The organism is Methylocystis sp. (genome assembly GCF_021731785.1).
In the GTDB taxonomy this organism is placed as follows: domain Bacteria; phylum Pseudomonadota; class Alphaproteobacteria; order Rhizobiales; family Beijerinckiaceae; genus Methylocystis.
In genome coordinates, this window is sequence record NZ_JAKFWS010000041.1 from 1 (window position 1) to 113869 (window position 113869).

99 protein-coding genes, 2 tRNA genes and 2 pseudogenes (1 of these 103 cut by a window edge) are annotated in these 113869 nt (G+C 60.1%); 55 read left to right on the forward strand and 48 right to left on the reverse strand.

The features are described 5' to 3' along the window. Positions 1 to 165: 165 nt before the first annotated feature. The 3 genes from QZ964_RS07955 to QZ964_RS07965 form a co-directional block, all read right to left on the reverse strand. Positions 166 to 1257 (reverse strand): lysylphosphatidylglycerol synthase transmembrane domain-containing protein, encoded by a 1092-nt coding sequence (locus QZ964_RS07955; RefSeq protein ID WP_292530809.1) that lies wholly within the window; start codon positions 1255 to 1257, stop codon positions 166 to 168. 104 nt (positions 1258 to 1361) lie between these two features. Then, positions 1362 to 2087: an acetoacetyl-CoA reductase gene (gene phbB, locus QZ964_RS07960; RefSeq protein ID WP_292530811.1), complete on the reverse strand. Its 726-nt coding sequence runs from the start codon at positions 2085 to 2087 to the stop codon at positions 1362 to 1364. Positions 2088 to 2347: 260 nt separating this feature from the next. Next, on the reverse strand, positions 2348 to 3520 hold the full coding sequence (locus tag QZ964_RS07965) for an acetyl-CoA C-acetyltransferase (protein ID WP_292530813.1): 1173 nt from the start codon (positions 3518 to 3520) through the stop codon (positions 2348 to 2350). Between the two features lie 242 nt (positions 3521 to 3762). On the opposite strand from QZ964_RS07965, the gene phaR reads away from it, so the two are divergent. After that, positions 3763 to 4395: a polyhydroxyalkanoate synthesis repressor PhaR gene (phaR, locus tag QZ964_RS07970; protein WP_292530815.1), complete on the forward strand. Its 633-nt coding sequence runs from the start codon at positions 3763 to 3765 to the stop codon at positions 4393 to 4395. A gap of 217 nt (positions 4396 to 4612) precedes the next feature. Here phaR and ychF read toward each other — a convergent pair whose 3' ends face one another. Next, positions 4613 to 5710 (reverse strand): redox-regulated ATPase YchF, encoded by a 1098-nt coding sequence (gene ychF / locus QZ964_RS07975; RefSeq protein WP_292531014.1) that lies wholly within the window; start codon positions 5708 to 5710, stop codon positions 4613 to 4615. A 230-nt stretch (positions 5711 to 5940) separates the two neighbouring features. On the opposite strand from ychF, the gene QZ964_RS07980 reads away from it, so the two are divergent. Next, positions 5941 to 7392 carry a L,D-transpeptidase family protein gene (locus QZ964_RS07980; protein WP_292530818.1) on the forward strand — a complete coding sequence of 484 codons (1452 nt, stop codon included), beginning with the start codon at positions 5941 to 5943 and terminating at the stop codon, positions 7390 to 7392. 38 nt (positions 7393 to 7430) lie between these two features. Here QZ964_RS07980 and QZ964_RS07985 read toward each other — a convergent pair whose 3' ends face one another. The 7 genes and pseudogenes from QZ964_RS07985 to QZ964_RS21505 form a co-directional block, all read right to left on the reverse strand. Further along, on the reverse strand, positions 7431 to 7871 hold the full coding sequence (locus QZ964_RS07985) for a GNAT family N-acetyltransferase (protein ID WP_292530820.1): 441 nt from the start codon (positions 7869 to 7871) through the stop codon (positions 7431 to 7433). Next, a complete protein-coding gene (locus QZ964_RS07990) occupies positions 7868 to 8647 on the reverse strand; it encodes an ABC transporter permease (protein ID WP_292530822.1) in 780 nt (259 codons plus the stop codon). Before QZ964_RS07990 ends, QZ964_RS07985 begins: the two co-directional genes overlap by 4 nt. Before the next feature lie 14 nt (positions 8648 to 8661). Then, complete coding sequence (locus tag QZ964_RS07995) at positions 8662 to 9456, reverse strand: ABC transporter ATP-binding protein (protein ID WP_292530823.1); 795 nt, start codon at positions 9454 to 9456, stop codon at positions 8662 to 8664. Positions 9457 to 9472: 16 nt separating this feature from the next. Continuing rightward, the gene (locus tag QZ964_RS08000) at positions 9473 to 10450 is read right to left on the reverse strand and encodes an ABC transporter substrate-binding protein (RefSeq protein ID WP_292531015.1); all 978 of its coding nucleotides are present in this window, start codon (positions 10448 to 10450) and stop codon (positions 9473 to 9475) included. 285 nt (positions 10451 to 10735) lie between these two features. After that, complete coding sequence (locus QZ964_RS08005; protein ID WP_292530824.1) at positions 10736 to 12298, reverse strand: hypothetical protein; 1563 nt, start codon at positions 12296 to 12298, stop codon at positions 10736 to 10738. A 165-nt stretch (positions 12299 to 12463) separates the two neighbouring features. After that, positions 12464 to 12826 (reverse strand): DUF6790 family protein, encoded by a 363-nt coding sequence (locus QZ964_RS21500; RefSeq protein WP_367119248.1) that lies wholly within the window; start codon positions 12824 to 12826, stop codon positions 12464 to 12466. Next, positions 12781 to 12960, reverse strand: a pseudogene (locus QZ964_RS21505) (DUF6790 family protein); the annotation flags it as partial. The pseudogene QZ964_RS21505 and the gene QZ964_RS21500, both read right to left, overlap by 46 nt. A 146-nt stretch (positions 12961 to 13106) precedes the next feature. On the opposite strand from QZ964_RS21505, the gene parE reads away from it, so the two are divergent. After that, positions 13107 to 15122, forward strand: a complete 2016-nt coding sequence (gene parE, locus QZ964_RS08015; RefSeq protein ID WP_292530826.1) for a DNA topoisomerase IV subunit B — start codon at positions 13107 to 13109, stop codon at positions 15120 to 15122. 178 nt (positions 15123 to 15300) lie between these two features. Next, positions 15301 to 16365 (forward strand): HWE histidine kinase domain-containing protein, encoded by a 1065-nt coding sequence (locus tag QZ964_RS08020; protein ID WP_292530827.1) that lies wholly within the window; start codon positions 15301 to 15303, stop codon positions 16363 to 16365. On the opposite strand, the gene QZ964_RS08025 is transcribed toward QZ964_RS08020, so the two are convergent. The 3 genes from QZ964_RS08025 to QZ964_RS08035 form a co-directional block, all read right to left on the reverse strand. After that, complete coding sequence (locus tag QZ964_RS08025; protein WP_292530828.1) at positions 16346 to 17716, reverse strand: DUF2252 domain-containing protein; 1371 nt, start codon at positions 17714 to 17716, stop codon at positions 16346 to 16348. The two genes, QZ964_RS08020 and QZ964_RS08025, sit on opposite strands and share 20 nt — an antisense overlap. A 70-nt stretch (positions 17717 to 17786) precedes the next feature. After that, positions 17787 to 18188, reverse strand: a complete 402-nt coding sequence (locus QZ964_RS08030) for a (deoxy)nucleoside triphosphate pyrophosphohydrolase (RefSeq protein WP_292530829.1) — start codon at positions 18186 to 18188, stop codon at positions 17787 to 17789. Positions 18189 to 18196: 8 nt separating this feature from the next. Continuing rightward, positions 18197 to 18718, reverse strand: a complete 522-nt coding sequence (locus QZ964_RS08035; RefSeq protein ID WP_292530830.1) for a carboxypeptidase regulatory-like domain-containing protein — start codon at positions 18716 to 18718, stop codon at positions 18197 to 18199. On the opposite strand from QZ964_RS08035, the gene QZ964_RS08040 reads away from it, so the two are divergent. After that, positions 18717 to 18974, forward strand: coding sequence for a hypothetical protein (locus tag QZ964_RS08040; protein ID WP_292530832.1), 258 nt, complete (start codon positions 18717 to 18719; stop codon positions 18972 to 18974). The genes QZ964_RS08035 and QZ964_RS08040 overlap by 2 nt on opposite strands. Before the next feature lie 73 nt (positions 18975 to 19047). On the opposite strand, the gene argJ is transcribed toward QZ964_RS08040, so the two are convergent. The 3 genes from argJ to QZ964_RS08055 form a co-directional block, all read right to left on the reverse strand. Further along, positions 19048 to 20295, reverse strand: coding sequence for a bifunctional glutamate N-acetyltransferase/amino-acid acetyltransferase ArgJ (argJ, locus tag QZ964_RS08045; RefSeq protein ID WP_292530834.1), 1248 nt, complete (start codon positions 20293 to 20295; stop codon positions 19048 to 19050). Between the two features lie 123 nt (positions 20296 to 20418). Beyond that, entirely contained in the window at positions 20419 to 21321 is a 903-nt protein-coding gene (locus tag QZ964_RS08050) for a peptidylprolyl isomerase (RefSeq protein ID WP_292530835.1), read from the reverse strand. Between the two features lie 124 nt (positions 21322 to 21445). Continuing rightward, positions 21446 to 24403, reverse strand: a complete 2958-nt coding sequence (locus tag QZ964_RS08055; RefSeq protein WP_292530836.1) for a bifunctional [glutamine synthetase] adenylyltransferase/[glutamine synthetase]-adenylyl-L-tyrosine phosphorylase — start codon at positions 24401 to 24403, stop codon at positions 21446 to 21448. Positions 24404 to 24738: 335 nt separating this feature from the next. Between QZ964_RS08055 and QZ964_RS08060 the strand changes: the two genes are divergently transcribed. After that, positions 24739 to 25587 (forward strand): ATP-binding protein, encoded by an 849-nt coding sequence (locus tag QZ964_RS08060; RefSeq protein WP_292530837.1) that lies wholly within the window; start codon positions 24739 to 24741, stop codon positions 25585 to 25587. Between the two features lie 115 nt (positions 25588 to 25702). Next, a complete protein-coding gene (locus QZ964_RS08065; RefSeq protein WP_292530838.1) occupies positions 25703 to 26215 on the forward strand; it encodes a hypothetical protein in 513 nt (170 codons plus the stop codon). A 238-nt stretch (positions 26216 to 26453) separates the two neighbouring features. Here the strand turns inward: QZ964_RS08065 and nth are convergent, their stop codons facing one another. Next, the gene (gene nth, locus QZ964_RS08070; protein WP_292530839.1) at positions 26454 to 27158 is read right to left on the reverse strand and encodes an endonuclease III; all 705 of its coding nucleotides are present in this window, start codon (positions 27156 to 27158) and stop codon (positions 26454 to 26456) included. A gap of 50 nt (positions 27159 to 27208) precedes the next feature. Here nth and QZ964_RS08075 point away from each other — a divergent pair, with 50 nt between their 5' ends. Beyond that, on the forward strand, positions 27209 to 27700 hold the full coding sequence (locus QZ964_RS08075; RefSeq protein WP_292530840.1) for a DUF2244 domain-containing protein: 492 nt from the start codon (positions 27209 to 27211) through the stop codon (positions 27698 to 27700). On the opposite strand, the gene QZ964_RS08080 is transcribed toward QZ964_RS08075, so the two are convergent. The 3 genes from QZ964_RS08080 to QZ964_RS08090 all read right to left on the reverse strand — a co-directional run bounded on the left by QZ964_RS08080 (position 27697) and on the right by QZ964_RS08090 (position 29789). Beyond that, positions 27697 to 28338: a DedA family protein gene (locus tag QZ964_RS08080; RefSeq protein ID WP_292530842.1), complete on the reverse strand. Its 642-nt coding sequence runs from the start codon at positions 28336 to 28338 to the stop codon at positions 27697 to 27699. The two genes, QZ964_RS08075 and QZ964_RS08080, sit on opposite strands and share 4 nt — an antisense overlap. A 145-nt stretch (positions 28339 to 28483) precedes the next feature. Then, on the reverse strand, positions 28484 to 28843 hold the full coding sequence (locus QZ964_RS08085; protein WP_292530844.1) for a hypothetical protein: 360 nt from the start codon (positions 28841 to 28843) through the stop codon (positions 28484 to 28486). A 505-nt stretch (positions 28844 to 29348) separates the two neighbouring features. Further along, the gene (locus tag QZ964_RS08090; protein WP_292530846.1) at positions 29349 to 29789 is read right to left on the reverse strand and encodes a VOC family protein; all 441 of its coding nucleotides are present in this window, start codon (positions 29787 to 29789) and stop codon (positions 29349 to 29351) included. Positions 29790 to 29903: 114 nt separating this feature from the next. On the opposite strand from QZ964_RS08090, the gene QZ964_RS08095 reads away from it, so the two are divergent. From QZ964_RS08095 to QZ964_RS08110, 4 genes are all read left to right on the forward strand, one after another. Next, positions 29904 to 31304, forward strand: coding sequence for a cation diffusion facilitator family transporter (locus QZ964_RS08095; RefSeq protein ID WP_292530848.1), 1401 nt, complete (start codon positions 29904 to 29906; stop codon positions 31302 to 31304). A 46-nt stretch (positions 31305 to 31350) separates the two neighbouring features. Next, positions 31351 to 31608: an exodeoxyribonuclease VII small subunit gene (locus QZ964_RS08100; protein ID WP_292530850.1), complete on the forward strand. Its 258-nt coding sequence runs from the start codon at positions 31351 to 31353 to the stop codon at positions 31606 to 31608. Between the two features lie 43 nt (positions 31609 to 31651). Then, positions 31652 to 32806, forward strand: a complete 1155-nt coding sequence (locus tag QZ964_RS08105; protein ID WP_292530852.1) for a DUF2235 domain-containing protein — start codon at positions 31652 to 31654, stop codon at positions 32804 to 32806. 431 nt (positions 32807 to 33237) lie between these two features. Beyond that, entirely contained in the window at positions 33238 to 33861 is a 624-nt protein-coding gene (locus QZ964_RS08110; RefSeq protein ID WP_292530854.1) for a transglutaminase-like cysteine peptidase, read from the forward strand. A 9-nt stretch (positions 33862 to 33870) separates the two neighbouring features. Here QZ964_RS08110 and QZ964_RS08115 read toward each other — a convergent pair whose 3' ends face one another. Together QZ964_RS08115 and QZ964_RS08120 are read right to left on the reverse strand one after the other, a co-directional pair. Beyond that, positions 33871 to 34401, reverse strand: coding sequence for a gamma carbonic anhydrase family protein (locus QZ964_RS08115; RefSeq protein ID WP_292530856.1), 531 nt, complete (start codon positions 34399 to 34401; stop codon positions 33871 to 33873). 157 nt (positions 34402 to 34558) lie between these two features. Further along, entirely contained in the window at positions 34559 to 34720 is a 162-nt protein-coding gene (locus QZ964_RS08120; RefSeq protein WP_292530858.1) for a hypothetical protein, read from the reverse strand. 186 nt (positions 34721 to 34906) lie between these two features. Between QZ964_RS08120 and QZ964_RS08125 the strand changes: the two genes are divergently transcribed. Beyond that, a tRNA-Phe gene (locus QZ964_RS08125) sits at positions 34907 to 34982 on the forward strand. Positions 34983 to 35052: 70 nt separating this feature from the next. Here the strand turns inward: QZ964_RS08125 and QZ964_RS08130 are convergent. From QZ964_RS08130 to QZ964_RS08145, 4 genes are all read right to left on the reverse strand, one after another. Continuing rightward, a complete protein-coding gene (locus tag QZ964_RS08130; RefSeq protein ID WP_292530860.1) occupies positions 35053 to 36087 on the reverse strand; it encodes a tyrosine-type recombinase/integrase in 1035 nt (344 codons plus the stop codon). After that, positions 36068 to 37390, reverse strand: a complete 1323-nt coding sequence (locus QZ964_RS08135) for a tyrosine-type recombinase/integrase (RefSeq protein WP_292530861.1) — start codon at positions 37388 to 37390, stop codon at positions 36068 to 36070. The genes QZ964_RS08130 and QZ964_RS08135 overlap by 20 nt, the downstream gene beginning before the upstream one ends. A 508-nt stretch (positions 37391 to 37898) precedes the next feature. Beyond that, positions 37899 to 38156, reverse strand: coding sequence for a hypothetical protein (locus QZ964_RS08140; protein ID WP_292530863.1), 258 nt, complete (start codon positions 38154 to 38156; stop codon positions 37899 to 37901). A 2-nt stretch (positions 38157 to 38158) separates the two neighbouring features. After that, positions 38159 to 38392, reverse strand: coding sequence for a hypothetical protein (locus QZ964_RS08145; RefSeq protein ID WP_292530865.1), 234 nt, complete (start codon positions 38390 to 38392; stop codon positions 38159 to 38161). Positions 38393 to 38630: 238 nt separating this feature from the next. Here QZ964_RS08145 and QZ964_RS08150 point away from each other — a divergent pair, with 238 nt between their 5' ends. The 4 genes from QZ964_RS08150 (at position 38631) to QZ964_RS08165 (ending at position 43246) form a co-directional block, all read left to right on the forward strand. Further along, complete coding sequence (locus QZ964_RS08150; RefSeq protein ID WP_292530867.1) at positions 38631 to 39062, forward strand: hypothetical protein; 432 nt, start codon at positions 38631 to 38633, stop codon at positions 39060 to 39062. A gap of 9 nt (positions 39063 to 39071) precedes the next feature. Then, the gene (locus QZ964_RS08155; RefSeq protein WP_292530869.1) at positions 39072 to 39782 is read left to right on the forward strand and encodes a hypothetical protein; all 711 of its coding nucleotides are present in this window, start codon (positions 39072 to 39074) and stop codon (positions 39780 to 39782) included. 171 nt (positions 39783 to 39953) lie between these two features. Continuing rightward, positions 39954 to 42257, forward strand: coding sequence for a type IV secretion system DNA-binding domain-containing protein (locus tag QZ964_RS08160; protein WP_292530873.1), 2304 nt, complete (start codon positions 39954 to 39956; stop codon positions 42255 to 42257). Then, positions 42257 to 43246 (forward strand): replication-relaxation family protein, encoded by a 990-nt coding sequence (locus tag QZ964_RS08165; RefSeq protein ID WP_292530875.1) that lies wholly within the window; start codon positions 42257 to 42259, stop codon positions 43244 to 43246. The genes QZ964_RS08160 and QZ964_RS08165 overlap by 1 nt, the downstream gene beginning before the upstream one ends. 313 nt (positions 43247 to 43559) lie before the next feature. Here the strand turns inward: QZ964_RS08165 and QZ964_RS08170 are convergent, their stop codons facing one another. The 3 genes from QZ964_RS08170 to QZ964_RS08180 all read right to left on the reverse strand — a co-directional run bounded on the left by QZ964_RS08170 (position 43560) and on the right by QZ964_RS08180 (position 45341). Next, a complete protein-coding gene (locus QZ964_RS08170) occupies positions 43560 to 43877 on the reverse strand; it encodes a DUF3768 domain-containing protein (RefSeq protein ID WP_292530877.1) in 318 nt (105 codons plus the stop codon). 225 nt (positions 43878 to 44102) lie between these two features. Continuing rightward, positions 44103 to 44984, reverse strand: coding sequence for a zincin-like metallopeptidase domain-containing protein (locus QZ964_RS08175; RefSeq protein WP_292530878.1), 882 nt, complete (start codon positions 44982 to 44984; stop codon positions 44103 to 44105). A 150-nt stretch (positions 44985 to 45134) separates the two neighbouring features. After that, positions 45135 to 45341, reverse strand: coding sequence for a hypothetical protein (locus QZ964_RS08180; RefSeq protein ID WP_292530880.1), 207 nt, complete (start codon positions 45339 to 45341; stop codon positions 45135 to 45137). A gap of 179 nt (positions 45342 to 45520) precedes the next feature. On the opposite strand from QZ964_RS08180, the gene QZ964_RS08185 reads away from it, so the two are divergent. After that, positions 45521 to 45868, forward strand: coding sequence for a hypothetical protein (locus QZ964_RS08185; protein WP_292530882.1), 348 nt, complete (start codon positions 45521 to 45523; stop codon positions 45866 to 45868). 85 nt (positions 45869 to 45953) lie between these two features. On the opposite strand, the gene QZ964_RS08190 is transcribed toward QZ964_RS08185, so the two are convergent. The 7 genes from QZ964_RS08190 to QZ964_RS08220 form a co-directional block, all read right to left on the reverse strand. Further along, on the reverse strand, positions 45954 to 46277 hold the full coding sequence (locus QZ964_RS08190) for a hypothetical protein (RefSeq protein WP_292530884.1): 324 nt from the start codon (positions 46275 to 46277) through the stop codon (positions 45954 to 45956). Positions 46278 to 46295: 18 nt separating this feature from the next. Continuing rightward, positions 46296 to 46655 carry a hypothetical protein gene (locus QZ964_RS08195; protein WP_292530886.1) on the reverse strand — a complete coding sequence of 120 codons (360 nt, stop codon included), beginning with the start codon at positions 46653 to 46655 and terminating at the stop codon, positions 46296 to 46298. 8 nt (positions 46656 to 46663) lie between these two features. After that, the gene (locus QZ964_RS08200; RefSeq protein ID WP_292530889.1) at positions 46664 to 53683 is read right to left on the reverse strand and encodes a SpvB/TcaC N-terminal domain-containing protein; all 7020 of its coding nucleotides are present in this window, start codon (positions 53681 to 53683) and stop codon (positions 46664 to 46666) included. 123 nt (positions 53684 to 53806) lie between these two features. Next, complete coding sequence (locus tag QZ964_RS08205; RefSeq protein ID WP_292530891.1) at positions 53807 to 54907, reverse strand: type IV secretory system conjugative DNA transfer family protein; 1101 nt, start codon at positions 54905 to 54907, stop codon at positions 53807 to 53809. 1272 nt (positions 54908 to 56179) lie between these two features. Continuing rightward, positions 56180 to 58492, reverse strand: a complete 2313-nt coding sequence (locus QZ964_RS08210; RefSeq protein ID WP_292530893.1) for an AAA family ATPase — start codon at positions 58490 to 58492, stop codon at positions 56180 to 56182. Positions 58493 to 58676: 184 nt separating this feature from the next. Next, the gene (locus tag QZ964_RS08215; protein ID WP_292530895.1) at positions 58677 to 60155 is read right to left on the reverse strand and encodes a replication initiator protein A; all 1479 of its coding nucleotides are present in this window, start codon (positions 60153 to 60155) and stop codon (positions 58677 to 58679) included. A gap of 69 nt (positions 60156 to 60224) precedes the next feature. Then, the gene (locus tag QZ964_RS08220) at positions 60225 to 60896 is read right to left on the reverse strand and encodes a hypothetical protein (protein WP_292530896.1); all 672 of its coding nucleotides are present in this window, start codon (positions 60894 to 60896) and stop codon (positions 60225 to 60227) included. Positions 60897 to 61057: 161 nt separating this feature from the next. Between QZ964_RS08220 and hsdR the strand changes: the two genes are divergently transcribed. The 9 genes from hsdR (at position 61058) to QZ964_RS08265 (ending at position 75555) form a co-directional block, all read left to right on the forward strand. Continuing rightward, positions 61058 to 63412 (forward strand): EcoAI/FtnUII family type I restriction enzme subunit R, encoded by a 2355-nt coding sequence (hsdR, locus tag QZ964_RS08225; RefSeq protein ID WP_292530897.1) that lies wholly within the window; start codon positions 61058 to 61060, stop codon positions 63410 to 63412. Then, positions 63402 to 64961, forward strand: a complete 1560-nt coding sequence (locus QZ964_RS08230; protein ID WP_292530900.1) for a class I SAM-dependent DNA methyltransferase — start codon at positions 63402 to 63404, stop codon at positions 64959 to 64961. Before hsdR ends, QZ964_RS08230 begins: the two co-directional genes overlap by 11 nt. Next, the gene (locus QZ964_RS08235) at positions 64958 to 66073 is read left to right on the forward strand and encodes a restriction endonuclease subunit S (protein ID WP_292530901.1); all 1116 of its coding nucleotides are present in this window, start codon (positions 64958 to 64960) and stop codon (positions 66071 to 66073) included. Before QZ964_RS08230 ends, QZ964_RS08235 begins: the two co-directional genes overlap by 4 nt. A gap of 57 nt (positions 66074 to 66130) precedes the next feature. Next, the gene (locus QZ964_RS08240) at positions 66131 to 68395 is read left to right on the forward strand and encodes an ATP-dependent endonuclease (RefSeq protein WP_292530902.1); all 2265 of its coding nucleotides are present in this window, start codon (positions 66131 to 66133) and stop codon (positions 68393 to 68395) included. Beyond that, positions 68392 to 70323: a UvrD-helicase domain-containing protein gene (locus tag QZ964_RS08245; RefSeq protein ID WP_292530903.1), complete on the forward strand. Its 1932-nt coding sequence runs from the start codon at positions 68392 to 68394 to the stop codon at positions 70321 to 70323. Before QZ964_RS08240 ends, QZ964_RS08245 begins: the two co-directional genes overlap by 4 nt. Before the next feature lie 288 nt (positions 70324 to 70611). Continuing rightward, on the forward strand, positions 70612 to 73443 hold the full coding sequence (locus QZ964_RS08250; RefSeq protein ID WP_292530904.1) for a patatin-like phospholipase family protein: 2832 nt from the start codon (positions 70612 to 70614) through the stop codon (positions 73441 to 73443). Between the two features lie 345 nt (positions 73444 to 73788). Then, on the forward strand, positions 73789 to 73947 hold the full coding sequence (locus QZ964_RS08255) for a hypothetical protein (protein WP_292530905.1): 159 nt from the start codon (positions 73789 to 73791) through the stop codon (positions 73945 to 73947). A gap of 325 nt (positions 73948 to 74272) precedes the next feature. Continuing rightward, positions 74273 to 74358, forward strand: a tRNA-Phe gene (locus QZ964_RS08260). 363 nt (positions 74359 to 74721) lie between these two features. After that, positions 74722 to 75555, forward strand: coding sequence for a PAS domain-containing protein (locus tag QZ964_RS08265; protein WP_292530906.1), 834 nt, complete (start codon positions 74722 to 74724; stop codon positions 75553 to 75555). Positions 75556 to 75636: 81 nt separating this feature from the next. On the opposite strand, the pseudogene QZ964_RS08270 reads toward QZ964_RS08265, so the two are convergent. From QZ964_RS08270 to QZ964_RS08285, 4 genes and pseudogenes are all read right to left on the reverse strand, one after another. Further along, a pseudogene (locus tag QZ964_RS08270) lies at positions 75637 to 76059 on the reverse strand (c-type cytochrome); the annotation flags it as partial. Between the two features lie 312 nt (positions 76060 to 76371). Further along, entirely contained in the window at positions 76372 to 77898 is a 1527-nt protein-coding gene (locus QZ964_RS08275; protein ID WP_292530907.1) for an amidase, read from the reverse strand. Positions 77899 to 77997: 99 nt separating this feature from the next. Further along, complete coding sequence (locus tag QZ964_RS08280) at positions 77998 to 79443, reverse strand: SagB family peptide dehydrogenase (RefSeq protein WP_292530908.1); 1446 nt, start codon at positions 79441 to 79443, stop codon at positions 77998 to 78000. A gap of 1 nt (position 79444) precedes the next feature. Further along, positions 79445 to 81721, reverse strand: coding sequence for a TOMM precursor leader peptide-binding protein (locus QZ964_RS08285; protein WP_292530911.1), 2277 nt, complete (start codon positions 81719 to 81721; stop codon positions 79445 to 79447). Positions 81722 to 82567: 846 nt separating this feature from the next. Here QZ964_RS08285 and QZ964_RS08290 point away from each other — a divergent pair. After that, positions 82568 to 83314, forward strand: coding sequence for a L,D-transpeptidase (locus tag QZ964_RS08290; protein WP_292530912.1), 747 nt, complete (start codon positions 82568 to 82570; stop codon positions 83312 to 83314). 47 nt (positions 83315 to 83361) lie between these two features. On the opposite strand, the gene QZ964_RS08295 is transcribed toward QZ964_RS08290, so the two are convergent. Continuing rightward, the gene (locus QZ964_RS08295) at positions 83362 to 84417 is read right to left on the reverse strand and encodes an alkene reductase (protein ID WP_292530914.1); all 1056 of its coding nucleotides are present in this window, start codon (positions 84415 to 84417) and stop codon (positions 83362 to 83364) included. A 126-nt stretch (positions 84418 to 84543) separates the two neighbouring features. Here QZ964_RS08295 and QZ964_RS08300 point away from each other — a divergent pair, with 126 nt between their 5' ends. Then, complete coding sequence (locus QZ964_RS08300) at positions 84544 to 86118, forward strand: NAD(P)/FAD-dependent oxidoreductase (RefSeq protein ID WP_292530915.1); 1575 nt, start codon at positions 84544 to 84546, stop codon at positions 86116 to 86118. An 11-nt stretch (positions 86119 to 86129) separates the two neighbouring features. Here the strand turns inward: QZ964_RS08300 and QZ964_RS08305 are convergent, their stop codons facing one another. Further along, entirely contained in the window at positions 86130 to 86549 is a 420-nt protein-coding gene (locus QZ964_RS08305) for a DUF3617 family protein (protein ID WP_292530916.1), read from the reverse strand. Positions 86550 to 86709: 160 nt separating this feature from the next. Between QZ964_RS08305 and QZ964_RS08310 the strand changes: the two genes are divergently transcribed. Both QZ964_RS08310 and QZ964_RS08315 read left to right on the forward strand, forming a co-directional pair. Beyond that, on the forward strand, positions 86710 to 87366 hold the full coding sequence (locus tag QZ964_RS08310; RefSeq protein ID WP_292530918.1) for a pentapeptide repeat-containing protein: 657 nt from the start codon (positions 86710 to 86712) through the stop codon (positions 87364 to 87366). A 107-nt stretch (positions 87367 to 87473) separates the two neighbouring features. Further along, entirely contained in the window at positions 87474 to 88346 is an 873-nt protein-coding gene (locus tag QZ964_RS08315; protein WP_292530920.1) for a cytochrome c, read from the forward strand. A 1-nt stretch (position 88347) separates the two neighbouring features. Here QZ964_RS08315 and QZ964_RS08320 read toward each other — a convergent pair whose 3' ends face one another. Further along, positions 88348 to 89157 carry a serine protease gene (locus QZ964_RS08320; protein ID WP_292530921.1) on the reverse strand — a complete coding sequence of 270 codons (810 nt, stop codon included), beginning with the start codon at positions 89155 to 89157 and terminating at the stop codon, positions 88348 to 88350. Between the two features lie 393 nt (positions 89158 to 89550). Between QZ964_RS08320 and QZ964_RS08325 the strand changes: the two genes are divergently transcribed. From QZ964_RS08325 to QZ964_RS08380, 12 genes are all read left to right on the forward strand, one after another. After that, entirely contained in the window at positions 89551 to 91425 is a 1875-nt protein-coding gene (locus tag QZ964_RS08325; RefSeq protein ID WP_292530923.1) for a methanol/ethanol family PQQ-dependent dehydrogenase, read from the forward strand. Positions 91426 to 91536: 111 nt separating this feature from the next. Continuing rightward, a complete protein-coding gene (moxJ, locus tag QZ964_RS08330) occupies positions 91537 to 92451 on the forward strand; it encodes a methanol oxidation system protein MoxJ (protein WP_292530924.1) in 915 nt (304 codons plus the stop codon). Positions 92452 to 92488: 37 nt separating this feature from the next. Then, complete coding sequence (moxG, locus tag QZ964_RS08335; protein WP_292530926.1) at positions 92489 to 93070, forward strand: cytochrome c(L), periplasmic; 582 nt, start codon at positions 92489 to 92491, stop codon at positions 93068 to 93070. Between the two features lie 66 nt (positions 93071 to 93136). Beyond that, positions 93137 to 93427: a methanol dehydrogenase [cytochrome c] subunit gene (locus QZ964_RS08340; protein ID WP_292530927.1), complete on the forward strand. Its 291-nt coding sequence runs from the start codon at positions 93137 to 93139 to the stop codon at positions 93425 to 93427. A gap of 127 nt (positions 93428 to 93554) precedes the next feature. Beyond that, positions 93555 to 94586, forward strand: a complete 1032-nt coding sequence (locus tag QZ964_RS08345; RefSeq protein ID WP_292530928.1) for a MoxR family ATPase — start codon at positions 93555 to 93557, stop codon at positions 94584 to 94586. Next, a complete protein-coding gene (locus tag QZ964_RS08350) occupies positions 94583 to 95428 on the forward strand; it encodes a DUF58 domain-containing protein (protein ID WP_292530929.1) in 846 nt (281 codons plus the stop codon). Before QZ964_RS08345 ends, QZ964_RS08350 begins: the two co-directional genes overlap by 4 nt. An 8-nt stretch (positions 95429 to 95436) precedes the next feature. Further along, positions 95437 to 96333: a nonribosomal peptide synthetase MxaA gene (locus QZ964_RS08355; RefSeq protein WP_292530930.1), complete on the forward strand. Its 897-nt coding sequence runs from the start codon at positions 95437 to 95439 to the stop codon at positions 96331 to 96333. Next, complete coding sequence (locus tag QZ964_RS08360; RefSeq protein WP_292530932.1) at positions 96330 to 97331, forward strand: vWA domain-containing protein; 1002 nt, start codon at positions 96330 to 96332, stop codon at positions 97329 to 97331. The genes QZ964_RS08355 and QZ964_RS08360 overlap by 4 nt, the downstream gene beginning before the upstream one ends. After that, on the forward strand, positions 97328 to 97936 hold the full coding sequence (locus QZ964_RS08365) for an MxaK protein (protein ID WP_292530933.1): 609 nt from the start codon (positions 97328 to 97330) through the stop codon (positions 97934 to 97936). The genes QZ964_RS08360 and QZ964_RS08365 overlap by 4 nt, the downstream gene beginning before the upstream one ends. Beyond that, the gene (locus QZ964_RS08370; protein WP_292531017.1) at positions 97936 to 98931 is read left to right on the forward strand and encodes a vWA domain-containing protein; all 996 of its coding nucleotides are present in this window, start codon (positions 97936 to 97938) and stop codon (positions 98929 to 98931) included. Before QZ964_RS08365 ends, QZ964_RS08370 begins: the two co-directional genes overlap by 1 nt. A gap of 2 nt (positions 98932 to 98933) precedes the next feature. Beyond that, positions 98934 to 99458, forward strand: a complete 525-nt coding sequence (locus QZ964_RS08375) for an SRPBCC family protein (RefSeq protein WP_292530934.1) — start codon at positions 98934 to 98936, stop codon at positions 99456 to 99458. Positions 99459 to 99466: 8 nt separating this feature from the next. Beyond that, complete coding sequence (locus tag QZ964_RS08380) at positions 99467 to 99976, forward strand: hypothetical protein (protein ID WP_292530936.1); 510 nt, start codon at positions 99467 to 99469, stop codon at positions 99974 to 99976. A gap of 5 nt (positions 99977 to 99981) precedes the next feature. Here the strand turns inward: QZ964_RS08380 and QZ964_RS08385 are convergent, their stop codons facing one another. Beyond that, complete coding sequence (locus QZ964_RS08385; RefSeq protein ID WP_292530937.1) at positions 99982 to 100614, reverse strand: response regulator transcription factor; 633 nt, start codon at positions 100612 to 100614, stop codon at positions 99982 to 99984. Between the two features lie 117 nt (positions 100615 to 100731). Between QZ964_RS08385 and QZ964_RS08390 the strand changes: the two genes are divergently transcribed. The 4 genes from QZ964_RS08390 (at position 100732) to QZ964_RS08400 (ending at position 103611) form a co-directional block, all read left to right on the forward strand. After that, the gene (locus QZ964_RS08390; protein WP_292530938.1) at positions 100732 to 102120 is read left to right on the forward strand and encodes an ATP-binding protein; all 1389 of its coding nucleotides are present in this window, start codon (positions 100732 to 100734) and stop codon (positions 102118 to 102120) included. Positions 102121 to 102263: 143 nt separating this feature from the next. Then, positions 102264 to 102341, forward strand: coding sequence for a pyrroloquinoline quinone precursor peptide PqqA (pqqA, locus tag QZ964_RS21510; RefSeq protein ID WP_367119249.1), 78 nt, complete (start codon positions 102264 to 102266; stop codon positions 102339 to 102341). Positions 102342 to 102727: 386 nt separating this feature from the next. Further along, a complete protein-coding gene (locus QZ964_RS08395; protein WP_292530939.1) occupies positions 102728 to 102997 on the forward strand; it encodes an usg protein in 270 nt (89 codons plus the stop codon). Positions 102998 to 103155: 158 nt separating this feature from the next. Then, positions 103156 to 103611, forward strand: coding sequence for a hypothetical protein (locus QZ964_RS08400; RefSeq protein ID WP_292530941.1), 456 nt, complete (start codon positions 103156 to 103158; stop codon positions 103609 to 103611). Positions 103612 to 103745: 134 nt separating this feature from the next. On the opposite strand, the gene nifA is transcribed toward QZ964_RS08400, so the two are convergent. Beyond that, a complete protein-coding gene (nifA, locus tag QZ964_RS08405; RefSeq protein ID WP_292530942.1) occupies positions 103746 to 105482 on the reverse strand; it encodes a nif-specific transcriptional activator NifA in 1737 nt (578 codons plus the stop codon). A 393-nt stretch (positions 105483 to 105875) separates the two neighbouring features. Here nifA and QZ964_RS08410 point away from each other — a divergent pair, with 393 nt between their 5' ends. Then, a complete protein-coding gene (locus QZ964_RS08410) occupies positions 105876 to 106082 on the forward strand; it encodes a TOBE domain-containing protein (RefSeq protein ID WP_292530943.1) in 207 nt (68 codons plus the stop codon). A 21-nt stretch (positions 106083 to 106103) separates the two neighbouring features. On the opposite strand, the gene QZ964_RS08415 is transcribed toward QZ964_RS08410, so the two are convergent. Then, the gene (locus QZ964_RS08415; protein WP_292530944.1) at positions 106104 to 106529 is read right to left on the reverse strand and encodes a group III truncated hemoglobin; all 426 of its coding nucleotides are present in this window, start codon (positions 106527 to 106529) and stop codon (positions 106104 to 106106) included. 150 nt (positions 106530 to 106679) lie between these two features. Then, the gene (locus QZ964_RS08420; RefSeq protein WP_292530945.1) at positions 106680 to 107117 is read right to left on the reverse strand and encodes a response regulator; all 438 of its coding nucleotides are present in this window, start codon (positions 107115 to 107117) and stop codon (positions 106680 to 106682) included. A gap of 456 nt (positions 107118 to 107573) precedes the next feature. Here QZ964_RS08420 and QZ964_RS08425 point away from each other — a divergent pair, with 456 nt between their 5' ends. The 7 genes from QZ964_RS08425 to QZ964_RS08455 form a co-directional block, all read left to right on the forward strand. Then, positions 107574 to 110066 carry a TonB-dependent siderophore receptor gene (locus tag QZ964_RS08425; protein ID WP_292531018.1) on the forward strand — a complete coding sequence of 831 codons (2493 nt, stop codon included), beginning with the start codon at positions 107574 to 107576 and terminating at the stop codon, positions 110064 to 110066. Between the two features lie 11 nt (positions 110067 to 110077). Beyond that, positions 110078 to 110761, forward strand: a complete 684-nt coding sequence (locus QZ964_RS08430; protein WP_292530946.1) for a Fe2+-dependent dioxygenase — start codon at positions 110078 to 110080, stop codon at positions 110759 to 110761. Positions 110762 to 110766: 5 nt separating this feature from the next. Continuing rightward, positions 110767 to 111450 (forward strand): Fe2+-dependent dioxygenase, encoded by a 684-nt coding sequence (locus tag QZ964_RS08435; RefSeq protein ID WP_292530948.1) that lies wholly within the window; start codon positions 110767 to 110769, stop codon positions 111448 to 111450. After that, complete coding sequence (gene exbB / locus QZ964_RS08440; protein WP_292530950.1) at positions 111447 to 112262, forward strand: tonB-system energizer ExbB; 816 nt, start codon at positions 111447 to 111449, stop codon at positions 112260 to 112262. Before QZ964_RS08435 ends, exbB begins: the two co-directional genes overlap by 4 nt. Positions 112263 to 112265: 3 nt before the next feature. Then, positions 112266 to 112691 carry a TonB system transport protein ExbD gene (gene exbD / locus QZ964_RS08445; protein ID WP_292530952.1) on the forward strand — a complete coding sequence of 142 codons (426 nt, stop codon included), beginning with the start codon at positions 112266 to 112268 and terminating at the stop codon, positions 112689 to 112691. After that, on the forward strand, positions 112688 to 113476 hold the full coding sequence (locus QZ964_RS08450; protein WP_292530953.1) for a TonB family protein: 789 nt from the start codon (positions 112688 to 112690) through the stop codon (positions 113474 to 113476). The genes exbD and QZ964_RS08450 overlap by 4 nt, the downstream gene beginning before the upstream one ends. A 247-nt stretch (positions 113477 to 113723) precedes the next feature. Next, on the forward strand, positions 113724 to 113869 hold the 5' portion of the coding sequence (locus tag QZ964_RS08455) for a NepR family anti-sigma factor (RefSeq protein ID WP_292530954.1). It continues 13 nt past the right edge of the window; 146 of the gene's 159 nt are visible here — the first part of the coding sequence; the start codon lies at positions 113724 to 113726; the stop codon falls past the right edge of the window.

A 113869-nucleotide genomic window follows, 5' to 3' on the forward strand; every position in this document is an offset into this window, starting at 1 on the left:
GGAGTCTTGCCGAAGGAGTCTTGCCGAAGGAGTCTTGCCGAAGGAGTCTTGCCGAAGGAGTCTTGCCGAAGGAGTCTTGCCGAAGGAGTCTTGCCGAAGGAGTCTTGCCGAAGGAGTCTTGCCGAAGCTGCAGGTCGCGCCAACGGCTCTATGCCCCCTGCGAGATCACGCCGTCGAGCGCGCTTTCAGCCAGCGGAAAAATGCAATTCCAAGAAAGCCGACGACAATCAGCGTGTGCGGCGCGGTAATCGAGAAATGATATGCGAGCGCCGCGGAAATGGCGCGTTCCTTTTGAACGCCGTAGGCATTCACGAGATAGGCGACCACGCCGGCCTCGAACAGCCCCAGGCCGGCGGGGCTCGCGGGAACCGCGATCGCCAGCGCGCCGATGATCAATAAGGTCGTCGCGTGGACGAGGGTGAAATCGATTTCGGGCAGCAGGGTTCTGAACGCGACGTAGACCAAGCAGACGTTAGTCGTCCAGATCGACGCCGTGAAGAAGACAGTTCTCGCCGCGCGGTGGTGGGCGACCAGTCGCTCGGCCTGTTTGAAGATCGTGTCCAGCCGCGCCGCCTTCACGATCTTCCATTGTGGAAGGCCCCAGACGACGCTCCTGCGCCGGATGGCGAATATGCCGGCGAAAATCATGGAAATGATCACGGCGGCCGTGAGCAAGATGAAGGGATCGATGATGCGCGAGTCCGCGCTTGCCAAGATCACCAATGATAAAATTATGATCGCGGTTACGTCATAGAGTTTTTCCAATAGGACGGCGGCCGTGACGCTTCCGACGGCGTAGTCGAAATAGGAGTGTCCAAAATAGATTTTGACGCCTTCGCCGGCTCTGAACGGAATGAGGCTGTTGAAAGTGAACCCCATGGTGGCGATCAGAAAACCGGAAAAGAGCCGGCCCCCCAGCAGCGTCGAAAGGCGCGAGCCGTAGAACAGCAAGACGAACACATTCATCGTCATTGCCAACAGAATCGCGCTGAGAGGGATTTGTTTCAGCTGCGACGCCAGATCGGCGAATTCGATGTTGCGGTAGAGCCAATATGAAATGAACGCGAAAAAGCATGCGTTTAAGATCAGCACGAAATATCCGCCGCGCTGAGAAATGTATTTTATTGAGCCGGCGGCTGGCTGCAGTCCGGAATTCGCGGGCAAAGGCCGAACGCCGCCCGCAGGCGACAGAATTTCGCTCAAGCGAAATTCGCGCGTCAAAGGCGTGGGTCGAAAGAGATCGTCCTCTACGCTCATGGCCATCCCGCTAAAGTGAGGAATTGGGCGTCGACTTGAAGGCGGAAAAATGGCCGGCGCGATAAATGGCCGGCCATCGGATTCCTCACAAACTCGCCGTCTGCTTAGTGCAGATACTGGCCGCCGTTGATCGTCAGAGTCGAGCCGGTGATGAAGCCCGCGTCATCGGCCGCCAAGAACACGACCGCGCGCGCGATTTCCTCCGGCTCGCCGAGACGGCCGACGGCGATATAGGGGATGATGTGCTTGTCGAGCACGTCCTGCGGCACGGCCTTCACCATCTCGGTGGCGATATAGCCCGGCGCGATGGCGTTGACGGTGATGCCCTTCGACGCGCTCTCCTGCGCCAGCGCCTTCACGAAACCAATGTCGCCGGCCTTGGAGGCGGAATAGTTGGTCTGGCCGGCCTGGCCCTTCTGGCCGTTGATCGACGAGATGACGATGATGCGGCCGAAGCCGCGATCGCGCATGCCGTTGATCACCGGCCGCGTGACATTGAACAGCGAATTGAGATTGGTGTTGATCACCGCCTGCCACTGGGCAAGCTCCATCTTGTGGAACAGACGGTCCTTGGTGATGCCGGCGTTGTTGACGAGAATATCGACCGGGCCAATGTCTTTCTCGATCTGGGCGAGGCCGGCGGCGCAGGCGTCGTAGTCGGAAACATCGAATTTATAGACCGGAATGCCGGTCTCACCCTTGAACTTATTGGCGGCTTCGTCATTGCCGGCGTAGGTGGCCGCGACAGTGTAGCCCGCCGCTTTCAGCGCCTTGGAAATCGCCTCGCCGATGCCGCGCGTGCCGCCTGTCACAACTGCAGTTCTTGCCACTTGGACTCTCCTTGGTATGTGTCTTCGTTTGAAATGCGCTCGGCCCCTCCCTCGAAGGGGCGCATACCTCACCCTTGCGGGGAGGTCGGTCGCCATCGCAGGCAAGTTTAATAGCCTGCGTATACTTGGCTGCGAGGCGACCGGGTGGGGCATGGTTTGACAACACTGTCATATCACCCCACCCCGAACCGCTGCGCGGTTCGACCCTCCCCTTCAAAGGGAGGGATTTGCGCCTCTTCTCGCCGCGCTGCGCTCTATGATTACCGCTCCACCGTCAATGCGATGCCCATGCCGCCGCCGATGCAGAGCGTCGCGAGGCCTTTCTTGGAGCCGCGCCGCGCCATCTCGTGCAGAAGCGTGGTGAGCACGCGCGCGCCCGACGCGCCGATCGGATGGCCAATGGCGATCGCGCCGCCGTTGACGTTCACGATCGCCGGATCCCAGCCCATGTCCTTGTTGACCGCGAGCGCCTGGGCCGCGAAGGCCTCATTCGCTTCGATCAGGTCGAGGTCCGAAACTTTCCAGCCGGCCTTCTCCAGCGCCTTGCGCGAGGCCGGAATCGGGCCAGACCCCATCACCGACGGATCGACGCCGGCGGTCGCCCAGGAGGCGATACGCGCGAGCGGCGTGAGGCCGCGCTTCTTGGCCTCGTCGGCGCTCATCACGATGAGCGCCGCGGCGCCGTCGTTGATGCCCGAGGCGTTCGCCGCCGTCACCGTGCCGTCCTTGGCGAAGGCCGGGCGGAGCTTGGAGACGCCCTCCATTGTGACGCCGTGTTTGATGTATTCGTCGGCGTCGACGACCACGTCGCCCTTCTTGGTCGAAATCGTATAGGGGACGATCTCGTCCTTGAACTTGCCGGCCTTTTGCGCCGCCTCGGCCTTGTTCTGAGACTTGACCGCGAATTCGTCCTGCTGCTCGCGGGTGATCTGCCACTGCCTGGCGACGTTCTCGGCGGTCACGCCCATGTGATAATTGTTGAAGGCGTCAGTGAGCCCGTCGACGATCATCGTGTCGACGAATTTCACGTCGCCCATTTTGGTGCCCGTGCGCAGCTGCGCCGCATGGGTCGACAGCGACATCGACTCCTGGCCGCCGGCAACGACGATATCGGCGTCGCCCGAAGCGATCTGCTGGGCCGCAAGCGCAACCGCGCGCAGGCCGGAGCCGCAGACCTGATTGATGCCGAAAGCGGTGGCGCTATCGGGAATTCCGGCCTTGATTGCCGCCTGGCGCGCCGCATTCTGGCCCTGGGCGGCGGTAAGCACCTGCCCGAGAATGACCTCGCTGACCTCATTGGGCTGGACTTTGGCGCGCTCGAGAGCGGCCTTGATGGCACCGGCGCCGAGCTCGTGGGCCGGAACCGTTCCAAAGGCTCCGTTGAACGATCCGACGGCGGTGCGCGCCGCGGAAACGATCACGATATCGGTCATCTGTCGCTCTCCTTGAAAAATAGTCCAACCTCCCGACCGCCTCAGCCGGCCAGGGGGCGAATTGCTGGTCTTTCGCGCCTGCGGTGGGCAAGCCGCGGCCCGTTTTGCACGGAATCGAACGGTAGCGAAAGGCTTTCAGCATGAAAATATTGCCGCAGGCGCCAATTTGCGCGTATCGTCCGAGCTAGGCGATTGAAATTGGACGGGCGGCGGCCGTGCGGCGAGGGGAGCGTGTCAGGCGTATGGCGACCGAAAAGAAACCCACAACCATCAAGAAATACGCCAATCGTCGACTCTACGACACCGGAACAAGCACCTATGTGACGCTTGAGGACCTCGCGGGCATGGTGAAGCGCGGCGAGGATTTCGTCGTGTGCGATGCAAAAACCGGCGATGACATCACCCGTCCGGTGCTGACCCAGATCATCTTCGAGCAGGAGGGCAAGGAAGGCCAGAGCCTGCTGCCGATCGCCTTTCTGCGCCAGCTCATTCGCTTCTACGGCGACTCGATGCAGATGCTGGTGCCGAGCTATCTCGAATTCTCGATCGACAAGCTCACTAAGGAGCAGCAGAAGTTTCGCGACCAGTTCACCTCGGCGCTGGGCGTCGGCGCCGGTCCCTTCGCCGAGCCGACGCGCGCCGCTTTCCAGTCGCTCGAAGAGCAGGCGCGCAAAAACATGGCCGTGTTCCGTCAGGCGCTGACCATGTTCAACCCCTTTGGGGTGCCGACGGAAGGCATGATGACCACCGGGCCGGCGCTCGACGAGCAGGAAGGCGCTGGCGGCGCGCGCAAGGAGGGTGGCGACGTCGCCGATCTGAAGCGCCAGCTCGACGAGCTGAACAAGCGGATCGATAATCTATCGAAGCAGGGTTGATGCGTTCAGCATGAACGCTGGGTTCTTCCTTCTCCCGCTTGCGGGAGAAGGTGTCGCGCGAAGGCGCGACGGATGAGGGCCAACGCTGTTCAGAAAATTGCAATGCCCTCACCCGACCCGGCCAAAAGCCCGTCGTTAGCGACGGGCGTCTTTACAGACGCCCTTTGGCCGGGCCACCCTCTCCCGCAGGCGGGAGAGGGAAGACGCGTATTGATATTTAAGTATTGAACCTGAAATGCATCACGTCGCCGTCGGCCACCACATATTCCTTGCCCTCTAACCGCAGCCGGCCGGCGTCGCGCGCGCCCGCTTCGCCCTTGTTGGCGACGTAATCGTCATAGGCGATCGTCTCGGCGCGAATGAAACCCTTCTCGAAGTCCGTGTGAATCACGCCTGCCGCCGCCGGCGCGCGCACGCCTTTCTCGATGGTCCAGGCGCGCGCCTCTTTCGGGCCGACGGTGAAATAGGTGATGAGATGCAAAAGGTCGTAGCCGGCGCGGATGACGCGATTGAGCCCTGGCTCGGCGAGGCCGACAGCCTCAAGGTAGTCTTTCTGCTCGTCGGCCGGCAGCACGGCGATCTCGCTCTCGATCTTCGCCGAGACGACGACCGCGGCCTCGCCTTCCTCGGCCGCGCGCACCACAACTTTCGCCGAATGGGCGTTGCCCTCGGACGCCGACGCCTCCTCGACGTTGCAGACATAAAGCACGGGCTTTGACGACAGGAGCCCGAGCCCGAGGAAGGCGGCGCGCTCGTCGCTGCTGACCTTTGCGAGACGCGCCGGCTTGCCCTCGCGCAGTAAAACGAGGCTGCGGTTCATGAGGTCGACGAGTTCCTTCGCCTCCTTGTCGCCGCCCTTCGCCTTCTTTTCTTGCGCTATGACGCGCTTCTCGAGGCTCTCGAGATCGGCGAGCATCAGCTCGGTCTCGATCGTCTCGATGTCGCGGATCGGATCGACGCCGCCCTCGACATGGGTGACGTCGCCGTCGTCGAAACAGCGCACGACATGGGCGATCGCGTCGCATTCGCGAATATTGGCGAGAAACTGATTGCCGAGCCCTTCGCCCTTGGAGGCGCCGCGCACAAGGCCGGCGATATCGACGAAGGTCAGTCGGGTCGGGATGATCTCCCTGGAGCCGGCGATCTTGGCAAGCTCCTCAAGCCGCGGGTCGGGCACGGCGACTTCGCCGACATTGGGCTCGATCGTGCAGAAGGGATAGTTTGCGGCCTGCGCCGCGGCGGTCTGCGTGAGCGCGTTGAAGAGGGTCGACTTACCGACGTTCGGCAAGCCGACGATTCCACATTTAAAGCCCATATCCGTCCCGGTTTTCGTTTGTGCGTTGCGGCGCGGTATGCGGGGCGGCGTGAGAAAAGGCAAGCGCCCGTCAAGGCCAGTCGTCTCGCGCCGTCGCTGAAGTCAGCAAACGTCGGCGACTCGTTTACGCTTACCAAAGGAAGGAGTATGCGAGAATTGGAAATGGGCGCGTGATTCTCATCGCGCCCAGGGGGCGCACCGCGACGCGATGCGCGCGACACGGCGTCAAAATGAAGAGAACCGCTTCCGCTCGCAACTTCCGCCTCCTGCTCGCGGCGCTGTTGGCGGCGGCTGCGACCGGCGCGCCGGTGCGGGCACAGACTGGAACGCCCGAAACGGCGCCTGCGCCGGCCCAATCAACGCCGGCGCCGGGTCCGGCGCAATCGACCTCGCCGCCGTCCGAGGCTGCGCCTTCGACGCAGGCGCCACCGCTCGGCGCCGCGCCCGCGAGTCCGGCGCAAACGCCGCCGCCGCCGTCCGAGGCTGGGCCTTCGACGTCGGCGCCGCCGCTCAGCGCCGCGCCCGCCGCGCCGGCGAGTCCGGCGCCCGCGCAGGCCGCGCGCAAGCCAAAGCCGAAACCCGCGCCGCCGCGCGAGACCGCGCTTTCCGACGATCCCACGCCGGCCTTACAGCCGCAAACCTTCTACACGACCTCGAAGGCGGCGGATCGCTACCGGCAGATCGTCGATGCCGGCGGATGGCCGACCGTCGGCGTCTCGCTTCGGCCAGGCTCGAAGGGCGCGGCGGTGTCGACGCTGCGCCGGCGCCTCGCCGCTGAAGACGACAGCATCGCCGATGCGGCGAAACCGAAGTGGGACGCCGACCTCACGGCTGCGGTGAAGCGCTTCCAGTTTCGTATGGGTCTGAAACAGACCGGCGTCGTCGCCGGCGCGACGCTGCGCGAACTCGACGTGCCGGCGGAGACAAGGCTGCTCCAGCTCGACTCGACCGCGCGGCGGCTCACCGCGCTCGAATTCGCTTTCGGTCCGCGATATATCGTCGTCAATATTCCATCGACGGCGGTCGACGCGGTGGAAGACGATCGCGTGGTTCGCCGCTATGCCGCGATCGTCGGCGATCTCGAGCATCACTCGCCGGAGCTGCAGGCGAAGGTCGTCGCGGTCAACATCAATCCGACATGGACGGTTCCAGCGTCGATCGTCAAAAGCGAGATCGCGCCGAAAATGCTGAAGGACCCGACCTACCTCAAGCGCTCGCACATCCGCGTGCTCAACGCGCATGGCGAGGAGGTCGATCCGCGCTCGATCAACTGGGCGAGCGAGCGCGCCGCCCAATACACGCTGCGTCAGGATTCCGGTACGGACAATTCGCTGGGATCGATCCGCATCTCGATGCCCAACCGCTATTCCGTCTATATGCATGACACGCCGTCGCGAAATCTCTTCGCCAATGATTATCGCTTCCTGTCGCATGGCTGCGTGCGCGTGCAGGGCGTCGTCGATCTCGCGGCCTGGCTGCTCGACGGCGAATCCGGCTCGCAGATGAGCAAGGATGAGATCAACAAGCAAATCGCATCGGGCGCGCGCGAGGAGGTGAAGCTGACGCATCATGTGCCGGCGGCGTGGGTCTATATGACCGGCTGGGCGTCGGCGGACGGCGTCGTGCATTTTCGTGACGACGTCTATCATCTCGACGAAGTTGGCGAAATCGCCGAACAGTGACGCCTCGTTCGTTTAAGCGGTCAAGTTGCGCATGGGCCCTACAGCGTCAAGCGGTAGCGAACGAAATTGTCGGCTTGAACGAATTCGTCATAGAGCCGCCGCGCGCGCTCATTGTTTGCGCTCGTAAGCCAGTAGAGCTGTGACCAGCCGCGCATGCGTCCTAGATCAATGAGATCATGAATGAGCGCGCGCCCGACGCCGGCGCCGCGAAAGTGAGGAGCGACGAAAAGGTCTTCGAGGTAACAAGTCGGAGAAGAGGTCCAACTGCATTCATGCAGCACAGAGACCGAGAAGCCGGAGACGCGCGTGTCTATTTCCGCGATCCGACCGATCAATGGGGACGTCGGATCAAGCAGGCGGCGTAACGTGTGTTCCGTTACGTCTGCCGGCACGGCCGCTTCATAGAAATCATTGTAGCCGGCCCAAAGCCTGCGCCAATCTTGCGCGTCTGTCTCTCGGATGTCCCGCACGAGCGTCATTCGTCTTGCGCTCTGGCGCTCTCATGCCAGCCGCGCAGTAGAACATGGGACAGCGCTGCGAGCGCGCCGTAGATCGCAAGTCCGCTCAACGAAATGAGCGCCAGCGCCGCGAACATGCGCGGAATGTCGAGACGAAATCCTGCCTCGACGATGCGATAGGCGAGTCCGGTTCCCTGTCCCGAGGCGCCCGCGGCGAGTTCGGCGACGATCGCGCCGACGAGCGCCAATCCGCCGCCGATTCGCAGACCGGTGAGAAATTGCGGCAGCGCCGACGGCAGCCGCAGATAAATCAGCTTCTGCCATGGCGACGCATGATAGAGGTCGAAGAGATCACGCAAGCCGAAGTCGACAGAGGCCAATCCCAGCGACGTATTTGAAAGAATCGGAAAGAAGGCGACGAGAAAGGCGCAGACGAGCACCGCATTGCCGGGTTGCATATAAACAAGCAACAAAGGCGCGATGGCGATGATCGGCGTCACCTGCAACACGATGGCGAAAGGTAGCAGCGCGCGCTCCAGCCATCTCGACTGCGCGATAAGAAGCGCCAGCGCCACGCCGCAGACAGCGGCGATAACAAACGCCTCGAAAGTGACGCCGAGAGTTACGAGCAGCGACGAGAACAGAAGGTCGCGGTCTTCGATAAGCTTGTCGAGAATCGCGGAGGGCGCGGGGAGGATATAGGGCGGAATGTTCTTCCATCGCACGAGGCCCTCCCACAGGGCCAGCGTTGCAACGAAGACGGCGAGCGGAACGCCGATATCGCGCCATGGAATCATTTGTCGCCGCCGGCTCACTGCGTCGCCTCTTCGATTGAGATGCGGAGAGCCTGCGACGCGCGGCGGCAAATGTCGGCGAAGCTCTTGCTCGACCGATAGTCGTCGTCGCGCGCGATCGCCGGGTCGATCCGGATGTCGTCGATGATTCTGCCGCCGCGCCGCGACATCACGACGATTCGGGTCGAAAGATAGGCGGCTTCGAACACCGAATGAGTGACGAAGACGATCGTCGCGCCCAGCCGGCGCTTAAGCACGAGCAAATCGTCGTTGAGCTTGAAGCGCGTCACTTCATCGAGGGCGGCGAAAGGTTCGTCCATCATGATCAGCGCCGGTCGCGTCACCAAGGCGCGGGCGATGGCGCAACGCATCCGCATTCCACCGGAGAGTTCGCGCGGCAGCGTGCGCGCGAAATCCGCAAGACCGACATGCGCGAGCGCTTCATTGACGTCCGGCGCCGCATCTTGGCGCGAAAGGCCGCCAAGGCGCAGCGGCAAGAATACATTGTTGAACACATTCGCCCAAGGCAGCAGCGTCGCGTCCTGAAAGACAAAGCCGATGTTGTTCTTGATGTCAGGCGCGCTCCAGTCGATTGACCCTGCGGTCGGACTCGCGAGACCGGAGATCAGTCGTAAGACCGTGGATTTTCCGCAGCCTGAGGGCCCGAGAAGGGTCAGAGTCTCGCCTTCGCGCACGTCGAGATCATAATCGGCGAGGGCGACGAGCCCGTTCGGGAACGTCTTGCCGACGGCGCGGAGTGAAACCAGCGCGGGCGTCGTTCTTTGCGCATCAGCTAAGTCAAACGCGGTCACGACGGCGTCCCCGGCGTCATTTCGGCCGTAGCTCCATGCCGACCTTCTTGCCGATGAAGCGCAGCGTATAGCCGCGTTTGTAATCGATATCCGAGGGAACGACTCCGGCTTTCGCCATCTTGTCGAAAAAGCTCTTCATCCGCGCGTCGGTGATCACGCCGACGCCTTGCGTCAGCGCGTCGCCCGAAACGACGATGCCGCGCGCCTTCATTTTGGCGATCGAATAGGCGATCTGCCCATCGGTCATCTCGGGATTGTCGCGCTTGATCAGATCGTTCGCCCCAGCATTGTCGCCATAAAGATAATTGTACCAGCCGATGATCGACGCATCGACGAAGCGCTGCACCAGGTCCGGCGTCTTGGCGATCGCGTCGGCGCGGGTTTCGATCGTCGTCGAATAGCCGTCATAGCCATAGTCCGCCAAGAGAAAGATGTTGGGCGTGAAGCCCCCCTCACGTTCGATGGCGTAAGGCTCCGAGGTTAGATACCCCTGCTGAATCGAATTTTTGTCGGCGAGGAAAGGCGCAGAGTTGAAATTATAGGGCCTCATGTTCTTGTCCATGAATCCGTATGCCTGCTTCAGCCATTGCCAAGCGGATGCGCGCATGTCGCTCGCGATGAAGGCCGTCGCTTTGGGCAGGTCGTCGAAGCGATCGAGGCCCACGCCTGGATGCGACATGAGAATCATCGGATCGAGCTGAAACATGCTCGCGACGGTGACGACCGGCACGTTCTGTTGCACCGATTCGAACATTTGGATGGTGTTGGCGCCCATCGCGAAGTTGACTTTCCCTGCAGCAAGCAGCAGGCGCGCATTGAGCTGGGGCCCGCCTTGCATAATGGTCACGTCGAGTCCGTAGCGCGCGTAAGTGCCGTCGGCGACGGCCTGATAGAAGCCGCCGTGCTCAGCCTGTGCACGCCAATTGGTGGCGAAGCTGACCTTGTCGAGCGCCTGCGCACGCCCTGCGAAGAGGAGGGCGATCGCAACAAACAGGACTCCGGCGAAGGCGCTGCGCGCTGTCACGTTTCTTTCTCCCTCGGCCAGTTCGTCGTTAAGCTGTATTGTAGTCCAGAAACCCTAGACACGGGCTGGCGATGAACTGCTGCGGGCAACGATATCCGAGCGCGCAGCGCCGGTGAAGCGCATTGTCGCGCTCGAACCGTCTCGTTTGGACGGCGGATCACGGCGTGGGCGATTCCGGCCCGGGGCGCGACTTAATGGCTGGCTCTCAGTTCCAGTCAGGCGGCGCTTCAAGGGGAAGCGCGACGAACAGGCCGATCATGTCGACGCGGCCTGAACGGCGTCCTGCGCCACGGCGGCGGCGATGCTGCGCTCGCCGGGCTTCAGCGCCTTGATCTGATAATTTTCACATTGCGCGCTTAACGCGGCAAGACCGCCATAGAGCTTCTCGGTGTCGCCATAGCCGATCGCGGCGAAACGATAAATGAGCCGCCGCACGAGGCTGGCCTCCAAAAAATAGCCGGAGTGAACGTCGACCTCGCGCCTGACGTGGATCAACAGTAGGCGCAAATGTCCAAGCCAGGACAGATTCGGCCTGCCGCCGCGCGTGGCGTCCGTCACGACTCCATTGCCGGCATCGTCGATGCTGTCGGTGCAGTCGAAATAGGTCAGCCTTTGCGCGAAGGATTCTTCCGACTGCGCGGCGTCAATCTCGGCGTAGAGTTGGTAAAGCGTGCAGGCGCCGACTCGCAGATTGCCGAGCGTCAGCTGCTCGGAAATTCCCCATCCCGTCAGCACGCCGACATTGCCGAGTCGATAACCGAATCTCCGGCTCATCGTGGGCAGCGAAAAGAAGTTCGCCGTCGTCGAAATGTTGCGCAGAATTTCATCGCCCTCGTTGGAGAAGAGATGGGCTTCCTGAAAGCGGATCAATGACGAATGCAGCGCGTTGCTCCGGCCCAACAACAGGACTTCCGCCGGAATGTCCGGCGAGACCAGCACCAGGCGGCGCAAGAGAAAGCTCTCGCCGATCTTCGATCTGATCTCGCGCCGCCTGCGCTCCTCGTCGCCCCCTGGAATTTCCAAGCTTCGCATGGCGGCCATCGCTTCGGGCGAAAACACATCGGTCAGAATTCGCACGGCGTTGGTGACGACGAAGGCGCCCATGCTGTGGCCGATAAAGGATAGGTCGACCTTTCCGGAGAGATCGTCGGCGGATGCGGCGGGCCGAGCGTTGGGAAGTTTCGACAATTTGTCGTCGATTTCCCGAATGAGGTTCACGAGGTCCGGCACGCCGTAATTCGTCGCCCGAAAGCCGTCGCGAAAATAGACGATGAGCCGCAGCAGAAACAGCGTAATCGGGATCACGGCCATGGTCGCCGTCACCGCGGTCGCGGCGACGCGCGCGAATTTCCACCAATCGCAGATTTCAAAATAGAAATTCACCAGATAGACGGCGGCCAGCGCTGCGAACAATACGCCGAGGAGAAAGATCGGCGCTGCGCTCAAACCGCTTCGCCAGGGCGTGCCCGCCGCTTCCGACGGCCAACGATATCCGATGCAGACGAGGCCGCGGTCTTGAAGCTCGGCGTCCTCATTCACCGCGACGAACGACCGCCGATAAGTCTCAAGAGCGCTGTCGCGGGGCGTATTGAAGCCATGCACGGTAATGAGCAGTTTGGGCTTTTCCTGCCTGGCCAATGTTTCGACGATTCGATCAATCGTCGAAGGCTTGCAGTACTCTGGCGTCGGCAGGACGCTTTCCTTGTCGTCGAAATTTATCGGCGCCGTGCTCTCGATAAAGAACGCCGGCGTGAAAGCCTTGCCGACCTGCGCCGCGACATCGACCTCGTAGGTCGCCAATTCCTGAATTCTGGCCATGGAACCGCTCCGAATTTTTCGTTTGAGCGACAATCCTTGGGTGAGGACAATCCTTGGGTTGGTATGAGTCTGGCGCAGCATGCCTCAGGCTCGACTGTGCGACAAGTCAAGGCGGCATCCGCCTTTTTTGTGAAGTCCGTGTGTCGACCAAGCGCCGGCGCCGCGCTAGCCATTCGCGGCGCGGTCTTCTTTCCAAATTCCCCAACGCGAATAGAGAAAGATGAGCAGAAGCAGCCAAAAGGCGATGAAGCCGTCCGAAAAAATCGTGAAGAAATTATAGGGCGCGAAATCGCCTTCGCGCAGCGTCTGCATGACATGGCCATAGGTCGCGCCGAGCAGGAAGAAGGACCAGCCGAGCCCGGTCGCGATCCAGAACGAGCCGCCGATCCATAGGCTGAGAAAGCCGAGGATCCCCCAGGCCCGTCGTGAAATCCAACCTCGAACTGAAACGGGTTTCCCGGCGGCCAGCCGATGCTCTTCGCCGTCGCGTCGGCGAAGAATATATGAGGAATGAAGCCGAAGACGAATCCGATAACGCCCACGTCGAGCACGAGGGCGTAGCGCAGCAGCAGGCGAATGACGTGGGCGCGAGTCCTCTGGACTTTGCTTAGCGCCAGATGAACGAGGGGCAATAGCACGCTCAACAGCGCGACGACGATCATAACCACTTTGAAACACCTCCGAGCTTAATCATGGGGGCGTCTGAGGCTGGCGCGGTTCGGTCGCCTATTGTAATGGCCTCTGGCGCGAAAACCACCGGCCAAGCCTTACCCGCGCCTTCGCGCCCCGAATCACTCTAATATCGCTCATGGCTTCAAAACCCGACCTTTTCAGCGGCGCGCCGCGTAAGGCGCCCACAGCGAAACCCGCGGCAAAGCGCGGGCCGGCGGAATATTCGGCTGCGTCGATCGAAGTGCTGGAGGGACTCGAGCCGGTCCGCCGGCGCCCCGGCATGTATATCGGCGGCACGGACGAGGCGGCGATGCATCACCTCTTCGCCGAGGTGCTGGACAACGCCATGGACGAGGCGGTGGCGGGCCACGCCACCTTCATCGAGGTGATGCTGGAAACTGGCGGCTGGCTCACGGTCGTCGACAACGGCCGCGGCATTCCCGTCGATCCGCATCCGAAATTTCCAAAAAAATCGGCCTTGGAAGTGGTGATGACCACGCTCCACGCCGGAGGCAAATTCGATTCAGGCGCCTATCAGACCTCCGGCGGTCTGCACGGCGTCGGCGTTTCCGTCGTCAATGCGCTGTCCGAAAAGCTTGAAGTCGAGGTGGCGATCGCCGGCCAGCTTTATGGCCAGGAGTTTGCGCGGGGCCTGCCGCTCGGCAAGCTCAAGACGCTTGGCCGGGTCAACAACCGGCGCGGCACCAAGGTGCGCTTCAAGCCCGATGCGCAGATTTTCGGCGCGGGCGCGCATTGGAAGCCGGCGCGGCTCTTCCGCATGTCGCGCTCCAAGGCCTATCTCTTCGGCGGCGTCGAAATCCGTTGGCGCTGCGATCCGTCGCTGATCGAGCCCGGCGCCGACACGCCGCATGAAGCGGTGCTGCGGTTTCCCGGCGGCCTGAAGGATTATCTGGCGCGAGAAATCCACGGCAAGGAGTTCGTCACCGATCAGCCGTTCGTCGGCAAGGTCACGCGTGAAGGCGGACATGGTTCGCTGGAATGGGCGGTCTCCTGGCTCGCCGAGGACGATGGCTTCGTGCACTCCTACTGCAACACCATTCCGACGCCAGACGGCGGGACGCATGAGGCTGGATTTCGCGCGGCGCTGTTGAAGGCGCTCAAGGACCACGCCGAGCGCGTCAATCAGGCGAAGCGCGCCAAGGACATCACCGCCGACGATCTCATGGGCCAGTCGGCCGCGATGATCTCCGTCTTCATGCGCGAGCCGGAGTTTCAGGGCCAGAACAAGAGCCGGCTGATGAGCGCGGAGGCGGCGCGCATCGTCGAGAGCGCGGTGCGCGACGCCTTCGACCATTGGCTTGCCGGCGCGCCCTCGCAAGCCAACAAGCTGCTCGACTTCGCCGTCGAGCGCGCCGAGGAGCGCCAGCGCCGCCGCGCCGAAAAGGACATCGCCCGCAAGACCGCGACCCGCAAGCTGCGGCTGCCCGGCAAACTCGTCGACTGCACCAATAATTCGGCGCAAGGTTCGGAGCTGTTCATCGTCGAAGGCGATTCCGCCGGCGGCTCGGCCAAGGAAGCGCGCAACCGCACGACGCAGGCCATCCTGCCGCTGCGCGGCAAGATTTTGAACGTCGCGTCGGCGACGAAGGACAAGCTCCTCGCCAATCAGCAGCTCGCCGATTTGACGCAGGCGCTCGGCTGCGGATTGGGCGCGCATTACCGCGACGAGGATCTGCGCTATGAGAAGGTGATCGTGATGACCGACGCCGACGTCGACGGCGCCCATATCGCGTCGCTGCTCATCACCTTCTTCTATCGGCAGATGCCGCGGCTCATCGAGAACGGCCATCTCTATCTGGCACAGCCGCCGCTCTACAAGCTCACGCAAGGCGCGAAAACCGTCTATGCGCGCGACAATGAGCATCGCGACGAATTGATCGCCAAAGAATTAACGGGGAAGGGCAAAATCGAGACGGGCCGGTTCAAGGGGCTGGGCGAAATGAGCGCGGCTCAGCTCAAGGAAACGACGATGGATCCAAAGAAGCGCACGCTCCTCAAGGTCATCGTCGAGCCGGAAGATCGCGAGGAAACCGCAGACTGCGTCGAGCGGCTGATGGGCGCCAGGCCGGAAGCGCGCTTCGCCTTCATCCAGGAACGCGCCGCTTTCGCGACAGAACTCGTCGATATTTAGCGCGCGGTCCATGAAAAAGCGGACGCCGGCTTTTGCGCAAAGCGCGCTCTAAGCTTTTGGAATCGATAAATTCATTAGCATTTGGGCGATTGCGCCCAAATGCTGCGCGATCTAGCCCCTCGCGTCCGGGACCGTCCGGGAGTATGCTGCGGGCCTCCCGACAAACGACAGGCGCCGCGTGACCGACACGGAAATTCGTCCAACGACCGAGGATGCGCGCTCTGCGCGGTCCTTCTGCGACGAGCAGGCCTTCGCCTTGGAGCGGATGCAGCTCGCGCTGGACGCCGGGCGCACCGGCATCTGGGATTGGAATCTCGTCACCGGCGAGGTGCATATCGACGAGCGCGTGCGCCACCTGTGGGGACTTCCCGAGGGCGTTCCGGCAAGCTTCGAGATTTTCCGCAACGCGCTGCATCCGCAGGACAAGAAGCGCACCAAAGAGGCCGTCGGCGTCGCGCTCGATCCCAATCACGAAGGCGATTACGAGATCGAATATCGGGTCATCGGTCAGACCGACCGCATCGAGCGCTGGGTTTCGGTGCGCGGCCGCACCTTCTTCGAGGACGGCAGGGCGGTGCGCATTCTCGGCACCGCGCGCGACATCACCCCGCGTAAGCAGCGCGAGCAGCATGTGCGCGTGTTGCTGCGCGAACTCGTGCATCGCTCGAAGAACCTGCTCGCCGTGGTGCAGGCGATGTCGCGGCAGACAGCCGCCGGTTCGCCTTCGCTTGAAGAATATCAGCGCAAATTCGCCGCCCGTCTGCAGGCGCTGTCGATGGCGCATGATCTACTCGTATCGCAGGACTGGCGCGGCGCCTCGATGCGCGAATTGGTGCGGGCGCAGCTCGCCTATTGCATGGACACGCCTCGCGGCGACCTTTCAGGGCGCGCCAAGATCGATGGGCCGAAAATCATGCTGAAGCCTGAGGCCGCGCAAAACATCGGCCTGGCCTTGCATGAACTCGCGACGAATGCGCTGAGTTATGGCGGCTTGTCGCGCCCCGACGGCGCCGTCTCGCTGATGTGGCGGTTTGAAGACGGGCGGCTCAACATCGAATGGCGTGAAAGCGGCGGTCCGGCCGTGGCGATGCCGCCGCGCGAAGGCTTTGGCCATAAAGTGATCAAACGCCTTGTCGCCCAGGCGCTCGATGGAACGGCGACGTTGAACTTCCCGCCCGAGGGATTGGTCTGGACGCTGTCGATTCCGTCGACTTACGCAACGGTCAGGGAAGAGCAGGCGTAGCGCCCCGCTGCGCACAGAATGCTTCGTAGTCTCTGGCGTTTTGCCGGGCATAGAGCATCGCGAATGATGCGAGCGCGTCATCGAATGCTTCGCTCTTGCCCATGTAACCCGCAAGAGTCGCGGCGTCGCCGGAGCGGACGTGTGCGCGCGCTAAAGTGCGCCCGCATAGTTTCGCGTAATCTCTCATGTCGTGACTCTGCAGCAATTCCGTGAGTCCGCCCAATCGGCGCGTCTTCAGCTGGCGCATATAGAATTCTCGCTTGGAAGCCGGGTCGAGCATGGGCCCTAGAAAAATGTCCGACGCCGCCTGCATCATGCGCTGACCTTCGACGACGCGCGTGCCCTGCGAGCCGGGCCATGCGCCAAGGCCGAAGCGTTCCAGCACCGAACGCTTCGCTTCCTTGATCTGAAGGAAGAGCCGCTCATCGTCCGGGCTCATGAACAGCGCGATCGTGCAATAGGTTCCGACGCTGCCGACGCCAACGGCCTTGAAGGCGATGTCACATAAACGGTAGCGGCGCAACAAAGAGGCGACCTGCGCCGGCAAGTTCGCGAAGGCGGCGGCGAGCAGGCCGTCGACGTCGAATTGATTGGCCTCGTCTTCTTCCAAGTGGAGGAGCCGCGGCCGCTTGTCCTCAACCCGCCAGTCGCCAGAAGAGTCTTTCACGACCTTTGGAAAATTGTCCGCATAATCATCTTCGTGATGCGACGCGATCGCGGCGTGCACGGCTTCGTGAAGAACCCGATTGCGGAGCCCCGCGACGACGTCATGCAGCGGCACGCGCGTATTCCACGCCTCGAGCGGAGACAAGGCGGCAAGTTTGGTCACCGCGCGGCGGTAGGCCTTGACGGCGGCTCGCGCGGTGGATCTTGCGGCTTGCTCACTCCTGCCGGCGACAAGCGCTGCGACGACGGCGCTTGTCGCCAAACGGCGCAAATCGATCGTGACATCCATATTAGGCAGCGTCTCGTCGAAATCATTGACGTCGAACAGCGGATGTCCTTCCGGCGAGACGAAGGCGCCGAAATTCATCAGGTGGCAGTCGCCGCAAACCTGCGCGGGAATACCGGGCGCCGGCTGGGTAGCAAGATCGGCGGCCATCACATCGGCGGCGCCACGCAGAAAAGCATGCGGCGATTCCGCCATCGATTTGCGGCGAAGCGGAAGCAGGGATTGGATCCGATCGCGCTCGGTCTCGGCGATTATCGCGGTCGCGTTTCGGTTTGCGGCGAGCAAGAAATCCGCGAGCGCTTCGCGCGGCACGATCTGGCGCAGAGCTTTCCCGGCCGCATAGCGGGCGCGACGATCAGGGCCGCGCTCAGTGACGCCGGTCCACGTTCCAACATTCATTGTCGGCAATCTCCAAAAAACAACAGGCGATGATGGCGTTTCGATCGGCTGGATCAGCATGCCATCGCGATCATCCCAGCAAGTCGATCAGCGGGCCGATCAGCGGCGCGTCGGCGGGCGGCATCGGATAGTTGCGCAACTCGCGCGCCCGCGCCCACTTCACCGACTGTCCCTCGGACGGCGTAATGAACCCCTCCCACTTACGGCAGACGTAAAGCGGCATCAGCAGGTGGAAGTCGTCGTAAGCGTGGCTCGCGAAGGTTAGGGGCGCGAGGCAGGGCACGCAGACGCGCACGCCGAGCTCCTCTTCGAGTTCGCGGGCCAGCGCATCCTCCGGCCGCTCGCCGGGATGAAGCTTGCCGCCTGGAAATTCCCACAGGCCGGCGAGCGCCTTGCCTTCAGGACGCTTCGCGATGAGCACGCGATTGTCGGCGTCGACGAGCGCCGCCGCCACAACGAGAAGGAGGTTCACGGGTGAGCTCAATTGCCGGAGAGAACCACTTTCACCGGGCCGTTTTCCTGTCCGGTGACCGTCACTTCCTCATACATCGCGCCGCCTTCAGACGTCTGCGAATCCTTTGGCTTCCAGATGAGCCGCGTGGTGAGGTAGTAGCGCCCGGGCGCGACGTTCTCGAATGTGAAGCGGCCATCCGGCTCAACGGTCGTCGTACGCGTGAGCGCGGCATATTGCGCGTCCGGCTCGACTTTCGGGATCGACGCGGCCGGCAGAAATTTCACCGAGCCGTAAAACTTCTTGATTCGTTCCTGTGCATAAGTCGTTGCCGGAATGAGCCTTACGGTTTCGCCGGCGGCGTAGCGAACATTCGATTTCCCGGAGGCGTCACGCAGAAAGGCTTGTCCGGCGATGACGCCTCTGCCCGGCGCCCTGATGTAATTCGCCTGGGACGGGTCGAATGCGAGGTCAGGCGCAGGTCCGCGCGCGGTGTTGCACGCCGAAAGCGCGGCGAGGGGCGCGACCATGAGAAGTTTCACCCAACGCATGAGCACAACGCTCCTCGACAAACGCATTTGCCGCCGCCTGACGCCCGCTGATCAAGCGGGCGAAGCGGTTTGGGCGGCGATCAGGCAGTTTAGCACGTCAAATATCTTCCTGACGACCGCGACGCTTGGCGACGGTTCCGCCGCGGTCGGATCGGTCATCACGCCCGAGGCCGCGGCGGAGGGAGAGCCCGCCGCGAATCCTTCAGGCGTCGGACAAGATTTTCGCGCAATATCAAATCCCTCGGCGGCTCTATGAAAGAGCTTCGTCGTCGGCTCCGCGTCCTTCACCATATCCGCCGATACTTGCGTTCGCGGACGCCACGCGATGATCAGCTCCGGTAGTCGCCGTTGATCACGACATAGTCCTTGGTGAGGTCGCAGGTCCAAACTGTCGCCGCGCCTTTGCCTAGGCCAAGATCGACATTGATGACGATTTCGTCCCGCTTCATGATCTGCGAAACTTCCGCTTCGTCATAGTCGGGGTCGCGCAGCCCCTTATGGGCGACGCGCACGCCGCCGAACCAGATCGCGAGCCTGTCGCGGTCGGCCTTTTCGCCGGCCTTGCCGACCGCCATGACGATGCGGCCCCAATTGGCGTCTTCGCCGGCGATCGCGGTCTTCACGAGCGGCGAATTGGCGATCGAAAAGGCGACGCGCTTCGCCGCCTTGGCGCTGTCGGCGCCGGTCACCGTCACTTCGACGAATTTGCGGGCGCCTTCGCCGTCTTTCACCACCTGATGAGCGAGGTCGAGCAGCACGCCGTCGAGTGCCCGCCTGAAATCCACGAGCCGCTTGTCGCTCGCCCGTTCGATTTTCGGCGCCCCGCGTTTCTTTGCGGCGCCCGTCGCGAACAGCAACAGCGTGTCGGACGTCGACGTGTCGCCGTCGACGGTGATCGCGTTGAAGCTTCTCTTGGCGCCGCCCTCGAGCATCGCCTGCAGCGCTTCGGCGCCGATCGCCGCGTCGGTGAAGACGAAGGCGAGCATCGTCGCCATGTCCGGCGCGATCATTCCCGCGCCCTTGGCCATGCCGCTGATCGTTACCTCGAAGCCGCCGATCATCGCTGTGCGCGTCGAAAGCTTCGGATAAGTGTCGGTGGTCATAATCGCGCGCGCCGCCTCTTGCCAGCTGTCCGGCCGCGCGTCTTCGACGAGCTTCTCCAAGAGCCCGTCGAATTTATGCGCATCGAGCGGCTCGCCGATCACGCCCGTCGAAGCGAGGAAGATCTGGCGTTCGGGCGCGCCCGTCGCCGCGGCGGCGAGCTTGGCCGAGAATTTGACCGCCTGCGCGCCACTCTTGCCGGTGAAGGCGTTGGCGTTGCCCGAATTGACGAGCAGCGCGCGCGCCTTGCCGCCTTTGAGCCGGTCGCGGCACCAGTCGACCGGCGCCGACGGACATTTGGATTTGGTGAATACGCCCGCGACAGTCGTTCCGGCATCGAGCAAGGCCAGCATCACGTCGGTGCGTCCGGCATAGCGCACGCCAGCGGCGCCGACGGCGAATCGCACGCCTTCGAGCGGCGGGATTTCTGGCGGGGATTGCGGCGCGAGCGGGGAGACCGGGGCGTCATGAGCCATAGCGGAACCTTGCAAATCGGAGTGGACCTGGGCGGGTTTGACGACGCTTCAGGTCCACGTCAAGGCTTCGCTGCGGAATGGATCTGGAAGAATCTCCGGTTAACGGAGAGGGGCGCTTAGGGGCTACTTCTTCTTTGCCGGATCGGCAGGCTTGGCGCCTTCCGCCGGCTTGGCGCCCGGCGAGCCTTCGGCCGGTTGATCCGCGCGCTCGATCTTGGAGCCGTCTCGCAATTTCATGACGAGTTCGCTCTGCGCCTTCTGCACCACGTAGCGGGCGACCTGATCCTTGACCTGGTCGAGCGGCGGGAAAACTTTCGGGCGCTTCTCGTCAAGCTTGACGATGTGCCAGCCGAACTGCGTCTTGATCGGATCGGAAATCTGGCCCGGCGCCATTTTCGCCGCAGCGTCGCCGAACTCCGGCACCATGCGGTCCTTGGTAAACCAGCCGAGATCGCCACCCTTGGCGCCGGGATCCTTCGACAGTTCGGTCGCGACCTTGCCGAAATCCTCGCCGCCCTTGACGCGCTTCAGCGCGGCTTTGGCTTCTTCTTCGGTCGGCACCAGAATGTGATGGGCGTGATATTCGGTTTCCTGCTTCTGGTTTTTCGCCGCCTCGTCATAGGCCTGCTTGATCGCGGCTTCGGTTGCGGCCTTTTGGGCGACGTCGCCGAGCAGCGTCTCCATCAGCGCCTTGTCGCGCAGATAGGCCAGTTTCTTGGCGAATTCCGGCGTTTCGGCGAGCTTGTCGGCCTGCGCTTTTTGCACGACGAGCTGCTCGTCGATAAGGAAATCGAGCACATAAGTCTCGCGCGCCTTGCCTTCGAGCTGGCGCGGAACGGCGGCGCCGAGATCCTCCATCGCGAGCTTCAGGTCATCGTCGGTGATCTCGACGCCATTGACCTTGGCGAGCGTTTTCGCCGCCGCGGTCGTCGCACCGGCGGCGCTCAACGCCAGCAGGGCGGCAAGCGCGGACGCTCCAAGCGCGGCGCGGGCGAGAGAACGCGCATTCTTGCGGGCGTGAGACATGATGTGCTCCAAAAAAGGGGCCAGGGCGGCCTTGAACAAAGCGGCCGTCGCCGCTGGCGGAAAAGCTCCTGCGCGAGGAATCCGGCGTATCTATGCCTGCGGGGACGGTTCTGACAACTCCCGCTCACACTGAAACCGGGCGCTCAGCGACTTCCCCGACGACGCTCGTAAAAATTTCCCGGATCCGCTTCTGCGTGTCGGCGAGCAGGGCTTCGAGGTTGGAAAGATCGGGCGCGTCGCCGACTCGCAGCAGCAGCTCCGTCAGTCCGCGCGGCGCATCGGCGGGCCGGAACGCCTCGGAGACGGCCAACCGCATCAATTGGGTCAGGCCCTGATAAAGCCTTGACGCCTCAGCCAACGCTCCTGCCGCGCCAGAGTCGAGAAAGCCGGCGTCTTTAAGTTGCTCCAAGGCGACCGTGGCGGTCGTCGAGAAAAGCTCAGGATGCTGTGGGCCATGGCGCAGCATCAGATATTGGGCGATGAACTCGATGTCGACGAGCCCGCCGGGGACCTGCTTGACCTCCCAAGGGCTTCCCGACCCCTTTTCCTTTTCGATCCGCCGGCGCATGGACAACACGTCGTCCTTCAATTTTTGCGGGTCGCGGGGCGTCATCAGAGCGGCGCGAATCGTCGCTTCCACGCGATTTGCGAACGCCTCAGGACCGGCGATGACGCGGGCGCGGGTCAGGGCCATATGTTCCCAGGTCCAGGCCTCATGCGCCTGGTAGTCCGAAAAGGCGGCAAGGCTCACCGCGATCGGGCCGCTGTTGCCCGAAGGCCGCAGGCGAAAATCCACCTCATAGAGCAGACCTTCCGCCGTGGGCGCGGAAAGGGCGCTGATCAGCCTCTGGGTAAGGCGGCCGTAATATTGCTGCGTAGAAATCGGCCGCCCGGCGCCTTTCGATTCCGCCAATGGATCGGCGTCATAGAGCAGCATCAGATCGAGATCGGACGCCGCCGTCATTTCGCGCCCGCCGAGCTTGCCCATGGCGACGACTGCGGCGGCGCCGCCCTCGATCGTTCCATGTATTCTGGCGAATTCGTCGCAGACCAGCGTGAAAAGCCGGGAAATCAGCGTTTCGGCGAGTCGCGTATAGGCGAAGCCGGCTTCCGCCACCGAAACCGAGCCCGTCAGGATGCGCACACCAATGAGGAATTTCCGCTCCTGTCCGAAAATGCGGGCGCGGTCGAGCGCGTCTTCATAGGAGCGCGCCTCCAAGAACTGCTCCGCGAGCCGCAGATCGAGCTCCGCCTGCGACGGCACGTTTTCGAAGAACGCGGGTTCGAGCAGCGCGTCCAATACGCGCGGTCGGCGCGAAATGGTCTCGGCGAGCTTCGGCGCCGCGCCCATGATCGCAGCGAGCAGGTTCAAGAGACGCGGCTGGGACACCAGAAGCGAGAAAAGCTGCACGCCGGCCGGCAGTTTCGAGATCAGCTTGTCGAAGGCGAGAAAGGCGGCGTCGGCGTTCTCTGTGGCGGCCATCGCTTCGAGCAGGATCGGCGTCAGCTCGGTGAGGCGTTCGCGCGCCACGGTCGAGCGGGTGGCGGCGTAGCGGCCGAAATGCCAGCCGCGAATGGTCGCCGTCACCGTCTTCGGATTCGCAAAGCCCATGTCGACGAGCGTCTCGATCGTGCCCGGATCGTCGTCGTCGCCGGTGAACACCAGATTGCCGGCCGAGGACGTAAGCTGCGGCGCGCTTTCGAAAAGCTTTGCGTAGTGGCTCTGCACCACGTCGAGCCGCTTCAGCAGCGCTTCGGCGAAATCGGCGTAGCCGGCAAAGCCCATCATTCGGCCGATGACGGCGACGCCCTCTTCAGTTTCGGGTAGCGCATGTTTCTGTTCGTCGGCGATCATCTGAATGCGATGCTCGACGTCGCGCAAAAAGAGATAGGCGTCGCGCAGATCGTCCCGCGCCTGCGGCGCGACCCAGCCGCTCTCGACGAGCTGGTCGAGCATGGCGAGCGTTTCGCGCCCGCGCAGGCGACGATCGCGTCCGCCGGTGATGAGCTGCTGGGTCTGCACGAAGAATTCGATTTCGCGAATGCCGCCGCGTCCGAGTTTGATGTTGTGGCCGGCGACGGCGATCTTGCCATGTCCCTTGTGCGCGTGAATCTGCCGCTTGATCGAGTGCACGTCGGCGATGGCGGCGAAGTCGAAATATTTGCGCCACACGAAAGGCGCGAGTTCTTGCAGGAACTGCTCGCCGGCGAAGATGTCGCCCGCCGCCGGACGCGCCTTGATATAGGCGGCGCGCTCCCAGTTTTGGCCCATGCTTTCGTAATAGCTCAGCGCCGCTTCGAGCGGGATGGCGATCGGCGTCGCGCCGGGATCGGGGCGCAGCCGCAAATCGGTTCGAAACACATAGCCGTCGGCGGTGCGCTCGCTCATGATTTTCACGATGCGTTTGGTCAGTCTGACGAAGAAGTCGACGTCTTCCGAAGGGTCGGCGGGCCGCGCGCGGGAACGGTCGAAGAAGACGATGAGATCGATGTCGGAAGAGTAGTTCAGTTCGTATGCGCCGCCTTTGCCCATGCCAAGAAAGATCCAGCCAGAGCCGCGCTCGGGATCGCGTTGGTCGGCGAGTTCGATCTTGCCGGCGAGCGCCGCGGCGCGCAGCGTGAAGCGGACGGCGGCGGAAAGCGTGGCGTCGGCGATCCGCGTGAGCGCTCGCGTCGCCTCAGGCATGTCCCAGACTTTGGCGAGATCGGCGAGCGCGATGACCAGCGCGGCCTCCTGCTTGGTGATGCGCAGCAGCCGCATCAGCTCGGCTTCGTCTTGCGTTTCGACGTTCTGCGTTTCTGCGATGAGGGCTTCAATGCGCTGCGCGGGATCGCTCGTGAGGATGCGCGCGAGCCTCGCCGGATCGCGCGCGGCAAGGTCGGTCAGATAGGGCGAAGAGCCCAATACGCCGAGGAGCAGATCGCGCGCGCTCGGTCGCTCGCGCAGCGCCGCTGCGAGCGCGCCATCGGCTGCGCTGTCCTTTTCGAGAACGCGCGCGAGCGCCTCTTCGGCCCTTCCAGCGTCGAGGGGCTGAATGAAGACCTTGGCGCGGTCAATGAGGGCGTTGGCGTCCGACGGCAATTTGGCCTTCCTCTTAGGGCGTCGAGAGTGGCTTTGCGCCGGGAAATAATCCGGCTATGCGGTAAATCAGCTTTCAGAGTCGACAAGCGATCGTCAATGGGAAAAGGGAACCGGACCATCGTCCTTCGAGACGCTGCCTTCGATCTCGGGCCTGCCCGAGATCGACATTTAATTCGCAAGTCGGGTAAACCCGACTTGCGGGCGCTCCTCAGGATGAGGGTCCTTGGTTCCGCAAAAAAGGCTTAACGTCGTCGCCATGGTCTTTGTGTTGAGCGAAGCAGAGCCACAAGCTCCCTCATCCTGAGGAGCGTGCCGCCAATGATGAGAAAGATTTCATGTCGCAAGAGGATGTCGCGCAGCTTCTCGCCCGCATTGCCGGAGCGCTGGAGCGGCTGGCGCCGCCGCAGCCGGATGCGCCGGATTTCGCGGCCGCCGAGGCGTTCGTGTGGCGCGCCGCCGGCAGGGCGTTCCATCCAGTCGCCCGCGTCAACCGCGTCGACCTGGCGCTGCTCAAGGGCGTCGACCGCCAGCGCGACATGCTTCTCGCCAACACCAGCCGCTTCGCGCAGGGCCTGCCCGCCAACAACGCGCTGTTGTGGGGCGCGCGCGGCATGGGCAAATCCTCGCTGGTGAAATCGGTCCACGGCGCGCTCGCCGACAAGGGGCTGAAACTCATTGAAATCCACCGCGAGGATATTGAAGCTTTGCCCGCGCTGCTCGGCGCGCTGGCGCGGGCGCCGTTCCGCTTCATCGTTTTTTGCGACGACCTTTCGTTCGACGGCGCGGAGACGAGCTACAAAGCGCTTAAGACCGCGCTCGAAGGCGGCGTCGAAGGGCGCCCCGACAATGTGCTGTTTTACGCCACGTCGAACCGCCGCCATCTGTTGCCGCGCGACATGATGGAGAATGAGAGCGCCACCGCGATCCATCCCGGCGAGGTCATCGAGGAGAAAATCTCGCTCTCCGATCGCTTCGGACTTTGGATCGGCTTTCACAATTGCAGCCAGGACGATTATCTGGCGATGGTCTTCGGCTATGTCGATCATTTTGGCCTCGACGCGCCCGAGGCGACGATCCGCGCCGAGGCGCTGGAATGGTCGATCACGCGCGGCGGGCGTTCGGGCCGCGTCGCCTGGCAGTTCGTGCAGGACCTCGCGGGGAGGTTGGGGAAAGCATTGTCCTAGGATCCATCGGCGATGCTTCGGCTACTTTGGCGTTCGCCCCATTTTATTTTTTAGCGCCCCGCTATCTTTCGCCCTGCGTCATGCTTAGCCTGAGCCGGGGCGAAAGGGGGGCTGCATGAACGTCAGACATATTGCGCTTATCTCGACCACGTTGGTTCTGTCGCTGGTTTTTTCCACTGGAAGCGCCTTCGCGTTCTGTGGCGTGTTGCAGGCGTCGGCGAGCGGCTATTCCCGAGAGGAAGCGCTTTCGAAGGCCAACAACAAGGGACTTGTCGAGGTTCGAAGGCTTGAGGGCAATTACGGGCGCAGCGCCGTTCACTACCAGCCCGCGGTGTCTTCCTGCCGGGAAGGCGGGAGGGTGAGTTGCTCCATTTCCCAAAAATTCTGCGTCGACAGCGGCCAGCGGCAACGGCCGGCGCGCGGCGAGGAAGGCCACTCCATGCATGGCTGCCCGCCCGGCACGCGGCAGGTTCCGGAAACGGACAATTGCGTCCCGGTGCGCAAACGTTCCGGCGAATTTGAAAGCCAGCCGTGGAAAAAGCCGGGTTGCCGCACCTGGAAACAGAGTTGCGACAGGGGCGACGGCAGGGCCTGCGGAAGATATGAATCGACCTGCCAGGTCAATTGAGGCGAGAACATCCCGGGACGCCTGCACGGCGAGCGTCCCGGATTGTCGTTGTCTGTGACTTTGTCCTCATTGCCGCGGGGGCTGGCCCGTTTGTTTGATCGTCTCTGACGACGACTTTCATTTCGTCTGCGATGCGTCCGAAGCGCCGCTCCCCGCGGAGCGGTGCGCTGGATGGCTTTCCGCGCGTCGCTGCGCTCGCAGTCGTCATGACGCGAAGCGTCGGGATGTTCTGCGAACGTCAGACGAGAGTCTTCGCCTTGAACCGACACAAATCGGCGATGATGCAGCGCGGGCATTCGGGCTTGCGCGCCTTGCAGACATAGCGTCCGTGCAGAATAAGCCAGTGATGCGCATGCAGGAGATATTTCTGCGGCACGATCTTCTCGAGTCCCGCTTCGACCTCCTCGGGCGTCTTGCCTGTCGCGAGCGGCAACCGGTTGGAGACTCGAAAAATATGGGTGTCGACCGCGATCACCGGCTCGTGGAAGGCGACATTGAGCATGACATTCGCCGTCTTGCGGCCAACGCCCGGGAGCGCCGTCAGCTCTTCGCGCGTCTTGGGCACTTCGCCGCCATGACGCTCGACGAGCAGTCGCGACAGGGCGACGATGTTTTTCGCCTTGGCACGAAAAAGGCCGATCGTTTTGATGAGGTCGCGCACGCGCTCCTCGCCGAGCGCCGCCATCTTTGCGGGGGTGTCGGCCAGCGCGAAGAGCGCCGGAGTCGCCTTGTTGACGCCAGCGTCGGTCGCTTGCGCCGACAGCACCACGGCGACGAGCAGCGTGAACGGGTTCTTGTAGTTCAATTCGCTCTTGGGTTCCGGATTGGCGGCCGCGAGACGCGCGAAAATCTCGTCTATGCGCGCCGCCGCAGCGGCCGCCGGCCGTCGGCCGGGTCGCGTTCTCTTGGGGACACGCGCGCTTGAAGTGTTTGTTTCCGCCATGGGCGCGTTATAACTTCTAGAATCTGGAGGAGAAAGCGGCGGCAGGAGAAATGTCCGACCCCTTCGAGCGAAAAATTTACGAAGCGCGACTGACGCCGCACCGGTCAATGACGCCGCACGCTTTTTACGCTTTCATCCTGATATTCTGTTTTGGCCAGGCGCTGTTCGCGCTGCCCTTTTTCTTCATGGGCGCTTGGCCGGTCGCCGGCTTTATGGGACTTGACGCGCTCGGCCTTTATCTCGCCTTTCGCGTGAGCTTCCGCGCCGCGCGCGGCCACGAGACGCTTGACCTCACGCCGCTCGAACTCGTTTTCGCGCAAATCGGCGCGCGTGGGCAGCGACGGGAATGGCGGTTCAATCCCTCCTGGGTGCGCCTCGAGCAGACGGTGCATGAAGAATTCGGCACCGAGCGGGTCGAACTGGTCTCGCGAGGCGAAAGCGTCGAGATCGGCGCCTTCCTGGGGCCGGACCAGAAGGCGGAACTCGCGCGCGATCTTAAGCGTGCGCTGGTCGATGCGCGGACAGGCGCGCGTTTCAGCTAGCGTCGCTGGCTTAGCATGGCGTCGGCTTCGCGAATGAGCCGCGCCTCGTGCCGTTTATAGTAGCGCCAAAGCATGAACAGCCCAATCGCCAATCCGCCGGCGAGCGCTATCGCGATCGGACCTTTGATTTTCTCAAAACCGGCGGTGAGGAAATAGCCGCCGTAGCCGAAGACGCAGGCCCAAACGATGCCGCCCGTCGCGTTGTAGATGAAAAAGCGGCCGGGCGGCAGATGATTTGCGCCGGCGAGCGAGGCGGCGAGAATGCGCAGCAAGGCGAAGAAGCGACCAAAAAACACAATGGTGCCGCCCCAGCGATAAAAGAGATATTGACCGAGGCGCAATTTCTCCGGTCCTAGCCCCACGTAATGACCGTAACGTTCGAGCAGCTTGGTGCCATATTCCCGCCCGATCCAATAGCCGACATTATCGCCGACGATTGCGCCGGCGGCGGCCGCCACCACAATATTTTCAATCGCCATAGCGCCGGTTAGCCGCGCAAAAATCGCGGCGCCGACAAGCATGGTTTCGCCCGGCAATGGAATGCCCGCGCTTTCGAGGGCCACGACTACGAAGATCGCCCAGTAGCCATATGTCGAGAGGATGGAGGCGATTTGCGCTTGGTCGAGGAGATGCGACATCCGCATTCAAGAAAGAGACGATCCGCCACACTCATTTAGGCGCAAAAATGCGCATGGCGACTTTAAAGTCGTGAAAAAGCGTATGGCGACGTCGCCGAAGCCACGCCGCCACTCATTCAGAAGGCGCGTCAGATCGAATAGGCGGTCAGTGATACCTCAGCGCATTCTCGCGCGCTACGCTGAACGCATAGGGCGGCGTCGCAGCTGCGGCCTCGCCGTCTATAAAGAAGGGATCGCGTTCCAACGCCGCTTCCAGCACTTCGCGCAGGCCTCTGAGCAAAGGCTGGTCGTCGCGAACGACTTTGGCGCGAAGCGCCTCTTGCGTCGCTTCGTCGGTCCGGCTCGCGAACTCGCGCACTGCCAGCACGACATATTTGCCAACGCTAAGGCCTTTCTCTCCGGCGGCCGTGCGCACGCGCTCGGCGAAGTGACCGCCAATGCAAGCCAGCGCAGCTTGCGCGACCTTGTCGTTAGAGCAGGAATTGATCAGATCCAAGATGACCATGACGACCTCCGCCCTTCAACTCGCCCCTCGTGCTTCTTGCCTAGTGCATTTTGGCCGCGGCTGTCCCACGGCTGTTGTTTTTGTCGGCGTCTCAGCGACCTCAATTCTTGGCCGCATTTCTTGCCGTCAAGCTATCCAATTCACCTGAACGTCGTCTAACTATCCCGTTCAGCTGAACGTCATCTCGAAAAAAGATCGCTGAAAAATTTTGCCCCCATCCCAATTCCGGACGGGATTTAGCAAGCTGGCGAACGAGACGGTCGACGGCCATAGTCAACTGTCGTTACAGCAGTCAACTGTCGTTACAAGAGCCGCGCCTGCCGCGTTTCTAACTGAAAGCCGTGACAGGTTCGCGACGAAAGTTCGTCAGTTTTTCAATAACATATCGCTTGGCCGCGCTGAGGCCGCAGCTCGACCTACGAGTCAACTCATTGCCAAATGAATAGTTCCCGGCGGCCAAAAAATTCGTAGCTGCAACGCAAAAACTTTTGGCGCCGAAGACAGCCTACCAACTGCCCACATTGGGCGCTGAAGCCCATGGTTCGGCCGGCGGCATCGGCGCGCCTTTCTGAAGCAGTTCGATGGAGATTTTGTCCGGCGTTTGCACGAACGCCATGTGGCCGTCCCGCGGCGGCCGATTGATCGTCACGCCGGCCGCCTGCAGGCGCGCGCAAACTTCGTAAATATTCTCAACGGCGAAGGCGAGGTGGCCGAAATTCCGCCCGCCGGCATATTCGCGCTCGTCCCAGTTATAAGTGAGTTCAATCGTAGGCGCGTCCTTTTCCTTGGCCTCGCTCGCGTCCTCGGGCGCAGCGAGATAGACGAGCGTATAGCGCCCTTTCTCATTCTGAGTGCGGCGGACTTCTTTTAGTCCGAGCACGTCGCAAAAAAAATAAAGCGAAGCCTCGAGGTCGCCGACCCGGATCATGGTGTGGAGAAATTTCATCTGGCGGCTCCTATCTGATGGTTCGGCCAAATTCTATCATTTGGGGGCGCGGTTTGCGCCCGCATCGGTGCCTTGCTAGGGCTGAGGCCTGCAACATTAGAGTGGCGCGTTTACGTGACCCAGACAAAGGCTCTTCCGCGAGCGGCGACCAGCGTTAAGCTCGCGGCCGCCAAAGCTTCGATCGCTGCGAGCGCTCTTCTCGCAGTCGCGAAGCTCGCCGCCGGTCTGTGGTCAGGCTCGCTGGCGTTGCTGTCGGAGTCCGGCCACGCCTTCGTCGATACGGGCGCGACGGCGCTGACTTTTTTTGCGGTGCGCGAAGCGGAGAAGCCGGCGGACGAAGAACACCACTACGGCCACGGCAAATATGAGGCGCTCGCTGCGCTGATCGAAACCGGCTTCCTGTTCGGTCTGGCATTGTTCGTCGTCGGCGAAGCGTGGCGGCGCTTGCAGGAGAAGAATGTCGAAATCGACGTGGGCTGGCCGGTCTACGGCGTTCTCGTCGTCTCCATCGCCATCGATTACGTGCGCTCCCGTCAGCTGAGCCGGATCGCAAAAGCGGAAGGCAGCGACGCGCTTGCCGCCGACGCGCTGCATTTTGCGAGCGATTTGGTGTCGTCGACGCTGGTGCTGCTGGGTCTCGTTGCGGCGCATTATGGGTTCGAGCGTGGCGACGCGCTTGCCGCCTTCGGCGTAGCGGCTTTCATCGCGATCGCCGGTTTTCGGCTGGGCCGGCGCACCATCGACACCTTGCTCGACGCCGCCCCACGCGAACTTGCGCCGCGCCTCAAGCGCGCGATCGCCGAGGTGCCGGGCGTCATCGCCATCGATTCGCTGCGCCTGCGCACTATCGGCCCGGACATCGTCGGCGAGGCGGCGATCGGCGTTGCGCGGGGACTTCGCGTGGAGCAGGCGGCGCGAATAAAATCGGCCGTGGCCGACGCAATCGCCGACGTGACGCCGCGGGCCCGCCTCACGCTGTCGGTCGAGCCGCAGGCGCTTGACGACGAAACGGTTGCGGAACGCATCCTGCTGGTCGGGGCGCGCCGCCATATTCACGCGCATCATGTCATCGCTCAGCAGATCGAGGGCCGCCTGTCGATCGGCGTCGACATCGAACTCGACGGCGCCATGCCGCTCGGCCGCGCGCACGCAATCGCCGCCGATTTCGAAAGCGCATTGCGCGACGAATTCGGCGCCGACGCCGAAGTCGAGACCCATATCGAACCGCTCGAAATGCACCTGCTCGCAGCGCAAGCCGCGGATTCTACAATCGCCGGCGCGATCGAAGCGGCGCTCGCCCGCGTCGCCGCCCAGACCCGTCCGAACGCGCAGGTGCGAGACGTTCGGGTCCGCCAGACCGCCGGCGGATTCGTCGTCAACTTTCATTGCCGAATTGACGCCGCCGTAACGGTGCAAAACGCGCATGACGCGCTCGATGAAATCGAGCGCCGGACGCGCGAGGAATTTCCGGCGATTCTACGCATCGTCGGTCGCGCCGAACCGGCTGACGGCTGAGCCCGCCGCATAGCCAAAAACGCGCGCTTGGTCTATGAGAGACGCCATGACGCAGGAGCCGGACGCCGCCGCAGACATCGCTTCGATGCCCTTCGAACAAGCGATGCAGGAGCTCGAGCGCATCGTCGGCGATCTGGAAAAAGGCGCCGTGTCGCTCGACGAGTCGGTGAGGCTCTACGCGCGCGGCAAGGCGCTGCAGGCCCGCTGCGAGAATCTCCTCGCCGAGGCCGAATCCCGAATCGAGAAGATCACTCTTGGGGAAAGTGGACAGCCGACAGGAGTCGCGCCTTTCGACGTCGAATGATAAATTATATTTGAGTTTTGCATTAGGAATAAGGAATTTTGCCATGACCAAGAAGCTGGTCATTTTCTGCGATGGCACATGGAACGGTTTGACCGCGCGAGGCACCAACGTTCTGCGGACTTTGCAAGCCATTGAGAGCGGCGATGAGGGCGGCGTCCCGCAACTCATGCATTACGTTGCAGGCGTCGGCACGCGGCGCGGCGAAAAAATCCCGGGCGGAACCTTCGGCTATGGAATCTCAGGCAATATCAAGGACGCATACTCCTTCCTTGTCAGCAATTACGAAGAGAATGACGAAATATATCTTTTCGGCTTCAGCCGGGGCGCCTACACGGCGCGAAGCATAGCGGGTCTGGTGCATAATCTCGGCATTCTCCGACGATGCAACATGCCTCAGGTTTCGATCGCCTACGGACATTACAAGGACAGGTCGGACGGCTGGCGGCCAAAGGGCACAGACGCCGCCCAGTTTCGAAGCGACTACTGCCATCCCTGGCCGGTGAAAATCCGCTTTCTCGGCGTATGGGACACCGTCGGCGCACTGGGAGCGCCTTACGGCGAATTCCTGGGATATCTCGTCGACAAAATGTTCGGGTGCAGTTTTCATAATGTGACGCTAAGCGAGAGCGTCGACAGCGCCTATCACGCCGTAGCCGCCGACGAGCGTCGCTGGCCGTTCCGTCCGACGCACATCGAACTCACTGACTATCATCGGCAGCGAAACGAGAAGAATTTGGCGGAGCGCGGATTTCCGCTCTACAAGCAGAAATGGTTTCCAGGCGTGCATTCGAACGTCGGCGGCGGCTACAGTCAATACGGCCTGTCGGATTGCGCTCTGGAATGGATGGTGGAATGCGCGCGCCTAAACGGGCTTAACATCGCGCCGCTGGACAAGGCAAAATTTTCCAAGGATCGCCTTTTCAGCAAGGATTATTCGCAGCCGATCGAAAAGAGCCAGACGCTTTACTACCAATTGCTGACGGCAGCTTTTGTCAAAGCGCCTTCGCTTCTGGGGTTGAAGTCGGTCTATCCGCGCGACGACCATGAACTGGTCAAACACCTCACTTGGCGTGGCGAATATATTCGTCCGATTGGACCGGACGAGGACATCGACGCGGTGCTCGAAAAGCGGAAGGTCGATAAACAATACGACAAAATGTGGAGCGATCTCGAAGCAAAGCGAGGCCGCGGCGCCTGATGGGCGCTGCAATACAATCCGCCTGCTCCTCAAGGGGAGGGTAGGGGCGTCGCCTGCCGCATTGGGGCGCAAAAAACTTTGTGACGAATTTGCGCCGCTCGGAAGGCGCGCCGTCGCTGCGCCCGCCAAAAAAAAGTTACGCGCTGACCGGGCGCGTTAACCTTCACGGCTGGCGCAAGTTAACCAGCGTTCCTGGAAGCTTAAGCCGAGGACAGACGCGCGCCTCGTGGCCGAGGCGCAGACGCGATAAAAAACCTATTATTTCAAGGTGATATGAGGTCATATCAAATTTTATGGGTTTTTATAGCGCAAAATTATACTTACTGGAAATCGGAGAAAATCTGAACGCTTTCGCGTAAAATGCGGCGGAAATACTTTCATCGACCGCAAAACAACAAATCTAACCTCGCCTCATGTCACGGAGGCGGGTTATGTTGGGCGTTATCAGCAAGGCGGTTATGGCTCTCGGGATGGCGGGCGCGGCGCTTGTCGCGGTCAACGCGAAAAGCTTCGCCGGACCGGAAACCGCGACTTTCGCGACGATCGGTTTGGAAACCAGCGTGCCATATGGCTGGGTGGACTTCTGCCAGCGCTACCGGGGCGAGTGCCGGGACGATGAAACCGCGCCTCAGGATGTCGAACTCACCGCCGCCGTCTATCGCAAGATCGCGCGCATCAACGGCTGGGTGAACAAGAACATCGATCCGGTTGCGGACACGGATCATTGGGGCTCGGTCGACCAGTGGGACTATCCCGGCGACGGCAAGGGCGACTGCGAAGATTTCGCGTTGCTGAAGCGCCAAATGCTGATCGAAGAAGGCTTTCCCCGGCAGGCGCTGCTGCTCACGGTGGTCAAGGAGAAGAACGGCGAAGGCCACTCGGTTCTCACGGTCAAGACCAACCGCGGCGAATTCGTGCTCGACAACCTTTCCGACGAGATGCGGCCGTGGACGCGCGTTCCCTATCGTTTCGTCAAGCGTCAGTCGCAGCGCAATCAGAATGTCTGGGTGGCGATCGGCCCGGCGACCAGCGCCCCGCTCTATGTCTCGCGGTGAGGCCGGCGCTCAGGCGATCAGCGTCAGCCCCTTGGCGTAGCGTTGGCCGTTCTCGACATAATGTTTCGCCGATTCGAGATGACGGGCGCGCGCGTCCTCGCCGAGCGTGCGGATCGCCTTGGCGGGCGCGCCGACGATCAGCGAATAGTCGGGAAATTCCTTGCCCTCGGTCACCAGCGCATTTGCGCCGACGAGGCAGTTCGCGCCGATCTTCGCGCCATTGAGGATCGTCGCGCCCATGCCGATCAGGCTCGCCGCGCCGATCATGCAGCTATGCAGAATGACGCCATGGCCGATGGTGCAGTCCGGCCCGATGACGAGCGGGTAGCCCATGTCGGTATGGAGGACGCTGTTTTCCTGAATGTTGGTGCGGGCGCCGACCGTGATCCATTCATTGTCGCCGCGCAGAACGCAGCCGAACCAGACATTGGCGTCCTCCTCAAGGGCGACCCGGCCGATGATCTGCGCGCCGGGCGCCACATAGAAGCGGCCGGGGGCCGGGAGGCGCGGCGCGATTCCGTCGATCGTGTAAAGCGGCATTGGCGAAGCCTCCATAAAATGAGGCGCGACATTGCCATTTCCGGCCTTTCACAGGCAATGGCGCAGAGCCCAGGCCAGTGGAAACTACGGAAATTTTGTCGCGCCGGGCTGCGGCCCGGCAATTGATGATTTCGGCTTCGTCCTCGATCAGGGGACTTCAGCTGTTTGCAGCGACCGGCAGTTTCTCGGAAAAGCCGGGTAGGAGCGCGCGCCGCCCGCTCGACGCACATGCCGACGCCGACTGGTTGTTGGTTTTGGTCGCGGCGAACCGGGCCTGGCGCTGGCCGAGATCGAGGCGCGACTTCTGGAAGAGCGCCAATTCAAGACGACTCGATTTTGTGATTTTTCCAGCGCCCTGACGCGGGCAAGCCGGCTCATCGTGAATGCCGCCGCGTCCGCGGTTGCGCGGCGGCGCGTATTAATCGCCGGCGTTTCCTTCGCGGCGCGCGGGTCTGGACAAGTCGCAGCGCGCTTTCTATAAGCCCGACACATCGCGCTCGCGCGAGCCCAGGTAGCTCAGTTGGTAGAGCATGCGACTGAAAATCGCAGTGTCGGTGGTTCGATCCCGCCCCTGGGCACCATTAAAAACAATGACTTAGAAAAAACTGCTCGGACACTTACGACACAGTTTTCCACCCGGTTTTCCAACTTTCATCCCTTTTTGTTCCCGAGGATGTCGAGTCGGAGCACCGCTTCGCGCGCCTGCGGCAGGTTGTCGGCTGTCTCCGAATAGTGCTGCGCCATGACGAGCGTCTTCTGCCCCAGAACCCGCCGGATGGTATCGAGGTCAGCTCCTGCTTCGCGAAGGCGGGTGCCAAGCGTATGACGTAACCCGTGCATCGTGAGTCCTGGGTCGACCAGTCCTCGCTGCTCCAGTCGGTCGATGAATTTCCCGAACGTCGCGTTGAAGCCGCTCTCCGTCCAGGTCTGCCCTTGAGAGTTGGTCGCGATCGTCAGCGCGTCGTGTTGCGGAGCCGACGCCAGTATGTGCGCAAGTATTGGATGAATGGGGATCGTCACGTCGACGCCGCGCTTGCGCGTCGTGATGCGGCCGACGCCATCGCGGAGTGTCGATTTAGTCACCCGCAACACATCTCCTTTGCGCAGCCCGCCGAACATGGCGAGCGCAATGGGCACGCGCAAATAGGGGGCAGCGTGGTCTAGAACGGTGCGGCACTCGGCCTCCGTCCAGGGACGATTGGCACGCGGCTTCGACTTGTCTCGGCCGATCTTGCGGATGCCTCTCGTCGGGTTATCGCGCATCCAGCCGTTTTCTCGGGCGTGCTCGAAAACGACTGACAATGCCACGACGGCATAATTTGCCATCCACCGTCCGCGCTTTTCTGCGATCTCGTCGCGGAGCCCAGCAACCCAAGCAGGCGTTGCCTCAACAAGGGGCATTGGCGACAACGGCTCCAGGACTGCGAATGCTCGGTCATAAGAATTACGCGTCGCGGGTGCCAGGTCGCAGAAAAACGTGGAGCGCCGGTAGCGTTCGATGGCCGCACCTAACATGCCTGGTAGAGATGCGGCCTTGTGTGCTGCGCGCTCCAACTGCGCCAACTCGACGAAGAACTCGGCCGTGCCAAACTTGGCATTGATCCGTGTCATCGACTTGCGATGATAATAGTAGTCACGGCCCTTCGACCGGACTTTCTTGATGCCTTTAACGCGGACGGCGGCCACGGGGCTTCTCCACACGACCCAACCACTCTGAACCGCCCGATGATGTCCCACCTCCAGCGGGATTGTCGAGCCACGCGTCAAGCGCCTTGATATCGTAACGCTCAAGCCTTTTGCTGTTGCCCAATTTTATCGGTGGCACCGGGCAAAGCCTGAGGAAATACTCGACGCTAAGCGCGCAGTAGTGAGCGGCCTCTTCGCGTCTCAACAAGCGCGGGAGGGGCCGGGCATCTTCTCGACGCGACTCGCTTTTCCTTTTAGGCGGAGAGTTTTCGGCTAACGCGTGCGGTTTCTCCGAGTGCTGCTGATCTTCTTCCGTGGCAAGAGGCGGTAACAGCCATCGGTCATGTGCGTCGCGCAACTCGTCCAGTTCAGCGGGGCTCATGCGTTCGTACAAAGGAAGCGACGCTCCATCCGCCCAGCCTCCTCGGTACGCAAGCTGTGGTACGTTTCGATTGCGAGCGAGTTCGAGCGTTGCCCATATCGAATGCAGATCGCGTACGCGCAGGTTCTTAAGACCCGCGCCGTTGCGCGCCTCCGCGAAAACATGGCGGATAGACGCTCCCGCGTTACGTCGTTCTTTGTATGGCTCGCCGTTCGGCCGAAGAAACACGGCACCTTCACGACGGGGCAGATGAAGCAACGCCTCGAACAGGAGCGGATGGATGGGCACCTGTCGTTTTGCCGTACTTTTCGTCTTAGGGAATCGAATCTCCTTTCGAACAAAATCGATCTGCTCCCAGCAAAGCGACAGACACTCCTGGGCGTGACCTCCCGAAAGGAGGAGACAAATAAAGAGCGGCCGGAACCGCTCATCACAAGCCCTGATGATGCGATTGGCGTCTCTCGGGTGCAACGTTGGAACTTTCTGTGGCTGCCGCTCCGTCGGCGGCGCTGCTATTTTCCGGCGCTCACACAGACCCTTGTCGGCAGCGAAATTGAAGATCGCCCGGATTCTTGTGAAGTAGTTGCGCCGGATTGTTGATGCTTTGCCATTCGGATGAAGGCGCTCGGCCACGCGATCGATCACTTCCTGGGTGATGTCATCCAGCGGCATATGGCCAAATGTCGCGAGGAGTCTTTCATAGCCGCTTAAATTGCCCGCAGCTTCCTCGTATAGCGAGCACACTTCGTCGAAGGTCAGTTGTGTTTCGTTGCAGCCATTCTCGCTGGCATCAGGATGTTCCAGAGTCGCTCGGCTCTGCACCTCGGAGACGGTGGAGGCGCTCTCTTGACGCTTTTCTTGTGTTGCTTCCTGATTCGGCGTTTTGTTCCCCGAAGGGGAACTGTGTGAGACACTTTCCATGTGGCGGACTCCATGACGGTTCGCCGCCATGTCGGAGGGCGCGCCAACGCCGCTCGCGACAGGCCCTATGACCTCGCGTTATAGGGCCACTTGCTTGGAGCGCGGGTCGTCAAAGACGTGACGGCACCGACTCTGCGCGAGCAACCCGAAGTTAAAAGTGAAGGAGGGGCGAACAGCTTGGGCCGCAGACGCAAGCCAGTACTGTTCTTAGGTAGAAGCTATAGCGGCATCATGGCCGCGCTCCATATTTTTCCGCACTTGTCTTCGTGTGCGGAGCCATGTGGTAGCGCGGCTAGACCGGTAGATTCTGAATAACTACCGCCACAACTGTATATCTATCCGCGCTGGCGCGTCGAATACTAGCACGGCTGAAGGGCACCGTGCCCATCCCGTGACGCTAAATGGCTACGCGCTATTAAAGCTATGTCAAGCACTTTTTGCATTTTTTATGAGGAACGAAGAGCCGACGAATATTTTCGACGGCTCTCGTAGTTTGTTGGAAGCGCATCTATCGGCTGCGCCGATCATTCCCGCGCTTTTCTTCCTTCGGCCGTGGCTGCCTCGAACCCTGCTCGGCCGGCGGGTCATCGTCCTTCGGAACGCGCAAGACGATGCGGCCGTCGATAGGAAGCGCTTGCAGGACAACGTTTAGCCCGCCGCCATCGGCATGTTCGAATGCTGCGCCGATCGGCAGCCAGTAGTCGTCAGCGCCTTCGCGCTTGACGACAGTGTAGGCGCGATAGGCCGGTTGCGCATTGTTGGCCATGGTCAATGTCCTTCTTTCTTCGCGCCAAGCCCGAGAGCAGCGGCGACTGTGTTGCGGATCATCGCGAGCGCATCGTCGAGCGACGCGACTCGCGCGCTGGCGATCTCGTCATTGACGAATTCAAGCAGTTCCTCGTCGAGATAGGTGCCGGCGAGCGAGACGGCTAAACGTCCGTCGCCCGTCGGCATGATCTCGACCGACACGAATTGAAGGATGGGTGGCGGCTGTGCAGACACGTTTGCGCCTGCCGACTTTTCAAACATCGAACTACTCCGTCATGCGTGACCGACACCCACGAGAGATGCCGGTCGACACGACGGAGCGTCTCTAAGGAAAGGATACCGCGCGCTAGAAGCCGCGCAAGGCAAGGGCGTGCTTGGGGAAAATTATCGCGACGAGCACGCCCCTAACTTTTCGTCTGCGCGAATCGATTCAACCATGACGCTGTCCTCGAACCCAAGGAAGGAGGGCGTCATGAAAAAATATCTGCTTATCCCCGCCACGGTGCTGTTCGTTCTGGCGGCCACCCCCGCATCCGCTGTATGCAGGTACGATAACTCATCTGGCCAGTACCGATGCTACGCGTCGGCAAGCACAAACGCGGCTACGAATGGCGAATGGCCGCCAGAGCTGGTCATCTTCGGTGTCTACGGGCTAATAATCGCTGCCGTCGCCGCAATTGCAGCCCTGACCGGCGGCGCTGCGCGGTCGCCTAAAGAACTTCAGCCGAGCGAATCGGCCGAGCACTACGACCAGGAAGCCCAGCGTACTCGCGCCTATGCGCGCAAGCTCGATGCGGAAGCGTCGCTCGCTGAAAGCCAACTGCGCACTTCGCTGAAGCAGGACGAACTAAAGGAGTTTGAGTCATTCCTGCGCGACAAGAACGCGCGCGGACGGCGTAAGTAGGGGGAGGGCATGTCGAAACAACAACTCATCCCTCCAATGCGCGTGCTGCCGAGCGAGCAGCACGCCGAAACCATGGCGACCATCGTGCCGGTGCGGAGTCAGCCCGGGGGCCTTATCGATGGCTACTTCAACCGCGTTGAGGCGCGATCGCACACGAAGACGTTCAGCGCGCTAACGGCGCGGACTTCCGCCGAGGCCGAACTGTTCGACGCGCAGAAGGGTCTGATCGAAGCGTATGGCCGCCGGCAACGAGCGCTTGCGGAATTGCATGAACTTCCGGAAATCCTGGCGAGCGAACGAGCGACACGGCGAGCTGAACGCGCGGACCAACTGCGCCAAGCGCAACATCGCTACGAAGTCGCAGAGGTCAAGCGATTGACGGAACTGGCGCATGTTGAGACCACACTCGTAGACGCGCAGCAAGCGCTCCGGGCGCAGCGCGAGTATGGTTACACGACATATGAACTTGCCTGGAAAAAGAAGTATCTAGAACTGCTCGATGTCGAACTCGGCCACGCCGAGCGACTTGCCATCCTGCGGCAGCATGACAAGAGCCTTGCAAAGGCTTTGAGCGCCCGGCGCTCGCAGACCATCAACGCAAGCATAAGTGACGATGCCGTAGACGACACGCTGCATACGCAGCGCTCGGAATTGGCGGCGTCCGGCCTCGACACGAGCCGTATCGATTCATTGATCGAACGGCGCAAGGCGCGCGGCTAGCCCATGGACATAATCGCGCAGCGGGCGTTAGCGCGTCGCGCGGCACTTCAAGCGGAGCTGCGCGCAAAATATCCCCACCTTTTGCCAAAACCTCCCGCGCAGCCGATCCCAACACCACCCGTTGATCGCACGGCGATTGCACTCGGCCGAGACGAACGCGGGCGGGCCATTTTGCTCCCCGAGCGGCCGCGTCTCGAACATATGCATGTCATCGGAACGACCGGCGGCGGCAAGAGCAAGTTCATCGGACATTGCTTTCGCCAGGACGTGATTCAGGGCCGAGGAGCCTTGATCCTCGATCCTCACGGGGAGCATCCTGACAGCCTCTATCGCGAGAACCTCGTGTGGCTCGAAACGTCCGGTTACGAGCGTAAGCGTGTCGTCCACATCATCGACCCGAACGCCGCCTCACACACAATCGGCTTCAATCCTCTGGCGCTCCCTGACGACGACATCGATCTCTCCGTCGTGGCCGGCTTGATGCTCGACGCCTTATCCAAGGTTTGGAATGGTGAGGATACCAGCACGAAACCGACAATCGAACGGGTGGCGACCACAGCCTTTACTGTGCTCGCTGATCTGAAGCTGACGCTCGTCGAAGCGCCGCTACTCCTCGACCCGAAAGATCGACACGGCCTGCGCGCCTATGCGCTCGAACATGTCCGCGACCGGTTTGCGCGGGACGAGTTGCTGCGGCTCCATGAACTCTCGCTCGATGCGCGGCGGGCGCACGACTTCGACATTGAAGTCGTCGGCCCCATCAATCGTCTCGCGCGCTTCCTGCGGCCCTCAGCGATTCGCGCGATGGTCGGCCAGACCGAGCGGCTGCTCGATTTCCGGGAGGCTTTCGACGAAGGGCATATCATCCTCTGCAATCTGTCCGGCGGCTCGCGCATCTATCAAAAAGACGCCGACCTGCTCGCTCGGCTCCTATCGCGCTTCCTTTTCTTCCACGCGAAAAGGAGAGCGCGCACGGAGCGACCGTTCGTCGTCTATCTCGATGAGTGTCACCGCTACCTGTCGAGCGATCTCGAAGGTATGCTCGCAGAATCAAGAAAGTATGGCTTAGCCGTCGTCTTAAGTCATCAGTGGCTGATGCAAACTGCGGTCGAGAGCGAGAACATGCTCGCCGCCATCCGCAACGCAACCAACGTCAAAGTCGTCTTCCGGCTCAAAGACCCCAAGGAAGCGGAAGATCTAGCGCACACGGTCATTCCGCTCGATCTCGAAATGCCGGTCCAAGCACTGACGGGGCCGACGGTCATCGGCCACCGGCGCACCCGGCTCGCGAACGAATCGAGGGGCACGAACACCAGCCGCACGACCACGCGCGGGCTGTCGGTTGCGGATACAGAGGCCTTCGGGGAGACGATCGCCGAATCGATCGGGCAAAGCTCCTCGGACGGATACAGCGTCAGCCACACCAGGGGCGAAAGCACCTCGGAAGGCGTGACCACCGGCGCATCGTTCGGCGAGAACGCCGCCCAAGGTTCATCGACGATGGCGGTCAGCAGCAGCGGCTCCAGCATGTCCATGGGCATCGTGACGATGCCGACGGATCAGACACTGTTCATGCCGCAGGTGCCGACGATCCTTTCCGAAAACTACGGGGCGGGATACAGCACGTCCGAATCGCTCGGCTCGGGCGCAAGCTCGATGCGTGGGAAGTCGGCCGCGATCTCGGAAGCCAAGAGCCGGATGAATGGCCGCTCAAGCGCCACATCCACGGCCCACAGCCGATCGGTTACGCAGTCTTCCTCGATCTCACGCGCCGAAAGCTTCGTACAAGCACGCTCGATCGCGCAATCGGTGAGCGAAGGGGAAACGACCGGCGAAAGCGAGTCCCGCGGTTCAAGCGAGGCGCTCGAACCTATCCTGGAAGACCGCCCCTCCTCCGTCCATGGCAAGGAGAACGTCCTCTACATGGCGGCGCAGACGCTGCGCACTCTTCCCACGGGCCACGCCTTCCTCAACTACGTCGGCCGGCACGGAATGGTCGCGTCGTTCCTCGTCGTCCCTCCGATAAAGGACGTGCCGATAACGAACGACGCCTTCAACGCGCTGCGTGAACGGTTCCTCTCTCAAAGCGCCGCGGCGATCCCTGCCGCCCTCGCCCGCACGCTTGTCGATGAGCGTGAACGCGCGTTCCTCGAATTCACACAGCAGAAAGCGACGCAAGAGCCGGAACCGGAATCATTTCGGGTTACGGCGCGCTTTGTCGCGGCTCGTCGCGGGATTGCCGGGCGTGTCGCGGCCAGTCGCGCGCTGTCCGGGCAGGACGCGCAACCTGCAGACGTGATCGACGACGCACCATTGACCGACGGTGGCCAGGAACAGGCGGAGCCCGCGCGCAGTCAAGGGTCACGATCGCCGGCGGCGACGGCGCGCAGCGCCGCCCTTGACGGGGCGCGAGCCCGCCCGAAGAAGGCTCGCCATGCGGTCAATGGCGCATCCCGCACTCCCTCGAAGGTATAATGGAAAGCATGACCCACGCGGCGGCGACAGCGCGGCAAGGGGGAGGGAAGCGGTTCGTGCGCCCCGACGAACTGCCGGCGTTTTCGCTGACGCCTCGGAGCCTACGACTCTTGGCTCATGTCGCGCGACACAAACTGATTGCCTCTGATGATCTCGCGGCGCTCGATGGCGGGAGCGTCCAGAACGCCAAGCGGGAGCTGCGAACGCTATGGGCGCATGGCTATCTCATGCGGCCGGAAGCGCAGCTGTGGTCGGTGGCCATCACCGGGCCGCAGCCGATGGTGTATGGACTGACTAACAAAGGCGCACGACTCCTGCATTCGCATGGTCATCGCATCGATCTCGATATTGATTGGTCGGAGAATTGCCGACGGTCTGGTGTCGCTTTCATCGATCACGCCGTCGCGCGCTCCCGCCTCATGTCGGGAGTCGAGGTCGCCGTGCGCGGTCTTGATGACGTTGACCTGCTCCACGCGCATGAGGTGATCGCGCTTGCGCCTCCGGCGACGCGCAAGGCGCGCCAGCCGCTCAAGTGGGAGGCAAAGGTTTCTGATAACGGCAAGATGGTCCCCGCGTCGGTTATCGCCGACGATCTATTCGCGTTGCGCTTTGCGAACGAAACCGAAAGCTATTTTTTGGTCGAGATAGACCGCGGGCAGATGCCGGTGCGCCGCCACACGAATGCAGAAGAGGAAGTGGGCGGCAAGCGGCGCTTGCGCACACACTACAAGCACAAGCTCGCGACCTATTGGCACGGCTGGAAGCAAGGCCGGCCGCTGCAACAGTTCGGCGTCGAACAATTGCGCGTGCTCACGGTGACGACCTCCGTCGAACGCATCCGCACGATGCTTGATGCGCTTCGCGAAGTGACGGGTGGGAAGGGAAGTGAACTGTTTCTATTCATTGAGGAAGAGGCGCTACGCAAAGCGAACCCGCTCGAAGCGCTATGGATTACTGGGAAGGGGAGAGAGTGTCGGTTGACGGAGTGAACGCGGCAGGCAGCATGAAAGGATCGCGAGGATGTCAGACAAAGAGAAGAGCAAGCACCACGATTCAGTGACTATTGCCACGGGGCGCTCCGTGAGCATTTCGAAAGGTGTAACGATAAGTTGGAGTTCGTCGGAGATAGATGCTGAAGGTCGATTAGTCTCGACGGGGTCAACTACCAGTCGATCTGTTTCCATCGGTGAAAGCACCTCGATTCGCGAAGAGGAATCTTCGGACGAATAGCCGCGCGTATCCGCCGGGTGGGTGGGTAGTTCCGAACCTGGGCCGATTAGCCCAGGTCGGAAGGGGGAGACGTCAGTACTCCTCCGCGAGCATGATGGTCAGCACGCGTGTCGTCACGGCAGGATTCGCCGGGTCCGGGGACGCATAGCGGAGGGTGAGGTCGTAGCAGTCGATTTTCCAGAGAATCGTCTGCTCGCCGAACCCGAAGCTACCGAAGTCGTGTTCGCCGTACGGGTCGTTGTTCTCCGTGAAGGCGGTATACGTCGCCACCCGGTGGAGGATGCGTCCCTGCGCTTCTTCGGGAAGCGCTGCGATGCCTGACGTGACGAACACGCTGCCGCCAGCGCCAGTACGACGGAAGACGTCATTGAGCTCAGTGATGGTGCTCATATGGAAGCGGGGTGAGTGCTGGTAAGTCGACCAATTCCGAGGCCTGCCCGGAACGCCGTCGTTGGAGTGGCCGACCAAGCGCGCGGTCAACGGGCGCAGCCCTTGACGGCGCGCTGCGGCCGCGACAATGCGGCGATGACGGGCGGCCGGGAGCGGGGAATCTGATTGAGCGCGCGGCCTTCGTGAATCATGCAAAAGCCCCGCGACATGGCGCGGGGCTTCTTGTTATTCGATATCTGCGGCTGCTTGCATCGTCTCTTCTGCTTCTGCCGAAAACGACCGCAGGTAGTCCGCAGCTTGCGATGCTTTCGAGGCGGCCGTGAAGATCGCGCGGTCGTCCTCTTTGAGAAGTGACAGCCAACTGTCGATGTAGCCGGCGTGGCGCAGCTGGCCCTCTACGCCAAGCTGCGCGCACAGGAACGCCGCGCCCAACTCGGCGACCAGCTCCTCGGCCGCATATGCCTTGGTGCCGAAGCGGTGATTGAGGTCGCGATCGAGCCGCGTTTTGTGCCCGCTCCAGTGGACAAGCTCATGCAGCTTGGTGGCACGATAGTGCTGCACGTTCTCGAAAGATTCGGGATCGGGAAGCACGATGAAATCGAAAGAGGGGACGAAGCACGCTTTGTTTCCTCCGTGGCGGATGTCTGCGCCCGTCGCCGCGGCGAATATATCGGCCGCACCGGCGGGCGGCGGCTGCGCCGGCGCTGTGTCGGGCGTGGTGAGTCCCTCGACTTGCGCGACGTTGAACACGGTGAAGGCGCGCAGCATGGAAATCCGCCGCTCTTCATCTTCGGCGTCGACCGTCTTCACCGCGAACCGTTTGGTAAAGACGATCTGCGTGCCCTTTTCGCCCTTGCGTACACGGGCTCCCTTGTCGAGCGCCTGCTTGAAGGTGAGCCAGGCATGGGAAGGGAACCCGTGCGTATCGGCTGCGTGCCAGAGTATCGGGATATTGATGCCTCGATAGTGATGCCCGGTGACGGCGTTCGCCGGCATGATGCCGATGCGGCCGCCGCCCTTCCACGGCTTCACCCACGGCGCTGCGCCTTGTTCGAGTTCGGCGATTATGGAACGCGTGACGTTCTCATAGACGGCGGCGATGTTCATCGCCGCCTCCGTGTCAAAGACCGGATCATTGGGCTGCTCCTCGCTGTCAGCGAACCGGGAATCGGCGCGCTGAAGCGCAAGGAGGAGCCGGCCTAGTGCATTGTACCGCCTGTCAGCATGCACGAACGGTCGTGCTGTCCACCGCGACGATCAAAAGAGTTTGCCGGCGCGGTACAGGAGCGAGCCGACCCACAAGACGAGCGTGAGGTAGTAGAGCGTCCAGCCTTCTGCTGGCGGGAACCATCGCGAGATCGTGCGGAAGTTCTGCAGGTACCAATCGCGCCCGAAGTGCACCATGACGTTGGCGCTGATCGCGTCGATGAGGAGGATGTAGAAGACGATTGCCTCGATGCTCATGTCAGAATCCTTGAAGGAGCGTAATTTGACAGACCGCCGTTTTCGTGGGGTGATTTTTGAGAATGATAATCGCTCGGTAGGGTAGAGCAGCGTCAGCAGGCATCGGCCGTGGCGAGTGACCAAAATCATAACATGAAGCCGCGCCTGGCCGTTGGCGGCCCTATGGTACAATGCCTCGCATGGACAAGAACTTTGCTGATGTGCTTGAAGCGCTTGAGTTCATCAAGGAGCGCATGGCGACGAAGGACGACTTGGCAGAATTGCGCGATGAATTGCGTGCAGAGTTTAAGGGAGACATTGCCGAACTCGGCAGGGAAATGACTGGCGAAATAGATTCGCTACGCACTGAAATGCAGGAAGGGTTTGCGTCAATTCGCGGCGAACTTCGAGACATACGGCAGCGACTTGAGGCGCTGGAGGAAATGGCACGCAACAGCAGCGGGCTCACGAAAGAGATCGATCACTTGATGGAGCGCGTACGCGCGATCGAGAAGCACCTCGACATTAAGCACAAGCTTGCTGCGTAGTTCGATCGGCAGGGAATGGCTCAACAGAGCCATTTTCAAGCGTCGCACAATCTTTGTTTCGCGACACATGCCGAAACGTTTTTGTTTACTTTTTCGATGTCAGTTTACTCCACAGTTTTAGGAGTCCGACAAGTAGCAACCCGGTCACAAAAAGTATGCCTGCTACCAAAACTAACCTATCCCCTCCCAACTCTCCTAGCGCGTCGATCGTTAGCAAACCGCCTATCAATGCAGCCCCGCTACCACTTATCTTGATGTGAAAGGCAATATTTTTATACTCTTCAGAATTTTGAGCCACGATTTTCTTCTTATCTATTTCGTTGAAACGATACCACCAGTATTGAAATGGCGGGTGCGCCGCTACCAACAACCCTAGTACGAAGATGGCGGTACCGAGAACGAGTAGCAAGACGTGCATCTTTGTAATTTAAGTGGTCATTCGGCTTTTTACTTCCGCGATGAACGCATCGGGGTCATCAGGTGTGAAAAAAGCGAAAATAAACCACCTGTCTTTCATTTCTATAGCGACACGTCTAGTAGCCAGAGGCCGAGTAGGCAGGTGCATTCCCGGAACAAGTGCAACTTCCCACACGGGTGCAACACGCATCGCAACAATTTTGTTATATGGGACTTTGTACAGCGGCAAGAAATGGAATAAGCGGACAAGAATATCTCTATCTCGGATTTCATAGCTGAAGATAAGTCTAAAGAGATAGAAGAAGGCAAAAGCCGCCAATAGCATCACTGCTATCGTCGCTGCCAACCAAAGTGTTCTTTCTAAAATCATATGTTTCTTTATTTTTTAGTCTTACTATCTTTACTACTGCTATCCTTAGCTTCGAATGTTTTTACTGTAGCGGTATTTGTATTTGTTGGATACACGCTAAACGAGATTGCAGGTTCAAGACCGAGAGCGGCGGTAATTGTCCAAACGCCACTCTTTGAGACTGACCACGAGATTGAACCAATGCCGAGACTTAGAGTATTCGTGACACCGGTGCCTGCAAGTTGGGACATCCTCGTGGCGTTTGTAAGCGTTACACCTCCACTTAGCCCACCAGAAAGGCCCAGAACAGTGTAGGGGTTTGGACCACTTCTCGATCCCTCCAGAGTTGTGCTGTGGAATGCTCCGCCTACGAGACCTCCGTATGAAGTATAACCACTGATATCCGTTGTATCGGTAAAAGGATTTCGATCTGTTACAAAACCTCCTCCAACCGAACCTTGACCCGCAAAACCAGAGCCAAGCCCTGCAGCGCCGGAAAGATCACCCTGGAAGAAAAAGCCCCAGAGACCCTCTGGGTCTTTCATTGTTATGGGATTCCCGCGCGCATAGGCATACGAATTTTGCATTTGGGGGTCGGCCAAATATTCAGCTTGGGAAATCGAGCTGCCTCTTGACCGGGTATTTCCATTCCAGCCTGATGCGTTCGTTGAATTCAATCCGCCCATTGTCCGAGCTGCATTCATTGACTGAGGATTGTAAAGTGCGCTCTTACCATTTGCGCTCTGTCCAATTTCCCAGAAGACAGGATCCTGTGAGAGGAACTGACCACGAGACCCCTCGTAGTAACGCGCATTCAGGTAACTCAAATTTGAACTTTCGTCGAATCTTTCGCCGATGAATTCTCGGTCGCTGACATCCTCACCGCTTTCGATTCTTTTGGTGCCATAAGGATAGTAGTCGAGTGTCTGCACCACGTCACCACTGGCATTGGTGACCATGTTGGCAGAACCTAAGTGATCCGAGTGGATGTAGCTAGCGGACGTGGTCGCTTGGCTGTACGAACTCGGCGTGGAGGAACTGACGAACCGGATGTTGTCGAAATAAGCCGTCGTGATCGTATTTGAGATAAACGTGAATCCTCTGGACGTCGTTGCCGTCGCCGCCGAATTGATGTCGGTCAGAGGAATGCGGACGTCATACCAGGTGCTCGGAGCCAACGCTCCAGTGTAGGTGGTGAGATTCACTTCTCCCAAGGAGTTGTTGGCGGTATCGTGCATCTTTATGATGAGCTGGGTGGGGCTGGTGGTGCCTGAGTAGAATTGAAAGGCAAGATGCGTGGAGCCTGCGGTATTAAAGCCCGCGTGATTTAAGAACAGGCCCCCGTACGCCGCGGTATAGGCGACCTTGGCTGCATAGAGTCCTGTCGCAACGGTGGAGGTTGATGTGAAGTGGTTACTGGTGTTGTACGACCAGTCGGACCAGCCCGATCCGAGTCCTTCACTGTACAGGGTTCCGGTGGTTGAGGTTGCGATGATCTTTAAGAATCGGATGTTGTCGTAGGAGACGGTGGTGGCGGTATCGGAGATGAACGTGAAGCCTCGGGAGGTCGTCGCTGCGGCCGAGGCATGAATATCGGTGAGAGGTACGGCAACATCGTACCAGGTATTGGCACTGAAGCTGCCGGTGTAATCACTCAAATTCACCGTCCCAAGCTCTGCGTTCGCCGTATCGTGCATCTTTACGATGACTTCTCCCGGGGGGACAGCGCCGCTGTAGAACTGGAATCCGAGGTGGGTGGAGCCGGTGGTGTTGTACCCCGCATGGTTGAGGAAGAGGCCACCGTAGGCCGACGTATAGGTCACGCCGATAGCGTAGGTGCCGCTGTATACGTGCGCTGTAGAGGCAAAATCCCTGGTCGCGTTATACGACCAGTCGGACCACCCTGTCTGGAGTGAATCACTGTAAAGCGTCTGCGGAGCAAGGAGCAGGGCACCGCCACCGGTGATCGTACCGACCATGTCCCCGCTCGGAGTGAACACGTATTTCGTAGTCGTACCCGTTGAAGTGATGCTGAAGTACTTGTTGGGGTAGTAGGTGGAGAGTGCGCCGACGCTCATCCGCGACCGTTGGTTGGAGTGGTCATACGCATAACTTGAGGTCGCGTTTCCCGCCGCCGCCTCAAGGAGGCGATTTCGATAGTCCCACGCATAACCGGTTGACCCTTTTGAAATGAGGTTGCCGTTGTTGTCGTATGAGTACGTCGTGCCGTTGATCGTGGTGGGGGCGTGAGGGTTGGAGTAATTGGTCTCCGCATAGGTATACGTCCCCATGTCAGTGCTTGAAGTGATGTTGCCAATGCTGCTGTACGCGTACGTACGAAAATATGGCGTTGAGCTTGCGACCGTGGTGGAGGCCGTTATGAGACGATTCAGGTCATCATAGGTGTACGCTACCGTTTTACCGAGTCCGTTACTCGAGTAGTCGGTAAGCTGCGTAATGTTGCCGTTCGCGTCATACGTGTAGGAAACATTCTGGAGATTCGCGCTTCCCTTCGTAGTCACAATACTACTAAGGCGATAGAGCTTCGCAGGATCATACGTATACGTACTCGCAGAACCGTTTTGGAATGCCTTGTACGTAACCTGTCGCGTCGGCCCATAATCAAAGTCGGAAACCATGTTCACCACATTGCCGCCGTTTTCTTTTTGTTGCACGGCTTCGAGAAGTCCCGCCGTGTTGTAGATGTATGTGACCTCGGAAAGGTCCGGGTACATGATATTGGTCACATTACCCTGTCGATCATACGTATGTGTAAGCACGTATGTCGTGCCGCTGATATTCTCTTTCTCGCTTTCCACGAGCCCGAGAGGGTTGTAGGAGTAATTCACTACGGTATCTGTCGAAGTCGCCGCACAGAGCCTCCCTTTGCCCTGAGTGCAGGAGTCATATTTGTATAAGATTTCCGTCCCACTCCGGCCCGTATAGTCTTCCGTAAGCGGCCTGTTGAGCGCATCGTATGTCCAGTTCACCGTCTGACTTTTGGGATCGACCTGTTGCGTCATGTTGCCTGCGTCGTCGTAGGCATACGTGTAGGTGCCGAAGGTACCGTCGGCCGACGCGTGCAGGTCTTGTGCAGTGAGACGGCGCGAGAGGCCGTCGTAAGTGAAGTTGCGGATGTTACCGAGTGCGTCGGTGATCTTTGTCAGGTTATTGATGGCGTCGTACGCATAGTACGTCGAATATGTGTCCCCACCGTTCTTCTCGTTCACCTGCACGAGGTTGTCGAACGCATCTCGGAAGAATTCTTTCTGTTTTCCACGTGGATCGGTCGTCGTCACCTTCCAAGGGCTGTACGCGTTCGTCATAGAACCGACTGCATTCGTGGTATTGGTCGGACGCCGGAGCGCATCATAGACGTACGTCGTAAAAAGTTGCGTCGTCGTTGTGGGCGATGTGTACGAACTACTTGAGGAGAAGTACGGTAGCGACTCTGACGCTACAAGCCCGTTCTGGCCGTATGTGGTATCGCGCGCGATGAAGGTATTGCTTACCTCGGCGGTCTTGCGCTCCTGGATTAGGCGGCCGAGGCCGTCGAGGTATTGGTATGTGTCTGTTGTGGTCGCGCTGTTGAGATAGTCAGTACGGCGCACGGACGACGGCAGCGTGTTATCGATGTAGGTGAAGGATGACTTGGTGACAAGGGTTGAGGGCGTCGTAAGGTCGGGCTGCTTCAAGAGTACCGGCCGGCCGACGCCGTCATACACCATCGCCGTGACGAGGCCATTAGGGTCGGTCGTGGTTGCAACTTTTCCCGAGGCGTAGTCGTAGATGTAGGCGGTCGGCTGTGAGAGTGCATTGGTGCTCGTTGCGACGAAGAGATTGTAAGAGTCGTAGGTGTACGAGGTCGCGTTCCCCCTCCCATCCTTCGACTGCGTGACGAGGCCGTACGAATTGTATGCCCGAGTGGTGCTGGCGTACGAAGTGCCGTTCTTCCACTCTTCGGTCTTCGTCTCATTGCCAAGACTCACGGAACCGAGCGAGAGATTGTCGTAGTAGCGGCGGGTCTGCTTAACCTTCGTGCCACTCTGGTCGACAGTAACTTCATCCGATGGCGCGATCTTCACACTGGAGCTCGCACTTGACGCGTATGTGATCGTGGTTGTGCGGATGTCGGTTCCAGTGTCGGTGAAGGTTCCATCGGTCGACGCGGTAACCTCTCCCCAATCCTTCTGCTCTGTGAGGTTCCCAGTGCTCGTCGAGTATGTGAACGACACCGCACGATCGCGATGCGTCCCGCCGCCGTCATACGTAAGGTCGATAGTCTGCGCGAGAAATGGAAAGCTTGCGCCCAGTGTCGTCGATGCTTCGTCCCTCTTGGTGATCGTTATCTTGTACTTGTTGCCGGACAGGTCGGTTGTCACAATGCGAAACGGCATACCGATCTTCGCGTATGAGTCGTTGTATTCCCCGATCGTCGAGGTCGAAGTGTTTCCTTGGTGGAAGTACGAGGTGATGATGTTGTCGGGATTCGTTTCAGTTACGGTACCAAAGCCCGCGAAGCGCCGATCGATGGGGCTTCCCCACCAGTTAGCACCGCCAACATACGAATACGTAGAGGAACTGATCGTACCCAGTCCGTTATTCATGGTGACCGATTGCACGACATCGTACGAGGTCGGCAAAGGGTCTAGGCGATTGCCTAACCCATCTTTGATAGTGCCCGAGGATTGGTACGCATACGAGACGGTGCCGCCGGTCGGTAACGTGATGGTAGTGAGGAGATCGGAAGAGCCGCCATTACGGATGTACGTTGTCGAGGTGCTGCTTTCGCCAGTCACTTGCTGGCTTCGAGAAAAATCGTCGAGCCCGTCACCGTTGAGGTCAGTCAATTGCAGGCCACTGATGACGCCGTTGTAGAGGAACGACTCGGGGTACGCGGGACTGGTGGATGCTGCGGGCCATGTGGTGCCGTAGCTCTGTGTCGTATATGTCTCCGTGATGGGCGTGCCGTTGTTGTCGGATCGCATCACATCAGGAAGTCGGTCAGCGTTTACGTCACTGATCGCGATGCCTCTGGAGTATCCATCCGCCGAGACGACGAACGGCGCGCTGTAGCTTGCATCATATGTCCAGGCGAGGTTCCCCTGGTTGATGTATACCTTCTGTACCGTGCCGCTACTGTCCGAGTATGCGCGGACGAGATCGACGAGACCGTCGCCGTTCACGTCGACGAGTCGCACCCCTTTATCTTTATTGAATACGGAGAAGGTCTCGGGAATGGCTGGCGTGGTCGTTGCCGCCCAACCATCGCCGGTATTCAGGTAGATTGTTTGTGAGGCCGGGTTCACGCCGTCAGACCATGACCGCACGGCGTCGGGCAGACCATCACCATTCACATCGCCGAAGCGGACGCCGTTGTCATAGCCGTTATCGATTATGAACGGTACGGAGGAGCTTGCCTGGTTCACCCAAGTGAGCGTGGACGTGCCGGTGGTTGTCGCCAGATAGAGCTTCTGGATGTCTTGAACGCCATTAGACCATGCGCGAACCAGGTCGGGCAGACCATCGCGGTTCGCGTCCAGAAACACAACTCCCTGCGAGGTCTGAAAGCTCGTCACATACTCGGGCACAGAGATGGATGAGTCGAGGACGAAACTGGAGCCGTTGTTTAAGTAGACTTTGTTGAAGTAGCAGGTGCCGCCGCAGCCGTTCGGATAGGTATGCGAGCGAAGTATGTCTGTGAGACCATCACCGTTAACGTCAAGCGTGCGTACGCCAAGGTCACCACCGACGCCTGCAATCGCAAAAAATGCTTCGGGATATGCCCACTGACTCGTTGCATCCGTCCATGTCTTGGTCGCGTGCGTGTACGAGAACTGTGTCGATGGCTTCGTAACAATGTTCCCCGAAGGGTCGCGGCCCGACTCGGTAACACTGGAGAGGAGTGATCGATTTCCATTATCGCCATTTGCGTATGCGAGCGCGTACTTGCGTCGCCAGTTTGAAGAGACAGACGCGCTGACCTCTTTAATCCTATACTGGGTCTTGATAAGGTAGCCAGCCTCGTACGACACCTCTGGATCAGGTCGTGACTCCGTGGTGAAGGCGACATCAAAGATTCCCGTAGTGGAGCTTGCGCCCGTGTAATTGATGTTGGATGGATACAGCTCATTATTATCCTTAGTGTACGTGTAGCTGATGAAATTATTGTTCCGGTCGTATGCCGTTTCGAGCATCCACTGATACTTTTTCGATGTATCGCTCGGATTCTCGTATCGCGCCTGCGCATTCTGTCCATAGGTGTATGTCGTGCCGCTCTTGTCGGTCATCTGCCAGTGAGTACTGCTGGCGAATTGGTAAACGTGATAGCCGCCGTTATCGATGCGGGGGCGGTATGATGTGCTCGTACCAACCTGCACAAGCTCCCCGTCCACCGAACTGTAGAACGTGGTCGTGCCATAGAGCTGATCAATACCTGTCTTATTCAGCCGCTTGATATATGGAATCGAGAGAGACCATCCGAAGCCGAGCTGGTTTCGGCGTTCGGAATTCTGACTATTGTAGACAAGGGAAAGGTACGGTTGCAGGCCATTTCGGCCTGGAGGAATGATCAGGTTGTACGGAATGGAAAGCGAACCATCGTTGAGATTGGGTCGCAGTTTCTCTAATGAAGGTAGCGGCGTTACGGCAGCGCTTGAATTAATCGTGGTGTCGCCGATGGCGGACTGTGTGGAAAATTCTTCGGGGGGATTCTCGGAGTCTGGTTCCTTTATGGTTGAGTCAGGTTCAGTGGTTGCAGGTGCTGCAGCAGCATCGATAACAGAGCCTGCTTCCGCAGGCACGTCAATCGTGGCCGGGTTGGCAGCAGCAGGTGTGGTTTCAAGCTCTGTAGTAGGAAGCTGCGGTACTTCAGGAGCAGTATCCGGCGTCTCGGCGGGTGCGGTGATCTGTGAGTCGCTTACCGACGCGTCGGCCGGTGTGCTCTGGGCAAATGCGATACCTGTCGATACGACATTGAGGGCAGCAACTAGAACACCGGCAACAATCTTCTTCGCCGTATCAATTTGCCGGGAATAGGCCGACCCCATATGTCCATATGCTACGCTTCTTCGGAAACTTCGGCTACTAGCGCGTGTGGATATGACATGTTGAAACGTTACGTCCGTTTGAAGTGAGAGCAGGTTGCTCCTGCGGCAGACCTGCAGTCCCTTTCAACGAATCAATGCTTGTTCAATTAGAGTTCGAGGCCGGCCGAAGTTGCGCTGACTTTGCTTGATGACGCTTACCAGCCGGCTGGCTGGCAGCATCATGTGCGGCGCGCAGTTGATCGGGTAGCGGTCGCCGTAAGCGGCGCGGCGTAGCCATGCCGTGAACGGCAATTGCGCGGCAAGCGTGTTCGGTTCCATGGGATGGAACTCGGGTGCCAGCAGCTTTGCGTCCGCGCCGCCGACGCGAAAGACGATGAGCGTCCCGGCGTTGCCCAGCACGGCCGCGCGAACGTGCGGCGCGATCTGGTCGGTAAATTGATGGCTCAAGCAGAAGTACGCGCCGTATTTGCGCGCCTCTGACATGAGCGACGCGAAAGCATCGGTGCCGAAGCTCTGGAACTCATCGACATGCACGAAGAACGGCACGCGCTCCCCTTCTGCGATCGTGCTGCGGCTCATGGCGACGAGCTGGAGGTGCGAGACGAACAGCGACCCCAAAAGATTCGCCGCCTGCTCGCCAATGACGCCCTTGGCGAGATTGGCGATGACGATCCGGCGATTGTCCATCGCGAACGAGAGGTCGAACTTTGGCGATGTTTGGCCGATGATGGCGCGCACGTTCGGGCTCGTCGCGAACTGCCCCGCTTTATTGAGGATCGGCGCGACCGCCTCGGTGCGGAAGCGCTGATCGTATCCGGGGAATTCGTGCTCCCAAAATCGTCGGGTCACCGGGTCAGTGAGATGACGGACGGTCTCCGATCGGAACTGCTCGTCGGTGTAGAGACGTGGCAAGTCGATAAGGGTCGCCTTCCGACGGTCGAGTAAGGCCGAAAGGCCGTGGTAGAGAAAATGCTCCAGCCGCGGCCCCCAGGAATCACCCCACAGGTGCTTGAACGCCGACACTATGCCCGAGGCTGCGAGCGCCCGGCGTTCCGGCGGGATGCCGGCGAGCGGATTGAAGCCGACAGGCCGCACCGTGTCCGCGACGTTGAGATAACAGACCTCATTGACGCGCGGGCGCGGGATGCAATCGGCAATCGCCTCGGCCAGGTCGCCGTGCGGGTCGATCACGGCGACGCCGCGCCCGGCGAGGATGTCGCGCATGGCGAGATTGAAGAGAAGGGTCGATTTGCCCGAGCCGGACTTACCCACCACGTAAATATGCCGGGCGCGCTCGTCGAGCGTGAACTCGATTGCGTCGCCGCGCGAGGCGGTGGTCGCTATGTGAAATCGCGCCGGCTCCATATGCCGGGACAATCTCCGGTGCGATATCGCGCGCAAAGCGTGCGATGTTTTGCCGTCATGCGCCCGCCTACTTGTGGAGATCGGCGGCGCGGCTCGCCGGGCTGCCTGGTGAGGCGTTGCCGACGCGGTACGCGGAGATTGTCCCGGTGTGTGCAGCGAACACACCCCGTTTTACGAGTATACCGCGTGTGCGCTATCCGACCGCGATGTTGCGTGGATACCCACTGCATCGCTCGCGCTGTCCCCTATCGCGCGAGCACACGTCAGAACGAAGCCTTCCCGCCGCGGTCATCCACGTCCGGTCACGTCCTGTCGCGGCGGGGAGGCGTCCATTTTAGAGTCCCGCATTCGTCGTCGCCCAATCGTGCTTTTCTCCTCGTTGGCCCCAAGAGCCCCTCGCGAAGTTCCCCCCGCTTTTGTCGGAGGTCGACGCCGACGTCGGGTATCGGACGCGTTCGATAGCCCGGAGCGCAGCGAGGACTATCGCGACGTGTTCGCTACCCCGACGGAGGGAACCCGCAGGGCGTCGGCCGTACGGCGCAGCCGGCCGACCCCGCGCCGCCAGTCGAGCATCGCAGCCCCCAGGCGAGAAGCGCAAGACCGCGCGCCCCAACGGGCACTGCGAGTGGTGCGCCCCAGCGCCACTCCGCAGGCTACGGAGGGAGCGGCCGCCAGTTTTGTCCCACTCGTCCAGCCCACTAAGGCATGGACGGTGGATGACAAAATGGCGGCGCGGGGTCGGGCGGCAAGCCCGACAAAAGCGGGGGGTATTCGCGAGGAATTTTGAGACGTTATCGCCACAGGTAAGGTACGAACGGGATCGTGCCCTCGTTCATACCCGGTTGGCGGCGGTTCCCTTCTTCTTAGGAAACCACACAGTGCGTGATGCGAGGACTATCGGACTGCGTGCGCTGTCCGCTAGCCCGGACGATCTCGCGCTGTGTTGTTGAAGATATTAGATACATACTAAGCGAGCGACGGCGGAGCGAAACGAGCGAGGAATTGAGCGACGAAACGCCGGTCGCGAGGTGCCGTTTTTTCCGTCAGAACCCACAACCCCTTCCGTCAGAACCCACACCTGCTTCCGTGAGAACCCACGGCTATTTCCGTCAGAACCCACACCAATTACACTCATCTGCTAGCTGATGGATCGGTCGCCTTATCAAGGATTGCGAAATGTTCAGGCGAAATCTCTTTCATTATTTCGAAAAGCGTGGCCAAGACGTTTTGGGTTTCTGGAATAAGAGCCGGATCAAATCCTCCCCCTGTTATATGGGACTGATCGTTGCAGAATTTATAAATTGCATCCAGCTTTTCCGCTGAGAACCCTTCACTCTTCAGTTGCTCCATCTTTTTGTAGGGGTTCTCCCCGCTCGGAACGCGAAACATGAGGAAGGAGTCCCAGACTTTCCGTGCGATGTTTGGAACAGGGTAGGCCCGCGTGATCGACCCATCTTGCTCGGCTCGCATTTCCTTCAATTTGCCGAAAAGGTAGTGGTATTCGCTCTCGTACTTCCAGAGTTCCCTATCCATCTCCTCGATCACCGCGCGGCGCTGGTTGCCGTCGACGTAGTTCTTGATCATGAGATACCGAGCTCCTCCCGCGTTCTTCCGCCAATTCAGCAGAAGTTTCAGGAATTCAAAATTGTGGGTGAACACGAAGACCTGGCGGCAGCTGGATACAGCGTTCTTGAGAAAACTGAACGCCTGGTATAGCGAGTTCGAGTCCAGGCTCGATATAGGGTCGTCGATCACCACGATCCCGTCTCGTTTGGAGAAGTGGCCATCGCCCAGATGCACGACAAAGTACACGAACGCTATGGCGGTTTTTTCCCCTTCGCTCAGGTGTAAGGCGGGACTATCGGCGCGCATAATGCGGTAACCGACTATCTTGTTCGTCTCGTCATCTGCTGAACCAGCTTCGAGAGTTTCAGGAATAAAGCTAAGCTCGGGGCGGCCGAGAAATGTCCGGAGTCCGCTATTGATCTGCTCGCAAGCCGCGTGGTCGGAGGAGATCTTCGAACGAGCATCTGCGATTCGACCCTGGATTTCTGTGATCTCTGCTTTGCGGAGAGATAGTTCTGCGCTCAAGCCGCTAAGCACAAGGTTACGCTTAGTAACGTCGTCGTAGATCGTGCTGAGGTAGTGATGCTTAAGCGCTTGAACCGACTTCTGCTGGACGCCGAGGAAGTCGCGTGACTTAGCGTTGTGCAGATCGATCACATCGATCGTCGCCTTGATGGCGTTGCCGAGCGGATTGGTATCAATAGACAGGTCAAAAGTGAGCGCTTCGGTAGTCCGAAGCTTCTTATCTTGGAGCGCTCGTCCAAGAGCTTCGATCTGTTTCAGAAGCGTCGACCGAGCGGCTTCTACCCGGGCAAGAGCGGACTCATAGGAACTCTGCAATTCTCGATAGAGGCGCGCCGGGTCGGGAGCCGAAAAATTTGAGAGAATGCGGTGAACCTCTCGAAGGGAGATCAAGACATCATCAATCTCACGCTTCAGTTTCCTGTCTGAGTCGCTGAAATGCCGGGCCAACTGCGCTAGGCGCTCGGCTGAAATGAGATTTCCGCAGAATTCGCACGATGCGGAGTTATGGCGGGAGCGAATCGATAAGCCCGTTTCGATCCACTCTGAAATGTCAGGGTTTTCAGCTAGGCGATGTAGGATCTCGCTCTCGACCGTAATGCCGCTCAATCGGCGCGCCTGATCGCAGATATCCCGAGCGACCGGCAAGATAGAATTACGACGCCCGCCGTAATCCATATCTGGCAGCGAAAGTTGCTCCACGTCCGCAAGCATTTCCTGTTTAAGAGCTAAGACGTGGGCCTCCCGCTGCTCGTCGGTAAGCAGCTCCGGCTCGGACATCTGGGCGAAATCCTTTTTCGCATCGGGAGCGCGATAGGTGCGTGAGGCAGCAAGGCTTCCGGCAACCGCAGCTCCGATCGTCTTCGCGATCTCGGTGAACGCGGTTTCGTTCCTGCGCTCCTCCTGCCTAGCCTTTTCCTCTATGGCCTTCAGTTCTCGAATTTTGCCAATCTTGTTCCGATCCCGAGGATCTCCATTGAGAAGCAAGTCGTCCTGTTCGATCTGGGCAGCAAGCTTCTTATTGTCTTCGCCGAGCAAGATGGATATCGAATTCGCGGAGGATTCCAGGACGCGGACATTCCGTTGGATGTAGTCTTGATTGAAGACCCGCACCGGGAACGGGAATCGATCGGATTCACTGAAAACGGAACCTGCTGAATCCTCGATGACGTACTCTAGCTCATCAAGGCGTTCGCCGCTCGCCGCCGCGCCAAAAAGGCGAGTCAATGTTGTCTTGCCGCAGCCGTTCCAGCCGTAAATTAAATTGAAGGCTTGGAAACTCGGGGTAGCGGGCGACCAAGAGAAATCCGCGAAGACGAGGCCGAGGTTTTTTATCCGATTGATTTTCGACAACATAATACAGCGTACTCGAATAAGTTATTCGACCGGGGCGGAATATATCGTGGAATAGACTGCACTTTAAGAAACTTGCTGAACACGCGCAAGCTGCGTCGGCGGCGCGCTATTTACCGAGTCGACGAGGCACGTAGATCGGGACTATAACCCCTGCCGATGTTCGTGACATGCAGGCTCTTGAGGATTATCGGTCGACGCGCCATTGGGCGAGCGTCTTGATTTTGGAGGTGTGACGCTGGGCAGTGATCTGATCGCGCTTGCGTTCGAACATCGTCTTGCGGAGTGACCCGGAGAAGGATGCCGACTGCGCGGTCGCGGCTTTCTCAATGGCGTTGCGTTCGGCGCGGGAGAGCGTCTTGAAGATGTGTCGCGCCTGCGAGCGGCGATAGACCTCGTAGGCGGCGCGCTCGTCTTCAGCCTGTCGCTCCTGGGATGCCTTCGCCTCGGCCTTCTTCATTGCCGCCCGTGCGCTCCTGCCCGATAGGTAGCCGGCGAGATACTGGCGGACGCCGCCGAGGGTCTGCACGTCGAACTTGGTGCGCTTCGCCTCGGCGAGCGCATAGTCGAAGAAGGCGGGCATCTCCTCGAAGCCGATCTGGGCAAGAAGGCTCTTGGCGGTCTCGACTTCCTTGGAACTGACATAGGCCTGCGACTCGACCTTGCGGCCGGTGCGCTTCTCGACGAAGAGGTAGGCGACGCGCAGCGGCTCTGCGACACTGCGCTGGTCGTTGGCGAAGTCCCACTGCAATTCGCCCTGTGACCGGTTGCGGTAGAAGCGATCATAGTCGCGGAAGAAGCCCGCCCCCGGCCGGAAGGCGATGACGAATCCGGCCTCGTCCCCTTTGGCCTTGGTGATGCGGAAAGAGGACAGGAAGCGGGTGGCGATGAGCTGCTCAAGATGCGGCCCGAGCCGCTCCTGGATCTTCGACACGTGCTTCACCGTGGCCAGCCCCCCGAGCCATTCGAGGCACATGTCGTCGTAGCGCTTCTGGAACTCCAGCTTCGTCCGGTTGCGGCCGTCGTACAGATTGGCGAAATGGAAGAAGGCGCGCATGTAAAGGGCCTGGCCAATGGTGCCCAACTCCTGCATCAGGGTGAAGTTGAGGCAGGTGAAATGATCCTCCCCAAGCGACCGGACGATCGGCTCTGCCAGGGTAATGGTGCAGGCCTCGATCGGGTCGCTGGCGAACTCGCGCCGCTCGATGAGTATCTCGGGGAAGATATTGAACGAGTGCTCGACGTGCCGGCCGTTCTCCTTTTTGAAATGGGTGCGGATGAACGTGTAGTGAATCTGGTGCAAGGCGCGGGCGAGCTGTTCGCTGTCGCGGCCGCCCCACTCCTTACGGCCGATGAGCCGGCCGATCTCCCGCCGGGTGAAGGAGATTTCGTTGCGGATGGGTCGACCGTAGTCGGAGTGCTTCTTGAGGAGCGCGACGAATATCTTATGCGCCAAGGGGCCTGGCTGCCCGAGCCTTGGGTCGGGGCGGATGGTGATGTGCCGCTCGGTCTCGCCCCGGCGCAAACGTATCTCGTCGGTGTGCTTCCCGGCCGCCCGGTGATCGTGACAGAAGAGCGCGCCGGCGACGCGCAGTAGGGTGCTCTCCATGAAGAGTTTTTCTTCGGTCGGGGTTTGCAGCTCCTCCTTGCTGTCGGTTGCGCGCATATCCTCGAAGTATAGCCTGCGACAGCCGTCGTTCCCTGTCGCGACAGGCCGCGACACTGTGGAGAACTCTTACTGCTGATGCTGCTGCGGGAACTGCTGCGACGCCTGGTGCGGGTCTGGCGATCCGAGCAACGGTGCCAGCATCCGCTGCAACCCGCCGATGAGCACGTTGGTCTCTCGGCTGCGCTCGGTTAGTTCCTTGATTTGCGCGTCCTTGGTTGAGACCTGTCCGCGTAAAAAGTCGACCTCGCTTTCGAGGCGGGCGACATAGCGCGTGTCGGCGTCGGTTGTCGCGACCTGTCGCGGCTTGTCGTCACTTGTCGCGGCTGCTGTCGCACCTTGTCGCTCGGCATTTCCTAGGTTTTCATCGTGCATGTCGCCGCTTGTCGCGTCATGTCGCGGCACGTCGTGGCCTGTCGCTGCTTCCTGTCGTGGCCTGTCGTGGCTCGAAACGCCAGTATTATCGACCGCGAACGGTCGCGACATGTCGCGACTTGTCGCGTCATTGATTTCCTGAACATAGGCGATGTGCTTGTCGAGCGACGCCGGTGAGATGAGATATTTCTCGCCGAAAGGGGTTTCGATCAGCCGGGCTTCAAGGTGGCCTTTGGCGCAATAGCGCTGCACGCTGCGGGGCGTCCGGGGGAGCCCGGCGCGGGCATATCGCTCCAAGGCCTCGTCGATGGTGAGCGTAAAGTCCGTGTCGAGGCTTGTCGCGACATGTCGCGGCTGGTCGTCCATGGGGGAATGATACCCCGGCTCCTTCCACGCCTCGCCGGGTTATCCCCAAGACGTGCAACCAATTCAGAGAGGGCGAGCTAGGATACAGGGCGCGTGTAGGTTGGCAACTAAACAGGCCGGGTGTAGATGGACGACAAATATATTCAGAGTAGTATGGCGATATGCTGACAGAGGCCGATACGTGCCGCAAACTCGTAGTACCAAAGTTGACTGCTGCGGGTTGGGATTCTGACCCACATTCAATTGCGGAACAGCGGAGCATCACTGATGGGAGAATTGTTCCCGTCGGGCAGGGGTTCGTTCGTAAAGCGCCGAAGCGTGTCGATTTTCTTCTGCGCTATACGAGAGATTTTTCATTGGGCGTTGTTGAAGCAAAGGCCGGTTACCGGACAGCGGCCGACGGTATGCAACAGGCGAAGCAATATGCAGAGATGCTTGGACTGAAATTCGCCTATGCGACGAACGGTCATGAGATTCTCGAATACGACTACACGACTGGCCTTGAAACGAAAGTCGACACTTTTCCAACACCGGCTGACCTTTGGAAGCGATACCGCGCGGCGAATGGATTGAGCGACGACTCCACGGCCGAACGGCTTGTGAGTCCCTACAACCACACAGCCGGTCTCAAAGAGCGGTACTACCAGGAGATTGCGATCAATCGCGCGGTTGAGGCGATCCTCAAAGGCCAGCGACGAACGCTCCTCACAATGGCGACGGGCACCGGCAAGACGACGGTAGCCCTGCAAATTTGCTGGAAACTTTGGTCTTCGCGGTGGAATAGAACTGGGGAGCATCGCCGGCCACGCGTTCTTTTCCTCGCGGATCGTAATATCCTGGTTGATGACCCGAAAGATAAGGATTTCGCGGTGTTTGGCGACGCGCGCCACAAGATCGAAGGTGGTGATATCGTCATGAGCCGCGAGATGTATTTTGCGACCTATCAAGCACTCGCAGAAGACAGCAATCGGGAAGGCAAATTCCGCGCTTATCCGCCCGATTTCTTCGATCTTATTATCATCGACGAATGTCATCGAGGCAGCGCGCGCGACACGAGCTCGTGGCGCAATATTCTCAATTATTTTGAGCCTGCCTTTAAACTCGGTCTGACGGCGACGCCGCTTCGCGACGACAGCCGTGACACATACCGATACTTCGGAAATCCGCTTTACGAGTACAGTCTGCGCCAAGGCATAGACGATGGCTTTCTGGCCCCGTATCGGGTGCATCGGGTTATCACTGAATGGGATGCTGCCGGGTGGCGGCCCAGTAAGGATGATGTTGACCGCTACGGCCGCCCGATCCCTGATGATGAATACGAGACGAAGGATTTTGAGCGGGCGGTGGCACTGCGCGCCCGCACGGAAGCGATAGCCCGCCATCTCACGGACTTTTTGAAAGGGAGCGATCGGTTCGCGAAGACAATAGTCTTCTGCGTCGACCAAGAACATGCAAGCGAAATGAGAACGGCGCTAAGCAACCTCAACGCTGATCTCGTTAAGCAATATCCCGACTATGTGTGCCGAGTGACGGCGGATGAGGGGGACATAGGGCGGGGTCATCTCGCGAATTTTCAGGATTTAGAGAAGAATACGCCTGTAATCCTCACTACATCGCAATTGCTGACGACGGGGGTGAACGCGCCAACCTGCAAGAACATAGCCCTTGCGCGGATCGTCGGTTCGATGAGTGAATTTAAACAGATTATCGGGCGCGGAACCCGTGTGCGGGATGACTACGGAAAACTGTGGTTCAATATCGTCGACTACACAGGGTCGGCGACGCGTCTCTTTGCCGATCCGGACTTCGATGGCGATCCCGTGCGTCTCACTGAGGAAGAAATCGACCACGAAGGCGAAGTCACGGCGACACGCGAGACAGCGACGGAAGAGCCAGCGGATCAAGAAGAGCGGCCCGTCATAATTGAGCCGCCTGCGGAGGAACGGCGGAAGTTTTATTTTGATGGAGGACAGGTCGAGGTTGCGGCGCACCTCGTGTATGAGCTGGATCCGAATGGCAGGCAACTGCGCGTCGTTCGGTATACCGACTATGCTGCCGACGCGGTTCGGACACTTTGCCGAGACGCCATCGATTTGCGGAACAAGTGGGGTAACGTAACGCAGCGTGCGGAAATCATAGAGGCGCTGAAGGATCGGGGGGTCAGTTTTGAACAACTGGCCGAAGAGCTCAAACAGGGGGAGGCTGACCCTTTCGATCTGCTGTGTCATCTTGCGTTCAATGCGCCACTCAAAACGCGACGCGAACGAGCGCAACAGCTCAAGGCGAACAAGCCCGACCTTTTCGCGCGATACTCACCCGAGGCGCGAGTCATCCTTGAAGAGCTCCTTGAGAAATACGCGGAACATGGCGACGCGCAATTCGTGCTACCGGATGTGCTGCATGTGCCGCCGATTTCCGACCATGGGCAGGTAGCTGAAATTGTCCGTTATTTCGGCGGCGCGGATCAAATGCGCATAGCCGTAACCAACTTACAGAATGAACTCTATGCCGCCTAAACCGAAAAATGCAAAAAGTGAGGTAAAGCTCACGACCACGCAATCGTTAGGCAGCCTCCTTAAGTCCGCGCGCGACATGATGCGGAAGGATAAGGGGCTGAACGGCGATCTTGACCGGCTGCCTCTGCTCACTTGGATCATGTTCCTAAAGTTCTTGGATGACCTTGAGACGCAGCGCGAAGAGGAAGCAACGCTCGCCGGAAAGGCATTCCGACCGGCAATCGATGCGCCTTATCGGTGGCGTGATTGGGCGGCAAATCCGCAAGGAATTACGGGCGACGAGCTCTTGGCGTTCATCAACCAGGACGAAGCTGTCCTGCCCAACGGCAAGCGTGGTCTTGGCCTTTTCGCCTATCTGCGGCAGTTAACGAGCTCGAACGGCGACAATCGCCGGGATGTCATCGCGACGGTCTTCCGCGGCGTCGATAATCGCATGAAGAGCGGCTATTTGTTGCGAGACGTGATCAACAAAATCGGGGGTATTCATTTCACATCGAGCGAAGAGCTCCACACGCTCGGAGCGCTTTACGAGTCTATGTTGCGCGAAATGCGCGACGCAGCCGGCGATTCCGGGGAATTCTACACGCCGCGCGCTGTAGTCCGCTTTATGGTCGAAATGATTGATCCGCGGCTTGGTGAGACTGTTCTCGATCCTGCCGCCGGCACGGGCGGGTTCCTGGTAGAGTCTCTCAACCATCTCAGCAAGCAAGTAAAGACCGTTGCCAATCGCAAGCGCCTGCAACAGGAATCAATCCTCGGAGGCGAGCCGAAGCCGTTGCCGTATCTGCTGTGTCAGATGAATTTGCTGCTCCATGGGCTCGATGCGCCAAAGATTGATCCAGGAAACTCGTTGCGCTTTAAGCTCTCGGAGATTGGCGAAAAAGATAGGGTGGACGTGATCGTCACCAATCCGCCCTTCGGTGGAGAGGAGGAGAAGGGTATCCAGGGGAATTTCCCGGGCGATCGGCAAACGGCTGAAACCGCGCTGCTCTTCCTCCAACTGATTATGAGGAAGCTCCATCGCAAGCCAACATTGGCCGGACACGCCGGTCGCGCAGCGGTGGTCGTTCCCAACGGCATATTGTTCGGCGATGGCGTATGTGCGCGCATCAAGGAAGAACTGCTCAAGGAATTCAACCTGCACACCATCGTCAGGCTGCCCAATGGGGTCTTTGCGCCTTACACTCCAATCCCGACCAACATTCTGTTCTTCGACCGATCCGGCCCGACAGGGGAGGTCTGGTATTACGAGCAACAATTGCCCGAAGGTCGAAGGAGCTACACCAAAACCGCGCCCCTACAGTTCGAGGAATTCGCCGATTGCGTGGCGTGGTGGAAGAAGCGGGAAGAAAACGAGCGTGCGTGGAAAGTGCCCACCGCGGAGCTACTGGCGAATGGCTGCAACCTCGATCGCAAGAATCCGCGTGGCAAGGAGGAGATCATGCACCTGCCGCCCGACAAGATCGCAGCGGATATTTTGAAGAAAGAGCAACGGGTTGCTGAAATCATCGGTAATATCCAGAAGCTGCTAAGCAAACACTCGGCATGAAACAAAAGACACATCGCCTTGGCGAACTTTGCCGAATGGTGAAAGGCGCTTCACCAACGCTCAAGACGCCGCCCGGAGAACATCCACTCGTGGTGACAGCTGAATTTCGCCGTACCTCGGACACTTGGCAGCTTGAAGGACCCGCGGTTTGTGTTCCTCTGATTTCGTCCACTGGCCACGGTGATGCGGCGCTGCACCGTGTTCACTATCAAGAAGGCAAATTTGCGTTGGCAAATTTGCTCGTGGCATTGCTGCCAAATGATCCGACGATATGCGACGCCAAGTATCTCTATCATTTGTTGATGACGCGGAAGGACGAATTGCTCGTTCCGCTGATGCAAGGCACGGCGAACGTTTCCTTGAAGCAACAGGACATCGCTGGCGTGGAAATCCCATTGCCACCGTTGGCGGAGCAACAGCGGATTGTAGCGCGGATTGAGGAATTGGCTTCGAATATCCAAGAAATACGCTGTCACCGTAATGACGAGAAAAATGAAATCCACCAGCTGCTATCATCGGCGTTTTGGATGATAGCCAAGAACGCGCCGCGTGCATCTATGCGAACAGTTGCTCCTCTTGTTCGACGGCCGGTCGAAGTATCAATATCTGACGATTATCCAGAATTGGGAATCCGCTCATTTGGTAACGGAACATTCCATAAGCCGTCAATTTCTGGCTTCGAGCTCGGAACGAAGCGGATTTTCAGAATTGAAGGCGGCGATTTGCTGTTCAGTAATGTTTTTGCATGGGAAGGAGCAATTGCCGTCGCAAAAGCTGACGATCATGGGCGCTTTGGATCACATCGCTTTATGAGCTGTGTTCCAATGCCAGATATAGCTACCTCAAGTTTTCTGTGTTTTTACTTCCTGACAAATGAAGGCATTGAGCTTATACGAGCGGCTTCGCCTGGAGGAGCTGGGAGAAACCGCACTTTAGGAATTGAAGCATTATCAAACATAAAGGTGCCAGTCCCACCTATAGAAAGACAGCACTGGTTTGATGCGTTGTTGGTGGAGGTGGAATCACTGAAGCGCCTGCACGCCGAGACCGCGGCTGAGCTGAATGCTCTGTTGCCCTCAATACTGGATAGAGCGTTCTCCGGCGAACTCTAGCTTTCTTGCGTCTCATGGTTGAGCTGGCATAAAATTCATAAGAAGCGGCTGAGAGTTATGCATTTACATTCTTATCGGATTCAAAATTATCGTCGGCTTCGGGATGTACGCGTCGAGCTGAGCGACGATATCTCGATATTCGTCGGAGCCAATAACAGTGGTAAAACTTCTGCGACGCAGGTGATCCAAACGCTACTTACGGGGAGCAAGGATCGTCTATCGCTGTATGATTTCAGCTCCTATGCATGGAAGCGTTTCAGCGAAATCGGGGAGCTTTCAGCGGAAGAGCCAGTTCCGTCGCTGCCAAGCATTAAGCTCGATCTGTGGTTTGAGGTCGCGGCAGCTGATCTCTACTTAGTGGTTGCTCTGCTCCCGAGTATGGAGTGGGAAGGAAATCTAGTTGGGCTGCGCGTCGAGTTCGCCGCGCGCAACCCCGTCGAGCTGTTGCAGCGATTCCGAGAGGCGCAAGCAAAGGCAGCCACCGAAACTGCCCGACTCGGTGAAGGTGCAGGTAATTATGCCCCCTGGCCAAAGAATCTGGCGGAGTATCTCCAGCGTGAGCTTGGAAACGAGTTTGAGCTTCGCTACTCTGTGTTGGATCGGAGCAGGTTCGACGATCAATTTCAAGAGCCGGAAGATTATGTTCCTGAACCCTTGTCGGGGGAACCAGGCGGTGCGAGCATACTGAAATCACTCGTTCGCGTCGATTGTCTAAACGCGCAGCGACATCTCTCGGACCCTTCTAGCAGCCCTGCTGGCCGGGCGGAGGACCTGTCCAAGCGCCTAAGTCGCTTCTATCAACGCAATCTTGATCAACGCCAAGACGATCACCAGGCGCTCAAGGCTCTATTTGAGAGCGAGCAGGGGCTAAATGAGCATCTGCGAGAAGTGTTTTCGGAGACGCTGAAGCGAATTGCGGAGCTGGGTTATCCGGGGCTGAATAACCCGCGACTTGAGATCAGATCTGCTCTGAGTCCGGAATCGATCCTGAATCAGAATGCTAGAGTGCACTATATCGTAGGCGACGGCGATGCGGCCGTTGAATTGCCGGACACGTACAACGGGCTCGGTTTCAAAAATCTTATTTACATGGTTGTAGAGCTTCTTGATCTTCAGGCACGGTGGAAAGCCGAGTCGGAAAACCGGGTGCCATTGCACCTGATTTTCATTGAGGAGCCGGAGGCGCACCTACACACACAGCTGCAGCAGGTCTTTATCCGCAACGTCCTTGATTTGTTGAAAATCCCTGGCGAAGAGAAGAGCGTCTTTTCCAGTCAGCTGGTCGTAACAACACATTCCCCACACATCCTTTACGAGCGCGGCTTTGCCCCAATTCGTTATTTCCGCCGGCACGCAGAGGATGCTGAACAGACGACACAAGTTCTCAATCTGTCCAAATTCAATTCGGGGGCGGGCGTGAATGACCGAGATTTTCTTCAGCGTTACTTGAAGCTTACGCACTGTGACCTTTTCTTTGCTGACGCAGCTATCCTCGTTGAGGGCAACGTCGAGCGATTGCTTGTCCCAATAATGATTGAGCGCTCGGCGAAGTCGCTCCGTTCGGCGAGCATCTGCATCCTTGAAGTGGGCGGTGCCTTTGGGCATCGTTTTAAGTCGCTGATTGAGTTCCTAGGAATCACGACGCTGATCGTGACGGACATCGATAGCGTAGTAGTTCGTGCGAATCAGGCCGAGGCGGACGAAGACGACGATGAAGAAGTGGATGAAGACGCGGATAAAGAGGCTGAAGTTGAGGGCGGAGAAAAAAAGCGCGTCTATGCTAAGGCCTGCCTCCCCGGGGAAGCCGGCGCGGTTACGTCAAACCAAACGCTACGGAAGTGGCTGCCCGGCTTGAAAAGTATCAAAGATCTTCTTGAGGCGACGCCAGAAGCGAAGACCGCGGCCGTGCCGGATGTTGCTTCCGCTTCGGTGCGGGTCGCGTATCAGCTCCTGACAGATGTTAATTTCGGTGGGAGCGTAGAGCAGATATGCGGACGCACGCTCGAGGAGGCGTTCGGGTTAGAGAATGCCGTCTGGTGCCAGGCTAAAGAGCGTAAAGAGGTTGGGTTGCACTTAAAGACTGTGCCGAGGAGCCCGACAGAGCTCGCCGCCAAACTTCACACCCGCGTCAACGGAAAATCCTTCAATAAGACCAACTTCGCACTCGCCGTGCTAAATCAAAAGCCCGAGTGGGAAGTTCCGCTTTACATCAAGGAAGGACTCGTTTGGTTAGCAGAAAAAGTGAGCCTTGAGGCTGCTATGGAGGCGGAGGCCGCCCCAACTGCTGGTGATGCTGAGCCGCAGCCGGTGGCGGAAGTATGAGCTCTCGACTGAAACAGCCGGACACACCGGCCGACGAGGAGCTGCGCACCTGCGTGAATGCGCGCCCTCCTCGCAGCTTCGTCATGACTGCCGGGGCCGGGTCCGGTAAGACTACGTCTCTCGCCAAAGCCTTGGATGGGATTATCAACGCTCATGGTCGCCAACTACAGGTGCGCCGTCAACGCATTGCCTGCATCACATACACTGAAATTGCTGCTGCGGAGATTTGGGAAGATGTAGGCAATAGTCCGGTCGTCCATGTTTCAACTATCCATAGCTTCCTTTGGATGATCATTCGTCCATTTCAAAGGGATATCAAGGCCTGGGTTGCGCGACGTATCCAGGAACGCATCGATGAGCTGAAAGAGAAGGCCTCGGGCTTCGGCCCTCGTGTTCAACAACGCACACGCGAAAAAAATGCGGCTGATGTCGATCGCTACACAGCTGAGCGGGCGCGCATAGCAGATGTGCCGCTATTCACTTATGGTACTGGTAACAACTATTCAAAGGGTATCCTCGGGCATGACGACATCATTCGGATGGTGCCCCAGCTGCTTGCTGAAAAGCCGCTCCTGCGGCGCATCCTAGCCCAGCAATTTCCGATCGTCTTCGTGGATGAAAGTCAGGACACAATGCCTGACGTCGTTAATGCGCTAACCGAAGTGCAACGTTCAATGGGTGACGCGTTTTGTCTGGGGTTCTTCGGCGATCCTATGCAGAAGATCTACACAACCGGCATAGGTCAGGTTGATCCGGGTGCTGGCTGGGCCGATATCAAAAAGTCGGAAAACTTTAGGTGCCCGACAAACGTCTTGGCTGTCGCGAACAAGATCAGGAGGGATGACGACGGGCTGGAGCAGACGGGTGGGCGCAAACTGGCAGTCGACGGGCAACTTCAAGACGTCCGTGGTACTGCCCGTCTTTTTATTCTTCCGGCGGACGATCATCGTGAACAAAACCTCCAGCTTGTGCGGAAGTGGATTGCGGCAGCCAATAACGATAGCGCTTGGCTGAGCAGTGCTCCACGTGACGTGAAGGTACTTGTTATTGTCCATCGCATGGCGGCCGCGCGTCTTGGCTTCGCTCAGCTGTACTCCGCATTGAATGACAAAGCTCCGAGCGCTTTCAAGGATGGATTTGCCGACGCCAGTGCCTGGCCGTTGCGGCCATTTTGGACGCTGGCCATTCCATTGGCAGATGCGATGCAAAATGGCCGAGCTTTCGATGCCATGTCTTTGGTCAGACAGCTCAGCCCGCGACTAGCAAAAGAGGCTATCGCCCGTGGCCACATAGCTGCTGTTCTTGCTGAATTGCACGCCGCGAGCAAGGAACTGGCGGCCCTCATGGCTTCTGGTTCTGGTGTCACAGTCCGTGACGTGCTGAATCATATGCGGGGGCACGATCTCATTGCGCTTGACCCCCGGATCATTGCGTATCTCGATATGCGGCCGGTGGAGGCCGGAAGCGAAGACGCTGACGAAGATGAGGTGGCCGCTGAGGTGAACGCTATGGATGCGTTTCTGCAATGTCCGGCGGACGAAATGTGGGGTTACGCGAAATATGTGAATACGCAGTCTCCGTTCTCCACTCAGCAGGGTGTGAAGGGAGCTGAGTTTGAACGGGTGCTGGTTGTTCTCGACGACGAGGAAGGACGGCACGTTCAATTTTCATACGAGAAGTATTTCGGCATTAAGGCCCTGTCCGAAAATGACAGGAAAAATATTGCTGAGGGTAATGACAGTGTCATCAGCCGCACGCGACGCCTTTTCTACGTCTGCTGCACTAGGGCGCTATCCGACCTCGCTGTGGTCTTGTTCACCACGGATCCGACCTCTGCGGTTCAGGCCGCACTTTCCAAAGGTTGGTTCGATCGGAACGAGGTTCGAACGTTGGCCGATCTTCTGGTGGATTCAGTGCTGCCTGCCTAAGGGGCGTGGACGTACAAAGAACCGAGCAAACGCGAATCCTGCTGGCAGCGGCGCTCCGGTCGGCAAGGACGCGACACTCCGGCAAAGAAATGGGAACAACGCCCGAACAAACTGCACGGATTGTGCACGGATTTGCGTGCATCTTCTTGCTCTGTTCTGCCTGCACTTGCCGAATCGGTTTTTTGGCCGATCCGGCAAGCTACTGATTTCTAAGAAAGAAAATGGTGCTGCAAGAGAGGATTGAACTCTCGACCTCTCCCTTACCAAGGGAGAGAGGTAGGGTCTTGTATGGACAATCAAACCCCGTCAATAATTGACGTTATGACTGACCCGAATTTGAATGCGCGAATTACTCTTGAAAAAATGTTGCGTCTCGAAAAGCAGCATGTCGTCGAATTGCGCGGACCCGAACTTCGAGACCTCGTCGCCTCCAGCGACTTGTATGGCTTGGCCCTATCAGGGGGAGGAATTCGCAGCGCCACGTTCGCACTCGGCGTGCTACAAGCATTCGCGCAACAAAGATTGCTGCGGAAAATCGACTATCTATCGGTGGTTTCGGGTGGAGGCTATATCGGTAGCTGGCTCTCTGCATGCATCTATCATGAGCGCAAGCCGAAGCTCGGTTTGGCGACAGAGAGCGACCCGGCTGGCGCGCTCAGCGCGATCGAGGAGCGGATCCGTCCGAAGAATTTTCAGGCAAACAACGAAGATGTCGAACCCAGAGAGATCCGATTTTTGCGGGCATTCAGTAGCTATCTCACACCGCGCCTAGGTCTTCTGAGCGGCGATACTCTCGCGCTTCTGGCTGGCTTCTTCCGCAATCTCGTGCTGAATCTTTTTCTTTTCGTTGTTGCTACACTCTTGATAGTTGCGCTACTACACGATCTAGTGGCTTATGGTCGACTAGTCGGGCTGAGCAATATTGGGAGTGCTGGGGTCCCGTTTTTTGTGACTTCGATTGCTTACATTGCGTTTTGTCTAACTTTGCAAGGCCTTAATCTTCAGACCTTGCCGGAGCGTAGCCGGAAACGGTGTCGATCTCTGTTGGAGTTTCCGAAGACGGCGCTATTCTCATTAATTCTTCCCGGGGTTCTATTTGTTTCAATCTGGATGACACTGCAAGATCCCCATATTGATTTCGTTGACTTAGGTCGCCTTACTGGACGGACTGCTTTGATAATTTTGTACGGAGTATTTTTTGCCTATGGCGTGGCATACGCTCCCAGCTTGCTAAAGCCTTCCGAACATTTTTTACGCGCGTGCAAATCGAAAGGTACTTTAGTTGGCCGCTCGGTCTTCGCGACCATTGTTTTTAGTTTCTGTGTCTATGCATTACTTTCGATCCATCATTATTACATCCATCCAAGGATTGAAGGCGCTTGGGCGGCTGCGTATGCCGTAGCTTTTGGCCCGGCTGTCGTGGCAATGGGGTATTGGTCCCTTTACTTAGTGTGGATTATGGTATTAGGGAGTTCGCTCTCGGAATATGCGCGTGAATGGCTGAGTCGAATATTTGGCCAGTTGAGCTGTGTGGTCTTCTTATGGGTCTCTACGGGCGTAATCTGCATTTACGGCCGTCCTCTTTGGTGTTGGCTTTGTCTGTTATGGAAAACTTTCAGTTGGCAATCGTTTGAATTAGAAACGATCGCAATTACTGTGGCATTAGCAATTGTTTTGGTCTTGGTAACAGGTGCGTCGCGACGAGTCATATCGACGGGGAACCTCTCCGTTATCGTCGAACGAAGACGAAGAGAAGTCGGCAAATTCGCGTCATTTTTAGTTATGGTCGTCATCATAGTCGCGCTGGTTCCTATTTACCAAAGCTTATTGGTTTTGCTCCTACCTGCGGGCGAAATTCCCGCTTTCCGTGAGGGCAATTCATTTGGAGAACTTGTAGATCGTCATCTTTCAGATTTGGCCTCTGGCCATTTCAATTGGGAGACCGTTCTATTCTCGTCGAACTGGCACGTCCCGCCCGCGTTCGTTCTTCTTTTGGCACTTGCCGGACTTTTCGCAGTTGGCTTCCTATGCATAGATGTGAACGTGTTTTCACTTCAAAATCTTTACCGAAATCGTCTCGTTCGTTGTTACTTAGGGGCTGCGAATCCGCTCCGTGCTCCAGAGCCTTATGCGGGCTTCGATCCCAACGATGATCTCGAACTAGGAAAATTTGCGGAGCAGCGGCCCTATCTTCTCTGCAACGGCACTCTCAATATTTCGCGCGGTCAAGCGTTGGGATGGCAGCAGCGAAAGGCCGCATCGTTCTTGTTCTCACCTCGCTGGTGCGGTTATTGGCTTGTGGCGACTGAGTTTAATGTAACGCCGGAGCCTGGGGCCAGCCGCGGCGGTTACGTGCAAACGAATAGGTATGTGCGAGAGTCCGCCAGCTTTCGTGATCGATCTGACGGTATCATGGTTGGCACGGCAATGGCGACCTCCGGTGCTGCAGTAAGTTCACAGATGGGTTTTGCAAGTAGAGAACCACGAGCATTTCTGTTTACGCTCTTTAATATGCGTCTCGGACGATGGCTTCCTAATCCGAGGTATAGTTCCGAGAAGCTGCTTTCACGGCAAAGCCCACGATTAGCGCTACTTTGCTACTTGAGCGAGTTGCTAGGGATGACAACCGAACAGTCCAAGTGGATTTATGTGTCAGATGGAGGGCACTTTGAAAATCTAGGAATCTATGAGCTGGTGAGACGCCGTTGCCGTCGCATCATCTGTGTTGATGCGGGTGCTGATCCGCAGCGCACATTCGGAGATCTGGGCAATGCCATACAAAAATGTCGGGTGGACTTCGGCGTGGAGATCACGATTGATACGCAGTCGCTGCTCATTGATGCGAATGGATTAAGTGATGCTACAGTTTCAGTGGGAAGTATAAGTTATCCCGAGGAACCGGGCTCTCCCGCATTCAAAGGCGATCTTATTTACTTAAAGCCGTCTATTCCCAAGAGTCTTGATCAGCTACCTGCAGACATTCTTTCATACCGGGCGCGACACCCGGAGTTCCCTCATGAACCAACCCGCAATCAGTGGTTTTCCGAGACCCAGTTTGAAAGTTATCGTAAGCTTGGCTATATTATCGGTCTCGAAGCACTCCAAAGCGTTCGAAGTTGACAACGAAACGTCAAGCCGCCGGTTGTCGATGGCCTCGATGCGGCGAAATGCCGCGTCGATGAGAGCAAGGTTGACCGTTGTGCCCATCTACCACCACTCGGCTATATCCCAATTTGTGGGTGGGGCGCTGTCAACTTCGAAGGCGTCGTCATCAAATCAACAATCCCAAATTCCCGGAGTTGATTCGGTGAAAACAAGCCTAGATTCTTTGGCACGGAAAGCGCTGGAATTTAACGTCGGCGAAAGGCGTCTGCCGTAACCGTGTGGACATATGCAGGCAATCGTGATTCGATACCGCGGCACGGATAAGCCTAAATCGCGTGGCGAATGTCGGGGATAAAAGACATGGATCTGCTGACCTCCCATAAAGTCACGTATGGCGCGACTGGCGCGGTGGCCTTGTTCATTGCTGCTATCCTTTTTGGCGGTGGATTTAGCTTTGGTGCAGCAATAGCGGCGGTTGTCGGGTTTGTGATCGGACTTTCTGCTGCATTTTCAGAGTAAGAGACACTTGAGCTCCAAGCCGTAGTGCGCCATCCCCAGTGGACATTATTGGGGTACTCTCCGCAAAAAACGTCGCAGGCCGCGCGCGTCCGAATTAGATGGAATGACTAGAGTGCCGTCAGTCAGTCGGAGCGCAAAGCGGTCGGGCGCTCGGCGAAGGCAGATTGTTGGTGACGAGGGCACGAGTCTCGTTCGTAGAGGTGGCTGGAGGCATCAAACGACAACTCGGCTCTGTTTTGCGATAAACCTCGCATTGAGAGGGGCGTGCTGGTTTTCCAAACCTGCCGTATCTCACTGATCCAAATAGGGCGGTTTTCCAAATTCGAGTTCAGCTAACCCTTTGATATTGATTAGAATACCTGGTGACTGAAAATCGCAGTGTCGGTGGTTCGATTCCGCCCCTGGGCACCATTATCCAATTGAAAATCAAGTAATTAGGTCGCTGATTGCGGCGCGTGGAAACTCGTGTTTCGGCCTTGGGTTTCGCTGGGGTTTCAAGAAGCGTGGGCTTGAATGACGGGCTTTGAAGCGGATTGGTATGGAGTGACGACCCGCCCTTAACCCAGTGGTGGTGGTCATCATCAACATCGTAGGAATTTTGATCACGACCAAGCGCGAGACTGCCGCCTCGCCCTTCGGTGGACGTTACGCGCTGAGCGCGGCGCGAGCTTCCTTCCGCAGACCAATAGGTTGATATCGCCTGACGATTCGCATTAACTCGCCGTACTGATCGATGGGCGACAATTACTGGGAAATTGCCACGGCTAGGCTTCGATGACGCACCTTAGGCGGCAATTGAGTTTCGGACATAAAGCTGCGCGCGAGGAACGGGCGCGGCGTAATGAGCTTGCTCTACGTCTGGCGCTACACACGGTTCCCATGATCAGCTTCGAATGGGACATCGTGCGCGACATCGTGCGGCGCTTCGATCCATTTGACTCCGACCATTCCTCGAGCACAGGCATGTTTAGCCGTTTCGCCGCGGTCCGAGATGCTGTGCATCCGGAAGATAGAATAAAATTTTGTGCGGACATCGAAGCAGCGCTGCGCGGTGAGACTGAACGATTTCAAACCGAAATCCGCGTCCTTAGTCCCAATGGAATCGTAACGTGGTTTAGAGAACTAGGGATAGTCGAACGAGACCAACTCGGGCGGCCGCTTCGGATGATCGGGGTCGCACACGATATTACTGCTCAGCGCGACAAGCATGCACTGGAAATAGCGCCCGCTCCAACCGGCGCGAACTCGATATTCCCACTCAAAGCTCTGGTTATCGATAACAATCGTGACGCCGCCAATAGGCTTGCGTTGCTTCTCGGAACGGTCGGGATCTCTGTCCGGCTCGCTTGCAGCAGCGCAGATGAGATAGGCGCGATAAAAGACTTTAGGCCCCATATGGTGTTTGTCGAGATCGGCATTCCTTATATGGACGTAATTGAGGTGATGCGTCGCATTCGTGAATTGCCTGCCGGTAACAAGGTCTCTCTGGTAGCCCTCAGCACGTCGCGCGTGGAGAAAGCGAGTCTAACGGGTTTCGACGGTCTGTTAACTAAGCCGGCCCGGTTTGAAGCGCTTCTCGATCTATTGGAGAAGTTGCCTTTGTCATAAGACGGCGCAAGGAAGCGCGCCTAATGTAGGATGTTGGCGGCATTGCGAATTGCCCCTGCCGCGGATATGGCGAGACGACGATCATCGTAGACCCGCAAGATAGTTCGACACCGCGGCGAGCTCGCTTTCGCTGAAAATGCCGTAAGGCGGCATCAGATTACCCGGTTTTATATGCTGGTTGTCCTTGATCCAGCGCGCGAAGGCCGCTTCATCATTCGGCAGCGTCGCGGCCGCGAGCGAAAGCCGTCCGCCGACATGGCTAAGGTCGGGTCCGATCCCGCCGGTGGCCGAGGTCCCGCGAACCGTGTGGCAGGCGCCGCAACCGCTTGCCGTGAACAGGTGCATTCCCTCTTGGGCTTGGGGGGTGGTAGGCGTGCTGGCTGGCCCGGCTTCGTGGGCGAGCCATCGCGCGAACTCCGGCTGCGGCATGGCGACGACGTAAAACGCCATGAGCGCATGCGCGCCGCCGCAATATTCCGCGCATTGCGGCTTTCACTTTCCTGACGCTTAAGACGATCACGCCGCTTGAGAAGACCGCTCTCGTCGACGCCAATTCGAACGGTAAGGAAGATAAGAATTCATAGAGGTGTGAGCGGCGCGGCGGATTCCAAATGCAGCGCTAACGCCACAGACACCGGCGAAAGGAGCGCCGCCACGCAGGCGCTCCGCCCCCTCGAAGGTTCAATGGTCGCCGATGGAGAAGACGCCTCGCAGAGTCTCGGTCAGTTGTTTGAGCCGCTCTTGTTCGATATCCCGACACGCCACGCAACACAGCGGCTTGGTGCGATGCACGAAGGAACCAAGGCCGACAGGGGGCTACGCAAAACCCGGCGGCGGCGCGAAACCGCCGAACTCCCGCTCGAGGAGTTCGGCGAAGCCGATCGTGGTGCGATCTTCGAGGTAAGGTCCTATGATCTGCACGCCAATCGGCAAGCCGGTCTCGGTTCGCTCTATCGGCGCCACGGTCGCCGGGAGGCCGGGAGTCGTGGCGAGCGTCGCCCACACGATCTGGGCGTCTAGGTAGGCGTGGGATCGGCCGTCGATCTGGATGCGTCGCGACTCGATCGGCGAATGATCGTGCGGAAAAGCGGGCGTCGGCATCGCCGGGCAGAGCACGACGTCCCAGTCGCGAAAGAACTCGCGCCACCGCTCCTGAAGCTCGCTCCGCGCCCCGTCGGCCGCGAGCCAATCCCGATGGCTGATGACCGCGCCGCGCGTACGTTCGGCCGCGAGGCTCCGGTTGCTTGGCGACAGCGCTGCGGCCGCGTCACGAAGCCTGGCATAGACGCTCGGCCGCAAATCCGCCCCCCAAAATGCCGACAGCAGCCGAACATGGAGACGCGCCGATTCGGCAAGGTCGGGCAGCAACGGACTGGCGTGCGCGAGTTTGGCTCCGGCACGGACGAGACGCTCCGACAATCGACCGAGCGCCGCCCGCACAACGCTCGCAGTAGCGCCGAGCGGATGCGTGTCGATGACGAGAACGCGAAAGTTCTTGAGGGTATCACGCCGGGCGGGCCGCAAATCCAACCGGTAGCCTGCGCCGGCGCGTTCCTCGTCCGGACCGGCGATGACATCGAGCGCAAGCGCCAGGTCCGCAGCGCTTCTGGCCATTGGACCGATGACACCGAGATCGCAATCGCGCGGCAAGGGCGGGGCGCCCGGAGGGGTCAGTCCGCGATTGGGCACAAGACCCGATGTCGGCTTGTGAGCATAGACGCCACAATAATGCGCTGGCGCGCGCAACGAACCGCCGCGATCCGAGCCGATCGACAGCGGCCCGAAACCGCAAGCAAGCGCCGCCGCCGAGCCGCCCGAGGAGCCGCCCGGCGTAAGCCGAAGATTCCAAGGATTATTGGTTGTGCCGTAGATGTCGTTGTAGGTCTGCCAGTCGCTCAGCAACAGCGGCACATTGGTCTTGCCGAGGATGACGGCGCCCGCATTCTTCAAGCGCGCGACGACCAGGGCGTCTTCTTCCGGCACGAAGCGCTTGAACTGCGGGTCGCCCCAGGTCGTCGGCAGTCCGGCGATATTGAACGCTTCTTTCACCGTCATCGGGACGCCAAGCAATGCGCCCCTCTCCCCGCGGGACAGAGCGGCATCGGCCGCCTTGGCCGCCTCGCGGGCGCGTTCGAAGTCTCGGACGACGACGGCGTTGACGCGCCGGTCGGCTTTTTCAATGCGCGCGACCGCCTGATCGGCGAGCTCCAGCGCGGAAATTTTTTTCGTCCGCAATGCCGCCACGAGATCGCTGATCATGCAGTAATCCCACTCCGATGCGGCAAGGGGATGGGTCTTTTGGGCGAACGCCCCGCGCGACCATGTGGCGGTCGCGATCGCCATGGCGGTTGCCCCCGCTCCGATCAAAACATCGCGTCTTGCTGCGCCAGTCATTGGACGATCCCTGACCGCCGATCTGTCAGTCGCGCTGGCGGCGCGCCGTCAATCGGCGATCGGCGTTGAATTGCTTTGAACGCCGCGTCCGATCGCAATCTGGCCGACCGACCCTTCGACGTGAAAGGCGAGGCCCGTCATCTTCGCAAAGAGTTCGATATCGCCGACGCCGACCGCGCAGGCGCCGATCTCCATCTCGGTCGCCATCAGATAGAGCGTCTGCATCAGCACGCCGACGTGTTTCAGAACGAGCGCATAGGCGAAGCCGCTGTATTTCCAGGACACGCGGCCGAAACGCGCCGCCATTGTGATGAGGACTTGCGGGACCCCCGGCGCGCCCATGGCGAATTGCGCGTCCTCCAGCATCGCCGTAAGCCAATGCTCGTTCGTCTCGATCAAAACAAGAGCGTGGCGGCTGGCGTCGTAATGATAAAAGCCGCGCGCCAGGCCTTCACATCGATCGACGGCGAGATAGAGCTCCAATTCGTAGCTCGCGCCGCCGGATGGATAGGGACGAGCGGCGACCTCCAACTCTGGCTCATCCTGGTCTTCGTCGGGCGCTCGCTCTCGCGATATAATTCTTGCGGCGCCGCCGAGGAGCTGCGCCACTTCCGCCAGCGTGATCGGGCGCCGCTCGTCGAAGGCGCGGGTGGAGCATCGGCGCCGCAGCAATGTCGCAAAGGCCGAAGGCGGCGCCGTATCGAATGTCGTCAGGTCGATCGCCGGCCCCGGCCAGCTCGGCCGTACCGCGGGCGGCAGCGCTGCGAGATGCGCGTGGGCATAGATCCCGCCAGAAGGATTACCGTGACGCCCGTTCGTGCTGCGGCTGTGGAACAGCAGATCGTGGAAGTCCCATAACACAAGATCGTCATCGCCTTCGGCCGCGCGCAGCGCTTTGTCGGCGCCCGGACCGGGCGTGAACAGGATCTCGCTGTCGAGCAGCAGCGACAACAGCTCGACGCCAGGAAAATCTGCCGAAACGCGGAGCTCCTTTACCGTGCGGGCCTCCGACAGATGCGCGATCATCGCTGTAACGCTTGGGTCGCACAGCCGGAAGAGCGCGCAGGCGCGCGGCGATTCGAGCACCATGTCGGCGCCGCGCCGCCGAATATATGCAAAGCGCGACAGCGCCAGCGCGCGATCCTCGTCGATCTCAGCCATTTGTGGCGCGTAGTCGCGCATCTGCGGCTCGATGACGATGAGATCGGGACCGCTCGGCGCGCGGGCCAGGCGATATTCCAGCAGTCCGTAAAGCGCCAGTCTTCGAACAAGTTCGTTCAACTCCCCGTCCGAATCCTCACCGAACGTCACGCCGGTCGCGAAGTCGGCGGCGCGCGCCGTGACGTCGGCGCCGAACTTCCCGAACGCCACGGTTCGACCATCGAAACAGGCGGAGAGTCCGCCCGCGGCGTTACGCTCGAGCGTGACGCCAGGATTGAGGCGAGCGAAGAGCCGTGCTGGCGGCGCGGGCGGTTGGGACGTCTCGCTAGGCAAGTCAGGTGCGGGGGAACAGGGGATTGAGATCGGCCTCCCGCACCGGCCGCTTGCGCAGACCCAGGGCGATGGGCGTGTCGTAGAGACGGCCGGGCCCGAAGCGGCGATAGAAATGCCGCAGTCCCGGAACGATCACCCGTACCACCGGCACGTCAATGTCAGGGCGCGTCTGATCGAGGACGAGAAAATCATGTCCAGCCCGCGCAGCGAGCTTGACGCAGGCCAGCACCTGGTCGCGACCGTCGAGCTGCGCGAAATTCTTGAACCGCGACCGCGCGAAGGACGCTTTTCCCTCGGGCCGCAAATAGGCGTGCTTGCGCAGCGGCAGCGGGTCGCTTCCGTAACCGTCGTCTGGCCCGGGCGCGGGGCGGCCGCCGAGGCTCTCGATGGCAAGAAACTGGTTGAGCTCGGTCATCGCGCGCAGCGTCGCGATTCGCGGATCGAAATGGGCGCCCGCCGCGACTTCGATATATTCCCGGCCGTCCTCGGTCCAATGGGCGACGGCGACGACGACTGGAATGCCGAGATCGCTGGTTACGTCCAGCGCCCAGACGTCGCGGCCCATCCCGGCGAAGACGGCGCGGAGGTCGCGCACATAGCTGTCGCCGAGCTTGTCGAGATCGATCTCCGGACGGCGCAAACGGTTGTACCACCAGATTGCATATGCATCGCGCTCAACGAGCTCGAGGAACCCCTGAAGGATGGCTTCCTCGATGGTATTGCCCGCCGCGCAACCGTTCGAATCGGCGCTGATCTGATTGGCGCCGCCGGACTCGTGGAAGAAATACAGAAGGCCGGTAGGAACGTATTTGAAGCGCTCGTCGCGCAGCGACCACACTGGCGACCATTCCGTCTCCGCGGCGGGATCGAAGCGTAGCGGCGCGGCCTCGCCCGAGCACTTGCCGCTTGTCGCGCTCCGTTCATATTGCGCGTCGCTATAGAGCAGAATGTCGTTGGGCAGGATCGCCTCGCCGGCTGGGAAATCCGCGAATCGCCGGACTGTCCGGATCTCGTCGCCCTGGAAAATCCCGCAATAGCGCTCGATCGCCTCCATCAGCGCGCTTGCCTCGCCCTGTTCGGCGACGCTGCCCTTTCCATAGCTGTCTCCGCTGAGTCCGGCCTGAAGGGCGTCGACGGTTTCGGGGCGCGGCGAAAAATTGTGTCTGGCGACGAAGCTCGCGTCGAGCGGCTGTTGGCTCTTGATCCGATCGAGATGCGACACGACCCCGGTGAGCGGGCTGACATGCTTGCGATTGCGGGCAAGGGTGTCGCCCGGCGCGACCGATCGGTAGCCCCCGCTCGTCACGACGCTCGCGCCGCCGGCATGCAGTCGGACAGGCGTGGGCGTTCGCGCGGGATCGCGCATCTCGGGGCTGCCGCAGCTTGGGCATTGCGGCCGAGCCGGCACATAATGGCGTGCGACCGTCGAGCCCATCATGTCCAGGCTCACGATGTGGTGGCGCAGATCGGTGCGGAAGCCGCTGGCGATGGCCTTGCCGATCTCGGCGGCGGCGAGGCCAACGCCGCTGAGGCCGAGCGGATTGGCGCCGAGTGGCGAGACGGCGACGCAGCGCGCCTCCTTGCGGCCGAGGAAAGCCTTGACCTGTCGATTCCAGTTCATGCGATCGGCGAGACATGTCCAGCATGGGCTCTTGCCCGGGCTGAAGATCGGGCCGACCAGCGGAAACAGGCCGGACGGCTGCACCAGCAGCCACTCCTGCCTGTCTTCGAGCCGCCGGCGGTTGAACTCATCGAGCTGGGTTTCGAGATAATCGCCGACGAGGGCCACGATCAAATCGCCCCCGCGCTTCACGACCTTGACCCCGAAAACGTCCAGCGCCTCCTCCAGCGCGCCCGCGCCGCCTATCCCTAGGGGTTCGATCCGAACGGAGACCTTTTGCAGATTTTTTTCGGCGACGTCAGGCGGCAGGCCGAGACTGGCCCAGTAGGCCGCCGCAATCCCATCGGATGCGCCCGCCGGGACGACGAAGCGGCGATCAAGCAGCCGCTTGAACGCCTCGTCTATTGCGTCGACGGGATATTCTGCGGCTAGCGCGTCACGTATGGCGTGGGCGTCCTCTCCCGCGCCGATTCGCTCCGCCAGCGCGCAGTAGAGCGCGCCATGCAGAAAAAACTTTCTGTCCTCCGAATAAAGGCAGACAGCGTCAGGCGGCAGGACATAGACTGAAAAATTGGGCGAGAATCGAAGAAGGGCGTCGCCGAACGGCGCTTGTGAAACCTGCTTCCGCGAAAGCGGTCCGGATGTTTCAACGGTCATTTGGCTGTCGCGCGCTCCCCCGTCTCGTCGCGCCTAGCAGCGACGAGATTCGCTCGATTGCAGGAATCCGAGAAACCGGACGCGCGCGGGTTACTCCGCACGATCCACGCCCTTCGCCCTAGCCAGCGACATCGGACCGAAGCGCTGGCGGGCTATCGGAAACGACTGCTCAGCCGTCAAAATGTGCAGCGGCGCGTCACCCGCAACCGCGGCAGCCGCATCCACGACAGCCACAGCCCCGGCAACCACGGCAGCCACAGCCTCTACAGCCACGGCATCCCCACCACCAAGCAACCTGCTCGGTCTTGACGGCCGGGACTTCTTCGCGATCGAAAAGGCGGAACGAATTCAGCCCCACATCAAACACTTCCTGTTCGTGGAGGTCGAGCGTGCGCATCCTGCTGGTCGCCGGAGTCGTTGAAGCATCTGCAGGGGAACTATCGACGCAGGCGGCGCCCGCGAGCGACAAAGATACACCCATCACGCCGAGGGCTTTCTTGCCTCGGCCTTTGTTTTGTGGGTTGTCCGACGAGCGCGCCATTAGACCCCTCCTCATAAATCTCAAAAAACCGTACCGGGGGTTAAACAATAGCGCCCAGCGCGCGGGGGTCAATACTCTCCTCCGGGCGAGGCGGGCGCAGGCGCCGTGATTTTTCGCGAACCGCGACCCAAGAGAGTCTGTGCTTTTCTTGCGAAAAGCCGCCCCGGTCAGGGCGCCGAACTCCGACTCAATCAGGCGCTCGGCGGCAAAGCCGTTCCATGCAAGCGGCGTTTTCGGCGGGAGAATTGGTTCCCGGCGCAGATATGGCTATAGTCGGCGCATCCGATTGTGGACGGTCATCGCCTATGTCTCACCTCATCCGACATGTCGTCGTGACGGTCTTTGCAATGGCGGGCGCATGCCTTGCCGGATGCGCCAGCACGCAAACATCTCCGACGATCGCCGTCTCCGCCGTTGCGCCTCCGCCTTCGACTGATGCTGCCGAGCAGGCGGGGCCCGCGGAGACGGTCGCTGTCCACGGAGGCGAATTCTACGCCGAGATGAAAGACGCGGGCTTTAGTGTTCCAGCGGTGAAACCGGGCCAGGTCGATTCAGCATTCCATCGCAAGAATGTCGCCTATTCGACCAAGGAAGCGCCGGGGACAATCGTGGTCGATCCGACTAGGCATTATCTTTATTACGTCGAGGACGGAGGCCGGGCGACCCGCTATGGCATCGGCGTCGGACGCGAAGGATTCGCCTGGGCTGGGCAGGCGACGATCAAGAGCAAGCAGGAATGGCCTGACTGGTATCCGCCGAAGGAAATGATCGATCGCAGGCCCGACCTGAAGAAGCAGCTGGTTGAATTGCAGAGCGGGCTTGGGATGCACGGCGGTCCCGGCAATCCGCTCGGCGCGCGAGCGATGTATCTCTGGCAAGGGGATCGAGACACGCTGTTTCGAATCCACGGCACCAATGAACCGTGGACGATCGGAAAGAGCCAATCGTCGGGCTGTATCCGGATGATCAATCAGGACGCGATGGATCTCTATCAAAAGGCGGCTGTTGGAACTCGCGTTGTGGTTCTTTCCGCCAACGTCGCGCGTCGGTGAGCTGCAACTAGCCCTTTACGCGCGCATCCGAAATCCGGCGACTACGCTCATACCGCTAAGGCCGGATAGTCCGTGTATCCCACCGAGCCGCTCGTGTAGAACGTCGCCGGCTGAGGTTCGTTCAAGGGTGCGTTCCTGCGAAATCGCTCGGCGAGGTCCGGGTTGGCGATGTAGAGCCTGCCAAACGCCGCCGCGTCAGCGTCGCCCGCGGCGATTGCGGCTTCGGCGGTTTGCGCATCATAGCCTTCATTCACGATATAGGCGCCGCCGAATTCCGTCTTGAGAAAGCGCCCGATCGCGTCGGGGCCGGCATGTTCGCGGGCGCAGATGAAGGCGACGCCGCGCTTGCCGAGCTCTCGCGCGACATAGCCGAAGGTCGCCTTGGGGTCGGAATCGCCCATCGAATGGGAATCGCGGCGCGGCGCCAGATGCATGCCGACGCGGCCAGGTCCCCAGATCGAGATGGCGGCGTCGGTCGCTTCAAGCATCAGGCGCGCGCGGTTCTCGATCGACCCGCCATAGCGGTCGGTTCGCTTGTTGGCGTTGTCCTGGAGAAACTGGTCAAGCAAATAGCCGTTGGCCCCGTGCAGCTCTACGCCGTCGAAGCCGGCCGCTTTGGCGTTTTCGGCGCCGCGCCGATAGGCTTCGACGATTCCTGGAATCTCGGAAAGCGCCAGCGCCCGCGGAACCGGATAGGCTTGGTAGGGTCGCAAGAGACTCACATGTCCGGCGGGCGCGATAGCGCTGGGCGCTACGGGCAGCGCGCCGCTGAGATAGATCGGATGCGACACGCGACCAACATGCCAGAGCTGCAGCATGATGCGTCCGCCAGCGTCGTGAACCGCTTCAGTGATCCGTCTCCATCCTTCGATTTGCGCGTCCGACCAAATTCCCGGCGTGTCGGGATAGCCGACGCCCATCGGCGTAACGGATGTCGCCTCAGTGATGATGAGTCCGGCGGACGCGCGCTGCGCATAATAGTCCTTCATGAGCGCGTTCGGGACGCGTCCCTCGCTGGCGCGGCAGCGGGTTAGAGGCGCCATAATGATGCGATTGGGCAATTCGATCTCGCCAAGACGCACGGGTTGGAGCAGTGCTGACATCTGAGTCCTCGAGATCAGCGTCGCGGACGGGCCTGCAACCGCATGTTGATCGAGACCTATCTATATGCGGCTGAGGGCTAAGCGAATATGGCTGGCGGCTCAGGACAGCCAGAGGAACATCGGCCAGTGACGAAGAGCTACGACGCCATCGTGATCGGCGCAGGACAGAACGGCCTCACCTGCGCCTGCTATCTCGCAAGGGCTGGACTGTCGGTGCTCGTGCTGGAGCAATATAGCGCGATTGGCGGCATGACCATTTCCGAAGAGCTCACGCTGCCTGGCTTCCAATCGGATGTGCACGCCAGCGGTTATCAACTCGCCAACATTTCGCCGGTTCCGGCGGAACTCGATCTCGCGGGGCATGGCGTCGAGCTGATCGAACCAGAGCGCGTTTATGCGCACGCGTTTCCAGATGGCCGCTCCATTGTCGTCGAGCGCGATTTGGATCGCACCATTGCGGCGCTCGAACCCTGGTCCGCGCGCGACGCAGCCGTCTGTCGGCGGCTCTTTGAGCTTTTTAAAGCCGAGCGACCGAATCTCGTGCAAAGCATGTTCAGCACGCCGCCGAGCTTCGCGGCGACCGCTCAGGTGCTTGAGTCGACTCCGGGTGGCATGGCGCGCGAACGCTTCTCCTTGCAGAGCGTCCGCTCATGGGCGAACGAAACCTTCGAAACCGAGGCCGTGCGCAGCCTTTTTGGCGCTTTCGGTCTCTTCGTCGGTTCGGCTCCCGACGACGCCGGCGGCGCAGAGATCGCCTGGCTATTCGGTGCGTTGTTGCAGCAGACCGGCAATAATCTGGTGCGGGGCGGCATGCATCAGGTCAGCCGCGCCTTGGCAAGCGTGCTTGCCAAATATGGCGGCGAGATTCGCACCAGCGCCGCCGTGGATCGAATTCTGGTCGACAATAATCGCGCCATCGGCGTGCGCCTCGCGATCGGCGAAGAAATCGGCGCGCGACAGATCGTAGTCTCCTGCACCGATCCGAGTCAGCTGGTAAACCGCTTTCTCGGCGCCGAAGTCGTCGGCAAAGAGATCGCAGACGCCATGGCGACCTATGAATGGGGCGACGCGACCATGGCGATGTATGTAGCGCTCGATCGCCCCGTCGAATTCGCCGCCGGGGCCGAACTGCGTCAGGCGGCGCATGTCCATCTCAGCCCGCCTTCGATCGGCGCAATGGCGGAAGCGATGAATCAGTGTCGCGCCGGCGAACTTCCCAATGCGCCGCTCATCGTCGCCTGGAATGAATCAGCTATCGATTCCAGTCGGGCGCCGGAAGGCAAGGCGCTCATGAAGTTCGTCGTGCTCGGGACGCCTTGGAAAATCTCCGAGGACGCGACCGGCAAAATCGCTGCCTCTGACTGGGATTCTGCGAAAGAGACCTACGCCGCGCATCTTCTTGAATCGATCGAGCGCGACTATTTGCCGGGCTTACGGCGACAGATCCTGAAATGCGTTGTGCATTCGCCGGTGGACATGAATCGCAAGCTGAGTAGCGCCGTCAAAGGCACGATCAGCCACGGCGCGATGCTGCCCTATCAGAAAGGTTCGATGCGTCCTGTGCCCGGCTTGGGACAATACCGCACCCCAGTTCCGAACGTCTATCTTGGCGATTCCGGTTGCCACCCGGGCGCCGGGGTCTCCATGGCGCCCGGCCACAATTCAGCGAAAACGATTCTTTCCGATCTTAAACTTGGATAGCCGCCGAGCGTCTATTTCGTGCAGCGCTCGGACAGAAACTTTGCGTCGATGGTAAAGCCCGAGCGCGCCCCGCTCGCCGTCGTTCTCGACTGCGCCCGATACCAGTTCTGGAAGTCGCCGGTGAATAGCAGGCTGGTGACGTCACGCGAATCCTTCGGACCACATTCGATCGTGACGATAATCTGGTCTTTCGCCTGCGTGACTGACGGCTTGGCGCAATTTTCGTCCTGGGCGCCGATGATGCTGTCGCCTTCTTCAATGCAGACTTCATTGGTCCGCATGCCGATCTCGGGCGAGATCGTTGAAATGCGCCATAGGCCGGGACGGCGCTTTGGCAGATCATCGTCCGCTGCGCATGCCGACGAAGCCGCGCCCGCAATGAGCGAGAGCGAGAAGACGATCCCGAAAGGCGTGAGTCTCCAGAGTTTCATCGCAACTCATTATCGCGAAACGCTGCGGCGATCGACGACTGCTCGTTGCTCAAACCGCAGCCTGCCGATCTTTCCCGCTCTGCGCCAGAGATTGTCCTGTTGCGTCGGTCATTCAGTCGAACTTACGCTCCGCGCCCTGATAGCGACGTGAGTTCGACTGATGAGACTATTGAATCGAGCGCCGATCGGTCACCGCCTTGCCCTTGTCGCGAGTGCGATTCTTTTCGTCGCGGCGGTGGAATCCGGCGTTTTTGCCGCCGATCTGTCACGCGCGCAGATCGAACAAAAGCTGGCTGAAGCGCATGGCAAACCGATTGATCTTGCGAATCTCGATCTCTCGGGCGTCGATCTCTCCGGCCTCGATTTGCATGGCGCGGATTTCTTCTCAACCAAGCTCTCGGGCGCCAAGCTTGCAAAGGCCGATCTCTCCGGGGCGAATTTCACACGCGCCGAATTGCAGAACGTCGACTTCTCGGGCGCCTTAATGAAGACCGCTACGCTCTATGCCGCGCTTTTGGACGGCGCGAATTTTGCGAATGCCGACCTGACGAATGCGCGGATCATCGGCGGCGGAAAGGGCGTGAACTTTCGCAACGCGAAGCTGATCGGCGCGGATCTTGGCGCCGATCCCGCCAATCAGGGCATGGTTCCCGTGCGCGCCGAACTTCCGGACGCGAATTTCGATGGCGCGGACCTTACGCGCGCCAATCTCACGCATGCCGTTCTTACCGGCGCGACATTCACCGGCGCTGTCGTCACCGGCGCCCGGTTCGATTATGCCGTGCTCGACGGCTCGAACCTTTCTCTCGGGCGGTGACGCTAAGCGTCTTGCCGATTGTTCCTGGTCTTTTGAGGAATTATTCCGCAAGACGCAACGAGCGCGCTGCATTAAGAGCGTACAACCCTACAACACGCGCCGGCATCATGAACGTCAATCGCCTGTGGTCGATTATTTCTATGCCAGTCGCGCTGCTTGCGCTCTGGCCGATTGGTCCCGCAACCTGTGCAGGCGATATCGAACGCGGCCATTATCTCATTGAAGCGCTGACGGCTTGCGACAATTGCCATACGCCGCGCGGCGCGGATGGCTATGATTTCTCGAAGCGCTTTTCAGGCGGCGCGCAGACATTCTCCGACAAAACTTACGTCGTGCGCGGACCGAATATCTCACCGGACGCCGAAACCGGCGTCGGCGCGTGGACTGTCGAAGAATTGCGCGCCGCCATCGTCGATGGCGTTGGACGCGACGGTCGCCTCGCGCCGGTCATGCCGTCGGACTCGTACAAGGCGCTGACGGCGCGCGATCTCGACGCCATCATCGCCTATCTGCGTTCGGCTGCGCCGGTGCGGGCGCCGCTCCAGGCGCCGCAGCAGCGGCGGGGAGAATGGGCGCCCCACCCGATGCCTGGGGCGCCGGCGGCCTTCGATGAAGGATCTCTCGCCGACAAAAACGCGCACGGCCTCTACGTCGGATCGCTCGCCCGCTGTATGTCCTGCCACAGCGAAGAGATCGACGGCGCGCCAGATTATCAAAATCGTCTAGGCGCAGGGGGCAAAATCTTTCGTAACCCGGCAGGCGTCGCCGTCGCCTCGAATATCACGTCACATCAGGAAAAGGGCGTCGGCACCTGGTCGGACGATGAATTGAAGCGCGCGATAACGCAGGGCGTCGCGCGCGACGGCGCGCCGCTCAGGCCGCCGATGTCGACGCTCTCCAAGGCGCATTTCTCGAAAATGTCGCCCGATGATCTCGATGCGCTCGTCGCCTGGATACGGACCATTCCGCCAAAGGAATGAGCTAACGCGGATTTGACGCCGCGTCGCGGATCGCCTCGGCAAGTTCGCCTTCGAAAAGCAGCGCTGAACCGTAATGCGTCTCGACGTCAAAAGACCGCTTTTGATTCATGTCCAGCGAAGCGCTGTGCATCGCGATCAAACGGCCATCTTCGGTAAAGAGGCCAGAACCCGAACCGCCATAGCCGTCATTGCAGTCGTGACGCGCGCGACGAACGTGACCTTCAGTCGGTTCGTCGACGCGATAAATGTCGCATGACTCTGTCGTGGCGGCCAACCGCGTGTTGGAATGTCCCGCCGGCGAGACCATCAACACCTTCAATCGCGCCCCTGTGGCGACATCGCTCACGTCAGGCGCGGGCTGCGGTTTGACGGCGTCCGGCGTCGGTTGCAGCAGGCGCAGCAACGTCCAATCGTCGGTGATATGCAGGCCTTTCGACTCGACGGAAGCGCCGATGCGTAAGCTGTCGTCATCAAAGTAATAGTCACCGCCCGCGATCCTGAAGAAGCAATTCGTCACCGGATGGGTCGGCGCGAGGCGCCGATCGACGAAGTTGTGCGCATTCATCACGACGAGATCATGCGAAGCAATCAGCCAGGCGGCCGCCGCGCGCTCCAGCGTTCCATAATCGGAGTAGCACATGAGCACGCCCGCGCCGGCGAAGCGATCGATGTCGGCTTCCGTCATCGCTTTTCGCCTGTCGTCGCCGTAGAGCGCCGCGTGGGCCGTTTGTGCGCCAATGCGCGCGAGCGCCGCGCCGATCAGCATCAGCGCGACCAACGCGAGGGCGCGCCGAACGCCTAGTGAGCGCAAGCTGAATCGATACGAAGCGTAACGATCGGACGCAGACGAATTCCTTCGCGCAAAAGCTCCCAACATTCGATCTCAAGGCGGCGTGAAGACGATCGCCCTCAACAAAATCCTCCTGCCATTCTGCGTCAAGCCTTCACTGGTTCGGGAAGTATCGGGAGGATAGGCACCGATCTTTCCCGAGACACATTACCGATAAATCGTGAAGACTCGGCGTTGCGCTTAAACTTATATGCCGGCGGATCGTCTCCCGAAAGTGCGCGCCGACGCGCAGCGGGAATAAGCGACCGTCAATGAACCACGGCGGCTTACATTTTTGGCCGTCTATTTGCGGGGCGACGTCGCCGTCGAAGAAGCCATGAAGGCATCCGGGCGACGTTGCAGGAGGACTCGTCGATGAGGAAACTGCTGAATTCCGTGTCCCTGTTGTCCGTGCTGCTCGCGACGCCGGTTGCGACGATGTCCGCCGCGGTTGCCGAGGACAAGCTCGAAGCTCTGACGAAGAGCGAGAACAACTGGGCGATGCAGGGCAAGAACTACAGCTCCGACCACTACAGCACGCTAACCCAGGTCAACGCCGACAACGTCAAGAACTTGAAAGTCGCCTGGTCGTTCTCGACCGGCCTGTTGAGCGGCCACGAAGGCTCGCCGATCGTGATCGACGGCAAGATGTACGTTCATACGTCCTTCCCGAACAACACTTTCGCGCTCAACCTCGACGATCCGACCCGGATTCTTTGGCAGCATAAGCCCAAGCAGAACGCCGCCGCGCGCGCCGTCGCCTGCTGCGACATCGTCAATCGCGGACTCGCCTACTGGCCCAGCGACGGCAAGACGCCCTCGCTTATCGTCAAGACGCTGCTTGACGGCCATGTCGTCGCGCTGAACGCCGACACCGGCGAGGAAGTCTGGAAGATCGAAAACTCAGATTTCAAGGTCGGCTCGACGCTGACCGTCGCGCCGCACATCTATAAGGACATTGTGCTCATCGGCAGTTCGGGCGCCGAACTCGGCGTGCGCGGCTATATGACCGCCTATGACGTGCGCACTGGCGAACAGAAGTGGCGCGCCTATGCGACCGGTCCCGATTCGGACGTCCTGATCGGCGACGACTTCAACAAGGCCAATCCGCATTACGGCCAAAAAGGCCTTGGCACTGCGACGTGGGAAGGCGACGCCTGGAAGATCGGCGGCGGCACCAACTGGGGCTGGTTCGCCTATGACCCGGGCACGAACCTCGTCTACTATGGCAGCGGCAATCCGGCGCCGTGGAACGAGACCATGCGTCCTGGCGACAACAAGTGGACCATGACCATCTGGGGTCGCGATCTCAACACGGGCGAGGCGAAGTTCGGCTATCAGAAGACGCCGCATGACGAATGGGACTACGCGGGCATCAATTTCATGATGCTCAGCGAGCAGAAGGACAAGGACGGCAAGCTGCGCAAGCTGCTGACCCATCCGGACCGCAACGGCATCGTCTACACGCTCGACCGCACCGACGGCACGCTGGTCTCCGCCGACAAGATCGACGATACGGTCAATGTGTTTAAGAAGGTTGATTTGAAGAGCGGCCTGCCGGTGCGCGATCCCGAATATGGCACGCGCATGGATCACCTCGCCAAGGACATCTGTCCCTCGGCGATGGGCTATCACAATCAGGGTCTCGACTCCTATGATCCGACCAAGGAGCTGTTCTTCCTCGGCGTGAACCACATCTGCATGGACTGGGAGCCCTTCATGCTTCCCTATCGTGCGGGCCAGTTCTTCGTCGGCGCGACGCTGAACATGTTTCCGGGTCCCAAGGGCGATCGTCAGAAGGCTGAAGGCCTCGGCCAGATCAAGGCCTACAACGCCATCACCGGCAAGTTCAAATGGGAGAAGATGGAGCGCTTCGCTGTTTGGGGCGGCACCGCCGCGACCGCCGGCAATGTCGTCTTCTACGGAACGCTCGACGGCTTCATCAAGGCCCGTCACAGCGACACCGGTGAACTGCTGTGGAAGTTCAAGCTTCCTTCGGGCGTCATCGGCCATCCGATCGTCTATCAGCACAAGGGCGTCGAATATCTCGCCATCATGTATGGCGTCGGCGGTTGGCCGGGAGTCGGTCTTGTGTTCGACCTCCAGGATCCGACGGCTGGTCTCGGCGCAGTCGGCGCCTTCAAGCAGCTCGCCAACTATACGCAGATGGGCGGCGGCGTGATGGTGTTCTCGCTCGACGGCAAGGGCCCCTATGACGATCTGAGCGTCGGCGAATACAAGGCGAACTGATCGCCTGCCGTTCGCTCGATCTCTTCCCGCCTGAGGCGGTTGCGAGACGCCTGCTCGGACGCGCCCCCGTGCGTCCGAGCAGGCGATCGGAATGATCACGGAAATCAAACAATGTCGCGGATCACTCGCTTGTCTCTCGTTTTCGGCGGCGCGTTCGTCATCGCCCTCGCGAGCGTCGGCGCAAGAGGCGCCTCGTTTGGCGGCTCCGGCGACGCCACGTCGAATGCGGCGGCCGCGCCAACAGCGGAGCAGGCGCCGCCGGCCGATCCCGGTACGCTTCGCATTTGCGCGGCGAAAAATCAGCCACCGCTGTCGATGGAAGACGGCTCCGGACTTGAAAACAAGATTGGCGTCGCGCTCGCCGGCGCCATGAAGCGCAAGGCGGAGTTCGTGTGGTCGCAGCGGCCGGCGATCTATCTCGTGCGCGATTATCTCGACAAAAAGCTTTGCGACGTCATCATCGGCCTCGATACGGGCGACTCGCGCGTCGAGACATCAAAACCCTACTACCGGACCGGCTATCTCTTTATCAGCCGCGCCGATCGCGACCTCGACATCAAATCCTGGTCCGACCCACGCTTGAAGAAGCTTGGCCGCATCGTCGTCGCCTTCGGGTCTCCCGGCGAGTTGCTGCTCAAGGATATGGGCCAGTACGAAGACAATATGGCCTATCTCTATTCGCTGGTGAATTTCAAATCGCCGCGCAATCAATATACGCAGATTGATCCCGCGCGAATGGTCGGCGAGGTGGTGAGCGGCGCGGCGGATATCGCCGTCGGATTCGCGCCGGACGTGGCGCGCTACGCGAAGGCGTCGACGACGCCGTTGCGGATGACGCTGATCGAAGATGACGCGACAAAGAGCAATGGCGAAAAAGTGCCGCAGCGCTTCGATCAATCAATAGCGGTGCGACGTGACGACAAGGCGCTGCTGGCCGAAATCGACCAGGCGCTTATCGCTGCGCGGCCGAAGATCGATGACATCCTCAAGGTGGAAGGCGTTCCCCTTCTTCCCGTCACCCAATAGATGCGCGGCGCGTCAAAACATACAGGACGAGAAATAAGTGTCTAAAAGAAAAGGAAGCGTTTCGGTTTACCTCATCGGCGCCGCGGCGAGCCTTGTTGCGCTCGGCGCCATCGCTCAGACCGCAGGGATTACCTTCCGCAACACCATCACCGGCGAAGTGCTCAAGTTCGACGATGCGCTGCCTGAAGGAAGGGACACCCCGGGCGTCAAGCAGTTCATGGCGTCAGGCAAAAATCCCTATAACGAGGATACAAGCTGCCTCAAGCAGGGCGAACAGCTCTTTCTGTCCGCCTGCTCCGGCTGTCATGGCCACCTCGCCGAAGGAAAGATCGGCCCCGGCCTCAACGACGCCTATTGGACCTATCCGCAGAACGAAACCGACGAAGGTTTCTTCTCGACGATCTACGGCGGCGCTCAGGCGTCCATGGGGCCGCAGTATGAGAATCTGACGCTCGACGAAATGCTCAAAGTGATGGCCTGGATCCGTCACCTCTTCAAGGACGCGCCGGAAAAGGCGAACTGGCTGACTGCGGAGCAGCGCAAGCAGTTCAAACCCTACGCCGGTCACGAGACGCTGCCGGAAAATCCGCCCGGTCAGTGCCAGTCTAAGGCGAAGTAGCTTTCACGCCGCCGTCGCCCGGGGGCGCAAACAAGGAGGCGCGAGCCTCGTAAAGGGAGGAAACTGATGCATAAGATGCATTTCGCCGCGGCGCTTGCCGTCGGAATTCTGTTCGGCACCGGCGGCGCGTTCGCCTATGACGGCACCAAATGCAAGGCGCCGGGCAATTGCTGGGAGCCGAAGCCCGGCTTTCCGGACAAGGTCGAGGGTTCGAAATACGATCCCAAGCACGATCCCAAGGAAATCGCCAAACAGCAGGCGTCGATCCAGGGCATGGAAGAGCGCAACAAGAAGCGGGTCGAGAATTTCAAGAAGACCGGCAAGTGGGAATATGACGTGAGCAAGATCGCTCAATAAGTTTCATCGCGACTTCAGCGCGGTGATCTAGCGGCCACGATCTGGAGCTGGCGCTTTCGACAACGGCGCAGCGGCCCCATTCCCGAGATCGTGGCCGCCTTTCCATTTGGCGGGCTAAGGTCAGGCTTTGAACGCTACGTTGCATGTCGTTGAGAAGTTGGCCGATTGGCGTGAGCGCGCCCTAGAGTTCGAGCGGGAAATTCAGAAGGCCGTTCTCGGGCAGGCGCGCGTCATTCGGCTGGTGACGATCTGCATTTTCGCGCGCGGCCATGTGCTGATCGAAGGCGATGTGGGCGTCGGCAAGACGACGCTGCTGCGTTCGGCGTCGCGGGCGCTCGGCGGCGATTTCGCGCGTGTCGAGGGCACGGTCGACATGATGCCGAGCGACATTCTCTATCACACCTATCTTGGCGAAGACGGCCGCCCGCGCGTCGAACCCTCGGAACTGCTCCGTTTGGCCGAAACGCTGCCGGTCTTCTTCTTCAACGAGATCAATCGCGCGCGTCCCCAGGTCCACTCGCTGCTATTGCGGCTGATGGCCGAGCGAAGCGTTTCGGCGTTCAATCGCGTGTATCATTTTCCCTATCTCAACGTATTCGCCGACCGGAATATGGTGGAGCGCGAAGAAACATTCGAGTTGCCGGCGGCCGCCCGCGATAGGTTTTTCATGGAAATTCCCATGGCGGCGCCGGATGACACAGAATCCCGCCGAAGGCTCGTCTTCGATCCGGCGTTTCATGATACGGAAACTCTTCTCGAACGAGTCAGTCCCGGCTCATTCGACTATCGCAAGATTCCCGAGGTTTCGCGCGCGATTCAGACCGAGGTGAAATCGAGCGAGGCGCTTGAGCGCTATGTGCTCAATCTCTGGCAAGCCCTGGTCAAGCCAAGTTCCGCCGGCGTGTCGTTGCCGGATGTCGACGTCAGCAGTCTCATCAAGGGCGGCGCAAGCCCGCGTGCGCTGGCGGCGCTGGCGCGCGCCGCGCGCGTGCGCGCCTGGCTTGAGGGACGCAATTATCTCATTCCGGAAGATGTGCGCGACGTGTTCGTCGAAGTGATGGCTCACCGCATCTTCGTCGATCCGATTCACGCGTTGCGCGGCGACGATATCGTCAAGCGGCTGTGTCGCGCGGCGTTCGACGCGACGCCAGTTCCATGAATGGGATCGTCGATATACTCTATCGGCCCCGCGGACGCTTCGCCGCCAATCACGTCGGCGCGCATGTCTCGAGCGAAGTCGGCGGGATTGGAGTCTTTCGCGATCAGGCGCCTTTCATGCGCTATCCGGACGCGCGCCGCATAGACATCCGCGCGACGCTGCGCGATCCGTTCGGCGCGACCTATGTGCGCCGCTTCGAACAAAGAGCCTCGATCGACGTCTACGCGCTCGTGGACCTCTCCGGTTCGATGGGCTTCGTCGGCGCCGCCAATAGATTTCGCGTCGCCGTCGATCTTTGCGCCGCTCTTGCCTATTCGGTGACGCGCGTTGGCGATCGCTTTGGCGTATTCTCCTACGAAGGGGCCTTGATTGATCGGTCGACGATTCCTGCGACCCGATCGAGAAGAGCGGCGCTCGCCGCCGTCGAACGGCTAGGCGCAGAAACGCCGCGCGGATCGAGCGCCAAAGGCGTGCTGGACGCCGCGGCCGCGCTCGGCGCAACGCGCAAGCTCGTATTCCTCATCTCCGACTTCCGCTGGCCCGAGCCTCTGCTCGAGCAGGCATTCGACGCGCTTTCGCCGCACGATGTCGCGCCGCTCGTGCTGATCGACTCTCTTGAGTCGGCGCCGCCAAAATGGGGTGTGTTGGCGCTTCGCGACAGCGAGAGCGGCGGCCGCCGGCTCCTGGTGATGAGACCCGCGCTGCAGCGGCGCTGGATCGAAGCCGAGCAGGCGCGCCGGCGCAATCTTGCCCGTCTTTCATCGCTGCGAAGTCGGGCGCCGATCTATATCGAGGACAGTTGCGATCCCGTCGATCTCAGCATTCGGCTGACGGCGGCGTGAGGCGCACGATGCGCATTGCCTGTCTCGCCCTCGCGCTCATCGCAACGCTTCCCGCCTCCGCGCAGGAGCCGACAGTACGTGTCCACTCGGCGCGTCCATTTGGATATTTTGTCGGCGATCTCATCCATGCGCGCATCGACGTGTCGGCGCCAGAGAACGCCGCGCTTTCGCGCGCGTCCTTGCCGAAACCCGGTGCGCTGACCGGTTCGCTCGATCTTCGGGACGTCAAATTTCGCGAGGTAAGCGAGAACGGCGCACGCATCTGGCGCCTTGCTCTCACCTATCAGAATTTTTATGTCGCGCTCGACGCGCGGGAAATTGAAATTCCAGGCTTTGATCTCGCCATTTCGACGGCAGAAGGCACAGAGACCGTCAAGGTTCCGGCGTGGCGCGTCGGCGTTTCGCCCTTGCGCGAGGTCGCGCCGCAAAAGCAGGACGATCCCGTCGATTACATGCGACCGGACGGTTCGACTCCTTTTGTTGACGAAGCGACGCCGCGACATCTCGCCGTCGCCGCGGGCGTCGCTGCTTTGCTGGCCTTCGCCCTCGTCGCGCGCGATCGCGCCTGGCCTCCCTTTCAACGGCGTAAGCCGCGTGTCTTCTCGGCGCTTGCGAATGAATTCTCGACGCGGGGCGCTGGGTCCGATGGCAGCGAATTGGATGCGGCGATTCAGTCGGTGCATCGCGCGCTCGATACGGCCAACGGCGCAACCTTGTTGTCCGCCGATCTGTCCGGCTTCCTGCACAGACGTCCCGAGTTCCAGCCGCTGCGGATGGATTTTGAACGGTTCTTTTCCGCCTCGAAGCGGTGCTTCTTCGGCGACGAAAGGTTAAGCGATGATTTCCGCGCGGAGCAGCTCGCGCAATTCGTGAACGCGCTCGCCAGGCGGGAGCGCTCGGGATGAACGCTCTCGGCTTTGATCACATTGAGGCGCTGTTTTTGGCGCCGCTGGCGTTGATCCCGCTTCTGCGCTCCGTCTTGCGCGAGACGACAATACCCTCGCTTTTATCCGCCCCTGCCGACAGCCTTTCCGCTGTGGCCAGAGGTTGTCTCAAGCTCGGCGGCGTCATCGCGATCGGCGCGAGCCTACTCGGCGCAGCCGGTCCCTATGTTGCCGGCACGGAGGCGGAGCGCTTCGCCGAAGGCGCGCAGATCGTCATGCTGATCGACCGTAGCGGCAGCATGAACGAGACCTTAGCGGGACGCACGCCGTCTGGAAGCGAAGAGTCGAAGGCCGCGGCGGCGAAGCGCATTCTCAAACGTTTTGTCGAGGCGCGTCGTCACGATCTCATCGGCGTCGCTGCGTTCTCGACCGCGCCGATGCTGGTGACTCCGATCACGGATCATATCGACGCTACCGAAGCCGCGATCGACGCGATCGATCGGCCCGGCCTCGACTATACCAATATCGCCCGCGGTCTCGCGATGGCGCTGTCGATGTTCAAGACCAGCGAAGCCGATCTGTCGCGTGCGGTCCTGCTCATATCGGACGGCGCCGGCGTCATCGATCCCAAGCAGCGCGACGATCTGAAGGCGGAATTCCGCAAGACCAATGTCAGCCTCTACTGGCTATTTTTGCGCACCGAAGGCAGTCGAGGCATTTCCGACCAATCAGCGGGCGACGACGAGTCGCCGCAAGCCGCGCCGGAGCGGCATCTCGACCTTTTCTTCAGATCCCTCGGCGTTCCCTACCGGGCCTTTGAGGTTGAAAGCGCCGAAGCGACGGAGGAAGCGCTCAAGCAGATTGACCGTCTCGAACGCCATCCCGTTCGCTACGTCGAAACAATGCCGCGCACTGATCTGAGCGCGTCGGCTTTCGCGCTGGCGCTTGTCGCCACGGCGTTGCTTATCGTCGCAAAGCTCGCCGAAGTCGGCTTGGGCGTCAATGGCGGCGCGCGATGACGCTTCTGATCACCCGCGCCGCATCCTTGCATGCCAGAGTCACGGCGCTCTGGCGTGAAACGAGATCGTCGCTACTCGTCGCGCTCTGCCTCGCGCTTGTCATGGCGGCGGCCGCCGCGCTCATCGACTGGCGCCGCGCCGTCGCCGCCAATGATGCGATCGAAGCGCTGCGGCAGGGCCGCGACATCGCCGTTGACGCCAACGCCATGCCTGAAACGCTTCTTGCCCGCACCGTCTTTCTTGTGAAGCGAAGCGAAATCGACCGAGCCCGCGCAATGGTGGAGGCGCTCGATCGGAGCGCGAGCATCGATATGCGTGCGCGCGGACATTACCTACTGGCCAATGCGCTGCTGCGTAAGGCGTTCGACCAAATCGAACGGTCCGAATTCGATGCGGCCAATCCCTTCGTCAACCTCGCCAAGCGGGAATATCGCCGCGCGCTGCAACTCGCGCCCGACGACTGGAACGCCAAATACAATATGGATGTCGCCGCGCGGCTTGTCCGAGACTTTCCGGATTTTGAAAGAAAGGGCGGCGACGAACTGAGCGCCGATCCAAAAAAACTCTGGACCGATATTCCCGGCAAGCCGAAGGGTCTGCCGTGATGCGCCCGGACCTGCGCGATTCACGGCTCATCCTGCTCATGCTGGCGATGCTGTCGCTCGTCGCCACCTTCCTTGCGCCAAAGATCGCGACGCAACGTCCGTCTTTCGATTTCCTTGCCGTCGTCGACATCACGGGCAGCATGAACGTTCGTGATTATTCGGCGTCCGGCCTGCCGGTCAGCCGCCTCGACGCCGTAAAGACGGCGCTTCGCGCGCTGCTGGCGGAATTGCCCTGTCCATCGCATATCGGTCTCGGAGTCTTCAGCGAACGCAGAACATTCCTGTTGTTCGAACCAATCGACGTTTGCCGCGACTTTGCGCCGCTCGATGCCTCGATCGAGGCGCTCGATTGGCGCATGGCCTGGGAAGGCGACAGCCGCGTGTCCGCTGGACTGTTTCGCGCAATCGACATGGCGCGCGAATTGAAGAGCGATTTGCTGTTCTTCACGGACGGGCAGGAGGCGCCGCCGCCGCCGGCCCGCGGCGCGCCGACATTTGACGGGCGCGCCAGCGAGGTGCACGGCCTCATCGTCGGCGTCGGCGGCTATGAGCTTTCGCCAATTCCGAAGTTCGACGATCGGGGCCGCGAGATTGGATTCCTCGGCGTCGACGACGTTCCGCACGAGAGTCGTTTCGGCCTTCCGCCCGAAGGCGCCGAGCGGCGCGAGGGCTACAATGCGCGTAACGCTCCCTTCGGCGCAGCGGCGGCGGTCGGAGTCGAACATCTGTCTTCCGTAAAGGAAGACTATCTGCGTTCGCTCGCCGAAAAGACCGGTCTCGCCTACGCGCATCTCGAAGACGGAAGGCGGCTGTGGACCGACTATGCCGCGGTCGCTTCCCTGCGGCCGCGCAAAGCCGCGTTCGATCTACGTCCGCTCTTGGGCGCAGCGGCTGCGCTTTTTTGCTTTCTTGCCGCCGCCGGACCTTTGCTCGCCCGGGCTTTCCTCCGCGCACGACAAGCGCGCTTCCACCGTCATCTGCAACCAGGGAGATAAAGATGAAAAAACTGCTGGGGCTCTTCGCCCTTCTGATTTGCGCGCCAGCGCTCGCGCATGGGCCGACGCCGATCAAGATCGACGAGTCCATTGTCATCGCCGCCGATCCGAAAGCCGTGTGGGCCGTCGCCGGAAAGTTCGACGGGCTCGCGAAATGGCATCCCGACATTCAATCGGTCAAGGCGACTGGCGGGGACGCGGCGGGCGCGGAACGCGAAATTGCTTTCAAGAAGGGCGGCGTTCTGAAGGAAGGTCTCGACGAATATGACCCGGGCGCGTTCAAACTGTCCTGGCGCATGTCCGATCCGAATCTCGATGCGATGCCTGCGAGTTCCTACACGCTGACGTTCATGATCGAGCCCGCGCCGGCAGGCGGGAGCCTGGTGAAATGGTACGGCCGACTCTATCGCGGCGATACGAGCAATGAGCCTCCGGAAAACCTCAACGACGACGCAGCGCGCGCTGCGATGTCGAGCTTCTTGCACGACGGCCTCCAAGGCCTGAAGAAGAAGATGGAAGGGAAATAGCCGCAGCGATGCGATTTGGCGCAGCGATCATTTTCGCGGGCGTCTGCGCGCTCCTGGCCGCTTGCGGCGAAGAGAAGCGCAGCGCCGAACAAGACGACATGATCGAACCGTATAGCGGCAAGGGCGCCAATAATTGGCTGCGCGCCGCTGACCATACGGAGCCGGCGCTCTGGCTCGCTCGACGCGAAGCCGGCGGCGCCGCCGTCAGGGAACGCGCGCCGGCGGTGGAGCGAATACGAGCGGCTCTGCTCTCGGCGCGGGCGCATGTCCTGGAGACCGACCGTATGCTGGCCAACCGCACCGCTCAGCTCGGACAGATGCTGGCGGACGATGGCCATGCGGAGGACTTCGCACAGTTGATCAGCTCTCTTGTCGACGTCGCGGCGGCGGCGGGACAAAAGCAGACCTATGGCGAGCTTTGCCAGCACTATTACAATCTGCGCCATGCCGGAATTGAACGCGACGCGGCGCTTGCCGCGCTCGCTTCGCGCTACAGCGCGCAAAAGCAATTCAGGTAGCGCGCCTAAACAAGCTTCATCGCAACCTTGTTTTCGACGGCGATGCGCAGAAGGTCCGCCTTCGAGCGCGCGCCGAGCTTGCGCTTCAGCAAAATGCAATTGTTCGCGACAGTCTTGTAGGAGACCTTCAGAATATGCGCGATTTCCGTCATGTCCTTGCCGTCGGCGAGATTGCGCAGGATTTCAATTTCCCGACCGTTGAGGGCGTCGAGTGGGTTGCTGGCGCGACTCTGATCGGCAAAGGCGAGCTTCAGCGCAAAAGCGTTCGACAGATAGCGCTCGCCAGCCGCCGCCGCGCGAATAGCCTTGATGAAGACCCGCGGGTCCTCATTCTTGGCGACGTAACCGCGCGCGCCGCCTTCGATGGCGCGCGCCGCAAAAACCGGATCGCCATTCATGGTGAAGACGATGATCTTGGCGTCCGCGTCACGCTTTAAAATCCGGCGCAGCAGTTCGAAGCCAGAGACGCCAGGAAGATTGATGTCGAGCACAACAACGTCGGGCGCCGCGGCAGCATAGGCGTCAAGCGCCTCGTCGGCGTTGTGCGCCTCGAGCACTTCGATGTCCTTGTGTCCCGAAAGCATGCCGCGGCAGCCCTCGATCACCATGGGATGGTCGTCGACGATGAGAACGCGCATTGTTTTTTCGCTTGTTTTGATAGCCAAAACTTATGATGTGGGAACCGCCAGTCTTGTCAATCGATCGTCTATGATCGTCAACGGCAAAGCGCGGGATGGCGGACGAGGGCGCTTATCATGCTCGGTTTTTCGCTTAAGGCCAGACTGGGGTGGCTGATCGGCGTCGTGCTCGTCGCGACGCTGCTCATCAATCTTGCGATTCAGCTTCTTCATGCAGGACCACGGGTCCGCGCGGAAGCGGGAAGCAATCTCAGATTGATGCGGGAAGTTGTCTTGACGACGATAGCAAATCTTCCCGAGAACGAAGATCCGGCGCCGGCGCTGCGGCGTCTTTATGCGTCGCTCGGCAATCTTCGCCATTCGGATGTAGAGATTGTCGCCGCCAATGAATCCCCGCCTACGGATTGGCTCGAAAAGATTCGCCATTCCGATCGTGGCGTTCCGGAATGGTTTGTGAAGCTGGTTGGCGCCGCGCCGAGGGTATTGACGATCCCCGTGATCGTCGGCGGACGCGCATACAGCAATATCTTGGTGATCTCGAACCCATTCGACGAACTCGGAGAGATCTGGTCGGACATGGTGTGGCTTGCGGCCATCAGCCTTGCGGTCACCATCGTCTTCCTGACGCTTGTTCTCCTGTTCCTGCGTTATTCGCTTGCGCCCTTCGACGCCTTGAAGTCCGGCCTTGCGCAGTTGGAGGCGGGCAAGAGCGGCGTTCGCCTGTCGCTCGGCGGGGCGACCGAATTCAAATCGATAGCGGCGGCGCTGAATTCGCTCGGCGCGACGCTCGACCGCGTCAAGCAGGAAAATCGCGAACTCGTCGACAGGCTCCTTCAGGTTCAGGAAGACGAACGCAAGGACATCGCCCGCGATCTGCATGACGAGGCGGGTCCCTGCCTGTTCTCGATTCGCGCGACGTCCGCGACTTTACATGAGCTTGTGTCACACCCATCGCCTGATATTGGCCGCTTGAGGCAGATGAGCTCGTTGATCGACAAGGCCAGCGAGTCGCTCCAGTCCCTGTTCAGAGGCTTGCTCGACCGGCTGCGGCCAAAGGGTCTCGAAGAGCTTGGTCTGGAGCCGGCGCTGAAGGCGCTCTTCGCGTCATGGGCGCTTACCCATCCCGAGGTCGATCTGCGGCTCGTCGTTCGCCATGATCTTTCTCCGCTCGATGAGGAGACGGCGCTCGCGGTCTATCGCGTCGTGCAGGAGGCGGTGACCAATATATTTCGTCACTCCGGCGCGAACAGGGGCGAGGTCACGCTGGAATTCGGATTGGACGCGCCGGCGGACTCGCATGAGCTCGACGGGGAAGCGCCGCCGCAGCTCAAAATCGCCATTGAGGACAATGGCGTTGGCATTTCGGAAGGCTTCGTCCCCGGCATGGGACTGCTCGGTATGAATGAACGCGTGCGCGCGCTTGGCGGCGCGCAACGTATCGAAAGGCCGCAGTCCGGCGGCACGCGGATCATTGTGTCGATTCCCCTGCGCGACGACGGCGAATGATCTGGCGAAGTCGCGGCCGTCGCGACCCGGATCGGGAACTTCCGGCAAGAGAAATGATGAAAGTTTGAAGGTGAAAAGCTGCGGTCCCCTCATTATTCTCGACCGAAACCGCCGTCGCGGCGGATATCTGGAGGAGGAACGCCATGGCATGGACACAACCCACGATCGTCGAAATCTGCGTCGGCATGGAAATCACCAGCTACGAATCAGCTGAGTTCTGACCGGCCGTTTGGCGGTCCCAGCGCTGCATTAGGTCGGCGAATGGGAACGCAGCTCAGTAGCGCCAAATAGTCTTGATGCGCGAAGCGGCGCGTCGCCTCGGCGGCGTCGCCCCTCATTTGTTCACAGCGATGCTCGATCCTGCGCGCCAACTCGGGCGGCGCAGTGGCTCCGCGTCGTCGCTCGTCGACGCGTCGAACCCTTTCCAAACATGCCGATAGCAGCGGCGTTAGCCGAAAGCGCCGCCGGGCTGGTCGCGCAAAGTTTTTGGCGCTCAGCCGCATTTGCTGCTAGCATATTGTTTTTGAACGGCTCCGCCTTTCAGAACGCTTGCCCTCGGAAAAATTGCTCCTAATCTGGAGACAATCGAACCGCCGAGGAGAAGGGCATGGCGTCCAGCGGCTTCCATTTGCAGCTCAAAGGATACGGCCTGACCACGGCGAATATCCTCTATCGCCTCCCGGACTATCCTAAGATCATTCAATCTTACGTCTGGCAGGAATATGATCTCCATCCGGACTTCCCCGAGTTGCGCAAATTTCTCGATTTCTGGATGCACAGCCTCGATGGTCCGCTCCATTCCGTCATCGTCGCGCATTCAAACCTGATCAAGCCTGCCGAGTTGAAGCTCATGGACGGCGAATTTAAAGTGCAGTGAGCAGGGGTCCAATTTCGATCCCCGGCGTTTTTGCGCGAATGACCTTCCCCGCAACCTCGCGGCCCCGGAATGCGCTTGCATTGGGCCAGAGTTCGAGCCGCCTTGCGAAACGAGCTTCGGCGAGACAAAATCGCTGAAGTTTCAGAGCGAGGCGCGCCGTGAGCGATGAGAAAGACGCAAAATCTTGGATGGGTCCGTTGGAAGCGGCCGCACTGATCGCCGTCGTGGCCGCGGCTTTCTTTCTGGCGCGGCAGACTCGCGAAAGCCTTTCCCTGGATGAAGACCCCGAACCGCTCTCGCTGACCTTGGAGCGCGAAGCGGCCGAGGTGAACGCGACCCTTCCCGAAATGGTGAGCGACGGCGTTCGCCTGGACAAGGCGACCGCAGGCCCAGGCAACGCCTTCAATTACAATTATACGATCGTCGACGACGAAGCCGCCCGGACTCTGGTCGGCAACCCCAAGAAGCTCGCTCAATTGCAGACCCAGCTGCAGGAGCGTGTTTGCCTGACGATGTCGCATCGTCGCGCGAGCGGCGCGATCATTCGATATTCTCTGAAAGACAATGAAGGCAAGACGATCGCCGACGTCGCAATCGACGCGGGGGACTGCTGAGAGGGACGGCACCGGCTTTGGGTGCGCGATCGGCTGAAGGCTCAGGCGGACGCTTTTTTTTGCCAATCGCGCCGCGATGTTGAGCGCCGGCTCAGCGCCGTTCGCTTGCCGACGCACCCGCGACGCCGGGAAAGTCAGAACTTCTTGACTTCGACGCGGAGCTTTTGCAGCGCATAGCCGATTTGGCGCGGAGTCAGTCCGAGCAGCCGCGCCGCCTTCGCCTTCACCCAGCCGGCGCGCTCCATCGCGTCGATGAGACGGTCGCGGTCCGAACGCGCGTCCCGCTCGGCGGCGACGTAATTTTGGGGGAGGGGAGAGGCGTCGTCGGCCTGAGAGTCGGCGTCGACGCGCTCGCTCGCCGTGGGGAACGCCGGCGAAGCCAGGCGGTCGCGCGGAGGTGCCAAGGCGGCGACGGCCCCTGCAGGCGCCGAACGTTCCAGCGAGCCGCTCCAGAGCACTGAGGAGAGACAGCCGTCGTTGCGACAGGAGAAGTCCCTGTCGGTAATGACGCTGCCTTGCGCGAGGGTCGCCGTGCGGAACACGCAGTTTTCCAGCTCTCTGATGTTGCCGGGAAAGGCGCAGGCGTTGAGCACTTGCAAGGCCGAGTCGGAAAAGCTCAGCCGCCCGCCTTGCTCCGCGTTGAAGCGGCGCAGGAATTCATTGGCGAGAGGCTCCATATCGCCCTTGCGGTCGCGCAGCGGCGGTAGGAAGATCGGCACGACGCTGATGCGGTAGTACAGATCGGCGCGAAATTCGTTGCGCTTGACCGCTTCTTCGAGATTTTTATTCGTCGCGCAGACGAGACGGACGTCCACCTTCAAGGTGCGCGCGCCGCCCACGCGTTCGAATTCGCCCTCCTGCAAAACGCGCAACAGCTTGGCCTGGAAGGCCGGCGTGATCTCGCCGATCTCGTCGAGAAACAAGGTGCCGCCGTCCGCCAGTTCGAAACGGCCTTTGCGCATGTTGACTGCGCCGGTGAAGGCTCCGCGCTCATGGCCGAAGAGCTCCGACTCGAGCACGCTTTCGGGGAGAGCCGCGCAATTGAGCTTGACGAAGGGTTTTGACCGGCGCGGCGAGAGATTGTGTATCGCCGCGGCGAACAGTTCTTTGCCCGTGCCCGACTCGCCGCGCAGGAGAACCGTCGACTTGGCCTTGGCGACAACGCGGATTTTCTCGATCACTGCGCGCAACGCCGGGCTGCTGCCGACCACGCCTTTGACGCCGTTGATCTTGGTTTCGGCGTGCGGCAGGCGGTCGCCTTTTTCGAGCCAGGCCTTTTCCTGCATTAAGCGTTCGCGGTCGCGCGCGATAAGCTTGTGCAGCCGCAAGGTCTGGCCGACGAGATTGGCGATCATCGTCAGGAAGCGCACGTCATGATCGAACAGAGTAATCGAACGCTCGTCGTAGACGCGATCCACCGTCAGCGTGCCGACGACGGCGTCGCCGTCCTTGATCGGCACGCCGATCAGCGAGAAGGTTCTTCCGTCGCTCGGTCCCCATTCGGAAAGGTCGGAGCCTTCAAAGAGCGGCGAAGTTGCGACATTTTCGACGACGAGCGGCATTTTCGTCGCGACGATTTGCCCGACGGCGCGTTCGGGAAGTCGCTCGAAGAAACGCTTGGCGGAGTCTTCGCTCCAACCGGATCCGACCACAACCTCCGGCTCGCCCGACGCATCGAGCAACGCGATCAAGCCATGGCGCATGTCAAGAAAACTCGACAGTAGCGCCAGCACGCCGGCCAGCGTGCTTTCCAGACGGTTTGGCGACGCCAGGAGCTTCGAGATTTCGTAAATGCCGACGAGAGCGGTGTTTCTCACGTCGAATTCGCGCGCCTTCGGCGCGCTCGCGCCGCCTGCCAGCTGCAAACCCATACGTTCGTGCCTCACGACATGCGTGGGTGTTCTCGAATTATTCGACGCAAACATCGTGCCATACTCCTTCCAGCCGTTGCCGCGCAAAATAAGGAACTGCGACGGCAGCCAGCCGGCGACGGCTTGCGCTCTTTGCTGAAATCTTGCGCCTTTTGCCGACTCTTCCGGCGCCGTCGAGACGCCTGCCGCCGAGGTTTCCGACGCGCTGGACCGCTGAGGGTCGTTTACCTGTAATATGCGTCGCGCGTCGCCGATGATAGTGATGAAATTGCGCAGTCACATTTCATCGAAGGAAGGCTGGAACAGCAGTCCATCATTGCGTCGCCGCTCGATAGACGTTAAGCGCCGTCGAGAATAGGCGATAACTGATTCTACTTCTTAGGAGCCGATGCGATGAAGATTTCCGCACGCAATTCCCTGCCCGGCACGGTTAAGCACATCCAGAAGGGCGCGACCACGGCGCATGTGACGATAGACGTCAACGGCTTGACGGTCACAGCGTCAATCACCAATGAGTCCGTCGATGAACTTGGGCTTCGCGAAGGTTCGAAAGTCCAAGCTGTCATCAAGTCGTCGGACGTGATGATCGCGGTCGACTAGCGCAGAGTGTGACGAAGCCCATTAGGCGGGAACGCGCGACGGCTTGCCGTCGGCGCCGGTGAAGGGAAATAGCCCGGCCTGAAAACATTGGGTCATGTGCGCGGCTCTGGCGATCGCCTGTTCGGCCTGGGTCTCGGGCAACGCCTCCGCAGCGGTCTCGCTAAAGAGTTCGAGCCAGCGCGTAAAATGCACGGGCTCGATCGGTAGATTGATGTGCGCGGCGAAGGGGTGGCCCTGGTAACGCTCAGTGTTGAGCAGGGCTTTGGACCAGAAATTCGCCACGATCGCCATGTGCCCGTCGAGATCGTCTATCGCCGCAAAGACTGGGCCTAACAGCGGGTCTTTGGCGCCGCTGGCGTAGAAGCGGCGCACGCAGTCATCAATCGCGGCCTCCAATTTTTCGCGTTCGGCGGCGTCCTCGATCGGCGGAATGACGGCGGGCTCCATAGCGTTCTCCCTGCAATGATTAGCGTTTGCGCCGACGCTCGCGCGACTCGCGAAAAAGCGGATGCCGGTTTCCTGCGCAAAGCGCGCTTCAAGCCGTGAGATTGATCAATTGATCTACAATCGGGCGATTCCGCCCAAATGCAGCGTGATCTAGCGGACGTTCAAGACGCTCAACGGATTCGTGTCGCTCTTTTTTTTCGCGCTCAGCAGCGCATCGACTTTGTCGCGCACGAGTTCAATCCGCAACGGCTTCGCCAAGACGCCGTGCACGCCGGCAGCGACGCATTCCCGGTCGAAACCGCTCGAAATCTGATCGATGATGACCAGGATTTTGGCGTCGGGGATGCGCGCCAAATATTCTTGGATGAGATCCAGGCCGTTGGCCCGTATCACGTCTTCGGCGAGCACCAGCAGGTCGGGCTTCATGCGCTCCGCCTTTGCGAGCGCGCCGGTCGCGCTCTCCAGCTCATGCGTTTCGTACTCGTCATGGAGTGCGAACTGAATCGCGGCGCGAAAGATTTCACTGTCGTCGACGACGAAGATTCGCCGGCCTTCGACGACTTTCGTCATCTCTGCGCCGATCTGCATGGCGGCCTCGCTTGACGGTTGACTGTCTGCGTCACTGTGCAAGCCGCGTGCCGCGGCCCTAGGGGCGCGCCGCGACGAGGGGGCGCGGCGGGCCTGCCGTAATGTTCCAAACACGACTGTAAGCTTTGACACATGTCGTGAGCCGGAAAGCGGCGGTTCCACCTTCGCCGGCGCAATCAATAATTTGATATAGCTCGACGACAAAGATTTGTGCAGTTTGGAATTAAAACGCTTCCAAACTATCTGTGGCGGAAAGGCAACAATCGTCAAGAAAATTACTTTATGTGTCTCAATCTATACAGATTAAAACGCTTCCAGTCAGCGGTATATTCGATTGACCGTGCTCAGCGCCAAATTTAGCTTCAGTCAAACTTCGCCGCAAAGCGGATGAAGAAAACGCACAACCCTCCCTGGCGGTTCCCAATGAGCGACGTGAAATCTCCAATTTCTCTACGAATGTTGACCCAGTCGCTCCCACGGGCGCGAGCGGGAGACCTGACGTCGGTAAAGGCGTTGAGCGTCGCCGCGGCGCTGGCTTCCAGCGTGAGCGCTTCTGCTCTCGCGCAATCCGCTTCGACCGCTCTCCCGCCAGTGAAAGTCGACGCGCCGCGGGAGAAGCCGCGCGCGATGGCGCCGGCGAAACCCAAGCCCATCGCCGTCGCTCAGCCGCATCCGGCGCATCATCCGGCCGTCAATCCTCAGGCTGCGGGTCAACGCCGCGGCGCGCCAGGCGCTTCGAGCGCGGCTGGCCAAGGCGCGGGGAGCGGAGGCCTTCCGATCCTTGCCACGGCGCCGAACGCCAATCCTTACGCAGATCCCGCCGCGCCGTATAAGGTCGACCGTCTGTCTTCGACGAAGTTCACCGAGCCCGTGCTGAACACGCCGCGCACGATTACGGTGCTGACCAAGGAAGTGCTCGACGACAAGAACGCATTTACCTTGCGCGAAATCGGCCGCAGCACGGCGGGCGTGACGCTGGGCACGGGCGAAGGCGGCAACGCCTTCGGCGACCGTTTTTTCATTCGCGGTTTCGACGTGCGCAACGACATTTTCGTCGACGGCATTCGCGACCCAGGCGTCAGCATTCGCGAGAACTTCTATACCGAGCAGGTGGAGATTCTACGCGGCCCGGGATCGACATTCGCCGGACGCGGCACCGCCGGTGGCGCGATCAACATCGTCACGAAACAGGCGACCGATCGCGATTTCGTCAATCTCACAGGCATCGGCGGCTTTTCCGACCACATGCGACGGATCACGCTCGATGTGAACAAGGCGATCACCCCGATCCTGGCGGTGCGCGTCAACGCTCTCTATCATGACTCGAATGTTGCGGGACGCAGCTTCATCACCGATTATCGCGACGGCGTCGCCGGCTCGGTGGTGTTCAAGCCCCTCCCGGATTTGACCCTCACCGGCGAATATACACATGTCTATCAGAACGGCTTTCCGGATTTTGGCGTGCCGTACAATCGAATCTGGAATCGACCGTTCCCGGAAGGGGTCATTCCCCGCTACAATTGGTATGGTTTCGTCAATCGCGACTTCCAGGTTGCGATGCAGAATTTCGGCACCTTCACGGCGCATTATCGTTACAATGACAACCTCGTCTTCGACAACCGGTTTCGACAGAGCCGTTCGGTCCTGGACTATATCGGCTCGTTGACGCAAAGCGCCAACCTCTTTGCCGGCACCGTGAATATCGGCGCGCAAAGCCGCTATCAGGTGGTGAACACGCTCGACAACCAGACCGAGGCGACGCTCAAAGTCGAAACGGGACCGGTTAAGCATGCGCTGGTCGCCGGTGTCGAATTCGCCCGTGAAGGCGTGACGCGCACCAATTACCAGGGACTGGTGTCGGAGTTGAACGGCACGCCTTCCGTCGGCAACGCCATTACCTGCAACCTCTATCTGCCATGCACCTATCGGCCGTTCCTGAACACGCCCTATCGCAATCCCAATCCGACGCGAATCGCCGTCGACACGAAATCCGGCTATCTGATCGAGACCGCGAATTATCAGGATGTGGTCCTCGTGAACGGCGGCGCGCGCTTTGACGATTACAACATCACGAGCCGCACGGAGACGCTGTCGACTTTCGCTCAGAACCATTCCGGTCTATTCAACTGGAACGCCGGCGTCGTCTTCAAGCCGCTGCCCAACGTCAGCGCCTACGCCGCTTACGCCACCTCGGCGAACCCCGTCGGCGCCGAGCTTGACGGCGGCGCGGCGAATTACGGCGGCCTGAACACGGCGGCGCAAATCTTTCCGCCCCAACTCAACAAGGCGGCGGAGGTCGGTCTGAAATGGGAGCTGTTCGACAGGCACCTGCTTGCGACCGCCGCCTTCTTCAAGACGGATGTGAGCGGCGCCCGAGAAGTGAACTCCGGCGTCACCACCGGCAACGCGTCCTATTACGTCCAGGGCGTCGACCTTGAGGTTGCGGGCAATGTCACCGAAAAGTGGATGGTCCTCGGCGGCCTCGTGCTGATGGACTCGCGGGTGACCAGCTCCTATGCGCGAACGAATATTGGACTGCAACTCGCCAATATCGCGCATGAGTCCTTCAGCCTGCTGTCGAAGTATAAATTTGGCGACCTTATTGGCCTCGCCCCGGATGCGCTCGAATTCGGCGGCCAGGCGATCTATCGCTCAAAGATCTACGGCGGCAACAATATCGTGGCCAATGGCGCCCCGGTAATCAACGCATACGGCTGGCCCGCGCCGACCGCCGCCAATCCCTTCCTGAACGTGCCGACGGTTTTGCCTTCATACTGGCGCTTCGATCTTTTTGCGGAGGCCAAGATCGGCCCTAACATCACCATGAAATTCTCGGTCAACAATCTGTTCGACCGCACGATCTACGACGCCTTCTACCAGACGGCGACGCCCTTCGTGCAGATGTCGCCCGGCCGCGCCGTCTATCTTGAAACGCGCGTCCTGTTCTAGGAGTCGCACCGATGCTTGCTCACATACAGGCCGCGCTCGAGCGAAAGGAGATCGAGCTTATCCGCGAGGCGATGGCGCAGGCGCCGTGGGAGGACGGCGCATCTACGGCCGGAGCGAACGCTGGCGAGGCGAAGCGCAATCAGCAACTCCCGCCAGACTCTGAAATCTCGCGCGCGCTCGGCAAGCGGCTGCTCTCGTCGCTGCTCGCCAATCCCGCCTTTGTTTCGACGGCTGTCCCGCTGCACATATATCCGCCGTTGTTCAACCGCTACGGAGTCGGCGATCATTTCGATCCGCACGTCGACAATGCGATCCGCGGCGACGCCATGACCGGTGCGCGTATCCGCGTCGATCTCGCCGCGACTGTGCTTCTTTCCGACCCCGACGAATATGAAGGCGGCGAACTGATCGTCGAAGACATCTATGGATCAAGGCGCTTCAAGCCGCCGGCGGGCGATCTCATTCTTTATTCGGCCGGCAGCCTTCACATGGTGACGCCCGTGACGAGCGGCCTACGTCTCGCCTCATTCTTGTGGCTGCAAAGCATAATCCGCGCTGACGAGGCGCGCAGCCTCGTTTGCGATCTGGACGAATCGATACAGGAGCTCGCGCCGCGCGTGGGCGCAGATGATCCGGATCTGCGCAAGCTTGTGACTGTCTACCACAACCTTATCCGTTATTGGGGAGAAGCGTAGCGCTCATGCTGATTTGCATACCCGAGGTTCTTTCCAAGCAGCAGGTCGCTTTTTTTCGCGCGGCGATGGACAAGGCGGCGTGGGAAGACGGCCGCGCAACGGCCGGCTCGCAGTCTTCTCTGGTGAAGAACAATCTTCAATTGCCGCAAAACGGCGAAATCGCGCGCGAGCTTGGCGAACATGTGCTCGAGGCGCTTGCACAGTCATCGATGTTCGTCTCGGCGTCGCTGCCTCACAGGATTTTCCCGCCGCTCTTCAATCGTTATGGCGTCGGTCAGAACTTCGGACTGCATGTCGACAATGCGATCCGGGGCATTCCCGGAACGCCGATTCGTATTCGCACGGATCTTTCTTGCACGCTGTTCCTCTCGGAGGCGGACGAGTATGACGGCGGCGAGCTTGTGATCGAGGATCGGGTCGGGCAGCAGGAAGTGAAACTTCCCGCGGGCGATCTCGTGCTTTATCCCTCAACGAGCCTTCATCTCGTTCGAGGAGTGACGCGCGGCGAGCGCATCGCTTCATTTTTTTGGCTGCAGAGCATGATTCGCGACAATGTGGCGCGCGCTTTGCTATTCGATCTCGACCAGGCCATTCAATCCCTGACGGCTCGGTTCGGCGCCGGCGATCCCGCCTGCGTCAAATTGTCGGGCGTCTATCACAATCTGATCCGAACATGGGCTGAAGCATGAAACGTCTTTTACAGTATCTCGTGATCTCGATCATTGCGCTTCTCGCTGCGCAGAGCGTCTCGGCCGCACCGGGTTCGCCAGCGCTCGACGCAGCGATTGCGGCCACTAAGCCTCACGATCTTTCTGTCTGGACGATGTTCGTCAACGCCGACATCGTCGTGAAGATCGTGATGATCGGTCTTTTGTTGGCGTCCGTGGCGACGTGGACGATCCTGATCGCCAAATCCATCGAACTGAGACGTGCGCGCGATCGCGTATTGTCGGCGATCGCTCGCCTTTCCGAGGCGCGCGGACTCGCCGAGGCGCGGCTGGCGCTTGGGGGCGGCGACCGTCTCACCCAGTCGCTTCTTTCTGAAGCGACGCGGGAAATGAAACTGTCGTCCGATATCATCGCGGCGCCCGGCGTCAAGGAGCGCATCGCGAGTTGTTACGGAGAGATCGAACGCGCCCAGGCGCTCGCGATCAAACGGGGCACCGGACTGCTTGCCTCGGTCGGATCGACGGCGCCGTTCATCGGCCTTTTCGGCACGGTCTGGGGCATCATGAACAGCTTCATCGGCATTTCCAAAGCCCAGACGACCAATTTGGCCGTCGTCGCGCCGGGCATCGCCGAAGCGCTGCTCGCGACGGCAGTCGGTCTGTTCGCCGCCATCCCCGCCGTGCTGATCTACAATCATCTTGCGCGTCAGGCGTCCGCCTATCTTGAACTGGTCTCCAATCTTTCCGGCGAATTGCTCCGTATCGTGTCGCGCGATCTCGATCGCGCCGGACATGCCGCCGATACGACCAGCAAGATTCACGCGGCGGAGTAGGTCATGGCCGTTCATCTCAAAAGCGACCTTGAAGAAACCCACGAGATCAATGTCACGCCGTTCATCGACGTGATGCTCGTGCTGCTCATCATCTTCATGGTGGCGGCGCCGCTCGCCACAGTCGATCTCCCCGTCGATCTGCCGGCGTCGAACGCTGCGCCTCATGAAAAGCCTGATAAGCCGGTCTATGTGACGATTCAGAGCGATCTTGCGCTCGCCCTGGGCGAGACGCCAGTCAAGCGAAAGGATCTTGTTTCGGCGCTCGACGCGCATCTCGGCGACAAAGCGAAACGCATCTTTCTGCGAGCGGACGCCAGCGTGCCCTATGGCGAGATGATGGCGGTGTTGGAGAGTCTGCGCGCTGGCGGCTATTTGCGCGTGGCCCTCGTCGCGCTGGACGCCGGCGGCAAGGCGCCTAGCGCGCAATGAGCGCCGCCGCCGCTCTTCAAAATCCGCAATCGAACGGCAGGCTTTGGGGCCTCGCTGTGGCGTTCGCCCTGCTTCTGCACGTCGCAGGCGCCGTCGCCGCTTTTGCAACCTTGCAGGGCGATGACGAGGAGGCGTCCGGCGCGCCGGCGATCGAAATATCTCTCGAGCCGGCAGCGCCTCGCGACGCCGAGGCTGCGGATCTGCCGCCCGGCTCGGTCGCCGACGAAGCGGCCGCAGCGGCGCCCTCTGCGGCCGCCTCTGAAGCCAAGGAGGTGAAGGAAGAGCGGATCGCCCGGACCGAAGCCGAAGACGCCGAACTCACGCACACCACCACCCTGGACAAGCCGGTCGAAGAGGAAAAGAAGGTTCAGGCGCAACCGGTTGTTTCGGCTGAATCGGCGGCCTCGGAAGCGACGGCGCCGCCTAAATCAGACGTAGAGCAGGTCTCCGACAGACCGGTATCGCCGGTGCAGGGCGCCGACGTTAGAGCGAACGCCATCAGGCTGACTTGGCAGAAGGCTCTGCTCTCGCATCTCAACCGCCACAAGCGCTATCCGACCAGCGGCGGCCGTCGGTCGGCGGAAGCGAGCGTCTCATTCACGCTCGACAGGCACGGCCATGTCGTCAGCTACAGCATCAAGCGTTCGGCCGGACATCCGGCTTTTGACGATGCGGCGCTTGCAATGATGAAGCGCGCCGATCCCGTGCCGCCGCCCCCTCCGGCGCTTGCCGACGAAGTGCTGACATTCGAGGTGCCGGTGCAATTTCGCGCCGGCGGAAAATAAGCGTGCAGCTCGTTCTATCCTGAGGCAAAGGGCTCGAGCAAATGTTTACGAAGAAGCGCAGCGCATCGAACCGCAAACTTGACCGGCGGTCGCCAGTTCTCCACAGCGGCTTTTGCCGCCAAGCTTTTCTGTTTGTTAAAAAATTTAGAGGATTGTCGGAACCGATGTTCGAATCACAGCTTCAATAGGCCATGTGGAGGGCGCCATGTCGCCACATGAAAAGCGAGCAACGTGTACAGAGGCGGCAATGAGAGGACTTCAGGTGCAGGGCGACGGGCTCGATCTCGAGCGAAGCGTTAAGTCGCTTGGCGAACAGCTTAGACGGCAGTTTTCCGATATCGCTTCTGAACCGCTGCCCGAAGTTATGCTCGTTCTCTTGGAGAAGCTGAGCGG

What these genes read in the sequence shown, in the direction of transcription:
- QZ964_RS07955 (WP_292530809.1), bottom strand. Translation starts at nt 1,257, where the DNA reads ATGAGCGTAGAGGACGATCTCTTTCGACCCACGCCTTTGACGCGCGAA.
- QZ964_RS07965 (WP_292530813.1), bottom strand. Translation starts at nt 3,520, where the DNA reads ATGACCGATATCGTGATCGTTTCCGCGGCGCGCACCGCCGTCGGATCG.
- phaR (WP_292530815.1), top strand. Translation starts at nt 3,763, where the DNA reads ATGGCGACCGAAAAGAAACCCACAACCATCAAGAAATACGCCAATCGT.
- ychF (WP_292531014.1), bottom strand. Translation starts at nt 5,710, where the DNA reads ATGGGCTTTAAATGTGGAATCGTCGGCTTGCCGAACGTCGGTAAGTCG.
- QZ964_RS07980 (WP_292530818.1), top strand. Translation starts at nt 5,941, where the DNA reads ATGAAGAGAACCGCTTCCGCTCGCAACTTCCGCCTCCTGCTCGCGGCG.
- QZ964_RS07985 (WP_292530820.1), bottom strand. Translation starts at nt 7,871, where the DNA reads ATGACGCTCGTGCGGGACATCCGAGAGACAGACGCGCAAGATTGGCGC.
- QZ964_RS07990 (WP_292530822.1), bottom strand. Translation starts at nt 8,647, where the DNA reads ATGATTCCATGGCGCGATATCGGCGTTCCGCTCGCCGTCTTCGTTGCA.
- QZ964_RS08005 (WP_292530824.1), bottom strand. Translation starts at nt 12,298, where the DNA reads ATGGCCAGAATTCAGGAATTGGCGACCTACGAGGTCGATGTCGCGGCG.
- parE (WP_292530826.1), top strand. Translation starts at nt 13,107, where the DNA reads ATGGCTTCAAAACCCGACCTTTTCAGCGGCGCGCCGCGTAAGGCGCCC.
- QZ964_RS08025 (WP_292530828.1), bottom strand. Translation starts at nt 17,716, where the DNA reads ATGAATGTTGGAACGTGGACCGGCGTCACTGAGCGCGGCCCTGATCGT.
- QZ964_RS08040 (WP_292530832.1), top strand. Translation starts at nt 18,717, where the DNA reads ATGAGCACAACGCTCCTCGACAAACGCATTTGCCGCCGCCTGACGCCC.
- QZ964_RS08035 (WP_292530830.1), bottom strand. Translation starts at nt 18,718, where the DNA reads ATGCGTTGGGTGAAACTTCTCATGGTCGCGCCCCTCGCCGCGCTTTCG.
- argJ (WP_292530834.1), bottom strand. Translation starts at nt 20,295, where the DNA reads ATGGCTCATGACGCCCCGGTCTCCCCGCTCGCGCCGCAATCCCCGCCA.
- QZ964_RS08050 (WP_292530835.1), bottom strand. Translation starts at nt 21,321, where the DNA reads ATGTCTCACGCCCGCAAGAATGCGCGTTCTCTCGCCCGCGCCGCGCTT.
- QZ964_RS08060 (WP_292530837.1), top strand. Translation starts at nt 24,739, where the DNA reads ATGTCGCAAGAGGATGTCGCGCAGCTTCTCGCCCGCATTGCCGGAGCG.
- QZ964_RS08065 (WP_292530838.1), top strand. Translation starts at nt 25,703, where the DNA reads ATGAACGTCAGACATATTGCGCTTATCTCGACCACGTTGGTTCTGTCG.
- nth (WP_292530839.1), bottom strand. Translation starts at nt 27,158, where the DNA reads ATGGCGGAAACAAACACTTCAAGCGCGCGTGTCCCCAAGAGAACGCGA.
- QZ964_RS08075 (WP_292530840.1), top strand. Translation starts at nt 27,209, where the DNA reads ATGTCCGACCCCTTCGAGCGAAAAATTTACGAAGCGCGACTGACGCCG.
- QZ964_RS08080 (WP_292530842.1), bottom strand. Translation starts at nt 28,338, where the DNA reads ATGTCGCATCTCCTCGACCAAGCGCAAATCGCCTCCATCCTCTCGACA.
- QZ964_RS08085 (WP_292530844.1), bottom strand. Translation starts at nt 28,843, where the DNA reads ATGGTCATCTTGGATCTGATCAATTCCTGCTCTAACGACAAGGTCGCG.
- QZ964_RS08090 (WP_292530846.1), bottom strand. Translation starts at nt 29,789, where the DNA reads ATGAAATTTCTCCACACCATGATCCGGGTCGGCGACCTCGAGGCTTCG.
- QZ964_RS08100 (WP_292530850.1), top strand. Translation starts at nt 31,351, where the DNA reads ATGACGCAGGAGCCGGACGCCGCCGCAGACATCGCTTCGATGCCCTTC.
- QZ964_RS08105 (WP_292530852.1), top strand. Translation starts at nt 31,652, where the DNA reads ATGACCAAGAAGCTGGTCATTTTCTGCGATGGCACATGGAACGGTTTG.
- QZ964_RS08110 (WP_292530854.1), top strand. Translation starts at nt 33,238, where the DNA reads ATGTTGGGCGTTATCAGCAAGGCGGTTATGGCTCTCGGGATGGCGGGC.
- QZ964_RS08115 (WP_292530856.1), bottom strand. Translation starts at nt 34,401, where the DNA reads ATGCCGCTTTACACGATCGACGGAATCGCGCCGCGCCTCCCGGCCCCC.
- QZ964_RS08135 (WP_292530861.1), bottom strand. Translation starts at nt 37,390, where the DNA reads ATGGAAAGTGTCTCACACAGTTCCCCTTCGGGGAACAAAACGCCGAAT.
- QZ964_RS08140 (WP_292530863.1), bottom strand. Translation starts at nt 38,156, where the DNA reads ATGGCCAACAATGCGCAACCGGCCTATCGCGCCTACACTGTCGTCAAG.
- QZ964_RS08150 (WP_292530867.1), top strand. Translation starts at nt 38,631, where the DNA reads ATGAAAAAATATCTGCTTATCCCCGCCACGGTGCTGTTCGTTCTGGCG.
- QZ964_RS08155 (WP_292530869.1), top strand. Translation starts at nt 39,072, where the DNA reads ATGTCGAAACAACAACTCATCCCTCCAATGCGCGTGCTGCCGAGCGAG.
- QZ964_RS08165 (WP_292530875.1), top strand. Translation starts at nt 42,257, where the DNA reads ATGGAAAGCATGACCCACGCGGCGGCGACAGCGCGGCAAGGGGGAGGG.
- QZ964_RS08170 (WP_292530877.1), bottom strand. Translation starts at nt 43,877, where the DNA reads ATGAGCACCATCACTGAGCTCAATGACGTCTTCCGTCGTACTGGCGCT.
- QZ964_RS08175 (WP_292530878.1), bottom strand. Translation starts at nt 44,984, where the DNA reads ATGAACATCGCCGCCGTCTATGAGAACGTCACGCGTTCCATAATCGCC.
- QZ964_RS08180 (WP_292530880.1), bottom strand. Translation starts at nt 45,341, where the DNA reads ATGAGCATCGAGGCAATCGTCTTCTACATCCTCCTCATCGACGCGATC.
- QZ964_RS08185 (WP_292530882.1), top strand. Translation starts at nt 45,521, where the DNA reads ATGGACAAGAACTTTGCTGATGTGCTTGAAGCGCTTGAGTTCATCAAG.
- QZ964_RS08195 (WP_292530886.1), bottom strand. Translation starts at nt 46,655, where the DNA reads ATGATTTTAGAAAGAACACTTTGGTTGGCAGCGACGATAGCAGTGATG.
- QZ964_RS08200 (WP_292530889.1), bottom strand. Translation starts at nt 53,683, where the DNA reads ATGGGGTCGGCCTATTCCCGGCAAATTGATACGGCGAAGAAGATTGTT.
- QZ964_RS08205 (WP_292530891.1), bottom strand. Translation starts at nt 54,907, where the DNA reads ATGCGCGACATCCTCGCCGGGCGCGGCGTCGCCGTGATCGACCCGCAC.
- QZ964_RS08210 (WP_292530893.1), bottom strand. Translation starts at nt 58,492, where the DNA reads ATGTTGTCGAAAATCAATCGGATAAAAAACCTCGGCCTCGTCTTCGCG.
- QZ964_RS08215 (WP_292530895.1), bottom strand. Translation starts at nt 60,155, where the DNA reads ATGCGCGCAACCGACAGCAAGGAGGAGCTGCAAACCCCGACCGAAGAA.
- QZ964_RS08220 (WP_292530896.1), bottom strand. Translation starts at nt 60,896, where the DNA reads ATGGACGACCAGCCGCGACATGTCGCGACAAGCCTCGACACGGACTTT.
- hsdR (WP_292530897.1), top strand. Translation starts at nt 61,058, where the DNA reads ATGCTGACAGAGGCCGATACGTGCCGCAAACTCGTAGTACCAAAGTTG.
- QZ964_RS08230 (WP_292530900.1), top strand. Translation starts at nt 63,402, where the DNA reads ATGCCGCCTAAACCGAAAAATGCAAAAAGTGAGGTAAAGCTCACGACC.
- QZ964_RS08235 (WP_292530901.1), top strand. Translation starts at nt 64,958, where the DNA reads ATGAAACAAAAGACACATCGCCTTGGCGAACTTTGCCGAATGGTGAAA.
- QZ964_RS08240 (WP_292530902.1), top strand. Translation starts at nt 66,131, where the DNA reads ATGCATTTACATTCTTATCGGATTCAAAATTATCGTCGGCTTCGGGAT.
- QZ964_RS08245 (WP_292530903.1), top strand. Translation starts at nt 68,392, where the DNA reads ATGAGCTCTCGACTGAAACAGCCGGACACACCGGCCGACGAGGAGCTG.
- QZ964_RS08250 (WP_292530904.1), top strand. Translation starts at nt 70,612, where the DNA reads ATGGACAATCAAACCCCGTCAATAATTGACGTTATGACTGACCCGAAT.
- QZ964_RS08255 (WP_292530905.1), top strand. Translation starts at nt 73,789, where the DNA reads ATGGATCTGCTGACCTCCCATAAAGTCACGTATGGCGCGACTGGCGCG.
- QZ964_RS08265 (WP_292530906.1), top strand. Translation starts at nt 74,722, where the DNA reads ATGACGCACCTTAGGCGGCAATTGAGTTTCGGACATAAAGCTGCGCGC.
- QZ964_RS08275 (WP_292530907.1), bottom strand. Translation starts at nt 77,898, where the DNA reads ATGGCGATCGCGACCGCCACATGGTCGCGCGGGGCGTTCGCCCAAAAG.
- QZ964_RS08285 (WP_292530911.1), bottom strand. Translation starts at nt 81,721, where the DNA reads ATGACCGTTGAAACATCCGGACCGCTTTCGCGGAAGCAGGTTTCACAA.
- QZ964_RS08290 (WP_292530912.1), top strand. Translation starts at nt 82,568, where the DNA reads ATGTCTCACCTCATCCGACATGTCGTCGTGACGGTCTTTGCAATGGCG.
- QZ964_RS08295 (WP_292530914.1), bottom strand. Translation starts at nt 84,417, where the DNA reads ATGTCAGCACTGCTCCAACCCGTGCGTCTTGGCGAGATCGAATTGCCC.
- QZ964_RS08305 (WP_292530916.1), bottom strand. Translation starts at nt 86,549, where the DNA reads ATGAAACTCTGGAGACTCACGCCTTTCGGGATCGTCTTCTCGCTCTCG.
- QZ964_RS08310 (WP_292530918.1), top strand. Translation starts at nt 86,710, where the DNA reads ATGAGACTATTGAATCGAGCGCCGATCGGTCACCGCCTTGCCCTTGTC.
- QZ964_RS08315 (WP_292530920.1), top strand. Translation starts at nt 87,474, where the DNA reads ATGAACGTCAATCGCCTGTGGTCGATTATTTCTATGCCAGTCGCGCTG.
- QZ964_RS08325 (WP_292530923.1), top strand. Translation starts at nt 89,551, where the DNA reads ATGAGGAAACTGCTGAATTCCGTGTCCCTGTTGTCCGTGCTGCTCGCG.
- moxJ (WP_292530924.1), top strand. Translation starts at nt 91,537, where the DNA reads ATGTCGCGGATCACTCGCTTGTCTCTCGTTTTCGGCGGCGCGTTCGTC.
- QZ964_RS08340 (WP_292530927.1), top strand. Translation starts at nt 93,137, where the DNA reads ATGCATAAGATGCATTTCGCCGCGGCGCTTGCCGTCGGAATTCTGTTC.
- QZ964_RS08350 (WP_292530929.1), top strand. Translation starts at nt 94,583, where the DNA reads ATGAATGGGATCGTCGATATACTCTATCGGCCCCGCGGACGCTTCGCC.
- QZ964_RS08355 (WP_292530930.1), top strand. Translation starts at nt 95,437, where the DNA reads ATGCGCATTGCCTGTCTCGCCCTCGCGCTCATCGCAACGCTTCCCGCC.
- QZ964_RS08360 (WP_292530932.1), top strand. Translation starts at nt 96,330, where the DNA reads ATGAACGCTCTCGGCTTTGATCACATTGAGGCGCTGTTTTTGGCGCCG.
- QZ964_RS08365 (WP_292530933.1), top strand. Translation starts at nt 97,328, where the DNA reads ATGACGCTTCTGATCACCCGCGCCGCATCCTTGCATGCCAGAGTCACG.
- QZ964_RS08370 (WP_292531017.1), top strand. Translation starts at nt 97,936, where the DNA reads ATGCGCCCGGACCTGCGCGATTCACGGCTCATCCTGCTCATGCTGGCG.
- QZ964_RS08375 (WP_292530934.1), top strand. Translation starts at nt 98,934, where the DNA reads ATGAAAAAACTGCTGGGGCTCTTCGCCCTTCTGATTTGCGCGCCAGCG.
- QZ964_RS08380 (WP_292530936.1), top strand. Translation starts at nt 99,467, where the DNA reads ATGCGATTTGGCGCAGCGATCATTTTCGCGGGCGTCTGCGCGCTCCTG.
- QZ964_RS08385 (WP_292530937.1), bottom strand. Translation starts at nt 100,614, where the DNA reads ATGCGCGTTCTCATCGTCGACGACCATCCCATGGTGATCGAGGGCTGC.
- QZ964_RS08390 (WP_292530938.1), top strand. Translation starts at nt 100,732, where the DNA reads ATGCTCGGTTTTTCGCTTAAGGCCAGACTGGGGTGGCTGATCGGCGTC.
- pqqA (WP_367119249.1), top strand. Translation starts at nt 102,264, where the DNA reads ATGGCATGGACACAACCCACGATCGTCGAAATCTGCGTCGGCATGGAA.
- QZ964_RS08395 (WP_292530939.1), top strand. Translation starts at nt 102,728, where the DNA reads ATGGCGTCCAGCGGCTTCCATTTGCAGCTCAAAGGATACGGCCTGACC.
- nifA (WP_292530942.1), bottom strand. Translation starts at nt 105,482, where the DNA reads ATGGGTTTGCAGCTGGCAGGCGGCGCGAGCGCGCCGAAGGCGCGCGAA.
- QZ964_RS08410 (WP_292530943.1), top strand. Translation starts at nt 105,876, where the DNA reads ATGAAGATTTCCGCACGCAATTCCCTGCCCGGCACGGTTAAGCACATC.
- QZ964_RS08415 (WP_292530944.1), bottom strand. Translation starts at nt 106,529, where the DNA reads ATGGAGCCCGCCGTCATTCCGCCGATCGAGGACGCCGCCGAACGCGAA.
- QZ964_RS08420 (WP_292530945.1), bottom strand. Translation starts at nt 107,117, where the DNA reads ATGCAGATCGGCGCAGAGATGACGAAAGTCGTCGAAGGCCGGCGAATC.
- QZ964_RS08425 (WP_292531018.1), top strand. Translation starts at nt 107,574, where the DNA reads ATGTTGACCCAGTCGCTCCCACGGGCGCGAGCGGGAGACCTGACGTCG.
- QZ964_RS08430 (WP_292530946.1), top strand. Translation starts at nt 110,078, where the DNA reads ATGCTTGCTCACATACAGGCCGCGCTCGAGCGAAAGGAGATCGAGCTT.
- QZ964_RS08435 (WP_292530948.1), top strand. Translation starts at nt 110,767, where the DNA reads ATGCTGATTTGCATACCCGAGGTTCTTTCCAAGCAGCAGGTCGCTTTT.
- exbB (WP_292530950.1), top strand. Translation starts at nt 111,447, where the DNA reads ATGAAACGTCTTTTACAGTATCTCGTGATCTCGATCATTGCGCTTCTC.
- exbD (WP_292530952.1), top strand. Translation starts at nt 112,266, where the DNA reads ATGGCCGTTCATCTCAAAAGCGACCTTGAAGAAACCCACGAGATCAAT.
- QZ964_RS08450 (WP_292530953.1), top strand. Translation starts at nt 112,688, where the DNA reads ATGAGCGCCGCCGCCGCTCTTCAAAATCCGCAATCGAACGGCAGGCTT.